Source organism: Chryseobacterium sp. CS3K3.1, assembly GCF_059515165.1.
Window position 1 is genome coordinate 115343 of sequence record NZ_JCAKRV010000008.1, and the last position, 82742, is coordinate 198084.

The 82742-nt window shown below is 36.6% G+C and carries 77 protein-coding genes (1 of these 77 cut by a window edge); 43 read left to right on the forward strand and 34 right to left on the reverse strand.

The features are described 5' to 3' along the window. On the forward strand, positions 1-232 hold the final stretch of the coding sequence (locus tag AC5YGI_RS09645) for an Ig-like domain-containing domain (protein WP_330744240.1). 1568 nt of this gene lie to the left of the window's left edge; the window shows 232 of its 1800 coding nt (coding positions 1569-1800); its start codon lies beyond the left edge, outside the window; it ends in the stop codon at positions 230-232. A gap of 4 nt (positions 233-236) precedes the next feature. Then, positions 237-695: a heme-binding domain-containing protein gene (locus tag AC5YGI_RS09650; RefSeq protein WP_330744238.1), complete on the forward strand. Its 459-nt coding sequence runs from the start codon at positions 237-239 to the stop codon at positions 693-695. 101 nt (positions 696-796) lie between these two features. On the opposite strand, the gene AC5YGI_RS09655 is transcribed toward AC5YGI_RS09650, so the two are convergent. The 5 genes from AC5YGI_RS09655 to AC5YGI_RS09675 all read right to left on the reverse strand — a co-directional run bounded on the left by AC5YGI_RS09655 (position 797) and on the right by AC5YGI_RS09675 (position 5063). Beyond that, positions 797-1309: an NUDIX hydrolase gene (locus AC5YGI_RS09655; RefSeq protein WP_454511401.1), complete on the reverse strand. Its 513-nt coding sequence runs from the start codon at positions 1307-1309 to the stop codon at positions 797-799. Further along, on the reverse strand, positions 1306-2220 hold the full coding sequence (gene xerD / locus AC5YGI_RS09660) for a site-specific tyrosine recombinase XerD (RefSeq protein WP_047428930.1): 915 nt from the start codon (positions 2218-2220) through the stop codon (positions 1306-1308). Before xerD ends, AC5YGI_RS09655 begins: the two co-directional genes overlap by 4 nt. 6 nt (positions 2221-2226) lie before the next feature. Beyond that, the gene (locus AC5YGI_RS09665; protein ID WP_007844123.1) at positions 2227-2649 is read right to left on the reverse strand and encodes a deoxycytidylate deaminase; all 423 of its coding nucleotides are present in this window, start codon (positions 2647-2649) and stop codon (positions 2227-2229) included. A gap of 53 nt (positions 2650-2702) precedes the next feature. After that, positions 2703-3470, reverse strand: a complete 768-nt coding sequence (locus AC5YGI_RS09670) for an enoyl-CoA hydratase-related protein (RefSeq protein WP_496168104.1) — start codon at positions 3468-3470, stop codon at positions 2703-2705. A 105-nt stretch (positions 3471-3575) separates the two neighbouring features. Continuing rightward, positions 3576-5063, reverse strand: coding sequence for a catalase (locus AC5YGI_RS09675; protein ID WP_330744226.1), 1488 nt, complete (start codon positions 5061-5063; stop codon positions 3576-3578). Between the two features lie 131 nt (positions 5064-5194). On the opposite strand from AC5YGI_RS09675, the gene AC5YGI_RS09680 reads away from it, so the two are divergent. The 9 genes from AC5YGI_RS09680 to AC5YGI_RS09720 all read left to right on the forward strand — a co-directional run bounded on the left by AC5YGI_RS09680 (position 5195) and on the right by AC5YGI_RS09720 (position 13000). Continuing rightward, entirely contained in the window at positions 5195-6145 is a 951-nt protein-coding gene (locus tag AC5YGI_RS09680) for a LysR substrate-binding domain-containing protein (RefSeq protein WP_047428937.1), read from the forward strand. Between the two features lie 235 nt (positions 6146-6380). Then, positions 6381-7661 carry a methionine adenosyltransferase gene (metK, locus tag AC5YGI_RS09685; RefSeq protein ID WP_110009876.1) on the forward strand — a complete coding sequence of 427 codons (1281 nt, stop codon included), beginning with the start codon at positions 6381-6383 and terminating at the stop codon, positions 7659-7661. A gap of 84 nt (positions 7662-7745) precedes the next feature. Then, a complete protein-coding gene (locus AC5YGI_RS09690) occupies positions 7746-8237 on the forward strand; it encodes a hypothetical protein (protein ID WP_330744220.1) in 492 nt (163 codons plus the stop codon). Positions 8238-8430: 193 nt separating this feature from the next. Beyond that, on the forward strand, positions 8431-9021 hold the full coding sequence (locus AC5YGI_RS09695; protein WP_110009874.1) for an RNA polymerase sigma factor: 591 nt from the start codon (positions 8431-8433) through the stop codon (positions 9019-9021). A gap of 47 nt (positions 9022-9068) precedes the next feature. Continuing rightward, on the forward strand, positions 9069-9203 hold the full coding sequence (locus tag AC5YGI_RS09700; protein ID WP_262510398.1) for a hypothetical protein: 135 nt from the start codon (positions 9069-9071) through the stop codon (positions 9201-9203). A gap of 20 nt (positions 9204-9223) precedes the next feature. Then, positions 9224-9919 carry a YjjG family noncanonical pyrimidine nucleotidase gene (locus tag AC5YGI_RS09705; RefSeq protein ID WP_496168108.1) on the forward strand — a complete coding sequence of 232 codons (696 nt, stop codon included), beginning with the start codon at positions 9224-9226 and terminating at the stop codon, positions 9917-9919. 226 nt (positions 9920-10145) lie between these two features. Continuing rightward, positions 10146-10595: a PepSY-like domain-containing protein gene (locus tag AC5YGI_RS09710; protein WP_330744214.1), complete on the forward strand. Its 450-nt coding sequence runs from the start codon at positions 10146-10148 to the stop codon at positions 10593-10595. 447 nt (positions 10596-11042) lie between these two features. Further along, a complete protein-coding gene (locus AC5YGI_RS09715) occupies positions 11043-11714 on the forward strand; it encodes a response regulator transcription factor (protein ID WP_110009870.1) in 672 nt (223 codons plus the stop codon). Continuing rightward, the gene (locus tag AC5YGI_RS09720; RefSeq protein ID WP_496168110.1) at positions 11714-13000 is read left to right on the forward strand and encodes a sensor histidine kinase; all 1287 of its coding nucleotides are present in this window, start codon (positions 11714-11716) and stop codon (positions 12998-13000) included. Before AC5YGI_RS09715 ends, AC5YGI_RS09720 begins: the two co-directional genes overlap by 1 nt. A gap of 64 nt (positions 13001-13064) precedes the next feature. Here the strand turns inward: AC5YGI_RS09720 and trpS are convergent, their stop codons facing one another. The 7 genes from trpS to ileS form a co-directional block, all read right to left on the reverse strand. Continuing rightward, positions 13065-14033, reverse strand: coding sequence for a tryptophan--tRNA ligase (gene trpS / locus AC5YGI_RS09725; protein WP_496168112.1), 969 nt, complete (start codon positions 14031-14033; stop codon positions 13065-13067). Between the two features lie 316 nt (positions 14034-14349). Next, entirely contained in the window at positions 14350-14994 is a 645-nt protein-coding gene (locus tag AC5YGI_RS09730; RefSeq protein ID WP_330744206.1) for a SanA/YdcF family protein, read from the reverse strand. Between the two features lie 15 nt (positions 14995-15009). Continuing rightward, positions 15010-15651: a lipoprotein signal peptidase gene (locus AC5YGI_RS09735; protein ID WP_110009867.1), complete on the reverse strand. Its 642-nt coding sequence runs from the start codon at positions 15649-15651 to the stop codon at positions 15010-15012. Beyond that, entirely contained in the window at positions 15651-15845 is a 195-nt protein-coding gene (locus tag AC5YGI_RS09740) for a DUF2683 family protein (protein WP_110009866.1), read from the reverse strand. Before AC5YGI_RS09740 ends, AC5YGI_RS09735 begins: the two co-directional genes overlap by 1 nt. Positions 15846-15862: 17 nt before the next feature. Further along, on the reverse strand, positions 15863-16114 hold the full coding sequence (locus AC5YGI_RS09745; protein WP_202839912.1) for a DUF6576 domain-containing protein: 252 nt from the start codon (positions 16112-16114) through the stop codon (positions 15863-15865). Between the two features lie 78 nt (positions 16115-16192). Beyond that, positions 16193-16573 carry a TraR/DksA family transcriptional regulator gene (locus AC5YGI_RS09750; protein ID WP_002983772.1) on the reverse strand — a complete coding sequence of 127 codons (381 nt, stop codon included), beginning with the start codon at positions 16571-16573 and terminating at the stop codon, positions 16193-16195. A 58-nt stretch (positions 16574-16631) separates the two neighbouring features. Continuing rightward, positions 16632-20027, reverse strand: coding sequence for an isoleucine--tRNA ligase (ileS, locus tag AC5YGI_RS09755; RefSeq protein WP_330744175.1), 3396 nt, complete (start codon positions 20025-20027; stop codon positions 16632-16634). A gap of 480 nt (positions 20028-20507) precedes the next feature. Here ileS and AC5YGI_RS09760 point away from each other — a divergent pair, with 480 nt between their 5' ends. The 4 genes from AC5YGI_RS09760 (at position 20508) to AC5YGI_RS09775 (ending at position 24879) form a co-directional block, all read left to right on the forward strand. Next, positions 20508-22169, forward strand: a complete 1662-nt coding sequence (locus AC5YGI_RS09760) for a M23 family metallopeptidase (protein WP_496168116.1) — start codon at positions 20508-20510, stop codon at positions 22167-22169. Between the two features lie 67 nt (positions 22170-22236). After that, a complete protein-coding gene (gene flxY, locus AC5YGI_RS09765; protein WP_496168118.1) occupies positions 22237-23529 on the forward strand; it encodes a flexirubin biosynthesis putative acyl-CoA ligase FlxY in 1293 nt (430 codons plus the stop codon). Between the two features lie 160 nt (positions 23530-23689). Then, positions 23690-24175, forward strand: a complete 486-nt coding sequence (locus tag AC5YGI_RS09770) for a hypothetical protein (RefSeq protein ID WP_496168120.1) — start codon at positions 23690-23692, stop codon at positions 24173-24175. Positions 24176-24276: 101 nt separating this feature from the next. Next, positions 24277-24879 (forward strand): hypothetical protein, encoded by a 603-nt coding sequence (locus AC5YGI_RS09775; protein ID WP_496168122.1) that lies wholly within the window; start codon positions 24277-24279, stop codon positions 24877-24879. A gap of 35 nt (positions 24880-24914) precedes the next feature. On the opposite strand, the gene AC5YGI_RS09780 is transcribed toward AC5YGI_RS09775, so the two are convergent. Continuing rightward, positions 24915-26171, reverse strand: coding sequence for an NAD(P)/FAD-dependent oxidoreductase (locus AC5YGI_RS09780; RefSeq protein WP_114821690.1), 1257 nt, complete (start codon positions 26169-26171; stop codon positions 24915-24917). Positions 26172-26269: 98 nt separating this feature from the next. On the opposite strand from AC5YGI_RS09780, the gene flxA reads away from it, so the two are divergent. The 10 genes from flxA to AC5YGI_RS09830 all read left to right on the forward strand — a co-directional run bounded on the left by flxA (position 26270) and on the right by AC5YGI_RS09830 (position 38989). Further along, positions 26270-27790: a flexirubin biosynthesis tyrosine ammonia-lyase FlxA gene (gene flxA, locus AC5YGI_RS09785; protein WP_496168124.1), complete on the forward strand. Its 1521-nt coding sequence runs from the start codon at positions 26270-26272 to the stop codon at positions 27788-27790. A gap of 81 nt (positions 27791-27871) precedes the next feature. After that, positions 27872-28603: a flexirubin biosynthesis SDR family reductase FlxB gene (gene flxB / locus AC5YGI_RS09790; protein ID WP_227942606.1), complete on the forward strand. Its 732-nt coding sequence runs from the start codon at positions 27872-27874 to the stop codon at positions 28601-28603. 105 nt (positions 28604-28708) lie between these two features. Further along, positions 28709-29929, forward strand: coding sequence for a beta-ketoacyl-[acyl-carrier-protein] synthase family protein (locus tag AC5YGI_RS09795; RefSeq protein ID WP_496168127.1), 1221 nt, complete (start codon positions 28709-28711; stop codon positions 29927-29929). Between the two features lie 4 nt (positions 29930-29933). After that, on the forward strand, positions 29934-30188 hold the full coding sequence (locus AC5YGI_RS09800) for an acyl carrier protein (protein ID WP_047377388.1): 255 nt from the start codon (positions 29934-29936) through the stop codon (positions 30186-30188). 119 nt (positions 30189-30307) lie between these two features. Further along, complete coding sequence (locus AC5YGI_RS09805) at positions 30308-31192, forward strand: lysophospholipid acyltransferase family protein (RefSeq protein ID WP_120233215.1); 885 nt, start codon at positions 30308-30310, stop codon at positions 31190-31192. Positions 31193-31352: 160 nt separating this feature from the next. Then, a complete protein-coding gene (locus AC5YGI_RS09810) occupies positions 31353-32879 on the forward strand; it encodes a phytoene desaturase family protein (RefSeq protein WP_496168129.1) in 1527 nt (508 codons plus the stop codon). Between the two features lies 1 nt (position 32880). Further along, positions 32881-34569 (forward strand): C45 family autoproteolytic acyltransferase/hydrolase, encoded by a 1689-nt coding sequence (locus AC5YGI_RS09815; RefSeq protein WP_496168131.1) that lies wholly within the window; start codon positions 32881-32883, stop codon positions 34567-34569. Continuing rightward, positions 34566-34931 carry a hypothetical protein gene (locus tag AC5YGI_RS09820; protein WP_330744139.1) on the forward strand — a complete coding sequence of 122 codons (366 nt, stop codon included), beginning with the start codon at positions 34566-34568 and terminating at the stop codon, positions 34929-34931. The genes AC5YGI_RS09815 and AC5YGI_RS09820 overlap by 4 nt, the downstream gene beginning before the upstream one ends. A gap of 6 nt (positions 34932-34937) precedes the next feature. Then, positions 34938-36191 carry an alpha/beta hydrolase gene (locus AC5YGI_RS09825; protein ID WP_496168133.1) on the forward strand — a complete coding sequence of 418 codons (1254 nt, stop codon included), beginning with the start codon at positions 34938-34940 and terminating at the stop codon, positions 36189-36191. Positions 36192-36346: 155 nt separating this feature from the next. Next, positions 36347-38989 carry a T9SS-dependent M36 family metallopeptidase gene (locus tag AC5YGI_RS09830; protein ID WP_496168135.1) on the forward strand — a complete coding sequence of 881 codons (2643 nt, stop codon included), beginning with the start codon at positions 36347-36349 and terminating at the stop codon, positions 38987-38989. 51 nt (positions 38990-39040) lie between these two features. Here AC5YGI_RS09830 and AC5YGI_RS09835 read toward each other — a convergent pair whose 3' ends face one another. From AC5YGI_RS09835 to DarG, 16 genes are all read right to left on the reverse strand, one after another. Further along, complete coding sequence (locus AC5YGI_RS09835; RefSeq protein ID WP_496168137.1) at positions 39041-40213, reverse strand: DUF2062 domain-containing protein; 1173 nt, start codon at positions 40211-40213, stop codon at positions 39041-39043. 4 nt (positions 40214-40217) lie between these two features. Beyond that, positions 40218-40694, reverse strand: a complete 477-nt coding sequence (locus AC5YGI_RS09840; protein ID WP_202839882.1) for a hypothetical protein — start codon at positions 40692-40694, stop codon at positions 40218-40220. After that, complete coding sequence (locus AC5YGI_RS09845; RefSeq protein WP_330744127.1) at positions 40691-41071, reverse strand: ApeI family dehydratase; 381 nt, start codon at positions 41069-41071, stop codon at positions 40691-40693. Before AC5YGI_RS09845 ends, AC5YGI_RS09840 begins: the two co-directional genes overlap by 4 nt. Positions 41072-41150: 79 nt before the next feature. Beyond that, a complete protein-coding gene (gene lolB2, locus AC5YGI_RS09850; protein WP_330744125.1) occupies positions 41151-41786 on the reverse strand; it encodes a flexirubin biosynthesis protein LolB2 in 636 nt (211 codons plus the stop codon). After that, positions 41752-42378, reverse strand: coding sequence for a flexirubin biosynthesis/transport protein LolA2 (gene lolA2, locus AC5YGI_RS09855; RefSeq protein ID WP_496168140.1), 627 nt, complete (start codon positions 42376-42378; stop codon positions 41752-41754). The genes lolB2 and lolA2 overlap by 35 nt, the downstream gene beginning before the upstream one ends. Further along, positions 42371-43126, reverse strand: a complete 756-nt coding sequence (locus tag AC5YGI_RS09860) for a polysaccharide deacetylase family protein (RefSeq protein ID WP_330744121.1) — start codon at positions 43124-43126, stop codon at positions 42371-42373. Before AC5YGI_RS09860 ends, lolA2 begins: the two co-directional genes overlap by 8 nt. Positions 43127-43314: 188 nt before the next feature. After that, entirely contained in the window at positions 43315-44376 is a 1062-nt protein-coding gene (locus AC5YGI_RS09865) for a beta-ketoacyl synthase N-terminal-like domain-containing protein (RefSeq protein WP_496168142.1), read from the reverse strand. Next, positions 44373-45572: a beta-ketoacyl-[acyl-carrier-protein] synthase family protein gene (locus AC5YGI_RS09870; protein ID WP_496168144.1), complete on the reverse strand. Its 1200-nt coding sequence runs from the start codon at positions 45570-45572 to the stop codon at positions 44373-44375. Before AC5YGI_RS09870 ends, AC5YGI_RS09865 begins: the two co-directional genes overlap by 4 nt. Positions 45573-45656: 84 nt before the next feature. Further along, positions 45657-45914: a phosphopantetheine-binding protein gene (locus tag AC5YGI_RS09875; protein WP_034692439.1), complete on the reverse strand. Its 258-nt coding sequence runs from the start codon at positions 45912-45914 to the stop codon at positions 45657-45659. 99 nt (positions 45915-46013) lie between these two features. Then, entirely contained in the window at positions 46014-46553 is a 540-nt protein-coding gene (locus tag AC5YGI_RS09880) for a 3-oxoacyl-ACP synthase (RefSeq protein ID WP_330744100.1), read from the reverse strand. A 10-nt stretch (positions 46554-46563) separates the two neighbouring features. Then, complete coding sequence (locus AC5YGI_RS09885; protein ID WP_330744098.1) at positions 46564-47739, reverse strand: beta-ketoacyl synthase N-terminal-like domain-containing protein; 1176 nt, start codon at positions 47737-47739, stop codon at positions 46564-46566. After that, on the reverse strand, positions 47736-48164 hold the full coding sequence (locus AC5YGI_RS09890; RefSeq protein ID WP_105684190.1) for an acyl-CoA thioesterase: 429 nt from the start codon (positions 48162-48164) through the stop codon (positions 47736-47738). The genes AC5YGI_RS09885 and AC5YGI_RS09890 overlap by 4 nt, the downstream gene beginning before the upstream one ends. Then, entirely contained in the window at positions 48154-49422 is a 1269-nt protein-coding gene (locus AC5YGI_RS09895; RefSeq protein ID WP_496168147.1) for an ABC transporter permease, read from the reverse strand. The genes AC5YGI_RS09890 and AC5YGI_RS09895 overlap by 11 nt, the downstream gene beginning before the upstream one ends. Beyond that, positions 49409-50167 (reverse strand): ABC transporter ATP-binding protein, encoded by a 759-nt coding sequence (locus tag AC5YGI_RS09900; protein WP_227942588.1) that lies wholly within the window; start codon positions 50165-50167, stop codon positions 49409-49411. Before AC5YGI_RS09900 ends, AC5YGI_RS09895 begins: the two co-directional genes overlap by 14 nt. Before the next feature lies 1 nt (position 50168). Next, positions 50169-51164 (reverse strand): BtrH-related acyltransferase DarH, encoded by a 996-nt coding sequence (darH, locus tag AC5YGI_RS09905; RefSeq protein ID WP_079244002.1) that lies wholly within the window; start codon positions 51162-51164, stop codon positions 50169-50171. 61 nt (positions 51165-51225) lie between these two features. Next, on the reverse strand, positions 51226-51630 hold the full coding sequence (gene DarG / locus AC5YGI_RS09910) for a flexirubin biosynthesis protein DarG (protein ID WP_110009840.1): 405 nt from the start codon (positions 51628-51630) through the stop codon (positions 51226-51228). Positions 51631-51921: 291 nt separating this feature from the next. On the opposite strand from DarG, the gene AC5YGI_RS09915 reads away from it, so the two are divergent. Then, a complete protein-coding gene (locus AC5YGI_RS09915; RefSeq protein WP_089695162.1) occupies positions 51922-52101 on the forward strand; it encodes a bacteriocin-like protein in 180 nt (59 codons plus the stop codon). A 505-nt stretch (positions 52102-52606) separates the two neighbouring features. On the opposite strand, the gene AC5YGI_RS09920 is transcribed toward AC5YGI_RS09915, so the two are convergent. Genes AC5YGI_RS09920 through AC5YGI_RS09940 form a run of 5 tightly spaced genes read right to left on the reverse strand, consistent with a single transcriptional unit; the run spans position 52607 to position 59240 of the window. Next, positions 52607-53050, reverse strand: a complete 444-nt coding sequence (locus AC5YGI_RS09920) for a hotdog family protein (protein ID WP_110009839.1) — start codon at positions 53048-53050, stop codon at positions 52607-52609. A gap of 7 nt (positions 53051-53057) precedes the next feature. Then, positions 53058-53489, reverse strand: coding sequence for a hotdog family protein (locus tag AC5YGI_RS09925; RefSeq protein ID WP_454511424.1), 432 nt, complete (start codon positions 53487-53489; stop codon positions 53058-53060). After that, positions 53489-54628: a dialkylresorcinol biosynthesis protein DarB gene (darB, locus tag AC5YGI_RS09930; RefSeq protein ID WP_496168150.1), complete on the reverse strand. Its 1140-nt coding sequence runs from the start codon at positions 54626-54628 to the stop codon at positions 53489-53491. Before darB ends, AC5YGI_RS09925 begins: the two co-directional genes overlap by 1 nt. A 1-nt stretch (position 54629) precedes the next feature. Next, the gene (locus tag AC5YGI_RS09935; protein WP_454511425.1) at positions 54630-55544 is read right to left on the reverse strand and encodes an EVE domain-containing protein; all 915 of its coding nucleotides are present in this window, start codon (positions 55542-55544) and stop codon (positions 54630-54632) included. Between the two features lie 42 nt (positions 55545-55586). Then, complete coding sequence (locus AC5YGI_RS09940) at positions 55587-59240, reverse strand: MMPL family transporter (protein WP_496168152.1); 3654 nt, start codon at positions 59238-59240, stop codon at positions 55587-55589. Between the two features lie 193 nt (positions 59241-59433). Here AC5YGI_RS09940 and AC5YGI_RS09945 point away from each other — a divergent pair, with 193 nt between their 5' ends. The 17 genes from AC5YGI_RS09945 to AC5YGI_RS10025 all read left to right on the forward strand — a co-directional run bounded on the left by AC5YGI_RS09945 (position 59434) and on the right by AC5YGI_RS10025 (position 82628). Further along, the gene (locus tag AC5YGI_RS09945) at positions 59434-60438 is read left to right on the forward strand and encodes a hypothetical protein (protein WP_330744075.1); all 1005 of its coding nucleotides are present in this window, start codon (positions 59434-59436) and stop codon (positions 60436-60438) included. A gap of 1 nt (position 60439) precedes the next feature. Then, positions 60440-61579: an EpsG family protein gene (locus tag AC5YGI_RS09950; RefSeq protein WP_330744073.1), complete on the forward strand. Its 1140-nt coding sequence runs from the start codon at positions 60440-60442 to the stop codon at positions 61577-61579. A 206-nt stretch (positions 61580-61785) separates the two neighbouring features. Next, a complete protein-coding gene (locus tag AC5YGI_RS09955) occupies positions 61786-65202 on the forward strand; it encodes a T9SS type A sorting domain-containing protein (RefSeq protein ID WP_496168155.1) in 3417 nt (1138 codons plus the stop codon). 271 nt (positions 65203-65473) lie between these two features. Further along, on the forward strand, positions 65474-68050 hold the full coding sequence (gene topA, locus AC5YGI_RS09960) for a type I DNA topoisomerase (protein ID WP_496168157.1): 2577 nt from the start codon (positions 65474-65476) through the stop codon (positions 68048-68050). 147 nt (positions 68051-68197) lie between these two features. Next, entirely contained in the window at positions 68198-69268 is a 1071-nt protein-coding gene (locus AC5YGI_RS09965) for a formimidoylglutamase (RefSeq protein WP_446104723.1), read from the forward strand. A gap of 3 nt (positions 69269-69271) precedes the next feature. After that, positions 69272-70273, forward strand: coding sequence for a glycosyltransferase family 2 protein (locus tag AC5YGI_RS09970; protein ID WP_496168160.1), 1002 nt, complete (start codon positions 69272-69274; stop codon positions 70271-70273). Between the two features lie 103 nt (positions 70274-70376). Continuing rightward, positions 70377-71477: a glycosyltransferase family 4 protein gene (locus AC5YGI_RS09975; protein ID WP_496168162.1), complete on the forward strand. Its 1101-nt coding sequence runs from the start codon at positions 70377-70379 to the stop codon at positions 71475-71477. A gap of 55 nt (positions 71478-71532) precedes the next feature. Beyond that, a complete protein-coding gene (locus tag AC5YGI_RS09980; RefSeq protein ID WP_110009827.1) occupies positions 71533-72417 on the forward strand; it encodes a polysaccharide biosynthesis/export family protein in 885 nt (294 codons plus the stop codon). A gap of 2 nt (positions 72418-72419) precedes the next feature. Continuing rightward, a complete protein-coding gene (locus AC5YGI_RS09985) occupies positions 72420-74924 on the forward strand; it encodes a polysaccharide biosynthesis tyrosine autokinase (protein ID WP_330744059.1) in 2505 nt (834 codons plus the stop codon). 213 nt (positions 74925-75137) lie between these two features. Beyond that, complete coding sequence (porG, locus tag AC5YGI_RS09990; protein WP_446104727.1) at positions 75138-76028, forward strand: type IX secretion system protein PorG; 891 nt, start codon at positions 75138-75140, stop codon at positions 76026-76028. Between the two features lies 1 nt (position 76029). Further along, entirely contained in the window at positions 76030-76779 is a 750-nt protein-coding gene (uppS, locus tag AC5YGI_RS09995; protein ID WP_110009824.1) for an undecaprenyl pyrophosphate synthase, read from the forward strand. A gap of 28 nt (positions 76780-76807) precedes the next feature. Further along, positions 76808-79342 (forward strand): outer membrane protein assembly factor BamA, encoded by a 2535-nt coding sequence (gene bamA, locus AC5YGI_RS10000; protein WP_330744054.1) that lies wholly within the window; start codon positions 76808-76810, stop codon positions 79340-79342. A gap of 9 nt (positions 79343-79351) precedes the next feature. Continuing rightward, positions 79352-79906: an OmpH/Skp family outer membrane protein gene (locus AC5YGI_RS10005; RefSeq protein WP_110009822.1), complete on the forward strand. Its 555-nt coding sequence runs from the start codon at positions 79352-79354 to the stop codon at positions 79904-79906. A 65-nt stretch (positions 79907-79971) separates the two neighbouring features. Then, complete coding sequence (locus AC5YGI_RS10010) at positions 79972-80475, forward strand: OmpH/Skp family outer membrane protein (protein WP_110009821.1); 504 nt, start codon at positions 79972-79974, stop codon at positions 80473-80475. A gap of 70 nt (positions 80476-80545) precedes the next feature. Further along, positions 80546-81031: an acyl-CoA thioesterase gene (locus AC5YGI_RS10015; RefSeq protein WP_110009820.1), complete on the forward strand. Its 486-nt coding sequence runs from the start codon at positions 80546-80548 to the stop codon at positions 81029-81031. A 47-nt stretch (positions 81032-81078) separates the two neighbouring features. After that, positions 81079-81942 (forward strand): dTDP-4-dehydrorhamnose reductase, encoded by an 864-nt coding sequence (rfbD, locus tag AC5YGI_RS10020; RefSeq protein ID WP_496168166.1) that lies wholly within the window; start codon positions 81079-81081, stop codon positions 81940-81942. A 5-nt stretch (positions 81943-81947) separates the two neighbouring features. Next, positions 81948-82628 carry a hypothetical protein gene (locus AC5YGI_RS10025; RefSeq protein WP_496168168.1) on the forward strand — a complete coding sequence of 227 codons (681 nt, stop codon included), beginning with the start codon at positions 81948-81950 and terminating at the stop codon, positions 82626-82628. The last annotated feature ends 114 nt before the right edge of the window (positions 82629-82742 follow it).

An 82742-nucleotide genomic window follows, 5' to 3' on the forward strand; every position in this document is an offset into this window, starting at 1 on the left:
ATTCTATAAAAAAGTTGTTGTCAGAGCCTTATGGGAAACGAGAGAGGACTGGGATCTGAAAGATACCAGAACACTTGATAGTCCGAAATTACCAACTGTAACAACGCCGGCTCCGGCACCTGCCACTCCATCTCCGTCAGAAACTCCGGTATCTGCAGAACCTGCAGCAACGAAGCAAGTGCAGAAAAAAGAATTTAAATCCGGTAATGCTGTTTTAACTCCAGCTAAGTAAGCAGATGAAGATGGCTAAGAAAATAGTATTCTGGACATTGGTGGCGTTTGCCCTGATTCAGTTTTTCCCTGTTGACAGGGTGAATAAACCTGTTGTTTCTGCGGTTAACTTTGTTGATTCAAGGAAATCACCGGAAAAAGTCAGAACGTTGCTTAAAAACGCTTGCTATGACTGCCATTCCAATGAAACGGTTTATCCGAAATATGCTTTTATCGCACCCATTTCATGGTCTGTAAAAAGCCATGTGAATGAAGGTAGGGAACATCTTAATTTTTCTACCTGGGGAACTTATAATAAGGATTTGAAGGAGAATATGCTGACTAAATCCATTCAGACCATTCAGAATAAAACAATGCCGATGCCCGGTTATATTGTTTATCATAAAGAAGCCAATCTTTCAGAAGCTGAAAGAGCATTGCTGATTCAGTATTTTGAAGAAATGCTGAAGACTAAAACCTATTAGTTTCTCCTAAAAAAACTCCCGCAGATTTTACAAACCAAGCATATTGTTTAAACAATGATCTGCCTGATCTGTAAAATCTACGGGAGAATATTTTACAAAAATTATTTCTTTATATAGCTCTCAAAAAATCTCTTCTGAGAATCGAAAGCGATATCTTCAAGATCCAGATCCTGTAAAGGAATCCAGACTGCTTCTGAGATTTCAGAGAGTTCAAGACTTACCTCAAATTTTTCCGGAACATTGTATTCATAAAAGAGATCGATCGTATTGTAATCAATTTCTTTATATTGATAAATGTTGGGAAGACTGGTAAGGTATTTCAGGTTAGAAATATCGATATCAAGCTGAAGCTCTTCAAAAAGTTCTCTTTTACAGGTTTCCTCTGCACTTTCCTTAGGGTCAACAAATCCTCCCGCGAGATCCAGCTTTCCTTTTTTAGGGTCTCTGTTTCTTCTGGTAAGGTAAATTTCGTCTCCACATCTGATGACAACCGCTACCGCGCCTGCCACATTATTATACAAAGTAAAACCACATTCCGGACAGCTCCATTTCTTTTCACCATCCCAGTGTAAGGACTCTTTGCCGCAGCTTGGGCAATATTTCAATAGTTTCATTGAGTAATATTAATATTTCTCGGGTGATAACTCAAAATAACATCCCTTAATTCTTCTGTTTTCAGGTGCGTGTAGATCTCCGTTGTTGTAATACTGGAATGTCCCAGCATTTCCTGAATATAACGTAAATCGGCCCCATTCTGTAATAAATGGGTTGCAAATGAATGTCTGAATGTGTGTGGCGATATTTTTTTGTTAACCCCTGCTTTATCTGTAAGTTCTTTAATAATAAGAAATACGATTACCCTGGACATGGAAGTTCCACGGCTGTTCAAAAACAGAGTATCTTCATATTTCTTATTGATTTTACCTTTAGAACGAACCTCTTTGATATAACTTTCAAGCAGATCAGCCGTATAATCAGCTAAAGGGACAAAACGGGTTTTGTTTCCTTTTCCGTGTACCTTGATGTATTGCTCTTTGAAGTTGATATTGGATATCTTCAGATCGATCAGTTCGGAAACACGAAGTCCGCAGCCATATAGAACCTCTATAATGCATTGGTTTCTTTTTCCTAGATCTGTATTCACCTCAATAGCAGCAATAATTTTGTTGATATCAGGCAGGCTTAAAGTATCAGGTAGATATAATCCCAGTTTAGGGCCTTCAAGTAACGCCGCAGGATTGTCTTCACGATATTCATCCTCCAGCAGAAATTTGAAGAAAGCTTTGATGGAAGATATCCATCTTGCCTGTGATCTCTCACTGAATTTCTGTTTGGAAAGATTGAAAATGTATTCCTGCAGGTTTTCGTAACCGATGGAGTCTGGACCGACGTTTTCCAGATCCTCTTCTGCGTAATCTTTTAATTTCTTAATGTCCCGAACATAGGCGTCGAGCGTGTTTTCTGAAAAATTTCTTTCGAAACGAAGAAATATTTCAAAATCTTTGATCTTTTCATCCCAAGTCATTTGTGCTTATTTTTTTAGTTCACAGTCCGATATTTGTTCTATTTCAATATTATGGTTTCTCAGGAACGATATTCCATCGTCATCCGAATACTCATTAATATACACCAGTCTTGTAATCCCTGCCTGCAGAATCAGCTTGCTGCATTCTTTACAGGGAGACAGCGTTAAATATAACGTTGCTCCTTTTGCAGATTGGGTAGAGGCCGCCAGCTTTAATATAGCGTTGGCTTCCGCATGCAATACGTACCAGTGTGTTTTTCCGTCTTCATCTTCACAGCAGTTTTCGAATCCCGAAGGAGTCCCGTTGTAACCATCTGAAATAATCATCCTATCTTTTACGATAAGAGCTCCCACCTGTTTTCTCTTACAGTAGGAGAGTTTTGCCCATTCCTGAGCCATTTTTAGATAAGCTTTATCAAACTTATTCATACCGCAGCATTGTTTTTTTCGAAATAATTTGGATTAAAATCTTTTAGAAAGATTTAGAAGTTAGGTTTTCTCTTCTCTAGAAACGCAGTAACTCCTTCTTTCTTATCTTCCATTTCAAAAAGTTCTCCGAAATATTTGATTTCAGTTTCAAAACCTTTCTCCGTATCCGATAAATTCACGGTGTTTATAGCCTTCGATATTGCCATTGGTGAATTGTAGGCAATCGTGTTTGCTAATTCTCTCGTTTTGGTTAATAATTCTTCAATAGGGTAAACTTCATTCACCAGTCCGATTTCTTTTGCTTTTTGAGCCAGAATCATTTTGGCTGAGAAGATCATTTCGTTGGCAATACCTTTTCCTACAAGCTTCGGAAGCCTCTGGGTTCCTCCATATCCCGGAATCAATCCAAGTGTTACTTCAGGAAGCCCTAATCTGGCGTTTTCCGATGCATATCTGATGTGGCATGCCATAGCAAGCTCCAAACCTCCTCCTAATGCAAAACCATTTACGGCTGCAATGACAGGTTTAGACATGTTTTCAATTTTGTTGAACAATGTATTTTGTCCGTTTCTTGCAAGTTCTTCAGCTTTTTCCTGTCCGAATTCACTGAATTCCTTGATATCCGCTCCCGCTACGAAAGATTTTTCTCCACTTCCGGTAAGGATAATGACTCTGCATGAAGTATCAGCGTTAAGCTCATCCAGTGCGGTACTGATTTCCTGAATTGTTTTTGCATTTAAAGCATTTAAACTCTCAGGTCTGTTTATGGTAATGATAGATAATTTATCTTCTTTTTTTAATAATATGTTCTCGTAACTCATTTTTCCACTTTAAAATATCATCCTTTGCAAATTATGAATTTTTTACAAAAAAAAGGAAAAAATATTATTTTTTTTTCCTTTTTTTTAATTTATCATTCAATATGATTATTTGGAATGATTCATCATATTTGCATCAATATTGACATTTAGTTGAGAAGCCACTTTCATGCCAAGCTCAATGTTGGCGCGGAAAAAGTGACATAACTGCCGGTTGATAATCTCATCTCTTTTCGGCCCCGTGATACCACTCATGCTGCCTACGATATTTTTGATCAAATGATCTCTGTCCTCAGCATCCATTGCTTTTGAATACAATAGTCCCGGTTGGGTATAGTGATCACTGTCGTTGTCATTTCTGTTGTAGCTGGCAACATGAGCACTGTCCAGCTCGTATTCGTAGTTTTTATAAGATGAATCCGGCTTGATGTCATCAAAACTGTTCGGATGATAATTTGGTTTATCCTGATAGTGGCTTGAATCTGCCATAAAACCGTCTCTTTGGTAATTGTTGACAGCAAAAGGACATCTGTTCACTTCCAGCTGATGAGCATTGACACCTACTCTGTAACGGTGTGCATCAGGATAGGAGAATAATCTTCCTTGAAGCATTTTATCGGGAGAGAAGCTGATTCCGTTAATTAAGCTGCTAGGTGAAAAAGTAGACTGTTCCACATGGGCGAAATAATTAACAGGTATTTCGTTAAGCTCCATTTCTCCTACCTCAATCAGAGGGAAATCATCATGGAACCATACTTTGGTCACATCAAACGGATTCCATCTGAAGTCTTTTGCCTGTTCTTCTGTCATCACCTGAATGTACATCGTCCATTTAGGGAAATCCCCGTTTTCAATAGCGTTGCAAAGATCTTCCTGAGCAAAATCAGGGTTTTCTCCTGCCATTTTTACGGCTTCTTCATCCGTGAAATTTTTGACGCCTTGTTTTGTTTTAAAATGGAATTTCACCCACACCCTTTCATTTTTATCATTGATCATGGAGAATGTATGAGATCCGAAACCATGCATATGTCTGTAACCATATGGAGTTCCTCTGTCTGACATCAATATCAGAACCTGATGAAGCGACTCCGGATTTAAGCTCCAGAAATCCCACATCATCGTGGCGCTTTTTAAATTGGTTTTCGGGACTCTTTTCTGAGTATGAATAAAATCCGGGAATTTTTTTGCATCCTTAATAAAGAATACGGGCGTATTGTTTCCTACAAGATCCCAGTTTCCGTCTTCAGTATAAAATTTTAAGGCAAAACCTCTTGGATCCCTTGCCGTATCTGCGCTTCCTTTTTCGCCTCCCACCGTGGAAAATCTTGCGAACATTCTGCACGAGTTTCCTACTTTTGAAAACAGTTTTGCTTTCGTGTACTGGCTGATATCATGCGTTACGGTGAATGTTCCGTACGCTCCGCTTCCTTTGGCATGCACAATCCTTTCAGGAATTCTTTCCCTAACGAAATGCGCAAGATTCTCCTGAAGAATAAAGTCCTGCAGCAATACCGGGCCTCTTGGTCCTACCGTCTGTGAATCCTGATGTTCAAAATAAGGTGCGCCGTTACTTAACGTTAATTTTTTAGAATCCATATAATTGATGATTTGAATAATTGTTTCTTTTTCCTAAATCCAGTGTAAAGGTAATGAATATCAAATTTACTTGAATTTTTAATTGCTAATAGCAAAAACGTTATATCTTTGTAATAGATAATATTAATCAAATGAACATTCAGCAACTGGAGTATCTTATCGCTGTAGATAAGTATAAACATTTTGGTAAGGCCGCTCAGGCGTGTTTTATTACCCAACCTACGTTAAGTGCCATGATACAGAAATTTGAGGATGAACTGGATGTAAAGGTTTTCGACAGAACTACCCACCCGATCCGTACCACGGATGTAGGTCTTCAGATTATTGACCAGGCAAAGGTAATTATCGAGTCTGTCAATGAGCTGAAAAACAAAGCCAACCTTTTGAACAATATTTTAGGAGGTACCATCAATCTGGGAATCATTCCTACCGTTTCTTCTTTCATCCTGCCAACGGAGATTTTCAAATTCCTTGAAGATAATCCGAAAATTCAGATGAATGTAAAAGAAATGACAACTGATAATATTATTAAAGCTTTGAAAGCAGGAGAACTGGATGCGGGAATTATCTCTACTCCTTATGATACGGCTGACGAGTTTTATCAGGATTTCCTGTTCAACGAGGAATTGATGATTTACAGTTCCAATACAGAGGCTAATAAAAAGAATTCTTACATCATTCCGGAAGATCTGAATGTTGAGAAAGTATGGCTTCTTGAAGAAGGAAACTGCCTGAGAAATCAGTTCGAAAATATCTGCCACCTGAAAGAAAATACCCTGAAGCCTAAAAATCTGGATTTCCTGGCTTCCAATATCCAGACTCTGGTACACATGGTTGATAAAGTAGGGGGAATCAGTATTCTTCCGGAACTGGCACTGAGCCAGCTTTCAGAAGAGCAGAAGAAAAATGTTTTCAGATTCAAAAAACCTTTCCCTTACAGAGAAATCAGTATTATTTATTATAAGCCTACATTTAAGCAAAAGATTATTGATGAATTGTCACATTCTATCAAAACTTCTTTAGAGCTTAAGCTGAATTACCACGAAAGTCCGAAAGAATTTGTAAGCATAAAGCCTCAGTAATAGAAATGCTTTAAAGTGATAGAAATCATCAATTTAAATAAAATTGTAATTAGTAAACAAAATTTTTGAGTATTAGGAAAATAGTACTTAAATTTGCTGACGTTTATTACGAGGAAAAATTTGACCTGATTGCAACCTCTATAAAAAAATGCTAAAACAGTATTCTTTTTTCTGGGCAATTTCATTCATATTTTTCGCAAACACTATTTTAAATCTTTAAAAACAAAAGAATTATATGTCTTATTTATTTACATCTGAATCAGTTTCAGAAGGACATCCGGATAAAATTGCCGACCAAATTTCCGATGCATTAATCGACCATTTCTTAGCATATGATAAAGATTCAAAAGTAGCATGTGAAACTCTTGTAACTACCGGACAGGTGGTATTGGCAGGAGAAGTAAAATCAGATGCTTACCTTGATGTACAGACTATTGCCAGAGAAGTAATCAACGGTATCGGATATACAAAAGGAGAATATATGTTCAATGGAGACTCTTGTGGAGTTATTTCTGCAATCCATGAACAGTCGCCAGATATAAACCAGGGTGTTGACAGAGCCGTAAATGATGAGTCTTTTGAAGCTAAAGCAAATGCACAGGGAGCCGGAGACCAGGGAATGATGTTCGGGTATGCCACTAATGAAACGGCTAATTATATGCCTCTTGCATTAGATCTTGCCCACACGATCCTTAAAGAACTTTCTGCCATCAGAAGAGAAAATAAGGAGATCACTTATCTTCGCCCGGATGCAAAAAGCCAGGTAACCATTGAGTATTCTGATGATCATAAGCCTATCAGAATTGATTCTATTGTAGTTTCTACTCAGCATGATGACTTTGGTACGGAAGAAGAAATGTTGAACAAGATCCGTGAGGATATCAAAAATATTCTGGTTCCAAGAGTTGTTGCACAGCAAACTGAGGAAATCAAAGCTTTATTCAACGATCAGATCAAATATCACATCAATCCTACAGGGAAATTTGTAATCGGAGGACCTCACGGAGATACCGGTCTTACAGGGAGAAAAATCATCGTAGATACTTACGGTGGTAAAGGAGCTCACGGTGGTGGTGCTTTCTCCGGAAAAGATCCTTCTAAAGTAGACAGAAGTGCTGCGTATGCAACAAGACACATTGCTAAAAACCTGGTGGCGGCAGGAGTGGCCGATGAAGTTCTGGTACAGGTTTCTTATGCTATTGGAGTAGCTGAGCCTTGTGGTTTGTATATTAATACGTACGGAACTGCAAAAGTGGATCTTCATGATGGGGATATCGCGAAAAAAGTTTCCGCTATTTTCGATTTAAGACCTTATGCTATTGAGCAGAATTTAAAATTAAGAAACCCAATTTATCAGGAAACCGCTTCTTACGGACACATGGGTAAAGAGCATTATGTAGCTGATAAAACTTTCAATAAAGGTCATAAGAATGAGATTACGTTAAAAGATCTTGAATTCTTTACCTGGGAGAAACTTGACAAAGTAGAGGAAATTAAAGCCGCTTTTGGAATTTAATTTCTCTTTAAAGAATAATAATGAACTGCTTTATCTTTGGATAAGGCAGTTTTTTTTAATTTTACACCTTAATAATATAGAAAGATGATGAATTTTAGAACTGTAGTTGCCGCCCTGTCTCTGTTTTTGCTAAATACATTAGTAAAAGCTCAATATACCATGCATAAAATGATCAGTGTTGGGTATACTTACCAGAATCAAAGTTTTGGTGAAGTAGGAGGGAAATTACTTTTTCTTAAAAATGATGATGTAATTTACAGATTGGGAGGTTCTGCCATGATGGGATCTGTGGATTCCAAATTTGCTATTATGCCGAAACTGCAGGCAGATGTACTTCTTAATTTTGAAAAAAATGTGGATTTCTATCACTCTTATTACTTTTTGGCAGGCGTTGAAGGAACCAATAAATACATTGCTCCTAAAATAGGAGTTACCTTATTTGGCATGCTTGATCTTACGGGAGGCTATGCCTTTCCTATTGGAGATACCCGTTTGAACGGAAAAGAGATGAAAGGGCTTAATATTAATTTTACATTAAATATTCCTACCGTATTCATTCATGATATGTTTAAATGATTTTTTTTAGATTTTTCTCTATAAAATTTAATAATAGGTTAACAGTTATTAAAAAATTATTATATTTACATCATAATAATTTGTACCGCCTATAGAAGAGACTCTACTCTAGAACTGTTTTGTTTACACAGCAAAGGCCAGAAGAAATATCTGGAGGAATACCTGTCTGCAAATATTTATATTGAGAAGAGTTATGAAATCAAAATCGGATAGTTTACTAATTTCCCTTTACCAGAAAGGTGATGAGGCGGCGTTGTCAACCCTCATTCACAGACATCAGAGAGAACTTTTTACATTCATTTTTTACAAAATTAATGATGAAGATTTGGCCAATGATATCTTTCAGGATACATTCATGAAAATCATTGTGATGCTAAAAGAAGGACGCTATAATGAAGAAGGTAAATTTATTCTGTGGGCGAAAAGAATTTCTCACAATTTAATCATCGATCATTTCAGGTCAAAAGCAAAGAATATCAAAGTTTCGGAAACTACTTTTGAAACGGATGAATATTCTATTTTTGATTTGATCAGAGAACCCTCAGAAAATATTGAAGATCAGCTGGTAACCAATCAGATTCAGGAGGATCTTCTGAGAATGCTGCAGTTTTTGCCGCAAAACCAACAGGAAGTAATCAAACTGAGGTTTTTCGATGGTTTAAGCTTCAAAGAAATTGCAGATCATACAGAGATGAGTATTAATACAACTTTAGGAAGAGTAAGATATGCACTCATCAACCTGAGAAAAATCATGGATGAAAATAATATAATATTAACAAGATAGATAATATTTCAGGAAATTTCACGTTTTAAAGAAAACATACTTCGCCTATGAAAAAAAATGATTCTTTAAAAGTGAAAACTTTGAAACCTAAGAAACAAACAATTGATTTTTTGCTGAATTTTTCTAAAAGCCTTGAGATTGTGAAAAGCAAGAGCAAAAATTATCCTATTACAAAAAATTAAAATTATTAACTTTGTGCTGTATGAAAATGCAGCACGTTTTTTTTGACCTGGATAATACACTCTGGGATCATCGCAGAAATGCCTATCTTACCATCAAAGATCTTTTTGAAAAACAGGAAATTACTTCGAAGTATCATATTGACTTTGAAGAGTTTCATTCTGTGTATCACGATATCAACGAAGAGTTGTGGGAAAAGATCAGAGACGGGATTATTGGCAAAGAGTACCTGAGAGAACACCGTTTTTATGACTCATTCAAACATTTCGGAATCGATAATAAAGAGCTTGCCCTTTATTTTGAAGAGCATTTCCTGGATAATATTGTGAGCCATAATGAACTGGTAGAGGGAGCAGAGGATGTTCTGGAATATCTGAAAGCTAAAAACTATACATTACACATTATTTCCAACGGATTTCAGGAAGTGACGGAAAGAAAATGTACCCTTTCCGGAATCGCTCCTTATTTTACAACAATTACCAGTGCGGATTCCGTAGGAGTGAGAAAGCCCAATCCAAGGATTTTTGAATACTCACTGGGACTTTCTGAAGCCAGAAAAGAAGAAAGTATCCTGATTGGTGACGACTGGATTGCAGATGCCATGGGAGCAACAGACTTCGGAATGGATGCTATTTTCTTTGATGTCTATAAAGAAGATAAACAGAAGGAAGGTTTAAAAGCCATTACCCATCTTCAGCAGATTAAGGAATACTTATAAAAAATGAAAGACATTAAAGTCTATACTGTAAAAGCCATTAAGATCATCTTAGTGGTTTTTTTTTGCTTTTTAAATATTTTCTAAAAATTAATGCAGACATCTGTAATCATCTGTGGTCAAATTTAAACTTTACCGTATTTATTTTTTACCGAAATCATTTTCCCAATTCTTTCCCAAATTGATTAGGAAATTTGCTCCATAATACTAACAGAAAAAATTAAATCGTATGAAAAATGTAAAGAAAATCACCGGAGTATTAATGATTGTTTTTTTATTAATCGGAGGCTTAGTTTCCGCACAAGACAGAGCAATCACAGCAAATCAGTTACCCAAAACAGCTAAAAACTTTCTTGCAATTCATTTCAAAGGCATCCCTGTAAACTCTGCAATAGAAGACAGAGAAATTTATGGAGTTGATGAATACAAAGTATATCTGACTAATGGAATGAAAATGGAGTTCGACAGCAGCGGAAACTGGAAAGAAGTGGATGGTAAACACCAGAAAATCCCATATGGTTTCATCCCTGCCTCGATCAGAAATTACAGCACAAAGAATTTTCCCAATACTTACATCATCAAGATCGAAAAGAAAAGATGGTCTTATAAGGCAGAACTTTCCAATGGACTGGAGCTTGAATTCGACCGAAACGGGAATTTTAAAAAAATCGATGATTAACATTTAACCGAATACAAACACTCAATATTAATTACTATGGTCAACTGGAATGTAATAAACAGCAACGGAAGAAAGATTTCTTCTGCTCAGATTAGAAAGAATATGGTTTCATTTATGACAAGGAATCATCCTTGCAGCATCATTGACTCTATTGAAAAAAAATACAGTGCCTATAAAATTCATTTAATGAATGGTTTGTGTCTTGTTTTTGATGCACACGGCCGGCATGTGAAATCAAATTAGACGATTCATGAAAAAGAACCTGAAGGAAGGAGGCAGAGAGCATTTCCATTTTGTAGATTTCTTATCGGTAATTTACCATATCACCCTTATACTGATGATATTATCGTAGACTTTCAGATGTGTATCTCTATCTAAGGCTTCCTCCTTATAATTTCCTATATTTGATATAAGTAAATCATGCAGCAGAGCATATAGATCCGGAATATGAAGATTTTAATAGTAGAAGATGAACCCGAACTGAAAGATACCGTACAGAAATTTCTGGAGGCAGAACACTTCATTGTAGAGTATGCAGAAAATTACAGTGGCGGACTGGAGAAAATTATTTCTTACGAATACGACTGTATTTTGCTGGATATCATGCTGCCTGATGGAAACGGAATCGATCTGCTGAAAGAGATCAAAAAAATGCACAAGAAAGATCCTGTGATCATCCTTTCTGCCAAAGACTCAGTAGATGATAAGGTGGCCGGGCTGGAAATAGGAGCGGATGACTACCTTGCAAAACCTTTCCACCTTGCGGAGCTCATGGCCAGAATCAGGTCTGTGATTAGAAGGAAAAATCAGGATGGAGAAAATATCATCCGCTACAAAAATATCAGCATTGACCCGGAGAACAGAACGGTGAAAGTAGGTGATGAAGAGCTTGTTCTTAACCGTAAAGAATATGACCTTTTGTATTATTTTGTGATTCATCCGGAGAAGACCTTACAGAAAACAACACTGGCGGAAGCTATCTGGGGAGATTATATTGATCAGGCAGACAGTCTGGATTTCATTTATTCCCAGATTAAAAATCTTCGTAAAAAACTGAAAACTCTACATGCAGAGGCCGATTTTCAGGCGGTGTACGGAATAGGATATAAATTGATCTGATGAAAACTTCATTAAAATATTACACGATAAAGTACCTGATCATGATTCTGCTGCTGATCATAGCAGTGTGGGCAGGTCTTTTTTATGCCTACATTCTGGATGAAGTACACGATAATGTAGATGATGGCTTAAGAGATAGAAAAATACAGATTATTAAAGCTGTTTATCTTAATCCTCAGCTTTTGAAGAATAATGAATTTGGATTCAATGAATTTAAAATCAATCCGATCAAAGCCGGAGATTATCAGAATAAAAGCAGGCTGTACAATAAGATGTATTATATGGAATATGATGATAAAGATCAGCCTTACAGGGTTCTGGAAGCCGACTTTATTGATCAGTTCAAAGCGCATCAGCGGCTTGTTATCAGGACTTCAACGGTAGAAGAAGACGAATTGATATACGATCTCACAACAGCCTTAATAGTACTTTACATCCTTTTGGTGATAAGTATCGTAGCTGTTAACGGATATCTTCTTAATAAGGCGATGAGACCGTTCTATCAGATATTGGATAAACTAAAAAAATATCAGTTTGGAATTCCTTTTTCCCAGGAAAAACAGAACTATAAGATCACCGAGTTTGAAGAATTAAATGTAGAAATCAATGAAATGATTGAACGTAATGAATTGGTTTTCTATCAGCAGAAACAGTTTATCGAAAATGCTTCCCATGAACTTCAGACGCCTCTGGCTATCGTGATCAATAAAATTGATCTTATGATTCAGAATGATGATTTAGATAAAAAGAATCTCAACTTTCTTACCGAAGTGAAAAACGACCTGAGAAGAATGGTTGGATTGAATAAATCCTTACTTATGCTTTCCAGGATTGAAAACAGCCAGTTTAATAAAACTTCAGACGTTGATTTTAACAGAATGATCACTCAGCTGGTACAGAATTATGAAGACTTCATTGCATTTAAAAAAATTGAGGTCTCAATTATTGAGAAAGGACAGTTTATAGCAGATTTTAATCAGGATCTGGCAGATATTCTTTTATCCAACCTTCTTAAAAATGCAGTTAAATACAACCATCAGGAAGGGATTTTAAACATTATCGTGGAAAATAACCGGATAACATTTCAAAACAGCGGAAGTGCTGAGCCTTTAGATAAATCCAGAATCTTTAACCGTTTCTATAAACAGGGGTCAGATCATACTTCTACAGGATTAGGGCTGTCTATCATCAAAACCATTATCAAACAATATCCGGGCTGGGACATTAATTATGAATATGGAGATCAGATGCATTACTTTATTCTGACAAAGAATAATACCCATTAATAATACTTTATATCAATAGAAAAAGCCTTTCAGACGAAAGGCTTTCTTATGTGTAATACTCAGATTAAAATCCTAAGCTTGTTCTTACTCTTTTCAGTGTTTCCAGCGCAATAGGTCTGGTTTTCTCAGCTCCCTGCTGAAGTTTTGCTTCAAGCTCATCGAGATTGTTCATATAATAAGCGAACGTTTCTCTTTCCTTCTCAAAACGTACCAGAATAAGATCCAGAAGTTCTTTCTTAGCATGTCCGTATCCGAAGTTTCCGGCAAGATATTTTGCTCTTAATTCTTGAGTCTGTTCAGGTGTAGCAATCAGCTGATAAATCTGGAATGTTTTGTCCGTATCAGGATCCTTAGGCTCTTCCAAAGACTTGGAGTCTGATTCAATGCTCATCACCTGTTTTTTCAGCTCCTTTTCAGGTAAGAAAATATTGATGATATTTCCTCTTGATTTTGACATTTTCTGTCCGTCTGTCCCGGGAACATATTTAGTGTCCTCCTGAAGTTCAGATTGTGGAAGAACAAGAATTTCACCCATCTGATTGTTGAATCTTGAAGCGACATCTCTTGCAAATTCCAGGTGCTGAAGCTGATCTTTTCCTACAGGTACAATTTCAGCGTCATACAATAAAATATCTGCAGCCATCAGAATAGGATACGTAAACAAACCTGCGTTTACATCCTGAAGCCTGTCTGCTTTATCCTTAAATGAATGAGCCAATGTTAATCTTTGATAAGGAAAAAAACATGATAAATGCCAAGAAAGTTCACAGGTTTCAGCGATATCACTTTGTCTGTAGAAATATGTTTTTTCAGTATCCAATCCACAAGCAAGCCAAGCCGCAGCAATCTCGTAGGTATTTTGTCTTAAAGTCTGCGCATCTTTTATCTGGGTAAGTGTGTGAAGATTCGCAATAAATAAAAATGATTCATTTCCTTCCTGTTTGGATAACTCAATAGCAGGAATAATAGCCCCTAATAAATTTCCAAGATGGGGTGTTCCGGTGGCTTGAATGCCGGTAAGAATTCTTGACATTTGTTTACAATTTATATTTAAAATTAATGAACAGCAAATTTACGAGGTTTGCCGGGAATAATGAAAGATAAAAGATAAAAGATAAAAGATAAAAGATAAAAGATAAAAGATAAAAGATAAAAGATAAAAGATAAAAGATAAAAGATAAAAGATAAAAGATGTTGTTATTAAAATTCAATAGGGGTGGGCTTCAGCCCAGCCAGCTTAAAATTCAACATCCATCCATTGGCTTCAGCCAAAACCTATCAATCGGTAAAATTTTATTATCCTTCTACACAATCATCTGTGAAAATCTGTGCAATCAGTGGGAAAAATATTAAGGAATCACAATCTTCTCTCCTCCAAATTTCGGTTCCACACCAAAAAGAAGATCCCAATAGGCTTTAGCTTTTGCCAGATACTCTCTCAAATTGGTTTTTAAGCCCGCATACTTATTCACATCCTCTGCGTTATATCCAAAGGCATCCATTCCATTTTTTCTGGCCAGAAAAACAGCTCTTTCATTATGGAATTTCTGTGAGATAATGACCAGTTTCGTCTGCCCGAAAATATCTTTTGCTCTCACTACAGAATCCAGTGTTCTGAATCCGGCATGGTCTAAAATAATTTTATCATGATGAACTCCTTGCTGCATCAATGCCAGCTGCATATCTTCAGGCTCATTATAATCTTTGGTGCTATTGTCACCACTAACGATGATGTATTGTATTTTTCCGCTTTTGTATAAATCGGCAGCAGCCTTAATTCTGTTGTAAAAATAAGCATTTGGGGTTCCGTTGCTCAGGAGTTTTCCGGTTCCCAGTAATAAGCCGGTTTTTGATTCCGGTACATCAGCAATATTGTAGGAAACAAATGGTGCACTGTCTTTTTTGATGCTGTAATTTGCCCAGGCAATAAAAATAATTCCTGCAACCATAAGAAGCAGGAAAAATTTAACAATATTTTTGATTATTTTATTCATCTGAAAATAGATCATTTAAAATTCCAAACCGTTTGGAAAAGCTTTTTTTCTGAATATTAATAAGAAAGCAGCCCCTACTGTAATAGCAGAATCGGCAACATTGAAAATATATTTGAAGAACTCAATATGTTTTCCTCCGATCAAAGGCCAGCTGTCAGGAACGTACCAGTCTACTACAGGAAAATGAAGCATATCTACCACACATCCTTTCATAAAGGTGGAATATCCGTGCCCGAAAGGAACGATTTTAGAAATGCCGCCGTAGCCAATCCATCGGTCAGTGCTGGCGTCATAAACAGTTCCGCTGTCGAAGATCATTCCGTAGAACATTCCATCAATAAGATTTCCGATAGCTCCTGCAAAAATAATCGCCATAGGAACTAAAAGATAATTGGAAGCTCCTTCTTTCAGCCATTTTCTGAACATATAGATCATACCTCCGATCAGGAATACTCTTAAGATGACCAGAAAATATTTTCCGATAATTCCTCCGAAATGAAATCCGTACGCCATTCCAGGATTTTCAACAAAAGTTTTGTTAAAGAAACCATTGATGACAGGAATACTCTCATTCAGTTCAAAATGAGTTTTGATATAAATTTTTGAAGCCTGGTCAATGAACAACACTAAAAATGTTATTGCTAAGATCTTTTTCATTACTGTCCTTTAGGTTTTGAAGGCTTTGATGCCGGCTTTACATTTTTATTATCGCTTGCTTTCCTGACTACTTTCTGTCCATTGAATGAGCTCTTTACATGAGCTTTTTCAAATTTAATCCCCATTTCCTTCAGAACACTTTTCAGTGCACTCAGCTCCATAGAATTTTTAGGATGTACTATGATAGATTCCATTTCTTATATTTATTTTTTTACATTTTGGACAATTCATCCAGCCTTTTTCTGTCTTTCTCAGACAAATCATTCACTCCGTTTTTGCCCATCTTACTCAAAAGTCTGTCGATTTCTTTCTCCCGCTCGCGTTTATCAGAATTGAATTGATCATCAATGGTATAATTATAATTTTTTTTCTGATCAGGGAAGAATCTGTTTTTGATCCATTCTCTGTTGAAAAATATGACAACTACGGCAATGATAACTCCCAAAATTAATAATTCGTTCATGGGTATACATTAAAAATTAGGTTTATAAAGTATCCGTAAATACGTTATAAACCCAATGTTATTTTACAAACCTTACGGTTATTTTTGCATGTTTTTCGCTTCGATGCTCAGCGTAGCGTGAGGAACGGCTAAAAGTCTTTCCTTAGGAATCAGCTTTCCTGTTACTCTGCAAACACCATACGTTTTATTTTCGATTCTGATCAAAGCATTTTTAAGATCACGCACGAATTTTTCCTGTCTTCCTGCCAAAATAGAATTCTGTTCTTTGCTCAACGTCTCTGCTCCTTCTTCAAAAGCTTTGAAAGTAGGAGACGTATCATCAGTACCATTATTCTGGTCATTGATAAAACTTTCTCTGATAAGCTGAAGATCCTTTTCTGCTTTTTCTATTTTTTCTTTAATGATCGCTTTAAATTCCTGTAAATCAGCATCGCTGTATCTAACTCTTTCGTCTGACATATTCTTTCTCTTTTTTAATAAAATTATGAAATGGAATTTGAAATATAATAACTACAGGTTAATTTTTTTCAACATTTATCTTAAAATTAACCTCATCTATTTCGATTTCGTTAAAATTTAAAAGTGAAGATACAATTTCTATTTTATTTGACAAGACTTCGGAAGAAATATATTCTTCATTTTTCTTAATCTCATTCAGGAAAGGAGAACTTTCTTCCAATGTGATTGAAATTCTGTCTGTCAGTTCAAAGTCTTTATCTTTTCGCAGGTTCTGAATTCTGTTGATGAACTCTCTTGCGATCCCTTCAGATTTTAACTCATCGGTTAACGTCAAATCTAATGCCACAGTTGTTTTTCCATCAGAAGTTACGGTCCATCCCGGGATATCTTTTGTAGAGATTTCTACATCATCAAGGGTGATTTCATATCCCTGAACGTCTGTTTTTCCTTCTTTTTCAAGACTGGCAATCTGTTCTGCACTAAGATTAGCAATCTCTGCACCCACCACCTTCATATCTTTTCCTAATTTAGGACCAAGCGCTTTGAAGTTCGGTTTTATCTGTTTTACAATTAAATGGGATGCTTCTTCAGCATTGATTAACTGTAATTCTTTCACGTTCACCTCCTGTTTGATCAGATCTGCAACTGCAAGAATCTGCTCTTCTGTTTTAGAATCCAGTACAGGAACCAATACTTTTTGTAAAGGCTGACGAACTTTTACATTTTCTTTCTTTCTCAATGAGAAAACCATACTTGTAATGTTCTGTGCCAAATGAGTCTTTTCAACCAGATCCTGATCAATTAAACTTTCATCAGCTACCGGGAAGTCTGTAAGGTGTACAGATTCACAATTTTCCTTACCTGTTACTTTATTTAAATCCTGATACAACTGATCCATGAAGAACGGAGCAATAGGAGCGGAAAGCTTAGCTACTGTTTCAAGACAAGTGTATAAAGTCTGGTAAGCAGAGATCTTATCATCAGAATAATCTCCTTTCCAGAAACGTCTTCTGCATAGTCTTACATACCAATTACTCAGGTTGTCGTTCACAAAAGTACTGATCGCTCTTGCTACTCTTGTCGGCTCGTAGTCTTCATAGAAAGCTTTTACCTCCTTAATCAGAAGATTAAGCTCAGAAAGGATCCATCTGTCGATTTCAGGACGGTTTTCCACTTCTTTTTCCGAATAGTTGAAGCCATCCACATTCGCATACAAAGCGAAGAATGAATAGGTATTGTAAAGTGTTCCGAAGAACTTTCTTCTTACTTCGTCAATTCCTTCAATATCAAACTTCAGGTTTTCCCATGGGTTGGCATTGGAAATCATGTACCAACGCGTAGCATCAGGTCCGTATACAGCAAGTGTTTCGAACGGATCTACAGCATTTCCTAAACGTTTTGACATTTTTTGTCCGTTCTTATCCAGAACAAGACCGTTACTCATTACATTTTTATAAGCAACCGAATCAAACACAGCTGTTCCGATAGCGTGAAGCGTATAGAACCATCCACGGGTCTGGTCAACACCTTCTGCGATGAAATCAGCAGGGAATGCTTTATTATTGTCGATTAATTCTTTGTTTTCGAAAGGATAATGCAACTGTGCATAAGGCATAGACCCTGAATCGAACCAAACATCGATCAGGTCGCTCTCACGTTTCATTGCTTTTCCTGAATCAGAAACCAATACCACTTTGTCAACCACGTTTTTGTGAAGATCCACAAGCTCATAGTTAGACTCAGCCATATTTCCGATGATGAAACCTTTGAAAGGGTTTTCAGTCATCAGTCCTGCTGCAATTGATTTTTCGATTTCATTGTATAACTCTTCTACAGAACCGATGATTTTTTCTTCTTTCAGATCATCTGTTCTCCAGATCGGCAATGGAATACCCCAATATCTTGAACGGGATAAGTTCCAGTCGTTTACATTTTCCAACCAATTGGCAAAACGTCCTTCTCCGGTAGCTTTTGGCTTCCAGTTGATCTCTTTGTTCAAATTAACCAGTCTGTCTTTTACAGCAGTCATTTTCACAAACCATGAATCCAACGGGTAATACAATACCGGTTTATCTGTTCTCCAGCAGTGTGGATAAGAGTGGACATATTTTTCTACTTTGAAAGCCTTGTTCTCCATTTTCAATAAGATGGCAAGTTCTACATCCCATGATTTCTCAGGAGCAGTTCCTTCATCGTAGTATTCGTTTTTGATATAAGTTCCGGAGAATACCTCAGGCACATTTTCTCCTTTGATGAATTTCCCTTGTAAATCTACCAATGGTACAAGATTATCATTTTCATCTTTTACCAGCATCGGTGGAACCTCAGGCTGAGCCATTTTAGCTACTCTCGCATCATCAGCACCAAAAGTAGGTGCCGTGTGAACGATACCTGTACCATCTTCTGTCGTAACGAAATCTCCAAGGATCACTCTGAATGCATTCTCAGGATTGTCATTGGGGGTAAACCAAGGAACTAATTGCTCATATCTTGTATCAACAAGTTTTTCTCCTGTAAACTCTTTTAATATTCTGAAAGGAATTACTTTAGTCTCCGGAGTATAGTTGGCAAAATCCTCATCTGTACCTACTGTATATTTTTTACCGAAAACTTTAGGTAAAAGAACACTTGATAAAACTACAGTTACAGGTTCAAATGTATACTGATTGAAGGTTTTAACCAAAACATATTCAATATCTCTTCCTACGGTAAGAGCCGTATTGGACGGAAGTGTCCATGGAGTTGTTGTCCATGCAAGGATATGTACATCCCCGTCAACATCGTTGAACAAAGCTGAAGAGTCTTTCTTCACTTTAAACTGAGCCACAACCGTTGTATCTGAAACATCACGATAGGTTCCAGGCTGGTTAAGCTCATGAGAAGAAAGTCCTGTTCCTGCTTTTGGAGAGTAAGGCTGGATCGTGTAGCCTTTGTACAATAAGTCTTTATTGTACAATTGCTTCAATAGCCACCAAACCGTTTCCATATATTTTGACTTGTACGTGATGTACGGATCATCAAGGTCTACCCAATATCCGATTTTTTCCGTAAGGTTATTCCATACATCGGTATAACGCATCACGGCTTCACGACAAGCTTTGTTATAGTCTTCAATAGAGATTTTTTTGCCAATATCTTCTTTAGTGATTCCTAATTCTTTTTCTACACCCAGTTCCACAGGAAGACCATGCGTATCCCAGCCTGCTTTACGGAAAACCTGCTTTCCGTTTTGAGTCTGGTAACGGCAGAAAATATCTTTCAATGCTCTTGCCATTACGTGGTGAATTCCGGGCATACCGTTTGCTGAAGGCGGACCTTCATAAAAAACAAACTCAGGATTTCCCTGACGAATCTCAACACTCTTATTGAAGGTTTTATTTTGTTTCCAAAATTCCGCTACATTCTCTGCTACGTCAATAAGGTTGAGGTTTTTGTATTCTTTAAATTGGCTCATTGTAAATATCTCAATATCGTTGATTAATTAAGTCTGCAAATTTACTAAAATTTGTCGGTTTATAATATATGTTTTATTTCGATATCATCTATTAAAAAGTTCAATTTCAGAAATATAAATGGAGAAAGTGAGAAAAAGTGAATGGTGAATAGTCAATAAGTGAATTTTTCCGGGTGTTTTTTATATAAAATTTAATGCAATTTATTCAATAGGAGCGGGCTTCAGCACGCTTAAATAATAAAAATAAATCCTACGGCTTTAGCCAAAACCTAATGATTGCGCAAAGTTCACAAAGATGTATGGATAATGTAAGATCGGTCGCAAAGGCGTTTCACTCAGCAGGGGAAATATGGGGTGGGAAAAACAAAATTGATTCGAAGATTGGCTAGAGTACGAAGCACGGATTGGCCGAAATTTTGTACATTTAAGTAGATCTATAAACTCAAATGCTGTATGAAAATCTTTCCCCAACTGATATTTATGATTTGTTTAATTAGCAGTATCATCACTCAGGCTCAAAATAATTATCCACAAAATTATTTCAGGAATCCACTCAACATTCCCATGCAGCTGGCTGCCAATTTTGGAGCTATCAGGACTAATCACTTTCATATGGGACTGGATTTAAGAACAAATAGCCAGGAAAATTTATCGGTTCTTGCAGCCGCAGAAGGTTATGTGAGCAGAATAAAAGTAGAGCGTTATGGATTTGGAAATGCAGTGTACATCACTCATCCCAACGGTTATACCACAGTATATGCCCACCTGAATAAATACTTCAGTAAACTGGATGAATATGTAAAGGAAAAACAATATAAAGACGAAAAGTGGGAGCAGGATATCACTTTTCAACCCGGACAGTTTCCTGTGGAGAAAGGACAACAGATTGCATTGAGTGGAAATACCGGAGGATCTGCTGGCCCGCATCTTCATTTTGAAATAAGAGATACCAAAACAGAGGAATGCTTAAATCCGTTACTTTTTGGGTTTGCCATTCCTGATAATATTGCCCCGATTATTAGCGGATTGTATTGGTATGACCGCCGTTTCAGTACGTATGAACCCGGAGCGAATAGTATTGCCGTAAAAAAAGCCGGAAATACTTATACGTCTAATCTTGTTCAGGTGAGTTCTCCGGAGATAAGTTTGGGCATTAAAGCTGTAGATAAAGCGAATAAAGGATTTAATCTTGGAGTTTATCAGGCAGAACTCTTGATGGACGGTAAGCTGATTTATAGTTTTAAAACTGATAAAATCCACTATGATGACACGCGATATATCAACGGCTGTATAGACTATACCAAATTCATCAGGGATAAAATGGGAATTCAGCACCTATCCGATTTACCAGGAATGCATCTTCAGAATTATAGTCTTCCAAACTTAAGTGGGATTATCAAATTTCAGGATGAAAATGTTCATACCATTGAGATTGTTCTGAAAGACGTCAAAGGAAATACAAGCCGCTTAACAACAAAACTCCAGTTAAATAAAACTTCAGATAAAATATCTTCTACGGGAAAAACAATAATGGCTAACGAAGCGAAAACCATTACCACAGAAAATACAGAGATTGCTTTCAGTAAAAATGCCATGTATGATGCCGTAAATTTCAATGCCTATGAAAAACCGGATACAGATCCGAATGCTGTTTCAAATACCATTGTTTTGCATAGTCCATACATTCCCGTTCAGGATGAATATACCTTGAAAATAAAACCGAATAGAAAATTAACCAATACAGAAAAAGATAAGACAGTTATTGTTCTTGATTACGGAAGTGATAAAGATTTTGTAAAAGCAAAATGGAATAGTGACTGGGCAGAAGGGAAATTCAACAGATTGGGTACGGCGAAATTGGTGATTGACAATAATCTTCCATCCGTTTCATCAGGCTGGGCAGAAGGAGCATTGGTTAATAGCAGTTCATTACTTTTAAAGGGAACAACGAAAGTGGGAGATATTATTTCATTTCGTGCCGAACTGGATGGTAAATGGCTGAGGTTTGCAAGAGTAAAAGACAATTTTGTCTACACTTTTGATGAAAAATGCCCGAAAGGATCAGGTTCCCATACTTTAAAAGTAACCACAATCAATACCGCCGGTAATACCAATACACAAACTTTTACGTTTAAGAGATAATTCATCTTTTAATACTTAAATCTTTTAATTTTAATTAGATAAATTTGCTTTTTAAAAATTAAAATCATTGGAATTTCATCCGTCAATCGAGAAAGCAGGGATTCAGGAAATCAAATTGTTTCAGGAAGAAAAACTTCGTGAACTTTTGATCTATCTTGAAACTCATTCGCCGTTTTATCAGAAACTGTTCAACGAAAATAATATTACTATTGAGGATATTCGTACTTTGGAAGATCTTCAGAAGATTCCTACCACCACAAAGAATGATCTTCAGCAGTACAATCATGATTTTTTCTGCATACCACCGCATAAAATTGTGGATTACAGCACCACTTCCGGAACATTGGGAGATCCGGTGACTTTCGGATTGTCCGACAGTGATCTGGAAAGGCTTGCGTACAATGAAGCGATATCTTTTGCCTGTGCAGGAATTCAGAAAGGAGATGTTGTGCAGATGATTACCACCATAGATAAAAGGTTTATGGCTGGGCTTGCTTATTTTCTTGGTTTAAGAAAAATGGGGGCAAGCGTAGTAAGAATGGGACCGGGAATTCCTGAACTGCAATGGGATTCTATCTTCAGATACAAACCCAGATATCTGATCACCGTTCCTTCTTTTCTGTTGAAAATGATTGATTATGCCGAAAAACATGGACTGGATTATAAAAATTCAGGTGTTTACGGTGCTGTTTGCATTGGAGAAAGTATCAAAAATCAGGATTTTACAGACAATATTCTTTCACAGAAAATCAAAGAAAAATGGGACATCAAACTCTTTTCCACCTATGCTTCTACCGAAATGAGCACTGCCTTTACAGAATGTGAATTCCAGATCGGAGGACATCACCATCCGGAACTGATTATTACAGAAATTCTGGATGATGAAGGAAATCCTGTAAAAAAAGGAGAAAGCGGAGAACTTACGATTACGACTTTGGGAGTGGAAGCCATTCCTTTGTTGAGGTTTAAAACCGGAGATCTTGTAAAAGCCCACTATGAGCCATGCAAGTGTGGAAGAAATACAATGAGATTAGGACCTGTTGTAGGAAGAAAGCAGCAGATGATCAAATACAAAGGGACAACGCTGTATCCTCCTGCTATGAATGATATTTTAAATGATTTTAATAATATCTTATGCTACCAGATTGTGATTCATGCCAACGAAATCGGACTTGATGAGATTATCATTAAACTTAGTACAGAAGCAGATCATGAAGGGTTTGTCAATGAAGTAAGAGACCACTTCCGTGCAAAATTGAGAGTAAGTCCTAAAATTGAAATCATCGATTTTGATATTCTTTCTAAAGCAGTTTTTAATCCAAACAGCAGAAAACCGATTAATTTTATTGATTTACGCTGATCTGCTTTTCTTAAAAATTAATATTATTCTTTTTATTTTACACTTATTCCGGCTTAAATTAGCCGGATTTTTTCTTACTAGATCAATAAAATGTCTTTTTTACGAAAATCCGTTATTTAGAGTCTTATTGAGTAATTTTACGGGAATTAAACATAAAAAAATGAAAAAAAAATTAATTCTGATGGCTGGCTTAACTATAGGCCTTGCATTAGTATCCTGTAAAAAACAAGGTAATGAACTTGAAAAAGAACTCTCGGCAGCACATGCTAAATTGAAATCTGATCATAGCAAATTAGAAGCAGCTCATTCGGTAATGGAAAAAGAACATGCTGCTTTTACCAGTATTCATCACCTGCAGAATGAACCTGCTACCAGTGAGCATAACAAAATTGAGGCTTTGCATAAGGATATTCTGCAGCAGCATGCAGACCTGCTTATCAGGCATTCTGAAATTATAAAAAAACATGATGAACTGGAGAAAAAGCATGCAACTGAAAATTTTGACATCAATCAGTTGAAAGCTGATCATGATCGAATGATGAAAGAGGATGAAGAACTGATACGGGAACATACAAAAATGACAGAAGATCATACAAAAATGATGGCAGAAGATGATAAGATAAAGAAAGAAGATAAATTGAAATAATTTTGTACAAAACGGTCTGAACTTTCAGACTGTTTTTTTCTGTTACTTATCAATAAAAGTAAATATATTTGGGCGCTTAAATAAAAACTAATTTAAAAAATATGAGAAAATTATTGTTATTGCTGTTCATGGCAATTGGAGTGGTAGCTTTTGCCCAAAATCAAATTAAAGTTGAATCCGGAAATTTTGATTTTTTAAAAGATCAGACTGAGGTAAATGTTCAGGTGAAATTTGAAAATGTCGCTTTTCAGGTAGAAAATTATACTGAAGCTCAGTATCTTGAGAGAAGAAAAACTGAAACCATAGCTAAAAAGAGTGAAGAGGCCTGGGGAAAATGGATCAGAGCATGGGAAACATTTAAAAATACGGAATATTTGGATTATTTTCTGAAAGGAATCAACAGAAAGTCTAAAAAGATTGCCTTCAAAAAAGATACTCATGCTAAGTATACACTAATTGTTGATGCAAAATGGATTTATGCAGGATGGCATGGTGGATTGATAGGGCAGGAAGCTAAATTAACCTCAGACCTGGTTTTCGTAGAAACAGATAATACGTCAAATGTGGTGATGAAGCTAAAAGGAGATAAAATTCTTGGAAAACCACAAAATAAGGATTTTGTAATGGAATATGGAAGAATTGCTGGAGCATATGAACAAACTGGAAAAGATCTGGGGAAAAAAATTAAAGAAATTATAAAATAAGCAAAAACGGTCTGAAAAAATTCAGACCGTTTTTATTATGCTTGATTTTGCTGCTCCTGTTTTTCCAGCTTGATCAGGTTCGCAAGGTTTTTAATTACAGTATCGTGCTTTCTCACAAAAGGATTGTCTTTATTCCAGACATAGCCTGCTAAAACAGCACAGATCTTTTTCTTGACGTCCGGATTTTCCGGCTGATGGAAGAATAGCTCCTGAAGATTTCCGGTATACCATTCTTTTACATAGGTGGTGAAAACATCTACTCCGTATAAAATATAATCTGTATATTCTTTCTGCCAATCGATTTTTTCTCCGTTTAATTGTCTTAACGCGAGTTTGGCGGCCAGCATTCCGGATTCTGTGGCAAAAGCCATTCCTGAAGAAAATACCGGATCAAGGAATTCTGAAGCATTTCCTGTTAAAGCAAATCCGTCTCCGAATAAACTTTTAACCGAACATGAATAATCTTTCAGATGTTTAGGTTCAAAAAGGAAATCTACATTTCCAAAACGTTTTACGTAATATTCAGAAAGAGAGATCGCTTTTCTTAAAGCTTCCGTCGTATCTCCGTTTTCAGATAATTTGTCGATATATTCAGTAGGGCCTACAATTCCTAAACTTGTGTTTCCGTTGGAAAAAGGAATTACCCAAAGCCATACTTCGGTTTCAATAATGTCAAAAGAAATCAAAGTTCCTTCCTCTCCAGGTTCTCTGTTGATATCGTTTACATGAGAGAAAATGGCAGAGTGAGGGGACAGTTTTGAAGGTTTTTCAAGATCAAGCAGGCGAGGCAGTACTCTTCCGTATCCACTGGAATCGATAACAAACTTAGCATGGATCTCTTTTGTTTCTCCATCCTTGTTTCTTACCGTAGTTATAGAATCTGTTCCGTCAAATTTGATATCTATCACTTCAGTTTCAAACTCAAGATCAATTCCTTTGTTAATGACTTCCTGAGCAAGCGTATTATCAAAATCAGCTCTTGGAACCTGCCAGGTCCAGTCCCAGCCTTCCCCGAATTTGTTGCTGAAATCAAAAATGCAGACTTCCTCACCACGGAGGAAACGAGCCCCAAGCTTTTTTTCAAAGCCCATTTTGTCTAATGCAGGGAAAAGTCCGGCCTCCTCAAAGTGGTCCATTACCCTTGGAATTAAGCTTTCTCCAACTACGAGTCTGGGGAATTTTGTTTTTTCAACTACTTTTACGCTGACGTTATTGTTCTTCAGGTACGAAGAAGACACGCATCCGGAGGGTCCGGCTCCGATTACAAGAACGTCAACAAATTCTTTGCTCATCTTTGATTTTTTATTTTAATAATAACTTTTATCTTTGCCGCAAAATTAGTGACAAATAATTAATATTTTACAAAATTATCAACTATTACTTTTAATTGATGAAAATAAATAACTTTTTAGAACTGAAAGACTTTCAAAAAATTATCATTGAGAATGAAAAAATAGAACTGGATGAATCACTTTTATCAAGAGTGGATAAAAGTTTTCAGTTTTTAAAAGAGTTTTCAAAAAATAAAGTAATATATGGTGTGAACACCGGTTTTGGGCCCATGGCTCAGTTTAAAATCAGTGATGAAGACACCCACCAGCTTCAGTATAACCTGATCAGAAGCCATTCTTCAGGAATTGGAAATCCTTTACCTGCGGAAGAAGTAAAAGCATGTATGCTGGCAAGATTGAATACATTATCATTAGGGAATTCAGGAGTGCACCAGTCTGTTATCTATCTTCTTCAGGAACTGATCAACAGAGATATTACTCCACTGATTTTTGAACATGGAGGAGTAGGAGCAAGTGGTGACCTTGTCCAGCTGGCTCACCTGGCTCTGGTATTGATTGGAGAAGGAGAAGTTTTTTACAATGGAGAACGAAAATCTACCAAAGAGGTTTTTGAAACTGAAGTCTTAGAACCGATAAAAGTTGAAATCCGTGAAGGTCTTGCTTTGATGAACGGAACTTCCGTAATGTCCGGAATCGGTATTGTAAATGCCTATAAAGCGAATCAGCTTACAGATATTTCTCTCAGACTTTCTTGTGCTATCAATGAAATTGTACAGGCTTATGATGATCACCTGTCAGAGGCGTTGAACGGAACCAAAAGACATTACGGGCAGCAGAAAGTGGCAGAAAGAATGCGTGCTCATCTGGCAGACAGTAAACTGATCAGAAAAAGAGAAGAGCATCTTTATACTCATTTTGAAGAGCAGGAAAAAGTATTCAAGGAAAAAGTTCAGGAATATTATTCTTTACGATGTGTTCCTCAAATCTTAGGTCCGGTATTGGATACGTTGGAATATACGGAGAAAGTTCTTGAAAATGAGATCAATTCAGCGAATGACAACCCAATTATCAACGTTGAAGATCAGCATGTGTATCACGGAGGAAACTTCCATGGAGATTATATCTCTTTGGAAATGGACAAGCTTAAAATTGTGGTAACCAAACTTACCATGCTTGCAGAAAGACAATTAAACTACCTTCTGAATGCCAAAATCAATGAAATTTTGCCTCCTTTTGTCAATTTAGGTAAATTAGGTTTCAATTTTGGGATGCAGGGAGTACAGTTTACGGCAACTTCTACTACGGCAGAAAGCCAGATGCTGTCAAACTCTATGTATGTTCACAGTATTCCAAACAATAACGATAACCAGGATATCGTTAGTATGGGAACAAATGCTGCGGTGATTTGCAGAAAAGTCATTGAAAATGCTTTTGAAGTTTTGGCCATTGAAGCAATTACTATCATTCAGGCGGTTGAATATCTTGGATTTCAGGATAAGGTTTCATCCTCTACAAAAGAACTGTATGATGATATCAGAAAAATTATTCCTGCTTTTTCAGATGATATGGTTATGTATCCGTATTTGGAGGAAGTAAAGAAATATCTGAAAGGAATGTAACTATTGGTTGGCATCAATTGTCTTTTAAAAAAGGCTTCCAGCATCAACTTAAAAAACTAAAAACGATATAAACACTAACGCATGAAATGTGCAATTGTAACAGGTGGCTCCAGAGGAATCGGGAGGGCAATCTGTATAAAACTGGCAGAAGAGAAAAACTATCACATCCTTATCAACTACGCTTCAAATGAAACGGCAGCCAAAGAAACGTTGGCTAAAGTGGAAGAATTGGGCGCTACCGGAGAAATTCTTAAATTTGATGTAGGAAACACCGAAGAAACACAAGCTGTTTTAACGGAGTGGCAGGAGAAAAATCCTGATGCCGTGGTAGAAGTGATCGTCAATAATGCCGGAATCACAAGAGACGGTCTTTTTATGTGGATGCAGAAGGAAGACTGGAACAGTGTGATCAATACAAGTCTGGACGGATTCTTCAATGTGACCAATTTCTTTATTCAAAAGCTGCTTCGTAACAAATACGGAAGAATCATCAATATGGTTTCTGTATCCGGAGTAAAAGGAACTGCCGGGCAGACGAATTATTCTGCTGCGAAAGGAGCTTTAGTAGGTGCTACAAAAGCCCTTGCACAGGAAGTTGCCAAAAGAAATGTTACGGTAAATGCCGTTGCACCGGGGTTCATCAAAACGGATATGACCCAGGAGTTTAATGAAGATGAGCTTAAAGCAATGATTCCTGCCAACAGATTCGGAGAAGCAGAAGAAGTGGCAGATCTTGTCGCATTTTTAGCATCTAAAAAATCTTCCTACATAACAGGAGAAGTGATAAATATTAACGGAGGAATTTACTCATAATAATCTAATAATATACCAATGTACCGGTGTACCAATGTTGATTGATATCAATGAAAAGATTGTTACATTACTAGACTGATACATTGTTAAATTCAATATAAACAAATGGAAAATAGGGTTGTAATTACCGGAATGGGAATTTATTCCTGCATCGGGACGTCTTTAGAAGAGGTCAGGGAATCCCTATATCAAGGAAAATCCGGTATTGTTTTAGATCAGGACAGAAAAGAATTTGGTTTCAGGTCTGGCCTTACAGGAGTAGTTCCAAAGCCTGATCTGAAAAATCTTTTAAACAGACGCCAGCGTGTCAGTATGGGAGAAGAAAGTGAATATGCTTATCTTGCTACCCTGGATGCTTTAAAACAGGCGAATCTGGATGAAGAATTCTTAGATGCTCATGAAGTGGGGATCTTGTACGGAAATGACAGTGTTTCCCAGGCAGTCGTAGAATCTATCGATATTGCAAGGGAAAAGAAAGATACGACATTGATGGGATCGGGAGCGATCTTCAAATCAATGAACTCAACAGTAACGATGAACCTTTCAACTATTTTTAAGCTGAAAGGGATTAATCTTACCATCAGTGCAGCATGTGCAAGCGGTTCCCATTCTTTGGGACTGGCTTATATGATGATCAAAAATGGTTTTCAGGATATGATTATCTGTGGTGGTGCTCAGGAAACCAACAAATATTCCATGGCGAGCTTTGACGGATTGGGAGTATTCTCAGTCAGAGAAGATGAGCCTGCTAAAGCATCCAGACCTTTCGATGCAGAAAGAGACGGATTGATTCCAAGTGGCGGAGCAGCCAGTCTGATTGTTGAAAGCTTGGAATCTGCCCAAAGAAGAGGCGCTCCGATTATTGCTGAAATTATCGGGTATGGTTTTTCTTCCAACGGAGGTCATATTTCAACTCCTAATGTAGACGGGCCGGCTTTGGCAATGGACAGAGCCTTAAAACAGTCAGGATTAAAAGCTTCAGACATCGATTATATCAATGCTCACGCAACTTCTACTCCAATTGGTGATGCCAACGAAGCGAAAGCCATCTATGAGATTTTCGGCAGTGAAGTTCCGGTAAGTTCTACCAAATCCATGACCGGACACGAGTGCTGGATGGCAGGTGCAAGTGAAGTGATCTACTCCATTCTGATGATGCAGAACGATTTTGTGGCTCCCAATATCAATCTGGAAAACCCTGATAATGAAGCACAAAAGATAAATTTAGTCGCAAAAACAAAAAATCAAAAAATTGATGTATTTTTGTCGAATTCTTTTGGGTTTGGGGGAACCAATTCTGCACTAATAGTTAAAAAATTTGATTAAAAACATGGAAAGGGAAAAAATTGTTGCTATTGTTAATGATTTTCTTGTCAACGAATTCGAGGTAGACGGAGACGAAATCAGTAACGATGCCAACCTTAAAAATACACTGGGCTTAGACAGCTTAGATTATATCGACATGGTAGTCGTGATTGAATCCAATTTCGGGGTGAAATTAGGAGAAGCAGATTTCAAAAAAATGGTAACATTTGATGATTTCTATACAACCATTGAAAATAAGATTGCTGAAAAAAACGCGTAGTTATTGAGTAAATCTTTATTCTATAAAATGTGCCAATGTAACAATATCACAGTGATCCGGTAACGGACACTTCAAAAGGGTATTATTACATTGGCTCTCTGTTATATTAAATTCTAGATATGAACAAGTGGAAAGGTAAATCTAAAGGAACAGTACTCGGATACAGAATATTTGTCTGGTGTATTAGAAATATCGGGATCAGAAGTTCATATGGGGTGCTGTATTTTGTAGCCGCTTATTATTCCCTGTTTCAGAAGAAAAGCAATCAATACATTCTTTATTATTTTCAGAAAAGACTGAACTATGGATACTGGAAATCCAAAGCTTCCATCTTTAAAAGCTATTTTACCTTCGGAAAAGTTCTGATTGATAAAACTGCGATTTCTGCCGGACTCAGAGAAAAATATACCTACGAATTTGACGGTATTGAAAATCTCAGAAATCTTTTAGCCGCTAAAAAAGGAGGAGTGCTGATCAGTGCCCATATCGGTAATTTTGAAATTGCGGAACACTTTTTTGCCGATATTGATTTTGACTGCCAGATCAATCTGGTGACTACAGATCAGGAAGTGACCGTCATCAAGGAATATCTGGAAAGTGTTGCGGTAAAAAAGAGTAATATCAAGTTTATTTACGTGAAGGAGGACATGTCTCATATCTTTGAGATCAATCAGGCTTTGTCCAATAATGAACTCATCTGCTTTACCGGAGACCGTTATTTTGAAGGTTCCAAATATCTTGAAGCAGAACTGTTGGGGAAAAGTGCAAAATTTCCGGCCGGTCCGTTTTTGATCGCCTCAAGGTTAGGCGTTCCCGTAGTCTATGTGTATGTGATGAAAGAGAATAATCTTCATTACCATCTGTATGCAAGAGTGGCCCAGAATATCAAAAACCGTGACTCACAGGGACTTCTACAGTCTTATGTGCAAAATCTTGAAACCATGGTAAAAAAATACCCGCTTCAATGGTTTAATTATTTTGATTTTTGGGATGATGTTGATTAATTTTTCTATTTTTATCCCGTAAAAACGAATAAAAACTAAAAAACCATTAAGATTTACCGAGATTTAAGAGAACCCATAAAGTTTCTATGCTTACTTTACCAAAGTAAACTTTAAATATCTTAAATTCCCTGTTTCTTAATTATTAAAAGCACATTCTCTTTTGAAGAAAGCATACGACATACTTGTAATCGGCAGTGGATTGGGAGGTCTTGTTTCGGCTCTTATTTTGGCGAAAGAAGGTCTGAAAGTATGTGTTCTCGAGAAAAATAACCAATATGGCGGAAATCTTCAGACTTTTTCAAGGAATAAGCTTATTTTCGATACAGGAGTCCACTATCTGGGAGGTTTATCCAAAGGGCAGAATCTGAACCGTTTTTTTTCCTATCTGGAAATCATGGATGACCTTGAACTTCAGCTGATGGATGAAGATGGCTATGACAGAATCAGTTTCGGCGATGATGAAATAGAGTATCCGCATGCTCAGGGCTATGAGAATTTTGTTGAACAGCTTTCAAAATATTTCCCTGAAGAAAAAGAAAACCTTGAAAACTACTGTGAAGAAATTCAATATGTATGCAGTCAGTTTCCAAGATATCATGTAGTAGGAAAGGACAGTTACAACGAAGAAATCCTGCACCTCAATACTAAAAGATTCATTGAGTCTGTTACCCAGAATAAAAAACTGCAGTCGGTTTTGCTGGGTTCCAACTTTTTATATGCCGGGGATTCTGAAAATGTTCCCTTTTATGTACATGCCTTAACGGTAAATTCTTATATCCAAAGTGCTTACAAATGTGTGAAAGGAGGAAGCCAGATCTCTAAACTTTTAATCAGAAAACTACGGGAATATGGAGCAGAGGTACACAAACACTCGGAAGTTTCTGAATTTGTTTTTAACGAAAATAATATATTGACCTCCGTCAGGACAAAAGAAGGAAAAGAATACGAGGCAAAACAATTTATATCAAATATAGAAATACGCTCCACCATCAAACTGATAGGCGAGGAAAGACTGAAAAAATCCTTTCTGAACAGGGTTTTAAGCTGGAAGCCCGTTTCTTCGTGTTTTAGTATTTATCTGGTTTTAAAGCCTCATTATCTTCCGAATTTTAATTATAACAGATATCATTACTCCTCTGAAGAACAGGTTTGGAATTCATTCCGATACCGGAAAGAAACATGGCCGGAAACCTATATGCTTTCATCTACGCCTTCAAAACATCATCCTGAATTTGCGGAAAGTCTTACCGCGATTTCTTATATGGATTTTGATGAGGTTAAAGAATGGGAAAATACATTCAATACCGTTGCAGATGAGCATGAAAGAGGAGAAGCGTATGAAAGGTTTAAGCTTGAAAAGACTGAAAAAATGCTTGATGCCCTGGAAAAGAAAATTCCCAATATAAGACATGCTGTTAAAACACTCTATACTTCTTCTCCCTTGTCTTACAGGGACTATATTGGTAATTTCGAAGGAAATATGTACGGATACATGAAAAGCTCAGAGAATCCCCTTAAAACAATGGTTTCTCCCCGTACTAAAATTGACAATCTTTTTCTGACCGGACAATCCGTGAATATGCATGGTATCTTAGGTGTTACGATCGGAGCTTTTAACACCTGTGCTGAAATTATCGGAAAAGAAACGATAGACATGCGGTTGACACAAATGATTAATAAAAACTAAAGTGAAAAAAACTAAAACCATTTATACTTCCGTTCAAAGAACCTTTCTTTATCTCACTCTTTGTTTTTTCTTCATATCCTGCGGAATATCAAAATCTATCCGGCATATTCCTGAGGTAAAGCAATATGCTCTGGAGGTTCCAAAAATTACCAGAATAAACGACAGCACTTTCAGCTATAATCAGAATTATCTTACCAAAAATAAACAACAGCTCTGGGAACTTTATATTAAGGGAAATCCTTTACAATTAGGGTATAATAATGGAGCATTGACACAAAGCTTAATGCAGAAGCAGGAAAGCATTTTCTTTTCAAAAGTGGAAAGTTTTGTCCCTTCAAAATTCAGACAAAGGATATTAAGAGGCTTTTTAAAATGGTATAACAGAAAAATGTACCTCAATGTAAGAGAAGATTATCAGGCAGAATTATATGGTTTGTCACAATATTCCTCGGATCAGTATGATTTTATTGCTCCTAAATATTTAAGAAGCCTTTATCTGCACGGAGCTCATGATATCGGACATGCGATGCAGGATCTGGCCATGGTGGGCTGTACTTCTCTTGCTGTATGGAATGAGAATACGGAAGATGGAGATTTGCTAATCGGAAGAAATTTCGACTTTTATGTGGGAGACGATTTTTCAAAAAACAAGCTGGTAGAATTTGTGCAACCCGATGAAGGAATTCCTTACATGTCGGTAAGCTGGCCGGGAATGATTGGAGTAGTTTCAGGAATGAATAAGGAAGGAATTACAGTAACCATTAATGCCGGAAAATCAAAAATTCCTTTAACGGCAAAGACTCCGATTTCCCTTGTTACAAGAGAGATTTTACAGTATGCTAAAACTATAGAAGAAGCCATTGCGATTGCTAAAAAAAGAAAAGTATTTGTTTCTGAATCTATTCTGGTGGGAAGCGCTGCAGACAAAAATGCGGTAATCATTGAAGTTTCGCCTAAGAATTTCGGTGTATATAGCGTGCAGAATACCAGCAGAGTTCTTTGTACCAATCATTTTCAGTCGGAAGCTTATAAAGACGACAAAAGAAATCAGAAACATATTGAGGAAAGCCATTCTGAATACCGCTATGAAAGGCTTCAGGAGCTTTTGCAGGAAGAAAAGAAAATAACACCGGAAAAGATGGCTTCCATTTTAAGGAACAGATCCGGTTTAAAAGATGAAAGCATCGGTTACGGTAATGAAAAAGCACTCAATCAGCTACTGGCACACCATGCTGTTATATTTTCGCCACAGAAAAAACTGGTTTGGGTTTCTTCCAATCCTTATCAGCTGGGAGAATTTGTTTGCTATGATCTGAACAAAATCTTTTCAGACAAAGGATTGCAGCCTGATGACCTTTCAAAATCAGGCTTAAATATTCCACGAGATCCATTTGCAGATTCTGAAGAATTTCAAAACTATGAGTTGTCTAAAATGTACGGGAAAGAAATCAGTGAGGCTGCTGACGATAAAAATACACTGCTGACAGATGATGTTATCCCATCGTATCAGGCTATGAACCCCGATTTCTGGCTGGTCTATTATCAATCAGGAAAGTATTATTTTAGCAAAAAAGAATATTCAAAGGCAAAAATAGAGTTTGAAAAAGCGCTGACTAAAGAAATTACGACGGTTCCGGATAGAAAGAATGTAGAAAAATACCTGAAGAAAACTTTAAAGAAACTGAAATGATCCCTAAATATATAAGACTGCTGTTCTGTATTCCTTTTGTTATAATCATCTGTTATTCTGTGTATTTGTGCAGCGTGTACAGCTCAATACCTGACAACATCATTATTCACGGTTACGGAAGTATGAAAGACAGCTATGGGAGTAAAATATTTCTTGTCTTTCCCGTATTGATGAATCTGGCTGTTCTTGTGTTTATCTGGTTGATTATCAGAAGACCTGATAAAATAAAATTTACCTTTGAAATGAAGGAAGAAGAAAGAGAAAAAACATATCGTATCACACAACTGGCTTTGGTAATAATTGCGATATTTGTTACCATCATGATGACGCCACTTTCATTTTCAGATGTGGTTTTTAAATAATTAATTATGAAAAAACTTTTAACCTTATTCTTTATCGTGTATTTTCTGCCAGCTTTTTCTCAGGATAGAAAAGAGATCGGAAATATTTTCATTAAAGCTCTGCTGGTTGACAAAAATATAGAAAAAGCACATTCTTATTTTGATCCTTCCGTAGCGGGACAAATTCCGGTGGATCAGCTTAAAGCGATTCCGCAGCAGCTTCAGGGGCAGATTGGAGGACTGAAAAATATCCTTGAAGTAAATAACGAAGGAAACACCTATTATTACTATTCTGAATTTGAAAAGGAAAAACTGGATATTCAGCTTACTTTCAGTGAGAATAATAAATTGCTGGGTTTCTTCTTGGTTCCTCACAAGACATTTGAAAAAAGAGATGAGAAAACCACACTGAAAATAAAAAGTGATGCTATTGAGATGAACGGAACATTATTAATTCCACCTTCCAACAATAAAAAGAGATTGGTTATTTTCGTTCACGGCTCCGGACCTCATGACAGAGATGAAACCATTGGAGAAAACAAGCCGTTTAAAGACATTGCAGAATATCTTTTAAACAACGGAATTGCTTCCTATCGATATGATAAAAGAACCTATTCCCACCCTGAAGCATTCACGGAAAAGTCTACTGTAGAAGAAGAGACCATCAATGATGCTGTAAACGCAGCTCTTTATTTTAAAAATAATGCTGATTACAAAGGATACCAGATTATCATTCTTGGGCATAGCCAGGGAGCGTATATGATACCAAAAATTGCAGAAAAGGCACAGGTTTCAAAATATATTTTTATGGCCGGGAATGCAAGACCGCTGCAAGACCTTCTTGTTGAGCAATATGAATATCTTCATACGATGGATCCGGCTAAAGTTACAGCCGAAGCTGTTCTGGAAATTAAAAAGCAGGTTGAATTTTTAAACTCATCCAAATTTAACTTACATTCTCCTTCATCAGAGCTTCCTTTGGGCCAGTCTGCCGCATATTGGAAGTATCTGAAGGATTACAATCAGCTTAACGAAGTTAAAAAAATCAAAGCTCCGATGTTTTTCGCACAGGGAGGAAGAGATTATCAGGTGACTGAAAAAGATTTTAATCTTTGGAAAGCAACATTGAAAAATGATACAATGGCTGTTTTTAAATTTTATCCGGCATTAAGCCACTTATTCATTACAGGCTCCGGTAAGCCTTCTCCAAAAGATTATGAAATCAAAGGAAAAGTGGATGAACAGTTTTTAAAAGACATTACAGATTTTATTCTGCGGTGAGTTAAGGTTTTTTGACAAATTGATATAAAACAGTATGCTATTTTGGTTGAAGTGATATTTTTAGATAAATATTTCTAGAACATGTAACATTTTGAATTTATTTTCTACTAACTGTTAGTTATAATCTATTAATATTTGTTAAAAAGTAATCTAAAATGAAAAAAATTCGACTTAGTGTTAAGCTGTTATTGTTTTGTTCACTTTTCGGTGCAGGTATAGTATCTGCTCAAAAATATGAACAAACAATTAAGGAGTATGTCAATTCTGCCCAGGGATCATTTCAGAGAGTAAGTCCGGAGCTGAAAACATTTAAAATAATTAATGTAGATCCTTCAAACAGCTTAAAGGGAGATGTCGTAGGAATACAGCAAACGATTAATGGCATTCCAGTTTTCGGAAGTTCTGCCAACGTTTTAATCAGAGATGGAAAAGTTTTAAACTTCGCAGATACTTTTATTAAGAATTATCCTTCTGCTGTTAAAGGAAAAGAAATTGGTAAAAAAGACGCTTTTGTGGCATCCACTATTGAAAAGCTGAACGGATTACCTTCTGTAAAAAATATTGACGGGAAAGAAAGTCCGATAGCAATTAACACTGTTTATTTTGCAAAAGGAGGAGAATTGATATTAGGATATCAGTTGTATATTGAAGAAAAAGGATCGGATAACGTATGGAATATTATTATAAGTACAGAGGATGGTTCTATTTTATACCAGGAAAATACAACTTTATCATGTAGCTTCCATGATGAAGCGTATCATCATGAGTCAGAATCATTCGTACAGAATATTCAAAGCTCTTTACCTGCTAATATAGCTGCTGCTAACCTGAAGAATCCTACAAATTTTATATTATTACCGGATAATGCGTCTTATAATGTGTTTGCTTTTCCTACAGAAGCACCTACCTTTGGAGCGAGAACATTGCTTACAAATCCATGGGATCTGACTGCTTCACCGGAAGGATGGCATTCTGATGGCACTAATCATTATACCATAACAAGAGGAAATAATGCATTTGCATATACTGACGAAAATAACAGTAATCTGCCTCAGTTTTCTCCTGATGGAGGAGCAACAAGAACATTTGATTTTCCTTTAGATATAACAGCTGCCCACACAACTTATACTTCTGCAGCGGTAACTAATTTATTCTATAACTCCAATAAGATGCACGATGTATTTTATAAATTTGGATTTACGGAATCAGCAAGGAATTATCAGGTAAATAATTTTGGAAACGGAGGTACAGGTAATGATCCTGTTCTTGCGGAGGCAAGGGATGGCAGCGGTCTTAACAATGCAAACTTTAATCCGGGTACGGATGGAACAAGCGGAAGAATGCAGATGTTTCTTTTTTCACCTGCCGGAAATATAAGATATCTTTATTATAATTCACCATCAACCTATACAGCCAGAGCTCCAATAGCTACTACAGCGAATTTTGGTCCTCAGATTATGGGGAATCCACCTGTGACTGGAGACCTAGCTCTTTCTACTCCAGCTGATGCATGTACTGCAGTTACAGCCGGAAGTCTTACAGGAAAGATTGCAGTAGTGAATGCTGCAGGATGTGGATTTGCTGTTAAAACAAAGAATTTACAGAATGCCGGAGCTGTAGGGGTTATTCAATACCATCCGTCAAGTAATACTCCTGTAGGAATGGGAGGAACTGATGCTACCATTACAATTCCTACCATTATGGTGGGAATGTCAGAAGGTCAGTTTCTTGTGAATGACTTAAATAACGGTATTGTTGGAAATGCTACTTTGAAAACCGATGCTGTTTACAGAGATGCAAGTTTGGATAACGGTGTAATCAGTCATGAGTATGGGCATGGTATTTCCAATCGCCTTACGGGAACAGGAAGTTCATGTTTATCTTATATTTCATCGAATGAGCAGATGGGAGAAGGATGGTCGGATTTCTTTGCCCTGATGATGACTACAAGACCAGGTGATACCTCTTCTATAGCAAGAGGCGTAGGTACGTTTGTTTCAGGACAGGGAACTACAGGATCAGGAATAAGACCTGCAAAATATTCACCTGATTTTACTATCAATGATTATACCTATGGACGCACTAACGGTATGAAAGTGAATGCGAATAATGCAGTTCTTGGACCGCTTACCGTTCCGGATGTCCATAGCATAGGATTTATCTGGGCTTCAATGCTTTGGGATCTTAACTGGAAATATGTAGATAAGTACGGGTACAACAGTAATGTTCTGGCGGATCCTAACAGCGGAAGTGCAAAAGTTTTACAACTGGTAATGGATGCACTTAAATTGCAGCCTTGTAATCCTACCTTTGTACAGGGTAGAGATGCTATTCTTGCGGCTGACCAGGCATCCACCGGAGGACAAAATAAATGTATGATCTGGACTACATTTGCAAAAAGAGGATTAGGAGTAAATGCTTCTGCCGGAGCTCTTAATGGTCTGGCATTTGGTGCTAATCAACCTTTGCCGGAAATGAGTGACCAGGTAGAAGACTTTACAGTTCCTGCAGAATGTGCTGCATTGGCTGTAAAAGAAATTAATGATTCTAAAGGAATATCAATCTATCCGAATCCTGTAAGAAATGAATTTACAATAAAAACTCCTTCCGGTCTGAAGTTATCCGGAATTACTACCGTTTCTATCTATGATTTTACAGGGAAACTGATTTCTAAGGAAAATATCAACCTTAATAAGCAAAACACAATCAATGCAGAACAATTAATCAATGGAGCTTATATTGTGAAAGTGAGCAATGAGTCAATTGATTACTCTCAAAAGATTATTGTTTCCAAATAGGAATTTATAATAACTAATTGTGATGAGCCTGGAACTTTGTTCCGGGCTTTTTTAATTGTTTTCCGGGCTTACCTTATTCAGAAACAGAAAAGAGCTTATTCCTGCAATGGCCGAAAGTGTAGTGCTTAAGATAAAGCTGCCAATCACATATTGCAGAAGATTGTTCTTGATCAGTTCGAAATTTAAATCCTGACTTAGAATATCGCTGTTTCCACTTACAAATGGTGCTCCTAAAAATAATGAAGCTGCAATAATAAAAGGAATAAAAGGAGGAAGACTCACATTGGAAGCTACAAATGCAAGGACTTTATTAAGCTTAAAAAGTACAGATAAACTGATCACCAGAAGTGTCTGAAATCCCCAGAAAGGAGAAAGCCCTATAAACACTCCCAAAGCTATGGAAAATGCTTTTGCTCGGTTACTTCCGTCACTTTCTAAGACATCTTCCTGGATGAATCTTTTAAAGCTTTTTTTTTTGAAATTATTCACGAAATTTCTCGGAATAATATAAAATAAAGTGATGGTCACCAGTATGGTGTTTAGAATACTGATTCTTGTAAAATCTTTGAAAGGTCTGAAATGGGAAACCCGCTCCGCCGGATCATATAAAACCTTGATCGGAACATTTTTTACCGGAACATGTCGCCAGGCGGTTCTTACAATGATTTCGATCTCAAATTCAAACTTAGGGGTAAAATATTTCTTTGGAATTTTATGCAAAGGATAAAGCCTGTAGCCGGACTGTGTATCTTCAAGCCTGATACCGGTTTCAAACCAAAACCAGAAATTGGAAAAACGGTTTCCGAAACTGCTTTTCTTAGGAATGCCATCCTGAGACATATTTCTGTTTCCGATCAGAAGAACATCTTCTTTTTCCTGAAGAAGAGCTTCTACAAATACCGGAATATCATCCGGGTAATGCTGCCCATCCGAATCAATGGTGATGGCGTAATCATATCCTGATTTCTTTGCTGCTCTGAAACCTGTTTTTAGGCCGTTTCCTTTCCCTTTATTCTCCGGTAAGGAAATTACAGTGATCTGAGGATATTGAGCAAGAATCTGAGGCGTGGAATCTGTAGAACCATCATCAACCACAATAATACTTCCGGTGTAGTTGAGAACACCGTCAATAACCCTTTTCAGAGTTTTTTCATTATTGTAGGTAGGGATTAAAACGCATATCTTCTTTTCAGAAATAGCATTTTGTACTTCAGCAAGCAACATTTTTTTATTTTAAAGTGGCTCTTTCCGCCTCTGTCATGGTTTTAGATTGCATTGCAAACCTTTTGATATAGCCCTTCAGAGCTGTATTCTGTTTGCTGTAATTATTCAGCAGGAAAGCTTTATCATCCTTCAGGCTCCCGCGGTATCCTACGATCTTCGGAATATTTTCCTGAACACTCATTCTGATCAGACGAAGTTCTGCATTGTTAGGATTACTTTTAATAATGCCTTCAAGACTTGTAGCGCCTGTCTTTACCAGAGCTTTTCTATTGCTTTTGGCAATTTTTGCCTCCATAATCTTTGCTGCCGCTTTATATCCGACAGTTACAGCGTCAGAGCCGGATTGTTTTTCAGCGGTTTCAATAAAACTGGCAGTATTGGTAGTGGATTCGTTGGCCTTAGCATAGCTGTTTCTCAACGTTTCAAGGTCAGATTGAAAGAAAAAAACAAATGCTGCTATGAATGATAAGATTAGTTTCATGATGATATTTTTTTATAGCTTACAGACAATTTCAATGCAATAGTCTCGCCAAAAGAAGTTGTGTTTTTTACTTTAACATCGTCTTCATTTTCAGTAATATCAAGCTGAAGTACCAGATCAGGTGTTTCAAAAGGATTGATAATGGCCATGAACTTTACATTCGAAGCGGTTTTCAGGAATAATTTTGAACCCGTCAGTTCCTCAGTAAGTTCTTTAATGATCTGCATCATACAAACACCGGGAGTCACGGGATTTCCAGGGAAATGTCCTTTAAAAATATCGTGGTCTTTATTAAGATGAATATGAGCAGTAAACTTTCCGTCTTCTGCTTTATTGTATGATGTTAAAGTATAAAAGTCTGTAAGAATCGTTTGCATGATCTTATTTTTTTAAGATTAAAGTATAATCAATTTCTTTCCAAAAAAATAGATATATCCATAGATTTGAGGGCGGAAATTACTCTGTTTCGGTTATTTGAAATAGTTTTATGTTGATCTTAAAGTCCTTGTGCTGCAGGTTTAAGCTGTCCGCGAAGATAGGTTTTTTTGCATCAAAAGTAAAATCGATTTTTTCCTTGTTGTTTTTCGTATAGATAATCTGCTTCAGCAAATTATTTTCTTTGTTGAAAAACAGATAATAGCTTTTATTCTCGATTTTTGAAAGATAGATTTTAGCATTTTCATTTTCAAAACTTTCATTAACCGGATATCTTCTTTTCAGAAGCTGTTGAAAGTCATTTTTCAGGAAATTGATGACTATTTTTTTATCCAGATCAGGAAGTACGTAATTCAGCTTGAAATCATGATTAGAGACTTCAAAATCTATCAGTTTATTCCCGAAATCAGAAGTTAAAGCAACACGATGTGTTGTTTCATTCAGTCTTTTGATGATCAGAATACCGCTTACATGGTTTTTATAAATGTCCATCTGGCATTTGTATACATAATCTTCGGTAGAAGAAAAGTATAAATTTTCAACCATCTTTTCAGAAGAAGAGACAGGTTTTGCTTCTGTTAACTGATACGTTTTACAGGAAACCGCCAGGATCAGAATCAGGCTATAAAGTAAACTCTGACGCAGGAATTGAAGCATTGATCTTGGTATTTTTGAAAACAATATTTGTAGTATCTCCGGAAGCCTCCGTCATATTGACCTGTGAAACTGTCGACTGGTTCTTTGGGAAAAACAGTTCGATCTGTTTAATATATTTCAGCAGCTGATAAGTTTTTGGGATAAACTTCGCCACATTGTAATTTCCGTTCTTAAAATAGGTTACGCTGAACTCCGGATCATTGAACATGGTTCCGTTCGAACTTCCAACAATAAGTTTATTGATTTTTTCAAAGGTTTTGCTCTTCGCATCCACAGAAGATTTTTTCCCCTGATCGTTGATGAAGATTTTATTACTTTTAAAAACAATGCTGTACTGATAAGGCTTTGTATACTTCCAGCTTAGCATATTGGGCGTCTGCAAAGACATTTTCCCATAGGTAACAATGCTTTTATCCAGAAAATCCATTTTTTTGGTCTGGGTAAAATCACTCTGCAACGTTTTAATTCCTTTCGTATCAGAAGAAACCTTCGATACAAATGCTTTGGCTTCAGCTCCTGACATTGCGGTATTTTGCGCAAAAAAGAATCCTGAAACCAGTAAGAATACTCCGAAAGCAATATTTTTAATCATTTCTATTTGAATTTATCACTGTATCAACAGTAAAGGTTGAATATTTTTTATCCCTCAAAAATACTAATAAATTGGCCAGCACCCGAAAGGTCTTTTCCGAAGTGTCGTGAAGAAGAATAATACTCCCATTTTTCAGGCCTTTTGTCACTCTGTTGTAGATTTTCTTTTCGTCATCAATGATGGTGTCCAACGACCGGACATTCCAACCGATGCTTACTTTATTCGTTTTTTTAATTGCTTTCGCAATATTGGGATTCGTCACCCCGAACGGTGGTCTGTAGAGGCTGGTGCTGATATTTCCCAACATTTTCATGACTTTATCACATTTTTCAATCTCTTCAATCATTTTTGAAGTCGATAAAAACCCTGTGGAATTAGAATGTGATAATGTATGATTTCCAATCGTATGTCCCTCTGCAATAATTCTCTGAAACGTCTCAGGGTATTTTTCAATCTGTTTTCCGATACAGAAGAAGGTTGCTTTTATCTGATGCTCTTTAAGCAGGTCTAAAAATTTTGGGGTAAATTCAGTAGGTCCGTCATCAAAAGTAAGAGCTACTTCTTTCATTCTGGTACGTTTGTGGGTAATACTGTTCACAAAATATCCCAGCTCAATGTCAAAAGAACCCCAGACAACTACTGCAGAAAAAGCAAAAAAACAAAACAGATACACCCAAAAGCTTCCGTGGAACGCATAAATAAAAACGTTACAGAAAAGATAGAACAGGATGAAGGGATAATGTTTCATTGCTGATTGCTTTTTAATTTTGAACTGGTCATTATGAGTTTTATGGGCATAATATTTATTGTATGCCATTGTCCCTCCGTAGGAGTCTGGATAAATACAATTAATTTAACTTAATTTGTTTAGATTCCACGCTTCACTGCGTTTCGCTCTGAATGACAAATAGACTGTATAATTTTCAATTTCAACAATTATGCCTTCTCCAATAACACCAGGCTATGATCATCACCCGCCAGATGGTTGTAAAGAAGTATATTCTTTATATTTTCCTTTTTTTCTGAATTGATCATCATTACTTCCGGAATCTGTTGTTCCTTAAGGATATGACAGGCTATAAAGGTTGAAAAACCACTTGCTGTATTAAACTCTCCACTCAAATGTTTATAATACAGCTGTGCGGAATCCGGAAACAGATCCATTGCTTGTGTATAATATCTATCTGATTGTGCATCTCCACTGAATCCCAAAATAACCGCATCAATATCACTAGTTGAAAGACTGTTTTGAATTAAAAAATTTTGTATAAAGTTCTGTACTTCATTCAATTCAACAGTATTGCTGATATGGATATTCTTAAGCCTGGCATAAGAGTTTTCGGTCTTATCTTTTCCAATCACAAAAAAGCTGGCCCCTTCACCCCAGATCACGCCGTTGGTAGTGGAATGTAAATAATCTGCAGGAAGATCTGCTTCTTTTTTGATCGTATTATTTAAGCAGTAAAGTTCCATGGTTCTGTCTGTCTGTTCGTCCGTAGAACCTACCAGAACATTTTCTGCTTCTCCGTCATTGATCTGAAGCTGGGCATCCAGTAAGGAGAACTCCAGTGAAGAAGAAGTGTTTACATAGGTGAAGTTATACGTATGACATTGTAATCCCAGAGCAATCTGTCCTGCTACCGTATTATGGGTAGACTGGATGAAAAAGGTAGGCGTAAGGAACTCTTCATGATTGTCAATTACGTTTTTCAGGAACTTTTCAGAATCCTGTGAGCAGCCCATTCCGGTTCCTACGATAATGGCATCCGGTTTTTCAATTCCAGCTTCCTTTAATGCATGATGAGATGCTACAGAGCTCATTTTTACTGTTTTAGACATTCTTCTGATCATCGCAGGCGGAATGAACTCTTTGTAATTAGGTTCTATCGCCTTAATGATATTTGAAGAATTTTCAGGAGTAAGGTTCTGAAGAATATTTTCGTTTAAAGTGTCCTGAACAGAGATACAGGATGCACTGTTGATGTATACTGCACTCATGATTTTGAGAAGATTAAGGTGGAACAGTTTCCTCCAAACCCAAATGAATTGGAAAGCACATGATTGATGTTTTTCTTTTTCAGTTCGGTCACAGGAGTAAGGTCAAACTCTTCCATTTTTGTTTTGAAATTCAGATTCGGGAAGATCACACTGTTTTGCATGGCTAGAATTGAAAATACAGCTTCAATTCCTGCTGCAGCAGCTAAAGTATGTCCTGTAAATGCTTTTGTAGAACTGAATTCAGGAACCCGGTTTTCTCCGAAGATTCTGATCATGGCAATTCCCTCAGATAGATCATTATTGGGAGTGGCCGTTCCGTGAACATTGATATAATCTATATTTTCTTTTTCCAATCCGGAGATTTTCAGGGCTTGCTGCATCGCTAAAAATGCACCCTGCCCATTTTCTGAGGAGGCAGTCTGATGGTGGGCATCATTGGCATTTCCATATCCGGAAAGATAAGCGAGAACTTTTTTGTTTTCTTTTTTGACCATTTCTTCAGATTCAAGGACCAAGAAAGCCGCAGCTTCCCCAAGATTCAGTCCTTTTCTGTTGTTGTCAAAAGGAGTGTTGTAGGAATCTGTAAGAATCATCAGGGTATTGAACCCATTCAAAGTAAATTTTGAAAGAGAATCTGTTCCTCCGACAATCACACGATCCAAAACTCCGTTTTTAATCAGTTTAGCTCCCATCATAATCGCATTGGCTGCTGATGAACAGGCTGTACTGATGGTAGAAACCATACCCTTTAATCCCAGATAACCGGCAATCGCCAATGAGGAATTTCCGGCATCGTGTGCGTCAATATACTTTTGCTTTTCAGGGAAGTCTTCGTAAGAGTAGAAGTATTTTTCAGTGATATCCATTCCGCCTACACTGGTAGAAGAAATCAATCCGGTTCTGTAACCATTGATATCTGAAATTCCTGCACTTTCTACAGCTTCTTTCGTAGCAATCATTCCCAATAAAGAAGTTCTTGTTACATTATTGTCTTCATCAAGCTGAAGCTGTTGTACAAGTTCTTCATTGGATAATTTTATTTCACCTGTTTTAATGGCTCCGGCATGACGGGTTTCAAACATTTCGATATCTGAAATTCCATGTTTTCCGGATTGCAATGAAATAAAATTTTCCTCCACATTGTTTCCGATGGAGGAAATGATGCCCATTCCCGTTATGGCAATTTTTTGACTCATGGTATTCAATAATGTAACAATGTATCAATCGGATAATTTACCAATAATTGCTACATTGTTACACTGTTAGATTTTTATATTAATTTATTTTGTTCTGTTGTCCTCGATGAATTTTGCCATCGTATCGATAGATTGGAAAATCTCTTTTCCTTTTTTAGGATCTGCTAATTTTATTCCATAGTCTTTATCAAGAAGAACGATCAGTTCCAAAGCATCGATAGAATCTAATCCTAATCCACCTCCGAACAATGGATCAGTATCTTTGATTTCTTCTACAGATACATCTTCAAGGTTAAGAACTTCGATAATTTTGTGTTTCAATTCTGTTTTTAAGTTTTCCATAAATATTATTTTAAAGTAACAATATATCAATGTACCAGTTTACCAATAGTTGTTATTGCCTTTAGCATTGGTACATTATCAGATTGGTACATTGTTAAATTATAATGTGAGCAAATATACAAAAGCTTTGTAATTTTCCTGATACAATTCCACCCAGCCACACAATACTTTGTCGGCTTTTCCGGATAGAAGAATCTGTTCAGAATAGTCATTCAAAAATTCTTCATCAAAATCATCCAGTACGAAAAAAGCATTTTCTGTCTGCATTTTGTGTTTAATGCTGATTTCTCCTACACAGATGTTGGGTAAAGTATACACAAAAACGGCAGGACTCGGATAGAAATTATCCTGATCGTTGATGCTTTCCTGATATTTGAAATCTGTATCCAGACTGGAAGATCTGTTGGCAAAAACAATGGCTGTTCTGCTGTGATCATCATCTTTCAAAATGGTTTCGGCGGAAAGAAAAGCCAGCTTGCTCAGGTTATCCATTTTATGAAACTTTGGATAGCTGAGGTCTAAACTTTTATAAGCTTCTTTGGCAAATTCCTGAAAGGTTTCGCTTGGGCTTTCAAAAATAAGATTTCCGTCAACGGTTATTTTTGAATGTTCTATGGTACAGGTATTTATTTTCTTCATCACTTTCAGTTTAACCTTTTTTCAGTACAACAGCTGCATTACATCCTCCAAAACCAGAAGCGGTCTTTAAAATATATTTGATTTCTGCAGTTTGATTTTCCTTGATGATATTCAAAGGCTGGGTTATTCCTGTTTCCTCAAAGTTCTTTGATGGAAGCAAAGTGCTGTGAAGAGCACTTTCCATAGATATAATGCTTTCCAAAAGACCGGAAGCACCCAGGCAATGTCCGTAATAGCCTTTCATACTATTGAGCGGAATATGCTGAAGATCCATTCTGTTGAAGGCAATGGCTTCCATTTCGTCGTTATATAAAGTGGCTGTTCCGTGGGCCGAAATAAAATCGATCTGTCCTGAAGAAATTTTCGCTTCAGTCATCGCATTTTTGATACTGGCATATAAACCATCACCCGTTCTTGAAGGTCCGGAAATGTGATTGGCATCATTCACTGCTGAATCTCCAAGGACTTTAAACCTGGGTTTTTCGTTTTGTGAGATTGCTTCGTCACTTTGTTCCTCGCAATGACATGAGGTGATATAAATTGCGGCTGCTGCTTCACCAATATTAATTCCGTCTCTGTTTTTATCATAAGGTTGGCAAGGCCCTGATCCTATTGCCTGAAACGAGTTAAATCCTGAAATAACAAATTCAGAAAGTTCGTCTCCTGCAATTACAAAGGCATCTTTGTATTTTCCTGCCTGAATCATATTTTTTGCCACTGAAATCGCCATTACTCCTGAAACGCAGGCATTAGAAACGATGATCGGTTTTGTTTTAAATCCAAAAAAATCAGCAATTTTTTCTGCTAATTTTGATAAATAAACACCTTCAGTTAATTCGGACTGGTTTTTTAACAGGCTGATATTTCCTTTTGTGGTGGAAAGGATAAAAGCTGTGTCTTCTGATATAGAATGCTTCTCAACAAGAGGCTGTAAGCTTAAAAGAAGCATTTTTTCCAGTCTTGTAAAATTAGGAATGTCATTCTGAGCAGAGTCGAAGAATCTATCGAATTCTTCATTCAGTTTTTCAGAATCAATCATAGAAGCATAAAAAGCATCCTGATTGTCTATGATTTTATGTAAAGCAACTCCCGACTGCCCTTTTAACAGGGCATTCCAGTTGGAATCAACATTGAAACCTAAAGGAGTTACACAATTGTAGTCTGTGATATAAATGTCCTTTTTCATGATAATCCCATTTTATCTTTCCAGTTTTGAAAAAATTCCGGATTGTACAGGCATAAGCTTCCATTGCTGTCAAGAAATACCTGAATGGTTTCTCCGCTGCATACCAGTTGATCTTCCTGATTGAAAAGCTCATATCTGTAAATAAGTTTGGCAGATACAGAATTGATAAAAGTGGTCACAATTCTGAATGTTTCTCCATACTTTAAAGGAAGAAAATGCTCGCAAGTACTTTTTACGATCGGTGTTACAAATCCTGCATTCTGAATATCAAGATAGGTAAGGCCATGCAGACGACCGAAAGCTTCTCTTCCGTCTTCAAAATACACGATATAATGCCCATGCCAGACAATGCCCAGCGGGTCTGTTTCATTGAAGCGTACTCTGACTTCTTCGGTACAGGTTAATATATTTTCTTTAGACTGCATTTTGTTTTTTTTCGTAAAAAATGGAAATAGCTACAGTGGCAATATAGAATAAGAAAAGGAAAACCACTTCTTTGGCAATTCCACCAATTCCGCTGTTTCTTAAAATAATATCATAATAGGCATTCAGTCCCCAGTTCATAGGAGAGAATTTGGCTACGGTCTGCATGAATTCCGGCATTAAAAATACAGGAACCCAAATTCCGCCAATAGCAGCTAAAACCACTACAGAGGTTGCTCCAAATGGGGCAGACTGCTCTTGTGTATCGGCTATAGTTCCCAATAAAACTCCGAATCCAATTGCGGCCAATCCTGCAAACAGTGTTACTACCACAAGCTGGAACATTTTTCCTGATACATCAAAAGCAGGAAGATCCATATAAGGGAAAAGGTAAATTCCTACGGCAACCATCAGTAAAAACTGAATAAGGCAGATGATAAGATACGTAAATGTTTTTCCTAAAATATGGACAAAATAAGGTGTAGGGCTTATTCTTGCTCTTACACTTGTTCCCTGGCTTTTTTCTTTTACCAGATTGATGGATAAAGGGACAACAATAAAGAAGATCGCAAAAAGTGTCCATGCAGGAACGTTGTGCTGAACAGAGTTCGGCATCACGTCCATTTCTCCTTTTTGGGGAGTGATTTCTTTAAAGCTGATCAGGTTTTTATTTTCGTCAAGATTTTCCGTTGTTCCCAGCTGATCCTGGAAGGCTTTGTAAATCTTTTTATTTTCAATTTCAAAAACCATTTTGTTGACAGAATTCATCACCGAATTTTTGAAGCCCACATTGGTAGCAGGGTCAAAGTACAAATGAATTTCTTTGGTTTTGGGAACTGCTGTTTTTACTTTTGCAGAATCTCCTTCCAGCCCGAATGAACTTACAATGGTCTGAACTTTCGAATCAATATTGGAATTTAAATCTTTCGTTAAATTTTCAGGAATGACAATCGCCATCTGATAATCTCCGGAAAAAACAGCATCCTGAGCAGATTTTTCATTGAAGTTCGTCAGCAGCTGGAATGTTTTGCTGTTTTCCAGTTCGGCTTTTATATTTTTTGAAACTTCAGATTTGTCCTGATCAATAAAAATAATTGGGATTTTTGAGCCTTCAAGGTTTTTAAAGGTAGAATCCTGAATAAGGGTTATGGTGACAATCAAAAGCAATGGCATCACAAAGATGATGACAATTCCTCCGATATCTCTTTTCAGCAGAAGAATTTCCTTAATAAAACTTCTCCACAGTTTATACAACAACATCTCTTAATTCTTTTCCGGTTAATGAAATGAAAACGTCTTCCAGGTTTTCGGCATTCGCAATCTGTGAAACAAGTTCTTCAGGAGTTCCTACAGCATGAATTTTTCCATGATCGATGATGGCAATTTTTGTACAGAATTCTTCCGCTTCCGAAAGGTGATGGGAAGTGTAAATAATGCATGTTCCCTGTTTATTTAAATCCAGAAGATAATCAATAATTGCTTTTTTGGACTGAACATCTACTCCTACAGTAGGCTCGTCCAGGAATAAAACTTTAGGATTGTGAAGAGTTCCTGCGATGAGGTTGCAGCGGCGTTTCATTCCTCCTGAAAACTGTCCTACCTGCTTATTGGCAAATTTTGAAAGTCCCATAATTTCAAGGGATTCATCAATTGCTTTTTTAAGCTGGTTATGCTTTAAACCATACAGACTTCCGAAAAACATAAGGTTTTCCTTAGCTGTAAGTGTAGGATATAAAGCATATTCCTGGGGAACAATTCCGATAATCTGTCTTATTTTGAACCCATCCTTCTGGGGAGATAAACCGTTAATGGTGAAGTTTCCTGAAGTAGGTTTGATTAATCCTGAAAGCATGGAAATCAAGGTTGTTTTTCCAGCTCCGTTGGGGCCAAGAATTCCATAGATTTCATTTTTACTGATGCTCAAAGAAATATCATTTACAGAAAACTCATCAGAATTTTTGTATTTTTTGTATAAGTTTTTAATCTCAATCATATTTTCCGCCATATCAGATCGCTTTTCTCAGTTTTTTATAGAAAGCTTCTTCCAGGTCTGCAATATGCAGCATTGTTTTTGAAAGTTCATTGTAAATATTGCTTTTCGAGTTTCTGTTTTTATACACTCTGGCAATATCTACGGCAAAATCTCTCCAAAGGTCACCGATAGAGGTTATTTCTTTTGATAATTCCTTCAGCTCGTCATTTTTGAGAATAACAGCTGCTTCCTGGAGGAATGCTCCATAGATAAACCTGAATCCTCCGCCTCCGGTCCCGATTTCTTCCTGCATCCTGATCAATTGTCCCAAATAATGGTTGGTAACTTTCGTCCCTTTCTTTTCTGCCCATTTCGGGATGCTTTTCGCTACCCATCTCATGGCTTTTACCCCAATAAGCGGTACGGGTGCCAGCATATTTTTGCAGGTATCTTTGATCCCTTTTTTGATAGCTTCTTCAAGATTCACATTTTCCGGGACATAAACAGGGTAGTACATATGCCCTTTGGGAGGAAGTGCTCCTTTGGCATATCTTACTTTTTCCAATTCTGCTTCTGAAAGAGAAGTCGTATAATCCATTACAGGGTCACTGATCAGAAATTTTCCATCTTCTTTTCCATATACCACAAGATTGTGGGCATTGAAATGAAATTTGTATTCTTCAGGAAAATAAGTAAGGTTGAAAACGCCCACCTGAAGTCCTGTAGGGATATTTTGTTCCAGATTTCTTTCAAGAGCTTTTTGGGCATCCTGAGGATTTGAGAATTTTTCTCTTTTGATTTTAATTCCTAATCTTTTGGCTGCTTTACTGAAAATAGCACCCGGCATCGGACGATAGCTGAAGCCCGGAGCAAAATTCACCTTCAGAAAAGGGAGATAGACAAAAAACAGTCCTGAGCCGATCCCGAAGATCATAGGTTCACTTAGTTTCAGTCCTTTGTTAAGCAGTAGATTAGAAGCAACACCGTTTTCGCAATGCGCAGTCTGATGGTGTTCAAAGTTTAATTTCATTTGCTGATTGTATCTTTTCATTGGTCAAATGGAACGGGCATTATTTCCGGCCCGGTTTCATTTATTTCCCGTCGAAGTTTTTTAATTCATCCACTGAAATTCCGAATGCATCGGCATATTTTTTCAGTGCATTTTCGCTTAGTGTTTTGAATATTTTGGGTTTAAAATGTCTTTTTACCCTCCATTGCCACATTCCTACATATGAAGCAAGAACGCCAATATCCATTTTGTTCAGTTCCATAAAATAAACAATGGGACTTGCTGTATTATTGGCCACATTTTGTTTTGCTTCCTCAATTCTTTCATAAATAAGTTCCATCGATTCATCCAGAGCCGCTTTTTTGGCATCCCAGCCTGTGCTGTTTGCTGTCGTGTAGTTGTCGTTCTCATCCGTCACATACAAAACTTCAGTCATGTTGGCGGATTTCAGGTTACTTTCGTCTTGAGGCAGGTCTTGTTTTTTCATCTAAATAATGTTTATATTTTTAGATTCCAGATGAGGTCTCGCTCACCTGTTTTGATTCTTTTAATCAGGTGGCTAAAATAGTGAAAATACATTATATGTAAATCATATTAAATCTGAGCAGTTACTACTTCAAAACTGAGGCCGTATTACAACATTTTGCACATTCTCAAATATAAAAGTAGTTATCTTATATTACGAATATTTATAAATTTTGTTAATTATCATGTATAGATAAGTGGTTTAATTTATATTTGTTTTTGTAATAATTAAAAAACTAATAAAACAAAAACCATGAAAAACTTAAGACAACTTACAAAAAATCAATTAAAAAAAGTAAAAGGAGGTTTAACTGCTTATATTTCGTGTGCTAACGGAACTAACGGGCAAATACGTAATGTAGGAGTTAATACCGATATTGCAACTGCTGCTGAGCAGATTTGCGGAGGCAACGATTATGAAGTTATTATCTAAAAAAAGAAATTAAGTAAACTTCAATAAAGAAACATGCTGCTTAGATTTTAAGCAGCATGTTCCTTTATACTGATTCCGAAGAATTATAGACTCAATTTTGTGGTTAAAAACTGTTTCTCTCTAAGGATCAGAGTTTCACGGATTTTGTGAATGTTTCACGTGAAATAATTCATCTGATGATGAGATTTTAACGGGTGTACTAAATTGATTATCAGTGTATTTATGAAGAGGTGGTGAGTGTGTAAATAAATAAAAAACAGAGTTTTTTCTAGGGTTTTTATAATCAATTCAATAGGAGTGGGCTATGATTCTGAGCGGAGACGAAGAAAGCCCGCTTAAAAAAAGAGAAAAATCAATTGACTTTAGCCAAAACCTATATTTTAAACACGAATAACACAAATGATTGCACAAATGTTCACAAATCTATTAGAGAATATAAAATTGATTTAAAAGAGAAAAGCTGTACGTTTTTGTACAGCTTTTCTATGTCTATGTTGAATTGACTTTACGACTTTACTTCCTGAATAAACAGGTTGATTTCCGCTCTGATTAACAATTCATCATTAGTAAATGTTTCACAGAAGATATGGCAGATATTCTCAAATTGTGAGATAAGCGAAGCTTTGGAAATAATTTGGTCACCCACTTTTGGAAGAGCAAAAATTTCGATCTTCTTGATATTGGTAATGAATCCAATCACTTTAGTATCAGCTTCGGGATTTTCAAAGAAGCTTTGCCCAAGGATAGATGAACAGGTTTGAGCAAGATTTTCGATTAATCCGGCTTCCGCAAACTCATTGTTGTGAACAAATATATTATCTTCTTTGATTTCAAAGGAAGTCACTACTTTTTCTTTGGTCAGTTCCAGGATATAGTCTGCCATGAGCATCGGTTCACGATGCGGTAAAAAGTTGTGTATATTGATGATATTTTCTTCCTTTATTTCCATTTCCAGTTTATTTTACAGCGGTTTTCATTTGAGATTTTGCAATCACTTCACCGTTCAGTTTCGTAATGATATCTACCAGTGTTACTCCCATTACTTCATTAAGAATGGTTACTTCAGATTTCAGCTGATCTCCTACTTTAGGCAGTATTTCAGCTTCAAAAGATTTGATGGCTCCGATATATCCGGTTGGAGCATCTTTTCCCAGCAGATAATATTTATATCCGGTATGAAGGGCAACGCTCTGCGCCTGATGCTCAATCAGTCCTGAAGCCTGGAATAATCCATCCTGGATAAAAAGGTTGTCTTCCTTTATCTCAAAACCGGATAAGAGATGATTTTCAGAGTATTCAGACAATTCATGCACCATTACAAAAGGAAACCTTTGGGGGATAAGACTTTCTACAAAATCTTTATCGGATGTGGGCAGTTTGTTTTCCATTAGTAAACGGTTAATAAAGCACAAGAATAAGCAAATCTTCCACTTTCGGGAACACAAAGAAGTACTTTTTCTCCTTTTTTTAGTTTTCCTGAATTCATTAATTCTTCAAGGGCGATAAATATAGATCCTGCTCCGATGTTTCCAACCTCAGAAAGGTTATAGAACCATTTTTCTGCCGGGAAATCCATTCCTTTTTTGGCAAATTCTTCTTTCAGTCCGTCTTTAAAGTATCCGGAAGAAATATGAGCCAGTACGTGGTCAATTTTTTCTGGATCCAGATTATGTTTGTCAAAAGATGATCTTAAACTTTCTGCTCCTTTTACAAGGATATATTTATCAAGGATTTTAGTATCCTGTTTAATGGCAAAAATAGATTGTTTCAACCATTCATCAGAAGGGTAGTCTGCCCATGATTTCAGGCTTCCGTCTTCCAGCTTATCACATCCTGCATACATACAAGCTTCAATTTCGTGGGCATAAGAATAGAAATCAATGAATTCTATTTTTAGGGAAGTGCTGTTTTCTCTTGGTTTATTTTCTAAAAGGAAAGCGCCTGCTCCGTCAGAAAGCATCCATCTCAGGAATTCTCTTTTGAAAGCAATGATAGGTCTTTCCTCCAGTAATTTTAAATTTTCAGCCTCATGGTTGAATTTATCAGCAGTCATCCATGCAGACATTCTTTCAGAACCTGCGCATACTGCGTTGTCCTGTACACCGGCTTTTACAGAAAGGAATCCATAATTCAGGGCATTCATTCCTGAGTTGCAAAGACCTGTTGAAGTATTAATTTCAATAGATTTTCCGATGTTCAGTTCGCCATGCACCATGGATGCGTGAGAAGGCTGGATCTGATCCGGTGAAGTAGTTCCTACAGATAATAATTTCATATCTTCCTTTTTGAAATCTTCGTCAAAAAGTCCTTCGATTGCTTTGGCAGTAAGCTGCGCATTAGAGTGGGTAGGGTTTCCTTCTTTGTCTAAAGCGTAGTATCTTGTCGTGATTTTATTATTTCTCAGGATAAGTGATTTTGCTTTAGATGGCGCATCATTGATAAGCCCAAGATAAGTCTCCATTTCATCATTCGCTACCGGCTCATTGGGTAAGTATTTTGATGCTTTTGTTATAAATACGTCGTACATTCTATTTTAAATTAATTCCTTGTAAATATCTTTTTTGTTTTTGTCTTTTAAACCAAAATATAGGGGTTGTAAGCAGGTGTAAAACCAAAACGACAGGCGAGATAATCCATATCGCTGCCATCAAATATACCTTAAAGAATTTTATCAGCAATGGACGTTTCTCTTTTTTCTTGATAATCAGGTTAGACCATACTGTAAAAATTTTGTTTCCTACCTTTTCTACACGCACTAAAAACGCACGGATTTCAATCGCTCCGTTTTTCACAAGATCCGGTTGTAAACTATTAAGGTCATTATGATTAAAATGTCTTTCAATAATCTCGCCATACTTTACAGAACCTGCAATTTCTTCATCGGAAACTCCTGCAGCGGGAAGCATTCCCGATTTTTCTTTCTGACCTGTGGTAAGCCATCGGAGAATCGTTAATACGCTGGTGTAATTGTCGTGCCTGTCTACCAAAGCAATATTTCCTACGAGTTTAGCCTGCAGATCTCTTAGGTAAACCTTTAATTTTTCCTGGGAAAGCATCCACATATTTCTGGTTCCTGAGATGGTTACTACAGGAGTGTCTTTAAGGATTCGCTCTGCATAATCACTCTTTAAGAAAGAAATAATAGGAATGGATGGTGTGAGATACCATACCTGATACCCAAACAGGATAAGATCATACTTTTTGTTCAGAATTTCTTCTGAAGGAGGAAGGATTTCTTTTGGAATCTGAAGATAAGATTCAGGAAAAGTGTTGAAAAAAACATCGCCTGGCCAGGGAAAAGGAAAATCTTCCTTCAGCTGAATGTTGTAATACGTAACATCATAAGCCTCCTTTTTCGCTTCAAAAGGCTGGGCTATATTTTTCACGATATCTTCGAGTTGTCCGGTTTGTGAATAATATATGACAAGTATATTTTTCTTCATTAGTTTTCTTTAGCGTTTACAAAAGTATGTTTTTCATATTTATTATTTAGTTTTAAATACTTTTAATGATTCAGAACTAAATTTTAGTGCATAATTATCACTTTCAAACGAAGTGTTTTTTGTATTTGCAAAAATGATTGTTTCAGGGAGATCCTGAATTTCATTCATGGTAAAGTGTTCATCTGAAATTAAAAGAACATCAATCTTTTTGTTTACTTCAGAAAGGTCTTTAATATACTGTATTTTTCTTCTTTTTACCAGATAGTTATGGGCTGCCACTGCTCTTTTTTCATCATTCTGAATCAGAGAAAAAATTCTTCGGCTCGCCTGATATAGGGTTAATAAGGCATCTTTCTGCCCAAAATCATCAGCAATATGAAGAATGTTGGCATCATGAGGAATATGCTTATTCAGTTCGAAATATACTGATTTATTGGTATTAAAGTCTTCTTTTACTTTTTGTACCACCTCACTGTCTTTATACAGGTAGCTCAGGAATAATTTCTTTTTAAAATAATTCTCATCCTCAATCTCCTCGCGCAGTCTGGCAAATTCTTCTCTGAAATGAGCATTGATCTTCTTTGTTCTTTCAGAATAGTTCTGTCCAAAACTCATGTCATCTTTGCTGATTCTGTTGCCTACTTTTACGGTAATACTTCCGTCATAGATAATGAAATCTCCTTTCGGCAGCACCTCGGAATTTCCATGGATATAGAGTGGAAGAATATCCAGCCCGAACTGTTCGGCGAGATAAAAAGCTCCTTTATGGAATCTTTTCACATCATTGGTGTAAGAACGTTCTGCCTCTGGGAAAACTACCAAAGAATATCCTTGTTCAACTTTTTCTTTCAGTTTGTCCATTCCATTCTCGATTCCCTGCGAAACGGGATAAAAGCCCAGTGCTCTTACCAGTTTTCCAAAAACAGGAGACTGATATACCCAGTCATTCACCAGATAAATGATTTTATGGGTAGCCATTGCAATAGCCAGCGTATCGAGGAAAGAAGTGTGATTGGCAATAATAACTGCAGGTTTGCTGAAGTCTTCAGATGTATTTTTAATGACCTTCTTCTTTACAAAAGGATTAGAATACAGGACAGAAGTTAAAAATCTCGCTAAAATAAGTTTGATGATATTCAGGGTCTGTCCTTTGGAATTTTTAACAAAAAAACTTCCGAAGGCGGAAAACAGCAATCCACCCAATCCATAATAAAGGAATGAGAATACTGACCATACAAACAATCTGAATGTGATTGGAGAAAGTCCTTTTTTCGCCCTGTTGGTGATGAATAATCTGAACCAGAAAGGATATAGGGTAGAGGTAATAATGATAACGGAGAACATTCCGATCAGGGCTACTAATGCCAGAGAATGCAATGCCGGATGCCTGGCGAATACCAAAGATCCGATGGATAGAATTGTTGTGAAAACAGCAAGGATAATAGAAATTCTGTACGTAGGCAATTCATTCTTTCCGGTAGTATGTTCTTTTTGCATGGCTTGCGTCAGGAAGATGCTGAAGTCATCTCCCACTCCAAATACCAACGTACACACTACAGTACTGAAAATATTTAATTCCAATCCCAGAAAATAAAGGATTCCGGCTGTAACAACTCCCGTTAAAACAATCGGGAACATGGTGAGAACCGTTAATTCAAAATTCCTGAAGAAAATGATAATCGTTAAAATAATGGCAAGAAGAGAATAATTGATCAGTGTATTGAAGTCCCTTTTCAGCAAACCAAGGAAATTTTCATTCATCTGCTGGCGGTCGATAGCAATGGCATCATGCTGTTTCTCAATATCTTTGATGAAAGTGTCTCTTTTGTTTTCGTCTACTTTTACCACATTGGAAACCGTGTAGAAACCATTTTCGCTGCTCATGAATTCTGAAATCTGAAGCGCTTTCACTTGTTGATAATCCTTCAGGCTCAATGCAGCATAATTTTTATGCAAAACTTCATTAAAACCATCAAAAGCGGAACTGTTGAAGCCGAATTTATTCCCGTTACTGATCAGTTCAGAAATGGTCTGATTCTTTTTCTCGTCATTCCAGAAACGGTTCCATTCGTCAATTTTTTTCTGCTGATCCTTTTCTGAAAGAACAACGCTTCCGATAGAATTATAGCTTAAGATCTTCCCTTCTTTTTTCTCTTTGTCCAGGAAGCTGCTCAGATCGGAATTTCTGGACAGTGCTTCTTCTTCAGAATTTCCATAAGAAATGGTATAAATTGATTTTGACGTAATATCAGAAAGTTTCTGCAGTTTTGCCTCACTGATTTTTAGTTCTTTCGGAATATAATTCAGATCCCCGATATCTTCATTGAAACCTACATGTCTGAATCCAAACAGGCAGGCAAGAATAATGACAGAGCATCCTATAATCAGCGGTTTGTTTTTCTCGTAAGGGTAAGATCCGATCTTGTCAATAAAGTTAGTATTAGGCTGTTCATTCTTCTCTTTTGGTTTGTAAAGCTGAGGAACAATAATCAATGCTGTGATTGAAGAAAGAATCACGGTGATCGCTGCAAAAAGTCCTAAGTCCTTCAATGCTTCAGAACGAACAAAAACGAGACACAAAAAGGAAACGGCTGTTGTTGCGCTGCTTAATATAACAGGCTTCGTGATTTCCTTGTAAAGCTCCTCAATATTGTTGTTATGCTTATAATGGGTGAGGATATGCAGGGCATAATCAATTGTAATTCCAATAAGAATCGCTCCTACACTGAGTGAAATAGCTGAAATCTTATCTTTAATAAAATAAAGGATTAAGAGAGCGAGTAATACTGAAAATACAGTGGGTAGAAATACAATGACGGGAGTGAAAATATTTCTGAAATAATAGATCAGAAGGATTAAAAGAACCGTCATGGAAATGGCCACCGTGTTCTGGATATCTTTTTTGATCTGCTTTGCATTGGCCACCGCAATCACCGGAGAACCGAAATAGCTGATCTCTGTTTTCCCTTTGAATTGTTTGTTAATACCGTCTTTGATCGTGTTGAGCTGATCCACAAATACCTCATTGGCTTTCGTATCATTGCTTTTGTTTTTAGGATCAATGAAAAGCAAAAGATTTTTTCCGTCTTTGGTAACAATATAGCTGTCTTCGAGTTTGAAGTCTTTGCTGATGTTTAAAGCATTTAATTTTTTGATTCCAAGAAAAGTAAGTCCCAGAGGGTCTTTTTTAATAAATTCTTTGGTTACAAGGCTTGTTGGAGAAACGAGCGAGATGTAATTATTTTCTACCTGTTTTGCAATACTGTCTTTCTGCAGTTTCTGATCAATTTCCTTATAATCATTCTCATTAAGGAATAAAGGTAGATTCTGATGAACGAAATCAAAGGTTTCAGAAATTTCATTATCGTTCACTTTACCCTGAACAGAACCAATATATTTCTGTAAAGGCTCAATTTTTTTCAGAAAAGTATCAGCCGTTTCAGAAAGCTGGAAGCTGTCTTCACCGGATCTGTTCTCGATAATAACAATAATCTTATCCGAGAAATTAAGCTGTTTAAGAACCTTTGCGGTAAGATCCGACTTTTCATTTTTAGGAATAATCTGATTGATGTCTTCCTCAAAATTGATCTTTGACGCAAAGAAAATGCATAAAGCGGCAATTCCAAGAGCTGTCAGTACAGATAGAATTTTATTTTTGGAAATCAGATAATATAAAAATATAAAAAGGCGATGCATTGCATTTAAATCAAGTCTGCAAATTTAATTTTTTAAGCATTAGTTCAAAATAGTTAGCGATAAGTTTTAACTGAAAATCAATAAAATATTCTAGGAAGAATGAAAAAATATTCTACTTTTGCAAAAGTTCCCTTTTGAAAAAATGTATTTTAAACCACCATTATTATTAAAAAAATAAGAATCTGTTTTAGATATGTTGAAAAGAAATGATGAAAAAATAAACGGATTTCTATTGGTAATAGTTCTTCCGCTTCTGTTGTTTGCCATGTCTTATTATGGATTTGAATCATCCTACACAAGACTGAAAACATCAGAGAAAACCCCTGATTTTTTATTTTCCTCCGTATATGCTTACAGAGTGATTCCCAATTATCTGAGTGTACAGATGACGGATTTGATGTACAATCTGATCAATGGCCCGCTTTCTTTCTTCAAAGATTTTTTGTCCAAAAACGGAACCCCTTTTTATCATGGGCTTTTCCTTATGAACAGTGTGTTCTTCGTTTTGTGTTCTTTGATTTTGAATGCCGTTTTCCGCATGAAATCGACGGGGCTTCTTTTGAATGTTAATGCCAGAAGGATTATTCATCTCTTATCTGTATTTTTCATTGTGATCACACAGTATGCGCCGACAAATTGTGATACCATCGCACTCTTTTGTTATCTGTCAGGTGTATTTCTGACTCTTAAATATCTTGAAACCAGAAAAAATACTTTTTTCTTTACCCTCATTGGACTTATCGGGATCTCTACTTTAGTAAGAGAAACAGCCTGTCTGAATATAGCCTTTTTTGCAGCCGTATTTTTCAATATTGATGAGCTGAAGAAAGGGAATTATGAGGTAATCTGGAAAATTATACCGCTGGTTGCTGCTTTTCTCATTCCTTATCTGGGATTAAGAGCTGTACTTGTTCAGGATGAAACGACTTTTGTGGAAGGCTTTTACATCAACAGAAACTTTTCCAGCCCTTTTAATCTTGCAGGGTTGGTCTTTGCATTAATAGTGATTTATTTTATATATGGCCTTTGTACAGAGGAAAACAAGAGTGTTTTTGGAAAATATTTTTTCTTTTCCATTCCTTATCTTCTTATGATTACTTTAGTAGGGCTTTTCTGGGAAGTGAGGCTTTTCCTGCCTTTAATTCTGACCGGATTCATCACAGCATATCATCAGTTTAAAAAAACATCAGAGAGTTAGCATGAGTTTACTACATCCATATTATATAATTGCCATCGTCTATATGCTGTTCTTCAGTGTTCAGGAGGTGTATGGAAAGAAGGTTGATAAAAAGTGGTTCTGGTTCCTTGCTGTTTATTTTATTATTATTGTTGGTTTCAGAGATAGTGTAGGACCGGATTACGGAAGTTACAAAGGAATTTATATTTACTCCGATACTAAAAGCTACTACAGTATCTTTATGAAGATGCTCCATATGGAAGGACCGGAAACGCTGGATGTGGAATGGCTGTATACTTTGATTAATAAGATCCTTCTCAATTTTTTTGATGCACCTTTTTATATGGTAACATTGGTCATTGCTATTTTTGCGATGATCTTTAAAGTAGAATATACTGAGGATAATACTTTTTATCCCTTTACTTTTACCCTTTTCATGTTTATTCCCAATTTCTTTATCGGGGAAAGTGGGCAGATCAGACAAAACCTCGGGACTTTTATCGTGTATTTTGCAATACGGTATATTAAAGAGCGGAAACTCTGGCATTACCTGTTTTTTATATTCATAGGGTCGGGTATACACAGTGTTTGTTACTTATTCCTGCCGATGTATTGGCTGGCCCGCGTTCCGTTAAACAAAACGGTAATGCTGATTATGATTATTGGTTCTGTTTTTCTGTCCCCATTTGAAATATATAGAAGTTTCGGTGGTTTCTTAGATGGGATGGCCTCTAATAGTACACTTGTAGAAGGGTTTAATGGATATATGGATGAAACGGTACAACGACTTAATGGTGGTATCGGAATTCCGGAGGTGATGATGGCAATCCTTACTTTCTTCCTTTTCGTTTTTGATACTAAAATGAAAGAACTTTATCCTTACTATGAATACCATAGAAACTATGCTGTAATCGGGATATGTCTTTATTTTATTTTCAGAAACAACCCTATCTTTTCATCCAGACTGGCAGGAGCGTTTATCGGATTCTCATATATTATTATTCCAAATGCCATGTATGTGGTTTCAGGAAGAGTTAAGAATATTATCTATGCATTTATAATCGCACTTGTCGTCTTCAATTTTGTTGTCTTTTCTATATTTAATAATATCACGGCCGGGCGATTTTCGATTGACCGGTATCAAAACCATATTCTTCCTTAGAATTTTGAATCTTAAAATATAAAGACAGCTTGGGGCTGTCTTTTTTTATGTAAATACCTTGTTGATTTTTATATTGTTTATCGTGTTTTATTTTACATTATTAATAACATAATTCAAATATGTGTGTTTTTATTTGTATAATAAATCACTTTTTATAGAAATGGGCTTAATAATTGTATTCTGCTAAAGACACTAAAACCTAAGGTATGAAAAGATTAGCTGGAAAATTAGCGGCAGTCATATGCCTGATATTATTTGGAATCACTTCCAAAGGTAATATCGGAGGGAATCTTCCCTCGATTGGACATGTAAAAGCAATATGGCTTAGTGAGAATACAGACTCATTGAAACCGGTTCATGAACCGATGAGATTATTGCTTCCAGACTGGAAAAAAGCACCCAACAGTTACATTTTTGATCCCGCTCAGAATAGCGGAGGATTGCTGGTTCCCGTAAAAAAAGCTTATGCGATGTGGGAGGGTGGCGGATATCTTAACGGGAGTGGTATACCTGCAGGGACGGTAACTGCTGATGTTTTATGGGAAGATGTTCATGGACTTATAAAATCCGGATTGAATTACGCCCTTGAAATAATAGGAACAGGGCAGGATGCTAAGATTAAAGTGCCTGTCAATAAGACAAAAAAAGGAAATGCTGTGGTTGCTTTCAGGGTAGACGGTGAGATTTATTGGAGCTGGCATATCTGGGTAACGGATGATCCCACCAATGGAGCTTCCTATAAAAGTTTCAGCAGCGTAAAAAGAATGAGATCTGACGGAATAACGGAAATTATTCCGGACTCCGACTGGAAATGGATGGACAGAAATCTGGGAGCAATCACGAATTCTATCACGACATCAGACTGGAACCGGAGTAACGGACTTCTTTATCAATGGGGACGAAAAGATCCAATTCCACCCCTGGTTACAAGAGGAAATGATTTTTATGAAGCTTCCGGATCGATAGGCAGAGTAAGACATAGAGGGGCCAAAAATATGACCAATGCTGTGAGTATTGATGATCTCAGGAAATTTGTTCTGCTTTCCGCTGCAGAAGTTACCAATAATATAAGGCTTTCTGTAAAAAATCCTATGAGCCTTATTTATGTCAATAAAGATGATAACTCAGGACAGGCTTATTATAACAATAACCTCAATCTTCCGGTCAACTGGTTTGGAAAATCTACAACATTGCCTAATAACAGGCTTTCAGAACTCAATCTGTGGTCGGATAATGCACAAGGGAAAATTGAAACCGTTTACAATACCAATGATAAAACAAAACCTTATCGAGATAAATCTCCTTATGATCCTTGCCCAAATGGATGGCGTATCCCGTCAATGCTGGTGGCAAATCTGGCTTCTCCCTCTTATGTGGATGATATCAGAATAGATTTTTCGCCTTTCGGTGTAAGAACCAGCATGGCAAAAAATGTTTTTGAAACGAATAAATATCATATCATAAAGCCTACTGATACTGGAGTTCCTTCCTTTATGACAGGATTTAGAGTTTATCCTAATCTTGGCTTTGATCTTTCAGCAGTCGGCGGATTTAATATGGGGATTTTTCCCGGAAACGGACAGCTTATCAGAGGAGCTCATTTAGGGCAGTATAGTGATCAGCATCACATTGCGTTGTGGACGGCAACTTTAGCTAGGTTATTCGATACTTCTCCTGCTGTTACTGTGAGAGGACTTTCCATGATTCCTGATAAAACACAGCCTGATATTCCGGACCCTAATTATCCCAATATTAAAGGACGGTATTATTATTTTCCTATGGCCGGAATGTATACTTCAGATGCAAACGGCTGCAGATGTATAAAAGACCCGCTCTACACCATTAATGATTATGATTTTCCAACAGAATATCTGCCCGCAGTTACAGAATATAACGAAGGTTTGAACAATCCGAATACCTACCAGGTTGTTAAAAGCGAAACGGGTACCACTATTGAAATTCCGGTCAGTAAAGCATTCTCTGTGCAAAGCCAGTTGCTGGATAATATTGAGATATTAAATCCTTCCAATTTTAATAATTTAAAAACTAATGTTCTCTGGACGACCAATGCAGCTTTAATCAGCAGGGTCTTAATAGTGAATCCTTCGCCTTTATCACTACAGGATATCAGCAATTCTAAAATATCTGTAGAAATTGCTCCCAATGAAAGTGGAAATGCTGTAGTTACATTGCATAACGGCAGTGCATCTTCACCGGTATATTGGAGCTGGCATATCTGGGTGACGGATTCTCCTGTGGGATCTTATTCTTATACTACAGAAATTCCTGCAGCAGTTACAAATTATGTGAATTATGTCAACAAAGCTGATGTTGCATTACAGACCGTCTTTATGGATCGTAATCTGGGGGCAACAGATACTTTTCCCAACGTTGCCAATCCTCAGGCCCCAACTGCTGATGAACTGTTAAAAATCCGTGCCTCTACAGGACTGCACTATCAATGGGGAAGGAAAGATCCTATCCCTCCATTCCAGTATGCAGATAACAGGAGTTTTTATAACATATTTCTGGGAACTCCTGCTCCCAAGGGAGCTGTTTCGTACACTACACTTGATCAGTCCGACTATAATAATCTTTCAGGAAACTATATTGTGCCTTACAGCACCTATGCATCGTTATCCAATGTGCAGTTAACCGATAAACCGTCAGAAAGGGTTTCCAAGATCATATCTTACTCTGTGAAGAATCCTCTGGTATATATGATTCCAAGTACTTTTGCTCCTTACAACAGTACAACGCCCAATTATACCAACGGTACAGACTGGCTGGCACAGGAGCCTAATTTAGCTCCTGACAGATGGGGAAGAGGAGGTGAAAAATCACCTTTTGATCCCTGTCCTGAAGGTTGGAGAATTCCGGACCTCACAAGTGTGGCGCTGGTTTCCGGAGCGGATTTCGGACAGACACCATGGTATAAAAAAGATAAGAACGTAGCAACCTCATACAGTATTGTCACAGATTATTCAGGAATAAGAGTAAGGAATTCTGCCAATGCTACAGTAGGATATGTATTTAATAATCCGGCATATTCCATAGGAAATTATCCTGATTCCGGCTCAAGAGGATTCAGAAGTGTAACAGCCAATCAGACGCCTCAGGGAACGTTTAATGTGCTCAATTTTCAGTATCCTGCGGTATGGACCGCTGCTTTAAACTCAAATTACATCGGAAGATCTATTAATCTGCTGTTTGATGCGGCTTCTGCCACCAACAGAATGATAGTCTTTCATGATAATAATGATCCCTACTTTGGAACAGGATGCCGATGTGTGAAAATAAAGTATGATGCCAATGGTAATGAAGAGGGTCCAGCATCAGGAAGTGCAGTTATACCCAATAGCTATAAATTGACCAAAGAGAATGTAAAATCTACGGTGGCCAATAACAAAATCTCTCTCTATCCGAGTCCTTTTTCCAATATTCTTTACATTAGGGCTGCAGAAAATAAAGAGTACAAATTTGAGATTTTTAATACGCTGGGACAGCTTGTAAGATCTGGGCATTTTATCAATAATCAGACAGATCTTTCATCTTTAAACGCAGGAGTGTATTTAATAAGGATAAATAATTCTGAAGCGAATGTAAAAATTGTAAAACAATAAGTAAACAAATAGTAAAAAGCAGAATAAGACTTCTTGTTCTGCTTTTTTTTAAACCAGCATATTTCTTACATCTATTATGGATGATGAAAAATTCTATATCAATAAATGCTGATTATTGTATAACAGTCTAAAACCTATACTACAAAGGATTTGTTTATCCAAAAAATGAGTATTGAAAGAGAGTATAAAGCGCCCTGATTATTAAATTAAACCCTTTTAACAAAAAGTATATAATAAAAAAGCTTTACTTTTGCAAAAATTTTTAGTTAGAATGTCGAAAAATTTAGTAATCGTAGAGTCCCCGGCAAAAGCAAAAACTATTCAGAAATATCTAGGAAAGGATTTTGAAGTGAAATCCAGTTTCGGACATATCCGGGATCTTCCTAAAAAGGGAATGGGGATAGACCTTGCCACATTCAGTCCTGATTACGAAGTTTCAGCAGACAAAAAGAAACTGGTAACCGAATTAAAGGCTGCCGTAAAGAAAGCCGATATGGTATGGCTCGCTTCCGATGAGGACCGCGAAGGAGAAGCTATTGCATGGCATCTTGCGGATGAGTTGAAGCTGAAGCCTGAAAACAGAAAAAGAATTGTTTTCCACGAGATTACCAAAAACGCCATTCTAAAAGCAATCGACAATCCAAGAGATATTGATCAGAACTTAGTAAATGCCCAGCAGGCGAGAAGAGTGCTGGACAGAATCGTAGGTTTTGAAATGTCTCCCGTTTTATGGAAAAAAGTAAAACCGGGACTGTCTGCAGGTAGAGTACAATCTGTAGCAGTAAGGTTAATTGTTGAAAGAGAAAAAGAGATCCGTGAATTTACGCCAAAAGCAAGCTTTAAACTGGACGGAATCTTTTTAAATAAAACAGAGCAGGAAATTGCTGCTAAGCTTAAAAAAGATTTTGAAAAGGAAGAAGAGGCTGAAAAATTCCTGGAACAGGCTAAAACTGCAGAATTTAAAGTTCTCAATGTTGAAACCAGACCAGGTACACGTTCCGCTTCGGCTCCGTTTACAACTTCCACTTTACAGCAGGAAGCTTCGTCAAGACTTGGATATAATGTGACCAATACCATGCGTCTGGCACAGAGGTTATATGAAGAAGGGTTTATTACCTATATGAGAACAGACTCTGTAAACCTATCCCAGGAAGCTATTGAAGGAGCTAAGAAACAGATCATCTCAGAATACGGTGCGGAATATTCTTCTCCAAGAAACTATACAACAAAATCAGCTTCTGCACAGGAAGCGCACGAAGCGATCCGACCTACGGATTTTGGAGTGAAAAGCATAGGAGATGCACAGCTGAACAAACTCTATCAATTAATATACAGAAGAACACTTGCTTCTCAGATGGCTAATGCCAAAATTGAAAAGACAGTGATCGAAATAGGAAATACATCATTACCGCATCATTTTGAGGCACAAGGAGAAGTGATCATCTTCGACGGTTTCCTGAAAGCCTACGGAATTGTAAAAACAGAGGACGATGATGATGAAAACAACGATAAGCTGCTGCCAAAAGTAAGCGTGGGTGAAGTTTTGAGCTATAAAACCATTACTGCTACTGAAAAGTTCACAAGACCAAGTGCAAGGTATACTGAAGCCGGGTTGGTGAGAAAACTTGAAGAATTAGGGATTGGTAGACCCTCTACGTATGCGCCTACCATTCAGACTATTCAGAACAGAGAGTATGTGGATAAAAGAGAAATCGAACCACACACCCGCGAAGTGATCAAAATGTCTCTGACAAAAGATAAGATCAAAAAAGTAGTTCTTGAGGAGAAGTTTGGCGGTGATAAAAATAAATTCGTTCCTACAGATATTGGTGAAGTTGTCAACGATTTCTTAACAGATAATTTTAGAGAAATCCTTGATTACGGCTTCACGGCAAGAGTAGAAGAAAGTTTTGACGAAATTGCAAGCGGTGATCAGAAATGGAAGGAAATGATGACCAATTTCTACTCCAAATTCCACCCCAGAATTGAAGATGTAGAAGAAAATGCAGACCGCGCGACAGGAGACAGACTGTTAGGTGTAGATCCAAAAACCGGTAAAAATGTTCATGCAAGGATCGGAAGATTCGGAGCGATGATCCAGATTGGAGAAACTGATGATGAAGAGAAGCCAATCTTTGCATCATTAATGTCAGGACAGAATATTGCAACGATTACTTTTGAAGAAGCACTGGAACTGTTCAAACTGCCATTTGACTTAAGTGAAGTTGACGGACAGCCGGTTTCTGTAGGAGTGGGAAGATTCGGACCTTATGTAAAATGGGGAGAAACGTATATCAGTATTCCGAAAGGTGAAGATCCGCTTTCTGTAGATCAGAAACGTGCAGAGGAAATTATCAATGAAAAGAAAATTGCTGATGCTCCGATTGCAACCTATAAAGGTGAACCGGTAACAAAAGGATCCGGAAGATTCGGACCATTTATCAAGTACAAAGATATCTTTGTAAATGTTCCCAAGAGATATGATTTCGAAAACCTTTCGCAAAGCGATATCAATGAGCTGATTGATGCTAAATTGGAAAAAGAAGCCAACCGATATATCCAGCAGTGGGAAAAAGAAAAAATTTCCATTGAAAACGGAAGATGGGGACCATTCATCAAGTTTGGAAAAGCCATGTTCAAAATTCCGAAAAAAGCTGACGATACAAAATATGAAGCTGAGGAACTGAAAGAACTTTCTCTTGATGAGGTTAAAAAATGGATTACAGATCAGGATCCGAAAGCTTTTGCAGAAAAGAAAAAGCCTGCAGCTAAAAAAGCAGCCACAACTAAGAAGACTACTGCAACAGCGAAAAAAACTGCAGCTAAGAAACCTGCAACGAAAAAATAAATAATCCTTAAGGTTACAATACAAGCCGTCAACGCCTGTTGACGGCTTTTTTTATGAACAAATAGAAACATGTCTCCTCAGTTTCTATGTTTTTTGTATGTTTGTTATATCAAGCAATTAATCAATTATTACATTTTAAATTAAAATATGGATTTCGAAGACTTTATCATTTCACCAAGAAATTTTAAAACAGAAAGCTGGCAGATAGGAAATCGGATTACAAAAGATATCAGGGAAGACAGTATTGTTCTTTTGTTTGTATCAGACTACAGAGGGGCGGGCGGCGATGCGGAAGTGCAGGATTTTACGGCGGTAAGAAAAGAATTTTACAAGCTTTCACAGATGGATTTCGAAATTCCTGTTGTAGACCTTGGTGATCTGGTATCGGGGAAATCTGTTCAGGATACTCACTATATCTTACAGGAAGTCCTGTCGGCATGTCATTATAAAAGAGCTATTCCGGTAATTGTCGGGGGTTCCAATGACTTTGCTTTCTCATTATTTTCAGCATTGAATTTCCATAAGAAAAGCATCAATTATACCCAGATCAGTAATATTATTTCCCTTCAGCAAGGTGAAACCATCAATGAAAATACTTTTTTGAGCAAAATTTTCGGAGCCAAAAATTTCTCCATTAAAAACTACCATCATCTGGGCTACCAGAAACATTTGAATGAAATGGATTCCGTAAGGCTGATCAAAGAGGTAGAATTTGATATTATCCGGCTGGCTGAAATGATGAATTCTACAGAAAAGACAGAGCCGTTCTTCAGAAAAGCAGATCTGGTGACCGTAAACTGTGATGCAATTGAAAGCTTTAGTGAACCCTTTTCAATGAATCCACAGGTAAATGGGTTGAACAGAAGAGAAATTTGTGCCTATATGAAGGAAATCGGATTGAGTGAAAACCTGAAATCTGTCGGAATTTTTAATTATAATATTTATTCTGAAAACCAGTTGAACCATCAGCTTTTAGCACAGATGCTGTGGTACCTGATCGAAGGAATCAATATCCAGCATTCCCATCCGAAAGAAAGGCATTATGAGCTGTTCTACGTTTTGATAGATGACAGACAATATGCATTCAGGCGTGATACTTTCAGCAATTTGTGGTATTTTGGTGATGATGAAAATATAGAAAACTGCATTCCCTGCTCCAGAAAAGATTTTGATGAAGCTAAAAAGGGCTGGCTGAATGCAAGATTGACGAAAATTTAATGTATGACAAATGTTCCCTCAAGAGTATCCGTTATTGTTCCCGTTTATAATGTCGAAAACTATCTGGAAAAATGCCTCAAATCTCTGGTAAAGCAGAGCCTTTCTGATATTGAGATTATTGTAGTAAACGACGGAAGTAAAGATAACTCTGAAAAAATAATTAAAGAATTTGCACAAAGATATCCTGAAAAAATAAAAGCCTTTACCAAAGAAAACGGTGGGCTGAGTGATGCCCGTAATTTTGGAATCGACAGGGCGGCCGGAGATTATATAGGTTTTGTAGACAGTGATGATTATGTTACTGAAAACATGTTTGAAGAAATGCTTCTTTTAGCGGAAAAGCATCATGCCAAAATGGTCATCTGTAATATTCAGAAGGTGGATGAGAACGGAAAAATTGTCCAAAAATTGACACAGCTGCCCGATATGCCGGAGAAAATAGCCCTTGAACATAACTTTTCTGTATTTTCTGATATCAGCTATTTTGCATGCAATAAGCTGTTTAAAAAAGAACTTTTTAATCAGAAAAGATTTAAAAAAGGAGTTCATTTTGAAGATATTCAGCTGATTCCTCAGCTTTTGCTGGAATGTGAAACTATTGCACAAACTCAGAGCTTTCATTATCAGTATCTTGAACGTACTGATTCTATTACAAAATCCCACACAGAAAAAGGACTTGATATGTTAAAGGCTGTTTCTGATGTAGAGCAGGTATTTGGTAAATCTTCCTATTCCAATAAAAGGAAGGAATTGAAAAATTTTCAGATTTTTGAGGGCGTTTATTCGTTTTTGGCCTACCTGGCGTATGTGAAAAAAGACGAAATATTTTACAGCATGTCTGATCAGTTAGACCTTTTTATGAAGGAAAGACAAATAAAAATTCAAGATATATTGAAGTATAGTCGTTTTGGTAAGAATTATCTTTTATCTTTGCCTTTGAAGAAAAAGATTTTTTATCTGTTGTTTTTTGCAGGACAAAAAAGATTGATAAGAAAGTTGATTTAGTAAACACAAATGTAAGTACTATTGTTTCGGTCAGTAGAAAATGATAATAAAGTTCCTATTATGATTTTTTATTTTTGAGATACAAGTGCTGAATTAGAAAAGAATGAAAAACTTTGAATTGTTCTTAAGCGGATCGGGGATACCTATTTTCTATATAAAAATAGGATTAGGCTTCGTATTCTCCTTTTTAATTACATTTTTCTCCATTCCTACCATTGTCAAGATTTCAAGAAGAAAGAATCTGATGGATGAGCCTGGAATAAGAAGCTCACACCTTAGAGAAATTCCCAATCTTGGTGGAATTGCCATCTTTTATTCAATAGGAATCTGTGCCTCTATTTTTGCCTATGAATTGTTTGATCTCTACAAATTTTTATTTGCTTCATTAATTATCCTGCTCTATGTGGGAGTAATGGACGATATTGTCGTAATGAGAGCCTACAAAAAACTTGTTGCACAGATTGTTGTATCTTCCCTGATTGTTATTGGATCCGATATCAGAATCAGAAGTTTATTCGGAATCTTCGGCGTATACGAGCTGGAGTATTTTGTAAGTGTGATATTCAGTATCGTAACATTTATTATTCTGATTAATGCATTCAACCTGATTGACGGGATAGATGGGCTTGCAGGCGGTTATTCCGTTATCTGTAGTGCTTTATTTGGAATTAGCTATTACCGTTTGGGAGAATATAACTATCCGCTGGTAGTACTATCTGTTGTTATCATTGGGACTGTATTGGCATTTTTGTATTATAATCTGTCAAACTACCGTACCCGCAAAATATTTATGGGAGATACAGGTTCTATGCTCCTTGGCTTTTTATTGGCTTTTACATCCATTTGTTTTATAGATATTTTTATAGATAAAAAACTGATCGATGTTCCCAGATATCACCTTCAGTCTGCTCCTGTAGTAGCGGTAGCTATTCTGATTCTTCCGATTGTAGATACTCTGAATGTCATTATGATCAGGCTTTACAACAAAAAATCACCATTTGATGCTGATAAAAACCATATTCATCACAAACTGCTGAAATTGAATCTTACCCATAGGAGATCAACTTTTTATATTATTCTCTACTATCTGATGATTGTTGGAGTGGCTTATTATTTAAGACATATTAATGTCAATCTTTTATTATTGGTGATTATTTCACTGGGTTTTTTGGTGCTTATTTGCCGGATTTACTATATCGATTAAGAAATAACAAAAATTAACAATTAAATATTACTTTTGTAAACAATATTATATATATATGATGAAAAACTTTAAATATTTATTTTTAATATTCCCTCTTTTAGTTACCTCATGTATTACAACAAAGGATGTAAGATACTTACAGCCAAGTGAGAGCCTTGTAATTAATGAAGAAGGTCTTGTTCCCTACAATATCCCTGTATACAGGATTACCAAAAATGATATCCTCAATCTTAACATTGTAACAACTCCCAAGGGAGATGCTGCACAGTTTTATTCTTCTTACAATTCCTCAGGAGGAACTGGAACCGGAGCTGTAACAAGTCCGGCCATGTCTGGTGGCGGTTCTGTAGGGGGAGGAGTTGGTACTACTTCCGGGATGAGCAGAGGAGGAAATACGAATTTCTATTTTAACGGACTCAAGGTAGATTCCAATGGTGATATCAATGTTTTTGGAATTGGCTATGTAAAAGCTGAGGGAAGAACATTAGAGGATATCAGAAAAGAAATTCAGGAAAAGGTAAATGAAAATTTCCAGGAAGGTAAATCTGAAGTAAGACTCAATACGGACGGTATCACTTATTATATTCTTGGTGATGTTGAAACTACAGGTCTTTCAGGAGAGAAAGTAGTTCATAAAAATACACTTACCATTACTGAAGCTTTAGCCATTAATGGCGGTTTGAACAGGACGATTGATAAGAAAGAGATCGTGATCCACAGAAAACTTCCGGAAGGAATCAAAATTGCCAAAATAGATCTTACCAGAGAAGATCTTATGAACTCTCCTTTCTATTATGTGCAGAATGGAGATGAAATCTATCTGAGCACAAGAGCAAAAAGCTTGAATGGATTCGGAAAAGATCCAATTCAGACTTTAACAACAGGAGTTTCGGTAATTACTACGGCATTGTCTATTTATTTACTTCTTAAAAATCTTTAGTCATGATTCCAGAAAGAGTAACCGCTGTAGAGAAGAATAATTCTCAGAAAGAAAAGTATGGGTCGTTTGCGTTATTTGATTTAGAACACTTTTTAAGAAGAGTCCTTAAAAACTGGTACTGGTTTGTATTGATGTTTTTTATCGGCTATGCCGTTGCATGGGTATACAGTAAATACTATGCACAAAATATTTATGCATCAGACTTATCATTAAGTACCTCCAGTAAAGGTTCTGAGTTCTTACCAACACAGTCTAACCAATCCATCAACTTTATCTGGGGTGATACCGGAAATCAGGATGGGCTTTATCTGAAAAAAATGCTTTTATCAAGATCACACAACGAATTTTTGGTAAAAGAACTGGATCTTTTTGTTAATTATTCTACCAAAGGACTGATAAAATCCACTTACCTGGATAAAGATGATTCACCGGTTTTTCTTCAGATTGATAAAAAACATCTTCAGCAGATAGATTATCCTATTACCTTGATTCCTAAGGGTGATGGAGCATATCAGGTGGTTTTACCGGAAGAAGGAGAATCCACCAACCTGTATAATTATGAAGTGGAAGGGTTTCAGACTATCAATCGTTATAGCAGACCTGCTGATAAAATCATTAAAATCAATGAATGGTACAATGCTCCGAACCTGAGGTTCAGATTACTTAAAAATCCTGTTCCTTCTAAAATTCAGTTGGATAATATCATTGTAAACCTGAAATCGATCAATGAAAGTGTAAACGAAATTGTTTCTACTACAGGTGTTGATTTTGATAAAGAAATCAGGTCCATTATGATTATTACCAAAAAAGGCTATAATCTCAACAGCACAGTGAATTTCCTTAATAAATCTGTTGCAGAGTTACAAAAAAAGAGACTGGCTGATAAAAACGTAGTCAATAAGAATACCGATATCTTTTTAAAGGATAATCTTGATAACATCCGTAAAAAACTGGATTCAAGTGCGAGTGTGCTCAATTATTTAAAAACTTCGGAAAAACTTTATAATATTAAAGACAGAGACGAAAAATCTCTTGAAAAAATAAAAGAGCTCGAGGCTAAAAAAGCAGATATCATAAGCAAGATCAATTCTCTTAACAATATAAAAAACACGCTGCAGTCTCAGAATTTTGATAAAATGATCGGAACCAATGCTGCAGGTTTTGAAGATGGAGTATTCTCAGCAACAGTTACTGAGCTAAAAGCTCTATATACCAAAAGAGCAGAAATGGCTTCTATTTATAAGCCTTCATCAGAGCCCATGAGAGAGATCAACAGGCTTATTGATGAGGCAAGAATGGGATCATCGAACAGTTTGAGAGGATACTATAACAGATATTATGACGAGATCAACAAAATTGATCGTGATATTTCAGGAGCCAACTCGGATTTAGCTTCTTACCCTGAAAAAGAAAGAAGATATCTGGATGCAGAAAGAGGATATAATATGATTGAGGCCACTTATAATAGTCTTCTGGGAAGACAGAGCGATACTAAGATGAGAATGGCGACCAATCAATCCGATATTACGGTGATTGACCCGGCTAAAAATCTGGGACAAAGACCTATCGGGCCTAATGTCAAGCTGGCAAAAACTGTCATTATTTCAGGATTGCTGCTGCTTCCGTTACTTTTTATCTTTGTAGGTGAAGTATTAGACAGTAAAATCAGAAACATTAAAGAACTTTTAAGTGCTACAAAAATTCCGCTTCTTGGGGTAATAGGAAATAACAGCAATGAAAATATGCTTACCGTTCTGGAGCAGCCAAAATCATCTGTCTCAGAAGCCTTCAGAGGAATAAGAGCCAATATGAGATTCCTGATGGATAATGAAGGTGAAAAGGGAAAAGTTATTTTGATTACTTCATCCATTGGAGGAGAAGGAAAAACTTATATTTCTATCAATTTAGCATCTGTAATAGGATTAAGTGATAAAAAAACAATCTTGTTAGGAATGGACCTTAGAAAACCAAAAATCTTTGGAGACTTTAAGATTGATAATAAATATGGGATTTCAAATTATCTTACAGGAGAAGTAGATATTGACCAGGTCATTAACAAGACCAAGATCCCTAATCTGGATGTTGCTACTTCGGGTCCTATCCCGCCAAACCCATCTGAGCTTTTGATGAGTCAGAGAAATATCAGATTTATAGAAGAACTCAAAGAAAAATACGATTTCATTATTATAGATTCGCCACCTGTAGGTCTTGTAGCAGACTCCTACGAGCTGATGAAGTATTCTGATGCTAATATATATGTTGTACGCCACGAATACACAGAAAAGTATATGCTGAAAATGATTACTGAAAAGTATCATAACGATGAAGTCAATAATCTGGGACTTGTCTATAATGACTATAATACCAAACAAGGCTACGGATATGGCTATGGCTATGGTTACGGGTATGGCTATGGTTATGGTTATTTCGATGAAGATAAAAATTATAAAGAGCCTTTACTGATAAGGATCAGAAATAAAGTACAGGTATTATTTAATAAAAAATAAAGCATTAAACCCTCATTTAATGGGGGTTTTTTCATATGTAAAGTATTTTCATTCTATGAAAAAAAGAATATTTTTGCCACTTTGCCGTTTACTTTATAACAAATTATGTTTTTTTGTTTATTTTTAACTAAACATTAAGATTATCATTAATATAAAAATGTTTTATATTTGCAAAAATTAAATTTTAAAATAACCATAAATCCATATTCTTTTATGAATAAAAAATTATTGTTTAGCTTCCTTGCCTTCCTTGGAGTGGTAAGTGTTAAAGCACAAAGAAACGAATTGGGAGTTCGTCTAGGTATGAGTAACCTAGTGGGAGATGTAGGAAGGACAAATTATATTTTACAAAAGCCGTTGGATTTAAGCAGAGCGTCAGATTGGGGAGTTCCATTTTATGGTGGTTTATTATATAGATTTAATTTTAACCCGCATCAGACTGTTAGATTGGATTTAGGATACAACCAGATCCAGTTCAGTGATAAAGCGGCAAAGGAAGATTATAGAAGAAATAGAAACTCATACGGAAAAAATAATGTGTATGAGGCGAGTTTAATGTTTGAATATAATTTTTTCCCGGTAAATAATGAGCAGATAAGCATGCTGAGCCCTTACATCTTCGGAGGTGTTGGTGCTTTGATGTTTGATGCTCCTAAAGCTACTCTGGTGAATGATTTCAGAAGAGATGCTGATGGTGTGGCACAGGCTCCGGTCAATGAATTGGATTTTACAACCACCACAGATTATTCATTGGGCAAAAAAGTAACAATGCATATCCCTTTTGGGGTGGGTTTAAAGTATAAATTCAACCATTCATGGGCAATATTTGCAGAAGCTACATTCAGATATACATTGACGGATCAGTTGGATCACAGCAAGATCCTTTCCAAAGATGTAAAAACTTCTTATAATGCTGATATTTTGGATCCTGCCACAGGCGGTTCATTATTACAGTCAGGAAATTATTATGCGGTTTCTAAAGAAAGAGAAGCAGAGTTTATTAAAAAGAGAAATATTGGAGATGGAAGATCCAAAGACTGGATGAATACTTTCAGTTTAGGACTTACATATTCGTTCGGAAGACCTCCGTGTTATTGTGAATAATATGTCGTTGATTAAAGAAAAAATAAATTCTGAGAATTTACCAAAACACGTAGCCATCATTATGGATGGTAATGGAAGATGGGCAAAATCTCGTGGCGAAGAAAGAACTTTCGGTCACAAAAATGCCATTAATGCAGTAAGAAATGCTATTAATGCTTGTAATGAGATTAATATTCCTTACTTAACATTGTATACATTCTCTTCAGAGAATTGGAATCGTCCAAGCGAAGAAGTGAATACCCTTATGAATCTGTTGGTAGAAACCTTACTGCTGGAAGCAGAAGAGATTTTCAGCAAAGGATTGAGAATGCATGTTATAGGGAATCTTGAGAAGTTGCCTGCATTAGTAAGAGAGCAGTTGGAACGTGTGGTAGAACTCACAAAAGAAAACACAAAAGGAAACCTTGTATTGGCTATTAGCTATGGCTCACAAAATGAAATACTGGAAGCTGTAAAAAACATAAGTTCTGATGTAAAAGAAGGAAAAGTAGAGATAGAAAATATAAACGAAAGTTTATTTGAAAATTATCTTTATACAAAAGATTTTCCTCCTGTAGATTTACTGATCAGAACCAGCGGCGAAATAAGAATAAGCAACTTCCTGCTTTGGCAGATTGCTTATGCTGAATTACAGTTTTTAAATGTTCTGTGGCCGGATTTCACCAAAGATATTTTCTTCCAGTGTATTGTGGATTATCAAAACAAGGAAAGAAGGTATGGTTTAACCGGTGAACAGGTAAAAGGCCAATAAATTTTTAAGAAAAGAAAGACTCGATAAAATGAAGTTTAGACTATTACCCATCATTATGTTTGCTGCTTCTGCACATTTTTATGGACAAGTAACTCCACAAGACAGCACAAAAGTAAATAATGCTGTACATGCAGAAAATGAGGCAGGAACTTATACTCTTAAAGACATCGTTGTAGATGGGGTAAAAAAATATACACCAGCTCAGATCTTAAGATTTACGGGCCTTACAAAAGGAGAAAGTGTAGACATTCCGGGACAGAAAATCAGCAACGCTGTAAAAAAACTTTGGGATACCCAATCTTTTTCTGAAGTGGAAGTTTATGTTCAAAGCATTGAAGGACAGACGATTGTTCTGAAATTTTATCTGCAGGATCTGAAAGAACTTGGAGAAGTGAAATTTACAGGAAAAGGAATCGGTAAATCTAAAAGTGAAAAACTGGCAAAGGATAACAACCTAAAACCAGGAACTAAGATTACTCAGAACTTGGTTTCAAGCCTTAAAACCAATGTCCCTAAAGACTACATCAAAAAAGGTTTTGCAGATGCCAAAATTACTATCCAGGATAAAGTAAATGCAGGAGATCCTGCTTTGGTAGACTGGACAATCAATGTAGATAAGGGTAAAAGAATTAAAATTGACCATATCGAATTTGAAGGAAACGATAATGTAACCGATAGCAAACTTAGAAATAAAGCTTTCAAAGAAACCAAACAAAAACGTTTCGGAATCGGTGGTATTTTGAAATCCTCAAAATTCATTGAAGATAAATACCAGGAAGATAAGCAAAGCCTTATCAGTTATTACAACTCTCTTGGATACAGAGATGCTAAAATCGTTTCAGATTCAGTATGGAGAAACAAAAGAAATAACTACGAAATCAATGTAAAGCTTAACGAGGGTAAAAAATATTATATCGGGGATATTACATTCACGGGAAATACAGTTTATTCAACAGAATATTTACAGAGATTATTAGGATATAAGAAAGGAGATATTTACGATGCCGTAGGATTCAACAAAAAAGTTGGGGAAGACGGAGGTAAAGAAGATGATTCGGATATTAAATCTGTTTACATGAATAACGGTTACCTCTTCTCTAATGTAACGCCGGTTGAAAAATCTGTGTCAGGAGATGCCGTAAACCTTGAAGTCAGAATTAATGAAGGAGAGCAGGCTACCTGGAATAAAGTAACATGGCAGGGAAATACTACAACCCATGACCATGTAATTCTTAGAGCACTAAGAACAAAACCGGGAGAACTATTCAAGAAAACAGAAATTAAGAGAACCTATTTCGATTTAGCGGGAATGTCATTCTTTGATCCTCAGCAGGTCGGGCAGGATATCCAGCCAAATCAGGTAGATAATACCGTAGATATCAACTGGAAGCTTGTAGAAAAAGGATCTTCACAGGTTCAGTTACAGGCAGGTTACGGGGGTAACAGCTTTATCGGTACTTTAGGATTAACATTTAATAACTTCTCATTAAAGAATTTCCTTAAGTTTAAAGATTTCAAACCGGTACCTCAGGGAGACGGACAAACGTTCTCTATTCAGGTGCAGGCAGGACAGTACTTCCAGAACTACGGAGTATCATTCTCAGAACCCTGGCTATTTGGTACAAGACCAACAGCTCTTTCTGTAAGTTTGAATAACTCCAGAGTAAGATATACAGATCAGTACGGAGCAGCTCAGAAGTTGAATATCTTCTCCGCTTCAGTAGGATTAAACAGACTGTTGAACTGGCCGGATGATTATTTCTCACTTTACACTGGTTTACAGTTCCAGAAGTATGACTTTAATAACTATCCATTCCAGTTTGGAGATACCACAGAAAATAACGGTACTGCCAATAACTTCAGTATCAACTTAGGACTGAGCAGAAACTCAGCAGGTATTGACCCTATTTTCCCAACAATGGGATCCAATATTGAGCTTTCAGCAAAACTGACTCCTCCATACTCATTGTTTAAGAAAAAAGATTACTCCACAATGTCACCTATTGACAAATATAAGTGGATGGAATTCTATAAGATTAAATTCAAAGCAGATGTTTACAATGAGATCATTGGAAAACTTGTGTTAAGGTCTTCTGCTGAAATGGGATTCATGGACGGATATAACAGCCAGCTGGGAGCGCCGCCGTTTGAAAGATTCTACATGGGAGGTACAGGTCTTTTCGGAGGTCGATATGACGGTAGAGAATTGATCCCTTTAAGAGGATATGAAAATGCCAGTACAGAAGGAGGTCAGGCTGATGATATTACTCAAAGAGGAGGAGGTACCATTTATAACCGATTTACTTTAGAATTAAGATACCCGATCTCAATGAGCCAGACTGCAAAAATCTATGCCCTGACATTCGCAGAAGGTGGTAACGTATGGAATTCATGGAGTTCTTACAGCCCATTCCAGTTGAAAAGATCAGTCGGTGTTGGTGTAAGAGTTTATATGGGAGCATTTGGATTGATCGGATTCGACTTTGCACTGGGTCTTGATAAAACATTATCAGGTGACAAGTCCGGATGGAGAAACCACTTCTTGATGAACCAAACATTATAATTATTAAATATGAAGCACTTTAAAATAATTTTCACATTCGCATTACTCTTGCTTTTCGGGTTGAACAATGCCCAGAAAATCGGGGTAGTGGATACTAATGAAATTTTAAATAAATTACCTCAGTATAAAGAAGCCGAAGCAAGATTAAATTCTCAGATCGATACCTGGGAGTCTGAACTTCAGAACCTTCAGTCTGAATATGAAAGAAAAAAAGCTGCTTTTGAAAGTGAAAAAGTTTTATTGATAGGTGATCAGCTTAAACTTAGAGAAAAAGAAGTTACAGACCTAGATAAAAATATTAAAACGACAACAAGCTTACGTTTTGGAGCGAATGGTGAAATTACAAAACTGAGAACAAATCTGGTTCAGCCCTTTCAGGATCAGATCTGGGGAGCCATCAAAACAATGTCCGAAAAAAATGGCTTGGGCATAGTTCTTGATAAAAGCAATAACATTAGTGTTATTTTCCTTCAGTCAAAATATGATTACACCGAAAAAGTATTGTCTATCTTATTAAAAGGAACAGACAAGAAGGAAAAAACAAATAGTAAAGGCAAAAAATAATAAAAGAATTAACTTTTGCTATATTTTAAAATCTAAAAACAAATTAAATTATTTATTTACCAGTTATGAAAAAATTAAGTGTATTATTTGCAGCAGTAATGATGGTTGTATCTGTAGGTATGGCAAAAGCTCAAAAAATTGCTACTTTAGATGTAATGGGAGTTCTTAACGCGATGCCGGAGAAAAAGAAAGCAGATGCTGATCTTAAAACATTCTTAGATACTAAACAAGCTGAGATCAAGAAGAAAGCTGACGCAGCTCAAACTAAATATCAGCAATACCAAACTGAAGCTCCTAAGAAAACAGCTGACGAAAACAACGCAAGAGAAGCGGAAATGAAAAAATTAGCTGAAGAAATCCAGCAAATGCAGGAAAAAGCTCAAAAAGATCTACAGGCTAAGCAAGACGTAGCTTTCGGTCCTATTGAGAAAAAGCTAAACGATGCAGTAGAAAAAGTAGCTAAAGCTGGCGGATACGATTATATTATGGATGCAAACTCAACAGCATTCCTTTATAAAGGAGGACCAGACGCAACTCCAGCTGTGAAGAAAGAATTAGGAATTCAATAATTTCAGCAAATTAACAAAGATTTATAAAACCAACCGCCTCTTTTAGAGGTGGTTTTTTTATTTTTGCGGAATGGAAAAAGAAGTATCAACTACGGTCAAAGTTAGGTTTAGTGACTGTGATCCGATCGGACATTTGAATAATGTAAAATATCTTGAGTATATGTTCAATGCCAGAGAAGATCATGTGGAAACATTTTATGGATTCACTTATGAAGAATATACCAAGAAAACCGGCTGTACCTGGATTGCTATTCAGAACGAAATAGCCTATCTCAAAGAAGTAAGATATAATACACAGGTAGTGATCAGCAGCAAGACCATTGATGTACAGGATAGAACGGCAAAAGTGGAAATTCTCATGAAGAGCCTGGATGAAAAAACAATTCATGCTGTACTTTGGGTGACTGTTATTTATTTTAATGTTAAAACAAGAAAATCAGAAGTTCATCCAGAAGATATCAAAGAGATTTTTGATCAGTTTTATGTAGATCTTATCCAGAAAGACTTCCAGTCAAGGGTGAAGTTCTTAAGATCTCAGAATGCCAAGAACTCTTAACTCCATTTCTTATTGAAGGTTCCAATTTAAAAATTAATAATAAACAAATGAAAAAAATAGCAGTAATAGGTAGTAACGGACAATTGGGAAACTGCATAAAAAAAATTGCCCTGGATTTTGAACATCTGTATGAGTTCCTGTTTACAGACTCATCTACGTTGGATGTTACCAATGAAGAGCAGGTGAACGATTTCTTTTATGATAACAAACCTGATTATTGCATCAATGCCTCTGCATATACCGCAGTTGATCTGGCAGAGAAGGAAAAAGAAAAAGCCTTTGCCGTAAATGCTGGTGGAGTGGCTCATCTTGCTCAGGCATGCGCAGATTATAAATCCGTTCTGATACATGTTTCTACAGACTATGTTTTTGATGGAACCACAAATCTTCCATATGCTGAAGATGATTTTACAAATCCAATAGGAGTATATGGTTCATCAAAAAGAGAAGGAGAGGAGCTTGCACTGGAAATCAATCCAAAGACGATCATTATAAGAACGTCATGGCTGTATTCCGAGTTTAATAAGAACTTTGTGAAAACAATGTTGAATCTTTTCTCTCAGAAAGAAGAATTGGGAATTGTTGCTGACCAGTTTGGACAGCCAACCAATGCCAATGATCTGGCAGAAGCTATGATGAGAATTATCGAAGCACCAAAGAAAACCTATGGCATTTTCCACTTCTCAAACTATCCGGAGACAACCTGGTTTGAATTTGCCAAAAAAATTGCTGAGTTTTCAAAATCATCAGTAAAATTAAATCCATTGACAACCGAAGAGTATCCAACTCCTGCCAAAAGACCAGTAAGAAGTACTATGTCTCTGGATAAAATAGAAGAAGTTTATAAAATAGAACCCAAACATTGGGAAAACAGTCTTGAAGAATGTGTTGAAATCCTTTCACACCAATAATATATATGAAGAATATTGCAATCCTCTTTTCTGTATTATGCATCCAGCTGTGGAGCGCACAGAATGTTTATATGACCAGAGTTGAAAAAACAAATGACAATGCAGATAAATTCTTCTACAGAAAAGATGTTGCCGCTGCAGATGCTGTTTATTTAGGAGAAGTAGAAGTACAGGGATTTTCAAAAGATGATGCACTCGTATTTTCCCTGGTATATAAAAAAGCAAAAGAGATTGGGGCCAATACATTCGAATTAAAACTTTTCGAAAATGTTGATGGTACCCCTCAGGCATTCAATGCTGCCAATTATAAAATCGCTTTATATTACACACCTAAAGAAAAATTGGCGGCTAAGCATGGGGAGATGTATATATTTGCTTCTTCTGAAAAAGATCAGAAAATAAATGTTAACCGTAAAGACTATATTATTTCTCCCAGATCATTTTTAAAATTAAAAGTGGTTCCGGGGGAAATCTATACGATTTCAACCAAAAAGTTTTTAGGCTCTACAGTGAAAGTTCAGCCAAAAGCCAATGATGACAATCTTTATTTTCAGGTTTCCTCTCTAAAAGTAAAATCAGACAACTCAGGAGTAGGAGGTTTGAATCTGAAATCTGGAGATATCATTGGCCTTGAGAAGTCTTATGCAGAATTTTTAAGTGTAATATATAAAGAAAGCACCCCATAAAACTCCATTATAATTACCTTATTTCGGATTGAACTTTAAATACACTGAATATAACAGTGATTTGTTTAAAATTTTTCCCCCTGCTACCCAGTCGTTTAGGAACAAATATCATCT

Coding starts and splice junctions, on each gene's coding strand:
- lolA2 (WP_496168140.1), bottom strand. CDS start 42,378: ATGATTAAAAATATTGCTTTCGGAGTATTCTTACTGGTTTCAGGATTC.
- AC5YGI_RS09720 (WP_496168110.1), top strand. CDS start 11,714: ATGAAAACTTCATTAAAATATTACACGATAAAGTACCTGATCATGATT.
- metK (WP_110009876.1), top strand. CDS start 6,381: ATGTCTTATTTATTTACATCTGAATCAGTTTCAGAAGGACATCCGGAT.
- AC5YGI_RS09730 (WP_330744206.1), bottom strand. CDS start 14,994: ATGAATAAAATAATCAAAAATATTGTTAAATTTTTCCTGCTTCTTATG.
- AC5YGI_RS09780 (WP_114821690.1), bottom strand. CDS start 26,171: ATGAGCAAAGAATTTGTTGACGTTCTTGTAATCGGAGCCGGACCCTCC.
- AC5YGI_RS09795 (WP_496168127.1), top strand. CDS start 28,709: ATGGAAAATAGGGTTGTAATTACCGGAATGGGAATTTATTCCTGCATC.
- AC5YGI_RS09895 (WP_496168147.1), bottom strand. CDS start 49,422: ATGTTGTTGTATAAACTGTGGAGAAGTTTTATTAAGGAAATTCTTCTG.
- AC5YGI_RS09770 (WP_496168120.1), top strand. CDS start 23,690: ATGAAAAAAAAATTAATTCTGATGGCTGGCTTAACTATAGGCCTTGCA.
- AC5YGI_RS09665 (WP_007844123.1), bottom strand. CDS start 2,649: ATGAATAAGTTTGATAAAGCTTATCTAAAAATGGCTCAGGAATGGGCA.
- AC5YGI_RS09940 (WP_496168152.1), bottom strand. CDS start 59,240: ATGCATCGCCTTTTTATATTTTTATATTATCTGATTTCCAAAAATAAA.
- AC5YGI_RS09750 (WP_002983772.1), bottom strand. CDS start 16,573: ATGTCAGACGAAAGAGTTAGATACAGCGATGCTGATTTACAGGAATTT.
- AC5YGI_RS09950 (WP_330744073.1), top strand. CDS start 60,440: ATGAGTTTACTACATCCATATTATATAATTGCCATCGTCTATATGCTG.
- AC5YGI_RS09700 (WP_262510398.1), top strand. CDS start 9,069: ATGAAAAAAAATGATTCTTTAAAAGTGAAAACTTTGAAACCTAAGAAA.
- AC5YGI_RS09670 (WP_496168104.1), bottom strand. CDS start 3,470: ATGAGTTACGAGAACATATTATTAAAAAAAGAAGATAAATTATCTATC.
- AC5YGI_RS09710 (WP_330744214.1), top strand. CDS start 10,146: ATGAAAAATGTAAAGAAAATCACCGGAGTATTAATGATTGTTTTTTTA.
- xerD (WP_047428930.1), bottom strand. CDS start 2,220: ATGACTTGGGATGAAAAGATCAAAGATTTTGAAATATTTCTTCGTTTC.
- AC5YGI_RS09650 (WP_330744238.1), top strand. CDS start 237: ATGAAGATGGCTAAGAAAATAGTATTCTGGACATTGGTGGCGTTTGCC.
- AC5YGI_RS09825 (WP_496168133.1), top strand. CDS start 34,938: ATGAAAAAACTTTTAACCTTATTCTTTATCGTGTATTTTCTGCCAGCT.
- AC5YGI_RS09735 (WP_110009867.1), bottom strand. CDS start 15,651: ATGAAAAAGATCTTAGCAATAACATTTTTAGTGTTGTTCATTGACCAG.
- AC5YGI_RS09655 (WP_454511401.1), bottom strand. CDS start 1,309: ATGAAACTATTGAAATATTGCCCAAGCTGCGGCAAAGAGTCCTTACAC.
- AC5YGI_RS10015 (WP_110009820.1), top strand. CDS start 80,546: ATGGAAAAAGAAGTATCAACTACGGTCAAAGTTAGGTTTAGTGACTGT.
- lolB2 (WP_330744125.1), bottom strand. CDS start 41,786: ATGCTTCAATTCCTGCGTCAGAGTTTACTTTATAGCCTGATTCTGATC.
- AC5YGI_RS10005 (WP_110009822.1), top strand. CDS start 79,352: ATGAAGCACTTTAAAATAATTTTCACATTCGCATTACTCTTGCTTTTC.
- AC5YGI_RS09925 (WP_454511424.1), bottom strand. CDS start 53,489: ATGGAAAACAAACTGCCCACATCCGATAAAGATTTTGTAGAAAGTCTT.
- AC5YGI_RS09705 (WP_496168108.1), top strand. CDS start 9,224: ATGAAAATGCAGCACGTTTTTTTTGACCTGGATAATACACTCTGGGAT.
- AC5YGI_RS09690 (WP_330744220.1), top strand. CDS start 7,746: ATGATGAATTTTAGAACTGTAGTTGCCGCCCTGTCTCTGTTTTTGCTA.
- AC5YGI_RS09800 (WP_047377388.1), top strand. CDS start 29,934: ATGGAAAGGGAAAAAATTGTTGCTATTGTTAATGATTTTCTTGTCAAC.
- AC5YGI_RS09675 (WP_330744226.1), bottom strand. CDS start 5,063: ATGGATTCTAAAAAATTAACGTTAAGTAACGGCGCACCTTATTTTGAA.
- trpS (WP_496168112.1), bottom strand. CDS start 14,033: ATGTCAAGAATTCTTACCGGCATTCAAGCCACCGGAACACCCCATCTT.
- AC5YGI_RS09740 (WP_110009866.1), bottom strand. CDS start 15,845: ATGGAATCTATCATAGTACATCCTAAAAATTCTATGGAGCTGAGTGCA.
- flxB (WP_227942606.1), top strand. CDS start 27,872: ATGAAATGTGCAATTGTAACAGGTGGCTCCAGAGGAATCGGGAGGGCA.
- AC5YGI_RS09880 (WP_330744100.1), bottom strand. CDS start 46,553: ATGAAGAAAATAAATACCTGTACCATAGAACATTCAAAAATAACCGTT.
- AC5YGI_RS09715 (WP_110009870.1), top strand. CDS start 11,043: ATGAAGATTTTAATAGTAGAAGATGAACCCGAACTGAAAGATACCGTA.
- AC5YGI_RS09920 (WP_110009839.1), bottom strand. CDS start 53,050: ATGGAAATAAAGGAAGAAAATATCATCAATATACACAACTTTTTACCG.
- topA (WP_496168157.1), top strand. CDS start 65,474: ATGTCGAAAAATTTAGTAATCGTAGAGTCCCCGGCAAAAGCAAAAACT.
- DarG (WP_110009840.1), bottom strand. CDS start 51,630: ATGAAAAAACAAGACCTGCCTCAAGACGAAAGTAACCTGAAATCCGCC.
- AC5YGI_RS09820 (WP_330744139.1), top strand. CDS start 34,566: ATGATCCCTAAATATATAAGACTGCTGTTCTGTATTCCTTTTGTTATA.
- AC5YGI_RS09975 (WP_496168162.1), top strand. CDS start 70,377: ATGAAAAACTTTGAATTGTTCTTAAGCGGATCGGGGATACCTATTTTC.
- darB (WP_496168150.1), bottom strand. CDS start 54,628: ATGTACGACGTATTTATAACAAAAGCATCAAAATACTTACCCAATGAG.
- AC5YGI_RS09840 (WP_202839882.1), bottom strand. CDS start 40,694: ATGAAACTAATCTTATCATTCATAGCAGCATTTGTTTTTTTCTTTCAA.
- AC5YGI_RS09775 (WP_496168122.1), top strand. CDS start 24,277: ATGAGAAAATTATTGTTATTGCTGTTCATGGCAATTGGAGTGGTAGCT.
- AC5YGI_RS09900 (WP_227942588.1), bottom strand. CDS start 50,167: ATGGCGGAAAATATGATTGAGATTAAAAACTTATACAAAAAATACAAA.
- AC5YGI_RS09915 (WP_089695162.1), top strand. CDS start 51,922: ATGAAAAACTTAAGACAACTTACAAAAAATCAATTAAAAAAAGTAAAA.
- rfbD (WP_496168166.1), top strand. CDS start 81,079: ATGAAAAAAATAGCAGTAATAGGTAGTAACGGACAATTGGGAAACTGC.
- AC5YGI_RS09890 (WP_105684190.1), bottom strand. CDS start 48,164: ATGCAGTCTAAAGAAAATATATTAACCTGTACCGAAGAAGTCAGAGTA.
- AC5YGI_RS09835 (WP_496168137.1), bottom strand. CDS start 40,213: ATGTTGCTTGCTGAAGTACAAAATGCTATTTCTGAAAAGAAGATATGC.
- porG (WP_446104727.1), top strand. CDS start 75,138: ATGAATAAAAAATTATTGTTTAGCTTCCTTGCCTTCCTTGGAGTGGTA.
- AC5YGI_RS09985 (WP_330744059.1), top strand. CDS start 72,420: ATGATTCCAGAAAGAGTAACCGCTGTAGAGAAGAATAATTCTCAGAAA.
- AC5YGI_RS09970 (WP_496168160.1), top strand. CDS start 69,272: ATGACAAATGTTCCCTCAAGAGTATCCGTTATTGTTCCCGTTTATAAT.
- AC5YGI_RS09965 (WP_446104723.1), top strand. CDS start 68,198: ATGGATTTCGAAGACTTTATCATTTCACCAAGAAATTTTAAAACAGAA.
- AC5YGI_RS09845 (WP_330744127.1), bottom strand. CDS start 41,071: ATGCAAACGATTCTTACAGACTTTTATACTTTAACATCATACAATAAA.
- bamA (WP_330744054.1), top strand. CDS start 76,808: ATGAAGTTTAGACTATTACCCATCATTATGTTTGCTGCTTCTGCACAT.
- AC5YGI_RS09760 (WP_496168116.1), top strand. CDS start 20,508: ATGATTTGTTTAATTAGCAGTATCATCACTCAGGCTCAAAATAATTAT.
- AC5YGI_RS09885 (WP_330744098.1), bottom strand. CDS start 47,739: ATGAAAAAGGACATTTATATCACAGACTACAATTGTGTAACTCCTTTA.
- AC5YGI_RS10025 (WP_496168168.1), top strand. CDS start 81,948: ATGAAGAATATTGCAATCCTCTTTTCTGTATTATGCATCCAGCTGTGG.
- AC5YGI_RS10010 (WP_110009821.1), top strand. CDS start 79,972: ATGAAAAAATTAAGTGTATTATTTGCAGCAGTAATGATGGTTGTATCT.
- AC5YGI_RS09955 (WP_496168155.1), top strand. CDS start 61,786: ATGAAAAGATTAGCTGGAAAATTAGCGGCAGTCATATGCCTGATATTA.
- uppS (WP_110009824.1), top strand. CDS start 76,030: ATGTCGTTGATTAAAGAAAAAATAAATTCTGAGAATTTACCAAAACAC.
- AC5YGI_RS09830 (WP_496168135.1), top strand. CDS start 36,347: ATGAAAAAAATTCGACTTAGTGTTAAGCTGTTATTGTTTTGTTCACTT.
- ileS (WP_330744175.1), bottom strand. CDS start 20,027: ATGAGCCAATTTAAAGAATACAAAAACCTCAACCTTATTGACGTAGCA.
- AC5YGI_RS09805 (WP_120233215.1), top strand. CDS start 30,308: ATGAACAAGTGGAAAGGTAAATCTAAAGGAACAGTACTCGGATACAGA.
- AC5YGI_RS09860 (WP_330744121.1), bottom strand. CDS start 43,126: ATGAAACATTATCCCTTCATCCTGTTCTATCTTTTCTGTAACGTTTTT.
- AC5YGI_RS09935 (WP_454511425.1), bottom strand. CDS start 55,544: ATGAAGAAAAATATACTTGTCATATATTATTCACAAACCGGACAACTC.
- AC5YGI_RS09865 (WP_496168142.1), bottom strand. CDS start 44,376: ATGAGTGCAGTATACATCAACAGTGCATCCTGTATCTCTGTTCAGGAC.
- darH (WP_079244002.1), bottom strand. CDS start 51,164: ATGAAATTAAACTTTGAACACCATCAGACTGCGCATTGCGAAAACGGT.
- AC5YGI_RS09680 (WP_047428937.1), top strand. CDS start 5,195: ATGAACATTCAGCAACTGGAGTATCTTATCGCTGTAGATAAGTATAAA.
- flxA (WP_496168124.1), top strand. CDS start 26,270: ATGAAAATAAATAACTTTTTAGAACTGAAAGACTTTCAAAAAATTATC.
- AC5YGI_RS09945 (WP_330744075.1), top strand. CDS start 59,434: ATGTTGAAAAGAAATGATGAAAAAATAAACGGATTTCTATTGGTAATA.
- AC5YGI_RS09875 (WP_034692439.1), bottom strand. CDS start 45,914: ATGGAAAACTTAAAAACAGAATTGAAACACAAAATTATCGAAGTTCTT.
- AC5YGI_RS09745 (WP_202839912.1), bottom strand. CDS start 16,114: ATGAACGAATTATTAATTTTGGGAGTTATCATTGCCGTAGTTGTCATA.
- AC5YGI_RS09980 (WP_110009827.1), top strand. CDS start 71,533: ATGATGAAAAACTTTAAATATTTATTTTTAATATTCCCTCTTTTAGTT.
- AC5YGI_RS09695 (WP_110009874.1), top strand. CDS start 8,431: ATGAAATCAAAATCGGATAGTTTACTAATTTCCCTTTACCAGAAAGGT.
- AC5YGI_RS09870 (WP_496168144.1), bottom strand. CDS start 45,572: ATGAGTCAAAAAATTGCCATAACGGGAATGGGCATCATTTCCTCCATC.